The sequence below is a fragment of the Citrobacter sp. Cb004 genome, assembly GCF_030337065.1.
GTDB lineage: Bacteria > Pseudomonadota > Gammaproteobacteria > Enterobacterales > Enterobacteriaceae > Citrobacter > Citrobacter braakii.
This window is the reverse complement of record NZ_JAOWCH010000068.1, coordinates 23,723-139,065: the sequence shown is the minus strand read 5'-3', so window position 1 is coordinate 139,065 and position 115,343 is coordinate 23,723. Positions and strand designations below refer to the sequence as shown.

General features: G+C 51.5%; 108 protein-coding genes, 2 tRNA genes, 3 other RNA genes, 2 pseudogenes and 1 other annotated feature (1 of these 116 cut by a window edge). Of the genes and pseudogenes, 65 read left to right on the top strand and 50 right to left on the bottom strand.

What is annotated here, in order from left to right; all coding sequences use genetic code 11:
- From dauA to lolB, 4 genes are all read right to left on the bottom strand, one after another.
- Positions 1-857 carry the 5' portion of a C4-dicarboxylic acid transporter DauA gene (gene dauA, locus OGV65_RS20580; protein WP_029139565.1) on the bottom strand. Its footprint begins 826 nt before the window's first position, so 857 of the gene's 1,683 nt are visible here — the first part of the coding sequence; the start codon lies at positions 855-857; the stop codon falls past the left edge of the window.
- A gap of 124 nt (positions 858-981) precedes the next feature.
- Positions 982-1,929 (bottom strand): ribose-phosphate diphosphokinase, encoded by a 948-nt coding sequence (prs, locus tag OGV65_RS20575; RefSeq protein ID WP_001518537.1) that lies wholly within the window; start codon positions 1,927-1,929, stop codon positions 982-984.
- 217 nt (positions 1,930-2,146) lie between these two features.
- Complete coding sequence (gene ispE / locus OGV65_RS20570; protein ID WP_286455377.1) at positions 2,147-2,998, bottom strand: 4-(cytidine 5'-diphospho)-2-C-methyl-D-erythritol kinase; 852 nt, start codon at positions 2,996-2,998, stop codon at positions 2,147-2,149.
- Positions 2,995-3,618, bottom strand: coding sequence for a lipoprotein insertase outer membrane protein LolB (gene lolB, locus OGV65_RS20565; protein ID WP_047358971.1), 624 nt, complete (start codon positions 3,616-3,618; stop codon positions 2,995-2,997). The genes ispE and lolB overlap by 4 nt, the downstream gene beginning before the upstream one ends.
- A gap of 211 nt (positions 3,619-3,829) precedes the next feature.
- Here lolB and hemA point away from each other — a divergent pair, with 211 nt between their 5' ends.
- The 6 genes from hemA to kdsA are packed head-to-tail and all read left to right on the top strand — an operon-like array spanning position 3,830 to position 9,134.
- Positions 3,830-5,086, top strand: a complete 1,257-nt coding sequence (hemA, locus tag OGV65_RS20560) for a glutamyl-tRNA reductase (RefSeq protein WP_016153294.1) — start codon at positions 3,830-3,832, stop codon at positions 5,084-5,086.
- Positions 5,087-5,127: 41 nt separating this feature from the next.
- Complete coding sequence (gene prfA / locus OGV65_RS20555) at positions 5,128-6,210, top strand: peptide chain release factor 1 (RefSeq protein ID WP_016153293.1); 1,083 nt, start codon at positions 5,128-5,130, stop codon at positions 6,208-6,210.
- Positions 6,210-7,043, top strand: a complete 834-nt coding sequence (prmC, locus tag OGV65_RS20550) for a peptide chain release factor N(5)-glutamine methyltransferase (protein ID WP_016156740.1) — start codon at positions 6,210-6,212, stop codon at positions 7,041-7,043. Before prfA ends, prmC begins: the two co-directional genes overlap by 1 nt.
- A complete protein-coding gene (gene sirB2 / locus OGV65_RS20545; RefSeq protein WP_016153291.1) occupies positions 7,040-7,432 on the top strand; it encodes an invasion regulator SirB2 in 393 nt (130 codons plus the stop codon). The genes prmC and sirB2 overlap by 4 nt, the downstream gene beginning before the upstream one ends.
- 2 nt (positions 7,433-7,434) lie before the next feature.
- Entirely contained in the window at positions 7,435-8,244 is an 810-nt protein-coding gene (gene sirB1 / locus OGV65_RS20540) for an invasion regulator SirB1 (protein ID WP_003020775.1), read from the top strand.
- Between the two features lie 35 nt (positions 8,245-8,279).
- Complete coding sequence (kdsA, locus tag OGV65_RS20535) at positions 8,280-9,134, top strand: 3-deoxy-8-phosphooctulonate synthase (protein ID WP_016156739.1); 855 nt, start codon at positions 8,280-8,282, stop codon at positions 9,132-9,134.
- Positions 9,135-9,286: 152 nt separating this feature from the next.
- On the opposite strand, the gene chaA is transcribed toward kdsA, so the two are convergent.
- Positions 9,287-10,387 (bottom strand): sodium-potassium/proton antiporter ChaA, encoded by a 1,101-nt coding sequence (gene chaA, locus OGV65_RS20530; protein WP_016153289.1) that lies wholly within the window; start codon positions 10,385-10,387, stop codon positions 9,287-9,289.
- A gap of 275 nt (positions 10,388-10,662) precedes the next feature.
- Here chaA and chaB point away from each other — a divergent pair, with 275 nt between their 5' ends.
- A complete protein-coding gene (chaB, locus tag OGV65_RS20525; protein WP_016153288.1) occupies positions 10,663-10,893 on the top strand; it encodes a putative cation transport regulator ChaB in 231 nt (76 codons plus the stop codon).
- 196 nt (positions 10,894-11,089) lie between these two features.
- A complete protein-coding gene (locus OGV65_RS20520) occupies positions 11,090-11,785 on the top strand; it encodes a gamma-glutamylcyclotransferase (protein ID WP_016156738.1) in 696 nt (231 codons plus the stop codon).
- A 54-nt stretch (positions 11,786-11,839) separates the two neighbouring features.
- On the opposite strand, the gene OGV65_RS20515 is transcribed toward OGV65_RS20520, so the two are convergent.
- Positions 11,840-12,085 carry a DUF1883 domain-containing protein gene (locus OGV65_RS20515; protein WP_003833405.1) on the bottom strand — a complete coding sequence of 82 codons (246 nt, stop codon included), beginning with the start codon at positions 12,083-12,085 and terminating at the stop codon, positions 11,840-11,842.
- Positions 12,086-12,347: 262 nt separating this feature from the next.
- Entirely contained in the window at positions 12,348-12,701 is a 354-nt protein-coding gene (locus OGV65_RS20510) for a DsrE/DsrF/TusD sulfur relay family protein (protein WP_049042858.1), read from the bottom strand.
- Positions 12,702-12,876: 175 nt separating this feature from the next.
- On the opposite strand from OGV65_RS20510, the gene OGV65_RS20505 reads away from it, so the two are divergent.
- Positions 12,877-14,262 carry a YchO/YchP family invasin gene (locus tag OGV65_RS20505; RefSeq protein WP_071600324.1) on the top strand — a complete coding sequence of 462 codons (1,386 nt, stop codon included), beginning with the start codon at positions 12,877-12,879 and terminating at the stop codon, positions 14,260-14,262.
- Between the two features lie 21 nt (positions 14,263-14,283).
- Here OGV65_RS20505 and narL read toward each other — a convergent pair whose 3' ends face one another.
- A complete protein-coding gene (gene narL, locus OGV65_RS20500) occupies positions 14,284-14,934 on the bottom strand; it encodes a two-component system response regulator NarL (protein WP_003020756.1) in 651 nt (216 codons plus the stop codon).
- Positions 14,927-16,723 (bottom strand): nitrate/nitrite two-component system sensor histidine kinase NarX, encoded by a 1,797-nt coding sequence (gene narX, locus OGV65_RS20495; protein WP_016156734.1) that lies wholly within the window; start codon positions 16,721-16,723, stop codon positions 14,927-14,929. Before narX ends, narL begins: the two co-directional genes overlap by 8 nt.
- Positions 16,724-17,063: 340 nt before the next feature.
- Between narX and OGV65_RS20490 the strand changes: the two genes are divergently transcribed.
- From OGV65_RS20490 to narI, 5 genes are all read left to right on the top strand, one after another.
- A complete protein-coding gene (locus OGV65_RS20490; protein ID WP_016153284.1) occupies positions 17,064-18,455 on the top strand; it encodes a NarK family nitrate/nitrite MFS transporter in 1,392 nt (463 codons plus the stop codon).
- 396 nt (positions 18,456-18,851) lie between these two features.
- Positions 18,852-22,595 (top strand): nitrate reductase subunit alpha, encoded by a 3,744-nt coding sequence (locus tag OGV65_RS20485; protein ID WP_047358964.1) that lies wholly within the window; start codon positions 18,852-18,854, stop codon positions 22,593-22,595.
- Entirely contained in the window at positions 22,592-24,130 is a 1,539-nt protein-coding gene (narH, locus tag OGV65_RS20480) for a nitrate reductase subunit beta (protein ID WP_286455376.1), read from the top strand. The genes OGV65_RS20485 and narH overlap by 4 nt, the downstream gene beginning before the upstream one ends.
- Positions 24,127-24,837, top strand: a complete 711-nt coding sequence (gene narJ / locus OGV65_RS20475) for a nitrate reductase molybdenum cofactor assembly chaperone (RefSeq protein WP_222186514.1) — start codon at positions 24,127-24,129, stop codon at positions 24,835-24,837. The genes narH and narJ overlap by 4 nt, the downstream gene beginning before the upstream one ends.
- A complete protein-coding gene (gene narI, locus OGV65_RS20470) occupies positions 24,837-25,514 on the top strand; it encodes a respiratory nitrate reductase subunit gamma (protein ID WP_016153281.1) in 678 nt (225 codons plus the stop codon). The genes narJ and narI overlap by 1 nt, the downstream gene beginning before the upstream one ends.
- 166 nt (positions 25,515-25,680) lie before the next feature.
- On the opposite strand, the gene OGV65_RS20465 is transcribed toward narI, so the two are convergent.
- The 7 genes from OGV65_RS20465 to OGV65_RS20435 form a co-directional block, all read right to left on the bottom strand.
- A non-coding RNA gene (locus tag OGV65_RS20465) (RtT sRNA) lies at positions 25,681-25,812 on the bottom strand.
- A 44-nt stretch (positions 25,813-25,856) separates the two neighbouring features.
- A non-coding RNA gene (locus OGV65_RS20460) (RtT sRNA) lies at positions 25,857-25,988 on the bottom strand.
- Positions 25,989-26,032: 44 nt separating this feature from the next.
- A non-coding RNA gene (locus OGV65_RS20455) (RtT sRNA) lies at positions 26,033-26,164 on the bottom strand.
- A gap of 44 nt (positions 26,165-26,208) precedes the next feature.
- Positions 26,209-26,293, bottom strand: a tRNA-Tyr gene (locus OGV65_RS20450).
- 36 nt (positions 26,294-26,329) lie between these two features.
- Positions 26,330-26,414, bottom strand: a tRNA-Tyr gene (locus OGV65_RS20445).
- Positions 26,415-26,570: 156 nt separating this feature from the next.
- A complete protein-coding gene (gene purU, locus OGV65_RS20440; RefSeq protein WP_016153278.1) occupies positions 26,571-27,413 on the bottom strand; it encodes a formyltetrahydrofolate deformylase in 843 nt (280 codons plus the stop codon).
- 55 nt (positions 27,414-27,468) lie between these two features.
- A complete protein-coding gene (locus tag OGV65_RS20435; RefSeq protein WP_016153277.1) occupies positions 27,469-27,924 on the bottom strand; it encodes a YchJ family protein in 456 nt (151 codons plus the stop codon).
- Positions 27,925-28,035: 111 nt separating this feature from the next.
- Between OGV65_RS20435 and rssA the strand changes: the two genes are divergently transcribed.
- The 3 genes from rssA (at position 28,036) to galU (ending at position 31,164) form a co-directional block, all read left to right on the top strand.
- Positions 28,036-28,947: a patatin-like phospholipase RssA gene (gene rssA, locus OGV65_RS20430; protein WP_016156731.1), complete on the top strand. Its 912-nt coding sequence runs from the start codon at positions 28,036-28,038 to the stop codon at positions 28,945-28,947.
- Between the two features lie 90 nt (positions 28,948-29,037).
- The gene (gene rssB, locus OGV65_RS20425) at positions 29,038-30,051 is read left to right on the top strand and encodes a two-component system response regulator RssB (protein WP_016153275.1); all 1,014 of its coding nucleotides are present in this window, start codon (positions 29,038-29,040) and stop codon (positions 30,049-30,051) included.
- A gap of 204 nt (positions 30,052-30,255) precedes the next feature.
- Positions 30,256-31,164, top strand: coding sequence for a UTP--glucose-1-phosphate uridylyltransferase GalU (gene galU, locus OGV65_RS20420; RefSeq protein WP_016153274.1), 909 nt, complete (start codon positions 30,256-30,258; stop codon positions 31,162-31,164).
- Positions 31,165-31,301: 137 nt separating this feature from the next.
- Here the strand turns inward: galU and hns are convergent, their stop codons facing one another.
- Positions 31,302-31,715, bottom strand: coding sequence for a histone-like nucleoid-structuring protein H-NS (hns, locus tag OGV65_RS20415; protein ID WP_003020723.1), 414 nt, complete (start codon positions 31,713-31,715; stop codon positions 31,302-31,304).
- Between the two features lie 623 nt (positions 31,716-32,338).
- Here hns and tdk point away from each other — a divergent pair.
- Positions 32,339-32,956, top strand: a complete 618-nt coding sequence (gene tdk, locus OGV65_RS20410) for a thymidine kinase (protein WP_019076935.1) — start codon at positions 32,339-32,341, stop codon at positions 32,954-32,956.
- 238 nt (positions 32,957-33,194) lie between these two features.
- Here tdk and adhE read toward each other — a convergent pair whose 3' ends face one another.
- Positions 33,195-35,873 carry a bifunctional acetaldehyde-CoA/alcohol dehydrogenase gene (adhE, locus tag OGV65_RS20405; protein ID WP_016153272.1) on the bottom strand — a complete coding sequence of 893 codons (2,679 nt, stop codon included), beginning with the start codon at positions 35,871-35,873 and terminating at the stop codon, positions 33,195-33,197.
- A gap of 487 nt (positions 35,874-36,360) precedes the next feature.
- On the opposite strand from adhE, the gene ychE reads away from it, so the two are divergent.
- From ychE to OGV65_RS20370, 7 genes are all read left to right on the top strand, one after another.
- Positions 36,361-37,008, top strand: coding sequence for an NAAT family transporter YchE (ychE, locus tag OGV65_RS20400; protein ID WP_003020714.1), 648 nt, complete (start codon positions 36,361-36,363; stop codon positions 37,006-37,008).
- A gap of 771 nt (positions 37,009-37,779) precedes the next feature.
- Complete coding sequence (oppA, locus tag OGV65_RS20395; RefSeq protein WP_016153271.1) at positions 37,780-39,411, top strand: oligopeptide ABC transporter substrate-binding protein OppA; 1,632 nt, start codon at positions 37,780-37,782, stop codon at positions 39,409-39,411.
- Between the two features lie 121 nt (positions 39,412-39,532).
- Entirely contained in the window at positions 39,533-40,453 is a 921-nt protein-coding gene (gene oppB / locus OGV65_RS20390) for an oligopeptide ABC transporter permease OppB (RefSeq protein WP_003020708.1), read from the top strand.
- Between the two features lie 14 nt (positions 40,454-40,467).
- Positions 40,468-41,376, top strand: coding sequence for an oligopeptide ABC transporter permease OppC (gene oppC / locus OGV65_RS20385; RefSeq protein ID WP_003020701.1), 909 nt, complete (start codon positions 40,468-40,470; stop codon positions 41,374-41,376).
- 11 nt (positions 41,377-41,387) lie between these two features.
- Positions 41,388-42,401: a murein tripeptide/oligopeptide ABC transporter ATP-binding protein OppD gene (oppD, locus tag OGV65_RS20380; RefSeq protein WP_003833364.1), complete on the top strand. Its 1,014-nt coding sequence runs from the start codon at positions 41,388-41,390 to the stop codon at positions 42,399-42,401.
- Entirely contained in the window at positions 42,398-43,402 is a 1,005-nt protein-coding gene (gene oppF, locus OGV65_RS20375) for a murein tripeptide/oligopeptide ABC transporter ATP-binding protein OppF (RefSeq protein WP_016156729.1), read from the top strand. Before oppD ends, oppF begins: the two co-directional genes overlap by 4 nt.
- A 46-nt stretch (positions 43,403-43,448) precedes the next feature.
- Entirely contained in the window at positions 43,449-44,285 is an 837-nt protein-coding gene (locus OGV65_RS20370; protein WP_049269434.1) for an ion transporter, read from the top strand.
- Positions 44,286-44,321: 36 nt separating this feature from the next.
- On the opposite strand, the gene OGV65_RS20365 is transcribed toward OGV65_RS20370, so the two are convergent.
- Positions 44,322-44,651 (bottom strand): HI1450 family dsDNA-mimic protein, encoded by a 330-nt coding sequence (locus OGV65_RS20365; protein WP_003020691.1) that lies wholly within the window; start codon positions 44,649-44,651, stop codon positions 44,322-44,324.
- 34 nt (positions 44,652-44,685) lie between these two features.
- Entirely contained in the window at positions 44,686-46,146 is a 1,461-nt protein-coding gene (gene cls / locus OGV65_RS20360) for a cardiolipin synthase (RefSeq protein ID WP_181221749.1), read from the bottom strand.
- 142 nt (positions 46,147-46,288) lie between these two features.
- Between cls and OGV65_RS20355 the strand changes: the two genes are divergently transcribed.
- Positions 46,289-46,462 carry a YciY family protein gene (locus tag OGV65_RS20355; RefSeq protein WP_016153268.1) on the top strand — a complete coding sequence of 58 codons (174 nt, stop codon included), beginning with the start codon at positions 46,289-46,291 and terminating at the stop codon, positions 46,460-46,462.
- Between the two features lie 51 nt (positions 46,463-46,513).
- On the opposite strand, the gene OGV65_RS20350 is transcribed toward OGV65_RS20355, so the two are convergent.
- Positions 46,514-46,810: a YciI family protein gene (locus OGV65_RS20350; RefSeq protein ID WP_003020675.1), complete on the bottom strand. Its 297-nt coding sequence runs from the start codon at positions 46,808-46,810 to the stop codon at positions 46,514-46,516.
- 224 nt (positions 46,811-47,034) lie between these two features.
- On the opposite strand from OGV65_RS20350, the gene tonB reads away from it, so the two are divergent.
- Positions 47,035-47,751, top strand: a complete 717-nt coding sequence (tonB, locus tag OGV65_RS20345; RefSeq protein WP_286455381.1) for a TonB system transport protein TonB — start codon at positions 47,035-47,037, stop codon at positions 47,749-47,751.
- 75 nt (positions 47,752-47,826) lie between these two features.
- On the opposite strand, the gene yciA is transcribed toward tonB, so the two are convergent.
- The 4 genes and pseudogenes from yciA to OGV65_RS20325 all read right to left on the bottom strand — a co-directional run.
- Positions 47,827-48,228, bottom strand: coding sequence for an acyl-CoA thioester hydrolase YciA (gene yciA, locus OGV65_RS20340; RefSeq protein WP_016153266.1), 402 nt, complete (start codon positions 48,226-48,228; stop codon positions 47,827-47,829).
- Between the two features lie 165 nt (positions 48,229-48,393).
- On the bottom strand, positions 48,394-48,933 hold the full coding sequence (locus OGV65_RS20335) for a septation protein A (protein ID WP_016153265.1): 540 nt from the start codon (positions 48,931-48,933) through the stop codon (positions 48,394-48,396).
- Positions 48,934-48,987: 54 nt separating this feature from the next.
- Positions 48,988-49,731, bottom strand: a complete 744-nt coding sequence (locus tag OGV65_RS20330; protein WP_016153264.1) for a YciC family protein — start codon at positions 49,729-49,731, stop codon at positions 48,988-48,990.
- Positions 49,732-49,759: 28 nt separating this feature from the next.
- Positions 49,760-49,846: pseudogene (locus OGV65_RS20325) on the bottom strand (YkgJ family cysteine cluster protein); the annotation flags it as partial.
- Positions 49,847-50,129: 283 nt separating this feature from the next.
- Between OGV65_RS20325 and ompW the strand changes: the two are divergent.
- From ompW to OGV65_RS20310, 3 genes are all read left to right on the top strand, one after another.
- On the top strand, positions 50,130-50,768 hold the full coding sequence (gene ompW, locus OGV65_RS20320) for an outer membrane protein OmpW (protein ID WP_016153263.1): 639 nt from the start codon (positions 50,130-50,132) through the stop codon (positions 50,766-50,768).
- 132 nt (positions 50,769-50,900) lie between these two features.
- Positions 50,901-51,176, top strand: a complete 276-nt coding sequence (locus OGV65_RS20315; protein ID WP_103766364.1) for a hypothetical protein — start codon at positions 50,901-50,903, stop codon at positions 51,174-51,176.
- A 185-nt stretch (positions 51,177-51,361) separates the two neighbouring features.
- Positions 51,362-52,834 (top strand): GGDEF domain-containing protein, encoded by a 1,473-nt coding sequence (locus OGV65_RS20310; RefSeq protein WP_286455375.1) that lies wholly within the window; start codon positions 51,362-51,364, stop codon positions 52,832-52,834.
- 32 nt (positions 52,835-52,866) lie between these two features.
- On the opposite strand, the gene trpA is transcribed toward OGV65_RS20310, so the two are convergent.
- From trpA to trpL, 6 genes are all read right to left on the bottom strand, one after another.
- Complete coding sequence (gene trpA / locus OGV65_RS20305) at positions 52,867-53,673, bottom strand: tryptophan synthase subunit alpha (RefSeq protein ID WP_016156657.1); 807 nt, start codon at positions 53,671-53,673, stop codon at positions 52,867-52,869.
- Positions 53,673-54,866 carry a tryptophan synthase subunit beta gene (gene trpB / locus OGV65_RS20300; RefSeq protein ID WP_103766363.1) on the bottom strand — a complete coding sequence of 398 codons (1,194 nt, stop codon included), beginning with the start codon at positions 54,864-54,866 and terminating at the stop codon, positions 53,673-53,675. Before trpB ends, trpA begins: the two co-directional genes overlap by 1 nt.
- 10 nt (positions 54,867-54,876) lie before the next feature.
- The gene (gene trpCF / locus OGV65_RS20295) at positions 54,877-56,235 is read right to left on the bottom strand and encodes a bifunctional indole-3-glycerol-phosphate synthase TrpC/phosphoribosylanthranilate isomerase TrpF (protein ID WP_286455380.1); all 1,359 of its coding nucleotides are present in this window, start codon (positions 56,233-56,235) and stop codon (positions 54,877-54,879) included.
- Between the two features lie 3 nt (positions 56,236-56,238).
- Positions 56,239-57,834 carry a bifunctional anthranilate synthase glutamate amidotransferase component TrpG/anthranilate phosphoribosyltransferase TrpD gene (trpD, locus tag OGV65_RS20290; protein ID WP_123267313.1) on the bottom strand — a complete coding sequence of 532 codons (1,596 nt, stop codon included), beginning with the start codon at positions 57,832-57,834 and terminating at the stop codon, positions 56,239-56,241.
- Complete coding sequence (locus OGV65_RS20285) at positions 57,834-59,396, bottom strand: anthranilate synthase component 1 (RefSeq protein ID WP_016156654.1); 1,563 nt, start codon at positions 59,394-59,396, stop codon at positions 57,834-57,836. Before OGV65_RS20285 ends, trpD begins: the two co-directional genes overlap by 1 nt.
- A gap of 23 nt (positions 59,397-59,419) precedes the next feature.
- Positions 59,420-59,514 (bottom strand) — a sequence feature (Trp leader region).
- Positions 59,491-59,535 carry a trp operon leader peptide gene (gene trpL, locus OGV65_RS20280; RefSeq protein ID WP_012905981.1) on the bottom strand — a complete coding sequence of 15 codons (45 nt, stop codon included), beginning with the start codon at positions 59,533-59,535 and terminating at the stop codon, positions 59,491-59,493. Its footprint overlaps the feature before it by 24 nt.
- Before the next feature lie 135 nt (positions 59,536-59,670).
- On the opposite strand from trpL, the gene rnm reads away from it, so the two are divergent.
- The 3 genes from rnm to rluB all read left to right on the top strand — a co-directional run bounded on the left by rnm (position 59,671) and on the right by rluB (position 62,142).
- On the top strand, positions 59,671-60,549 hold the full coding sequence (rnm, locus tag OGV65_RS20275) for an RNase RNM (RefSeq protein ID WP_029139558.1): 879 nt from the start codon (positions 59,671-59,673) through the stop codon (positions 60,547-60,549).
- Positions 60,546-61,166 carry an L-threonylcarbamoyladenylate synthase gene (locus OGV65_RS20270; RefSeq protein ID WP_016153256.1) on the top strand — a complete coding sequence of 207 codons (621 nt, stop codon included), beginning with the start codon at positions 60,546-60,548 and terminating at the stop codon, positions 61,164-61,166. The genes rnm and OGV65_RS20270 overlap by 4 nt, the downstream gene beginning before the upstream one ends.
- A 100-nt stretch (positions 61,167-61,266) precedes the next feature.
- Complete coding sequence (rluB, locus tag OGV65_RS20265; protein ID WP_235116855.1) at positions 61,267-62,142, top strand: 23S rRNA pseudouridine(2605) synthase RluB; 876 nt, start codon at positions 61,267-61,269, stop codon at positions 62,140-62,142.
- Positions 62,143-62,225: 83 nt separating this feature from the next.
- Here the strand turns inward: rluB and cobO are convergent, their stop codons facing one another.
- Both cobO and OGV65_RS20255 read right to left on the bottom strand, forming a co-directional pair.
- Positions 62,226-62,816: a cob(I)yrinic acid a,c-diamide adenosyltransferase gene (gene cobO, locus OGV65_RS20260; protein ID WP_016156652.1), complete on the bottom strand. Its 591-nt coding sequence runs from the start codon at positions 62,814-62,816 to the stop codon at positions 62,226-62,228.
- The gene (locus OGV65_RS20255; RefSeq protein ID WP_016156651.1) at positions 62,813-63,574 is read right to left on the bottom strand and encodes a YciK family oxidoreductase; all 762 of its coding nucleotides are present in this window, start codon (positions 63,572-63,574) and stop codon (positions 62,813-62,815) included. Before OGV65_RS20255 ends, cobO begins: the two co-directional genes overlap by 4 nt.
- Positions 63,575-63,784: 210 nt before the next feature.
- Between OGV65_RS20255 and sohB the strand changes: the two genes are divergently transcribed.
- Positions 63,785-64,831 (top strand): protease SohB, encoded by a 1,047-nt coding sequence (sohB, locus tag OGV65_RS20250; protein ID WP_047500356.1) that lies wholly within the window; start codon positions 63,785-63,787, stop codon positions 64,829-64,831.
- A gap of 53 nt (positions 64,832-64,884) precedes the next feature.
- Here sohB and OGV65_RS20245 read toward each other — a convergent pair whose 3' ends face one another.
- A complete protein-coding gene (locus tag OGV65_RS20245; protein ID WP_003020616.1) occupies positions 64,885-65,136 on the bottom strand; it encodes a YciN family protein in 252 nt (83 codons plus the stop codon).
- Positions 65,137-65,533: 397 nt separating this feature from the next.
- On the opposite strand from OGV65_RS20245, the gene topA reads away from it, so the two are divergent.
- From topA to acnA, 5 genes are all read left to right on the top strand, one after another.
- Positions 65,534-68,131, top strand: coding sequence for a type I DNA topoisomerase (topA, locus tag OGV65_RS20240; protein WP_286455374.1), 2,598 nt, complete (start codon positions 65,534-65,536; stop codon positions 68,129-68,131).
- 208 nt (positions 68,132-68,339) lie between these two features.
- Complete coding sequence (cysB, locus tag OGV65_RS20235) at positions 68,340-69,314, top strand: HTH-type transcriptional regulator CysB (RefSeq protein ID WP_016153251.1); 975 nt, start codon at positions 68,340-68,342, stop codon at positions 69,312-69,314.
- Between the two features lie 293 nt (positions 69,315-69,607).
- Complete coding sequence (locus OGV65_RS20230; RefSeq protein ID WP_465251200.1) at positions 69,608-69,769, top strand: YmiA family putative membrane protein; 162 nt, start codon at positions 69,608-69,610, stop codon at positions 69,767-69,769.
- 3 nt (positions 69,770-69,772) lie between these two features.
- Positions 69,773-69,943 (top strand): YciX family protein, encoded by a 171-nt coding sequence (locus tag OGV65_RS20225; protein WP_016156649.1) that lies wholly within the window; start codon positions 69,773-69,775, stop codon positions 69,941-69,943.
- A 267-nt stretch (positions 69,944-70,210) separates the two neighbouring features.
- The gene (gene acnA, locus OGV65_RS20220; RefSeq protein ID WP_286455372.1) at positions 70,211-72,886 is read left to right on the top strand and encodes an aconitate hydratase AcnA; all 2,676 of its coding nucleotides are present in this window, start codon (positions 70,211-70,213) and stop codon (positions 72,884-72,886) included.
- Positions 72,887-72,939: 53 nt separating this feature from the next.
- Here the strand turns inward: acnA and ribA are convergent, their stop codons facing one another.
- On the bottom strand, positions 72,940-73,527 hold the full coding sequence (gene ribA, locus OGV65_RS20215) for a GTP cyclohydrolase II (protein WP_286455371.1): 588 nt from the start codon (positions 73,525-73,527) through the stop codon (positions 72,940-72,942).
- Positions 73,528-73,729: 202 nt separating this feature from the next.
- Between ribA and pgpB the strand changes: the two genes are divergently transcribed.
- From pgpB to yciH, 5 genes are all read left to right on the top strand, one after another.
- Positions 73,730-74,494, top strand: a complete 765-nt coding sequence (gene pgpB / locus OGV65_RS20210; protein WP_046275276.1) for a phosphatidylglycerophosphatase B — start codon at positions 73,730-73,732, stop codon at positions 74,492-74,494.
- A 149-nt stretch (positions 74,495-74,643) separates the two neighbouring features.
- Positions 74,644-74,952 carry a LapA family protein gene (locus OGV65_RS20205; protein WP_006684318.1) on the top strand — a complete coding sequence of 103 codons (309 nt, stop codon included), beginning with the start codon at positions 74,644-74,646 and terminating at the stop codon, positions 74,950-74,952.
- A gap of 6 nt (positions 74,953-74,958) precedes the next feature.
- A complete protein-coding gene (gene lapB, locus OGV65_RS20200; protein WP_047417273.1) occupies positions 74,959-76,128 on the top strand; it encodes a lipopolysaccharide assembly protein LapB in 1,170 nt (389 codons plus the stop codon).
- A 189-nt stretch (positions 76,129-76,317) separates the two neighbouring features.
- Positions 76,318-77,055, top strand: coding sequence for an orotidine-5'-phosphate decarboxylase (pyrF, locus tag OGV65_RS20195; RefSeq protein ID WP_049282555.1), 738 nt, complete (start codon positions 76,318-76,320; stop codon positions 77,053-77,055).
- Positions 77,056-77,382: a stress response translation initiation inhibitor YciH gene (gene yciH, locus OGV65_RS20190; protein ID WP_200107733.1), complete on the top strand. Its 327-nt coding sequence runs from the start codon at positions 77,056-77,058 to the stop codon at positions 77,380-77,382.
- A gap of 90 nt (positions 77,383-77,472) precedes the next feature.
- Here yciH and osmB read toward each other — a convergent pair whose 3' ends face one another.
- From osmB to fabI, 7 genes are all read right to left on the bottom strand, one after another.
- The gene (osmB, locus tag OGV65_RS20185) at positions 77,473-77,691 is read right to left on the bottom strand and encodes an osmotically-inducible lipoprotein OsmB (protein WP_003020583.1); all 219 of its coding nucleotides are present in this window, start codon (positions 77,689-77,691) and stop codon (positions 77,473-77,475) included.
- A 268-nt stretch (positions 77,692-77,959) separates the two neighbouring features.
- Entirely contained in the window at positions 77,960-78,712 is a 753-nt protein-coding gene (gene yciT, locus OGV65_RS20180; RefSeq protein ID WP_016153242.1) for a DNA-binding transcriptional regulator YciT, read from the bottom strand.
- Positions 78,713-78,807: 95 nt separating this feature from the next.
- The gene (locus OGV65_RS20175) at positions 78,808-78,990 is read right to left on the bottom strand and encodes a YciZ family protein (RefSeq protein WP_016153241.1); all 183 of its coding nucleotides are present in this window, start codon (positions 78,988-78,990) and stop codon (positions 78,808-78,810) included.
- Between the two features lie 182 nt (positions 78,991-79,172).
- The gene (pdeR, locus tag OGV65_RS20170) at positions 79,173-81,164 is read right to left on the bottom strand and encodes a cyclic di-GMP phosphodiesterase (protein ID WP_286455379.1); all 1,992 of its coding nucleotides are present in this window, start codon (positions 81,162-81,164) and stop codon (positions 79,173-79,175) included.
- 265 nt (positions 81,165-81,429) lie between these two features.
- The gene (locus OGV65_RS20165) at positions 81,430-83,364 is read right to left on the bottom strand and encodes an exoribonuclease II (RefSeq protein WP_016156644.1); all 1,935 of its coding nucleotides are present in this window, start codon (positions 83,362-83,364) and stop codon (positions 81,430-81,432) included.
- 89 nt (positions 83,365-83,453) lie between these two features.
- A complete protein-coding gene (locus OGV65_RS20160; RefSeq protein ID WP_286455370.1) occupies positions 83,454-84,599 on the bottom strand; it encodes a carboxymuconolactone decarboxylase family protein in 1,146 nt (381 codons plus the stop codon).
- Positions 84,600-84,798: 199 nt separating this feature from the next.
- Entirely contained in the window at positions 84,799-85,587 is a 789-nt protein-coding gene (fabI, locus tag OGV65_RS20155; RefSeq protein ID WP_016156642.1) for an enoyl-ACP reductase FabI, read from the bottom strand.
- Between the two features lie 441 nt (positions 85,588-86,028).
- On the opposite strand from fabI, the gene OGV65_RS20150 reads away from it, so the two are divergent.
- Positions 86,029-86,718 carry an EAL domain-containing protein gene (locus OGV65_RS20150; protein ID WP_047500365.1) on the top strand — a complete coding sequence of 230 codons (690 nt, stop codon included), beginning with the start codon at positions 86,029-86,031 and terminating at the stop codon, positions 86,716-86,718.
- A 38-nt stretch (positions 86,719-86,756) separates the two neighbouring features.
- Here the strand turns inward: OGV65_RS20150 and sapF are convergent, their stop codons facing one another.
- From sapF to sapA, 5 genes are read right to left on the bottom strand one after another with little or no spacing between them, the layout of a single operon-like run.
- Positions 86,757-87,563 carry a peptide ABC transporter ATP-binding protein SapF gene (gene sapF, locus OGV65_RS20145; protein ID WP_016153235.1) on the bottom strand — a complete coding sequence of 269 codons (807 nt, stop codon included), beginning with the start codon at positions 87,561-87,563 and terminating at the stop codon, positions 86,757-86,759.
- Position 87,564: 1 nt separating this feature from the next.
- On the bottom strand, positions 87,565-88,557 hold the full coding sequence (gene sapD, locus OGV65_RS20140) for a peptide ABC transporter ATP-binding protein SapD (RefSeq protein WP_016153234.1): 993 nt from the start codon (positions 88,555-88,557) through the stop codon (positions 87,565-87,567).
- Complete coding sequence (sapC, locus tag OGV65_RS20135) at positions 88,557-89,447, bottom strand: peptide ABC transporter permease SapC (RefSeq protein WP_191221095.1); 891 nt, start codon at positions 89,445-89,447, stop codon at positions 88,557-88,559. Before sapC ends, sapD begins: the two co-directional genes overlap by 1 nt.
- On the bottom strand, positions 89,434-90,399 hold the full coding sequence (gene sapB / locus OGV65_RS20130; RefSeq protein WP_286455369.1) for a peptide ABC transporter permease SapB: 966 nt from the start codon (positions 90,397-90,399) through the stop codon (positions 89,434-89,436). Before sapB ends, sapC begins: the two co-directional genes overlap by 14 nt.
- Positions 90,396-92,039, bottom strand: coding sequence for an ABC transporter substrate-binding protein SapA (gene sapA, locus OGV65_RS20125; RefSeq protein ID WP_016153232.1), 1,644 nt, complete (start codon positions 92,037-92,039; stop codon positions 90,396-90,398). The genes sapB and sapA overlap by 4 nt, the downstream gene beginning before the upstream one ends.
- Before the next feature lie 312 nt (positions 92,040-92,351).
- On the opposite strand from sapA, the gene OGV65_RS20120 reads away from it, so the two are divergent.
- Positions 92,352-92,675: a hypothetical protein gene (locus OGV65_RS20120; protein WP_141875227.1), complete on the top strand. Its 324-nt coding sequence runs from the start codon at positions 92,352-92,354 to the stop codon at positions 92,673-92,675.
- A gap of 8 nt (positions 92,676-92,683) precedes the next feature.
- Here the strand turns inward: OGV65_RS20120 and OGV65_RS20115 are convergent, their stop codons facing one another.
- Both OGV65_RS20115 and pspF read right to left on the bottom strand, forming a co-directional pair.
- Positions 92,684-93,328, bottom strand: coding sequence for a quinolone resistance pentapeptide repeat protein QnrB47 (locus OGV65_RS20115; RefSeq protein WP_063866125.1), 645 nt, complete (start codon positions 93,326-93,328; stop codon positions 92,684-92,686).
- A gap of 93 nt (positions 93,329-93,421) precedes the next feature.
- Positions 93,422-94,411: a phage shock protein operon transcriptional activator gene (gene pspF, locus OGV65_RS20110; RefSeq protein WP_029139556.1), complete on the bottom strand. Its 990-nt coding sequence runs from the start codon at positions 94,409-94,411 to the stop codon at positions 93,422-93,424.
- Positions 94,412-94,566: 155 nt separating this feature from the next.
- Here pspF and pspA point away from each other — a divergent pair, with 155 nt between their 5' ends.
- From pspA to OGV65_RS20035, 15 genes and pseudogenes are all read left to right on the top strand, one after another.
- Positions 94,567-95,235, top strand: coding sequence for a phage shock protein PspA (pspA, locus tag OGV65_RS20105; protein WP_016153228.1), 669 nt, complete (start codon positions 94,567-94,569; stop codon positions 95,233-95,235).
- A gap of 54 nt (positions 95,236-95,289) precedes the next feature.
- On the top strand, positions 95,290-95,514 hold the full coding sequence (gene pspB, locus OGV65_RS20100; RefSeq protein WP_016153227.1) for an envelope stress response membrane protein PspB: 225 nt from the start codon (positions 95,290-95,292) through the stop codon (positions 95,512-95,514).
- A complete protein-coding gene (gene pspC, locus OGV65_RS20095; RefSeq protein WP_003020497.1) occupies positions 95,514-95,873 on the top strand; it encodes an envelope stress response membrane protein PspC in 360 nt (119 codons plus the stop codon). Before pspB ends, pspC begins: the two co-directional genes overlap by 1 nt.
- Positions 95,874-95,881: 8 nt before the next feature.
- Positions 95,882-96,112 carry a phage shock protein PspD gene (gene pspD, locus OGV65_RS20090; protein WP_047500373.1) on the top strand — a complete coding sequence of 77 codons (231 nt, stop codon included), beginning with the start codon at positions 95,882-95,884 and terminating at the stop codon, positions 96,110-96,112.
- Positions 96,113-96,276: 164 nt separating this feature from the next.
- Positions 96,277-97,983, top strand: a complete 1,707-nt coding sequence (locus OGV65_RS20085; RefSeq protein ID WP_286455368.1) for a sugar phosphorylase — start codon at positions 96,277-96,279, stop codon at positions 97,981-97,983.
- A 16-nt stretch (positions 97,984-97,999) separates the two neighbouring features.
- A complete protein-coding gene (locus tag OGV65_RS20080; RefSeq protein ID WP_019076863.1) occupies positions 98,000-99,292 on the top strand; it encodes an ABC transporter substrate-binding protein in 1,293 nt (430 codons plus the stop codon).
- A gap of 20 nt (positions 99,293-99,312) precedes the next feature.
- A complete protein-coding gene (locus OGV65_RS20075) occupies positions 99,313-100,194 on the top strand; it encodes a carbohydrate ABC transporter permease (protein WP_286455367.1) in 882 nt (293 codons plus the stop codon).
- Positions 100,181-101,023, top strand: a complete 843-nt coding sequence (locus OGV65_RS20070; protein WP_003020474.1) for a carbohydrate ABC transporter permease — start codon at positions 100,181-100,183, stop codon at positions 101,021-101,023. Before OGV65_RS20075 ends, OGV65_RS20070 begins: the two co-directional genes overlap by 14 nt.
- Before the next feature lie 27 nt (positions 101,024-101,050).
- Positions 101,051-102,103 carry a D-guloside 3-dehydrogenase gene (gene ycjQ / locus OGV65_RS20065; RefSeq protein ID WP_016153224.1) on the top strand — a complete coding sequence of 351 codons (1,053 nt, stop codon included), beginning with the start codon at positions 101,051-101,053 and terminating at the stop codon, positions 102,101-102,103.
- 16 nt (positions 102,104-102,119) lie between these two features.
- Positions 102,120-102,908, top strand: a complete 789-nt coding sequence (gene ycjR, locus OGV65_RS20060; RefSeq protein ID WP_286455366.1) for a 3-dehydro-D-guloside 4-epimerase — start codon at positions 102,120-102,122, stop codon at positions 102,906-102,908.
- A gap of 10 nt (positions 102,909-102,918) precedes the next feature.
- Entirely contained in the window at positions 102,919-103,974 is a 1,056-nt protein-coding gene (gene ycjS, locus OGV65_RS20055; RefSeq protein WP_016153222.1) for a D-glucoside 3-dehydrogenase, read from the top strand.
- Positions 103,971-106,247 (top strand): annotated as a pseudogene (locus OGV65_RS20050) (glycoside hydrolase family 65 protein). The gene ycjS and the pseudogene OGV65_RS20050 overlap by 4 nt, the downstream one beginning before the upstream one ends.
- Positions 106,244-106,912: a beta-phosphoglucomutase gene (gene pgmB / locus OGV65_RS20045; RefSeq protein WP_286455365.1), complete on the top strand. Its 669-nt coding sequence runs from the start codon at positions 106,244-106,246 to the stop codon at positions 106,910-106,912. The pseudogene OGV65_RS20050 and the gene pgmB overlap by 4 nt, the downstream one beginning before the upstream one ends.
- Before the next feature lie 10 nt (positions 106,913-106,922).
- Complete coding sequence (locus tag OGV65_RS20040) at positions 106,923-108,005, top strand: ABC transporter ATP-binding protein (RefSeq protein WP_016153219.1); 1,083 nt, start codon at positions 106,923-106,925, stop codon at positions 108,003-108,005.
- Between the two features lie 67 nt (positions 108,006-108,072).
- The gene (locus tag OGV65_RS20035; protein ID WP_016156630.1) at positions 108,073-108,978 is read left to right on the top strand and encodes an OmpG family monomeric porin; all 906 of its coding nucleotides are present in this window, start codon (positions 108,073-108,075) and stop codon (positions 108,976-108,978) included.
- A 29-nt stretch (positions 108,979-109,007) separates the two neighbouring features.
- On the opposite strand, the gene OGV65_RS20030 is transcribed toward OGV65_RS20035, so the two are convergent.
- Positions 109,008-110,018, bottom strand: coding sequence for a LacI family DNA-binding transcriptional regulator (locus OGV65_RS20030; protein WP_016153217.1), 1,011 nt, complete (start codon positions 110,016-110,018; stop codon positions 109,008-109,010).
- Between the two features lie 228 nt (positions 110,019-110,246).
- On the opposite strand from OGV65_RS20030, the gene pspE reads away from it, so the two are divergent.
- The 4 genes from pspE (at position 110,247) to tyrR (ending at position 114,854) form a co-directional block, all read left to right on the top strand.
- Positions 110,247-110,564: a thiosulfate sulfurtransferase PspE gene (gene pspE / locus OGV65_RS20025; RefSeq protein ID WP_016153216.1), complete on the top strand. Its 318-nt coding sequence runs from the start codon at positions 110,247-110,249 to the stop codon at positions 110,562-110,564.
- A 142-nt stretch (positions 110,565-110,706) separates the two neighbouring features.
- A complete protein-coding gene (locus tag OGV65_RS20020; protein ID WP_016153215.1) occupies positions 110,707-112,104 on the top strand; it encodes a YcjX family GTP-binding protein in 1,398 nt (465 codons plus the stop codon).
- The gene (locus OGV65_RS20015) at positions 112,101-113,162 is read left to right on the top strand and encodes a YcjF family protein (RefSeq protein ID WP_016153214.1); all 1,062 of its coding nucleotides are present in this window, start codon (positions 112,101-112,103) and stop codon (positions 113,160-113,162) included. Before OGV65_RS20020 ends, OGV65_RS20015 begins: the two co-directional genes overlap by 4 nt.
- Positions 113,163-113,309: 147 nt before the next feature.
- On the top strand, positions 113,310-114,854 hold the full coding sequence (gene tyrR, locus OGV65_RS20010; protein WP_016153213.1) for a transcriptional regulator TyrR: 1,545 nt from the start codon (positions 113,310-113,312) through the stop codon (positions 114,852-114,854).
- Positions 114,855-115,343: the final 489 nt, after the last annotated feature.

The window sequence follows — 115,343 nt, the reverse complement described above, 5'->3', positions numbered from 1 at the left end:
GCCATGGAGAAGGCGGCCGGTAACAGCGCCTGTAACGAGCTCCAGCTCAGGGTAAAGTTTGACTCCGGCATGTCCCAAGGTAATACCAGTTGCGGGAGCAACTGCGGGATACCGTTACCCTGCGAGCCATCAGCCAGAATGTAGTGGAACTGAGAACCGATGGTGGCGACATGGCCACCGGTCAGGTTCACAATCCCCATTACCGCACAGCCTGCCAGCAGCGCAGGAAGGTGGCCCGGTAGTCGGATCCCCAGACGAGGCCAGAAAATCAGGATCCCCAGCGTCACCACGCCAATTGCGGCATCGCCAACGTTGAGGGTTGGCAGGGCCATAAACAGCGCGCCGACCTTTTGCAGGTAGTGCTCCGGGACATGGGCCATTTGCAGACCGAGAAAATCTTTAATCTGCATGGTACCGATGGTGATACCAATACCCGATGTAAAACCTAATGTAACGGATACCGGAATATATTCGATCAGGCGACCAAAACGGGCGAGGCCGAAAAGGATCAGGAATATCCCGGACATTAGCGTTGCGACCAGCAGGCCTGCCAGCCCAAACTGTTGCGACACCGGATACAGAATCACCACGAAAGCGGCGGTTGGTCCAGATACGCTAAAACGTGAACCCCCAGTAAGGGCGATAACAATCCCAGCCACGGCTGAGGTATACAAGCCGTACTGCGGCGCAACGCCACTGCCTATTGCCAGGGCCATCGCCAGCGGAATGGCAATGATCCCAACGGTTATCCCGGCGATCAGGTCGCGGGTAAAGCGAGAAGCGGTATATTTTTCTTTCCAACAAGCGTCGATGAGGGCGCGGAAAGGCATCACATGTGAGGAAAATAATCTGTTCACAATAATGTTTCATCCATGAGCGCATCATCTGTCAACTAAATGGCAGGTGAAGGAGGCATAAGTCATACAAATAGATGTTGCAGATAAAAAAACCCGCCGCAGCGGGTTTTTGAGCCGGGCTCGATTAATGCTCGAACATAGCAGAGATGGATTCTTCGTTGCTGATACGACGAATCGCTTCGGCCAGCATACCCGACAGGGTCAATGTACGCACGTTTGGCAGTGCTTTGATTTCGTCAGTCAGTGGAATAGTGTCACAGACAACGACTTCATCAATCACTGAATTGCGCAGGTTGTTTGCCGCATTACCTGAGAAGATCGGGTGGGTAGCGTAAGCAAATACGCGTTTTGCACCACGTTCTTTCAGTGCTTCTGCTGCTTTACACAGCGTACCGCCAGTATCGATCATATCATCAACCAGCACGCAGTCACGACCTGCAACGTCACCAATAATGTGCATCACCTGAGAAACGTTCGCGCGCGGGCGTCGTTTGTCGATGATAGCCATGTCGGTATCGTTCAGCAGTTTAGCGATAGCGCGGGCACGCACGACGCCACCGATGTCCGGAGAAACCACAATCGGATTGTCCAGATTCAGCTGCAGCATGTCTTCTAACAGGATCGGGCTACCGAATACGTTATCAACCGGTACGTCAAAGAAGCCCTGGATCTGTTCAGCATGCAGGTCAACGGTGAGGACGCGGTCAACGCCAACGCTGGACAGGAAATCAGCGACGACTTTAGCAGTAATCGGTACACGAGCGGAACGTACGCGACGATCCTGACGTGCATAGCCGAAGTAAGGAATAACGGCGGTGATACGGCCTGCGGAAGCACGGCGCAGCGCATCAACCATAACGACCAATTCCATCAGGTTGTCGTTAGTAGGGGCACAAGTGGACTGGATGATGAAAATATCACCACCGCGTACATTTTCATTAATTTGTACGCTGACTTCGCCGTCGCTAAAGCGACCTACAGCGGCGTCGCCGAGTGAAGTGTACAGGCGGTTGGCAATACGTTGTGCTAGTTCCGGGGTGGCGTTACCAGCAAAAAGCTTCATATCAGGCACGAGAAGAACCTCAGGCATGCGTCCATTGGTGGAAAGAATCTGCCGAAAACTGTGCGGGCCAGGCAGTATCCTCTCCATGCGGTGTATTAAAGAGCGCGATGCAACGTCTGGAACAGGGTGACGTTGTCACCGCAACTCAGCTTGCCCGGCTTACTCGTCATCTTTCACGTTTCATGTGTGCTGGCATATTTCGCCATCTTCCTGAAACCCGAATGATTTAGAGTAACGCTCTGTGCAATGGGGAGAGGTTGACACCTTTCGCCACAAAGCCTTTGAGCCATTCCGGGGCTTGCTCAAGCACCTGGCGAGCACGAGACTCAGTGTCAAATTCAGCAAAGACACAAGCCCCTGTACCAGTCAGGCGCGACGGCGCGTATTCTAACAGCCAGGAAAGCGCCGCATCAACCTCGCGAAAACGTTTTCTTGCGATAACCTCGCAATCATTGCTGAATTCACATTTTAGTAACGTTTTTATTGACCTTTTTGGCGTGTTGCGCGGGAGGTTGGGATCTTTAAAAATCACTGGCGTCGGAATACTGACTCCTGGGTGGGCGACCAGATACCATTTTTCCTCTGGCTCGACCGGCGTCAGAATTTCACCTACGCCTTCAGCAAAGGCCGCATGGCCGCGCACGAATACGGGAACGTCCGCCCCCAGCGTTAAGCCGAGTCCTGCCAGTTCATCAACCGAAAGTCCGCACTGCCAAAGGTGATTCAGCGCCACCAGGACGGTAGCCGCATTCGACGAACCTCCGCCAAGACCGCCGCCCATCGGCAGGCGTTTTTCGATACTGATGTCGGCGCCGCTCCCTTTGGGAAGGCGATCGCTTTCAGACGCTGCCTTCATCAGCAAGCGCGCCGCACGGACAATGAGATTGTCTTCATGTGCAACGCCTTCCACCGGCGTTAACAGGTGGATTTCGCCGTCGCCACGCAGCGCAATACCTATCGTGTCGCCATAATCAAGAAACTGGAATAGCGTCTGCAAGGTGTGATAACCGTCCGCACGCTGCCCGGTGATGTATAAAAACAGATTCAGTTTTGCCGGAGAGGGCCAGTGGGTCATCATTTCACAATCCAGTTATCCATTTTCAGCTTAATACGCTGATCGCCGTCGGACAGTTCCATGTTTGCCGGCATCGCAGGCTTAATTTTGCTGTCGTAGGCGCTATAGACCACTTTCCAGTTTTTACCGTCTTTGCTGTAGTTCACTTCACTCAGACGATACTGGTCGTCGAGTTTGTAATCGCTGGCGTCTCCCGGCAGGCCAAGGATCCACTGGCGCAGGCTGTTCAATGGAATAGGCATGCCGGTCAGCTTACCAATCATCTCTTCGGCGTCGTCAGCGGTGTAGTGCTTGCCTTTGTTATCGACAAGTTCGACGTTGCCCGGCTGGGCATTGAGTTCCAGTTCAGTGCTGCCCAGGGGATTGGTCAGCAGGAGACGGTAGCGATCTTGTCCGGTTTGTTGCCAGAAAAAGCGGGCATAGACTTTCTGTTGATCGGAAATATACGCAAACGCACCGCGCGTCTGATATTGGTTCAGGGCGCGTACTTCCTGCTGGTGCTGGCGCCACTGTGGAGAGTCAGGGCTTTTGCCGGGACCTTTCGGCGCGTTGAGCGTACAGGCGGTAAGAGCCAGGGCCGCCAACGGCAGCAGGCGAATCAGGCGAAAATCAGGCAGGGTCATAATGATGACAAATCCTTGAGATACGTTGCAGTTATAACTCTTAATGCTAGCGCCGCCATCATACATCGTCTACGTTCAAGTTATCTTAAATCGCTCAAATTTGTGCACTAAGCTATTACTCCAAAAGGGGGCAGTCTCTTTTATTGACCGCACGCATCCTGTATGATGCACCCAGTCTAACCTTATCAACGCTGGTACTATTCCCGCACACATGACCCTTTTAGCGCTTGGTATTAACCATAAAACGGCACCTGTATCGCTGCGAGAACGCGTAACGTTTTCGCCGGATACGCTCGATCAGGCGCTGGACAGCCTGCTTGCGCAGCCAATGGTGCAGGGCGGGGTGGTGTTGTCGACGTGTAACCGTACGGAACTGTATCTCAGCGTTGAAGAGCAGGATAACCTGCAAGAAGCGCTGGTTCGCTGGCTGTGCGATTACCATAATCTTAATGAAGAAGACTTGCGCAATAGCCTGTACTGGCACCAGGACAACGACGCCGTCAGTCATTTGATGCGTGTTGCCAGCGGTCTGGATTCGCTGGTGCTTGGTGAACCGCAGATTCTGGGGCAGGTGAAAAAAGCTTTTGCGGATTCGCAAAAAGGTCACCTGAACGCCAGTGCGCTGGAACGCATGTTCCAGAAATCATTCTCTGTCGCTAAACGTGTACGAACAGAAACAGACATCGGTGCCAGCGCCGTGTCCGTGGCTTTTGCCGCCTGTACGCTGGCGCGGCAAATATTTGAATCGCTCTCCACGGTGACCGTGCTGTTAGTGGGCGCAGGCGAAACCATTGAGCTGGTGGCGCGACACCTGCGTGAGCATCAAGTGAAGAAGATGATCATCGCCAACCGTACCCGCGAGCGGGCGCAAGTGCTGGCGGATGAAGTCGGCGCCGAAGTGATTTCGCTGAGTGATATCGACGCGCGTTTACAGGATGCCGATATTATTATCAGTTCTACCGCCAGCCCGCTGCCGATTATCGGCAAAGGAATGGTGGAGCGCGCGCTTAAAAATCGCCGTAATCAACCTATGCTGCTGGTGGATATCGCCGTACCGCGCGATGTCGAGCCGGAAGTGGGTAAGTTGTCCAACGCCTATCTGTACAGCGTTGACGACCTGCAAAGCATCATTTCGCATAACCTGGCCCAGCGCAAAGCGGCGGCCGTGGAAGCCGAAACCATTGTGGCGCAGGAAACCAGCGAATTTATGGCCTGGCTACGCGCTCAGGGCGCAAGTGAAACTATCCGCGAGTATCGCAGTCAGTCAGAACAGATTCGTGATGAACTGACTGCCAAAGCGTTGGCCGCTCTTCAACAGGGTGGTGATGCGCAAGCCATTATGCAGGATCTGGCCTGGAAACTGACCAACCGCTTGATCCATGCACCAACCAAATCACTTCAACAGGCCGCCCGTGACGGGGATAGTGAACGCCTGAATATTCTGCGCGACAGCCTCGGGCTGGAGTAGCAGCACACCAATCTTATTTTTTACAGGGTGCATTTACGCCTATGAAGCCTTCTATCGTTGCCAAACTGGAAGCCCTGCATGAACGCCATGAAGAAGTTCAGGCGCTGCTCGGGGATGCGGGTACTATCGCAGACCAGGAACGCTTTCGTGCACTGTCGCGCGAATATGCGCAATTAAGCGATGTATCTCGCTGTTTTACGGACTGGCAACAGGTTCAGGAAGATATCGAGACGGCTCAGATGATGCTCGACGATCCTGAAATGCGTGAAATGGCGCAGGATGAACTGCGTGAAGCAAAAGATAAATGCGAACAGCTGGAGCAACATCTGCAGGTTCTGCTGTTGCCTAAAGATCCTGATGACGAACGTAACGCCTTCCTCGAAGTGCGTGCGGGAACCGGTGGTGATGAGGCCGCGCTGTTTGCCGGCGATCTGTTCCGCATGTACAGCCGTTACGCTGAATCGCGTCGCTGGCGGGTAGAGATCATGAGCGCCAGCGAAGGCGAACATGGCGGGTTTAAAGAAGTCATTGCCAAAATTAGCGGCGAAGGCGTGTACGGTCGACTGAAATTTGAGTCCGGTGGGCATCGTGTGCAGCGCGTACCTGCGACGGAGTCACAGGGCCGTATTCACACTTCTGCCTGTACGGTCGCGGTCATGCCGGAACTACCAGATGCCGAACTGCCGGACATCAACCCGGCCGATCTGCGTATTGATACCTTCCGCTCATCAGGCGCAGGGGGTCAGCACGTTAACACCACCGACTCCGCAATCCGTATTACCCACTTGCCGACTGGTATCGTAGTGGAATGCCAGGACGAACGTTCGCAGCATAAAAACAAAGCGAAAGCGATGTCGGTGCTGGGGGCGCGAATTCGTGCCGCCGAAGTGGCAAGACGTCAACAGGCAGAAGCCTCTGAGCGTCGCAATCTGTTGGGCAGTGGCGATCGCAGCGATCGCAACCGTACCTATAACTTCCCGCAGGGTCGCGTGACCGATCACCGCATTAACCTGACGCTCTACCGTCTGGATGAAGCGATGGAAGGCAAACTGGATATGCTCATTGAGCCGATTGTCCAGGAATACCAGGCCGACCAACTGGCGGCGTTGTCCGAGCAGGATTAATGGATTATCAGCACTGGCTGCGTGAAGCGATAAGCCAATTACAGGCAAGTGAAAGCCCGCGCCGTGACGCCGAGATTTTGCTCGAGTTTGTTACCGGTAAGGGACGCACCTTTATTTTGGCTTTTGGTGAAACGGTGTTAACCGAGGCGCAGCGTCAACAGCTCGACACATTACTGGAGCGCCGTCAGCGGGGTGAGCCGGTGGCGCATTTAACCGGCGTGCGGGAGTTCTGGTCGTTGCCGCTGTTTGTGTCTCCGGCTACGCTTATCCCTCGTCCGGATACTGAATGTCTGGTGGAACAGGCGCTGGCTCGCCTGCCGGCCTCAGCATGCCGCATTCTCGATTTGGGAACCGGCACGGGCGCCATTGCGCTGGCACTGGCAACCGAACGTCCGGATTGCGCAGTAACGGCGGTTGACCGCATGCCGGATGCCGTTGCGCTGGCCACTCGCAACAAACAGCATCTGGGCATCGACAATGTTTGCGTGCTGCAAAGCAACTGGTTCAGCGCTTTGCAGGGACAGCAGTTTGATATGATTGTCAGCAATCCGCCGTATATCGACGAACAGGATCCGCACCTGGCACAAGGCGATGTACGCTTTGAACCTCTGTCGGCACTGGTGGCGGGCGATCGGGGACTGGCGGATATCGTGCATATCATTGACCAGTCTCAGCGCGTGTTAACGCCCGGCGGCTATCTGTTGCTGGAACATGGCTGGCAGCAGGGGCAGGCCGTCCGGGACGTCTTTACTCGTGCGGGTTACCAGGCGGTTGAAACCTGCCGTGATTATGGCGGCAACGAGCGAATTACGCTTGGACGCATCCCATCATGAGTACCTTCAGTGTGTTACTCAACATTCATCTCATCAGTATTGCGCTTTCCGTTGGCTTGCTGACGCTGCGTTTTTGGTGGCGTTACACCGACTCGCGTCTTGCCTGCGCACGCTGGACGCGCATTGTGCCACCGGTTGTGGATACCGTTTTATTACTCAGCGGCGTGGCGCTAATGGTTAAAGCGCACATCCTGCCATTCACTGAGCACGGGACATGGCTGACTGAAAAGCTGTTTGGGGTTATCATTTACATCGTTTTGGGTTTTATTGCGCTCGATTATCGTCGGGCGCGCAGTCAGCAGGCGCGATTAGTCGCATTTCCGCTGGCGCTGGTGGTGCTGTACATCATCATTAAACTCGCCACCACAAAAATACCGTTACTGGGGTAAGCATGAGGTCGTTAGCTGATTTCGAATTTAATAAAGCGCCATTGTGTGATGGGATGATCCTGGCGTCGGAGTCTATCCGTCTGGATTTTCCAACACAAACTGTCTACGACGAACTGGAACGTCTGGTCAGTCTGGCGCAAGAAGAAATTAGCCAGCTCCTGTCTCAGGATGAGCAACTGGAAAAACTGCTGGCACTTTTTTACGGCGAATGGGGATTTACGGATACCCACGGCGTCTATCGTCTTTCTGATGCACTCTGGCTTGACCAGGTACTGAAAAATCGGCAGGGCAGCGCCGTGTCTCTGGGGGCGATCTTATTGTGGATTGCCAACAGACTGGAACTGCCGCTGGTACCGGTGATTTTCCCGACGCAACTGATCCTTCGTATTGAGTCGCTCGATGGTGAAATGTGGCTAATCAATCCATTCAATGGCGAAACGTTAAATGAGCACACGCTGGAAGTGTGGTTGAAGGGGAACATCAGCCCGGTCGCGGAGCTGTTTAACGAAGACCTGGATGAGGCGGATAACGCGGAAGTGATCCGCAAACTGCTCGACACGCTGAAATCATCACTGATGGAAGAGCGGCAAATGGAGCTGGCGCTGCGTGCCAGTGAAGCACTATTGCAGTTTAATCCTGAAGATCCGTATGAAATTCGCGATCGTGGTTTAATATACGCGCAACTCGAGTGCGAACATGTTGCGCTGACAGATTTAAGTTATTTCGTTGAACAGTGTCCGGAAGACCCGATCAGCGAAATGATTCGTGCGCAAATTAATACTATTTCGCACAAACAAATTGTATTGCATTGATTAATCACACTTTACCTACCGTTTAAGGCGATCCTATGAAACAAAAAGTGGTTAGCATTGGCGACATCAACGTGGCAAATGACCTGCCGTTCGTGCTGTTTGGCGGAATGAACGTGCTGGAATCCCGCGATCTGGCGATGCGCATTTGTGAGCACTACGTAACCGTTACTCAAAAGCTGGGTATCCCTTACGTGTTTAAAGCCTCCTTTGATAAAGCCAACCGTTCTTCCATCCACTCTTACCGTGGACCGGGCCTTGAAGAAGGGATGAAAATCTTCCAGGAACTGAAACAGACTTTTGGCGTAAAAGTGATCACCGACGTTCACGAAGCCAGCCAGGCACAGCCTGTTGCTGATGTGGTGGATGTGATTCAGCTTCCGGCATTCCTCGCTCGTCAGACCGATCTGGTGGAAGCGATGGCGAAAACCGGTGCTGTAATCAACGTTAAGAAACCGCAGTTCATCAGCCCGGCTCAGATGGGCAACATCGTGGATAAATTCCATGAAGGCGGCAACGATAAGGTTATTCTGTGCGACCGTGGTGCGAACTTTGGTTATGACAATCTGGTTGTGGACATGCTGGGCTTCAGCGTTATGAAGAAAGTCTCCGGCAACTCACCGGTGATTTTTGACGTTACCCATGCGCTGCAGTGCCGCGATCCGTTTGGCGCAGCAAGCGGCGGTCGTCGTGCGCAGGTTACCGAACTGGCGCGTGCCGGTATGGCGGTTGGTCTGGCAGGTCTGTTTATTGAAGCGCATCCGGATCCAGCCAATGCGAAATGCGATGGTCCATCCGCGCTGCCGCTGGCGAAGCTGGAACAGTTCCTGACGCAGATTAAAGCGATTGATGACCTGGTGAAAAGCTTCGACGAGCTGGATACCGAGAACTAAGAGAGTGTGACAGGCCGGAATTTCCCTCCGGCCTGCTATTTGAAAAGGGTATAAAGGTCGCCGTCAGGCACCAGACGCGCCATCGATTGTGTTATATCGGCAGAAAAGAAAACGGCCCTGAAGAGGACCGTGCGGTACGTCTAAAATAATAATCAGGCAAATATTGTCATCAGATAGGCGATAAACAGTGCCAGATGCGCTGCACCGTTAAGCACATTGGTGCGTCCGGTGGAGAAAGAGATCTGACACAGAACCAGTGATGAAACCATCACAATCATCTCTGGCGCCCCCAGCGCAAACATCAAATCATTCCCGGTTGCCCATGCAATCAGCGTCACCACCGGTACGGTCAGCGAAATTGTGGCTAACACCGAACCGAAGAATAAATTCATTGCCCGCTGTACCTGATTGCTCAGAACCGCTTTCAGTGCGCCCAGTCCTTCAGGCGAGAGGATCAGTAACGCGACCAGGAAACCCGTAAATGCGACTGGCGCATTCAGTTCAGTCAGCAAGGTCTCAAGCGGGCTGGCGTTCATCTTGGTCACGGCGATAACAGCGATCAGATGAATGATAAGCCAGGCGGCGTGCCACAGATTGCTGTGCGCTGACGGCTTACCGTGATGCGGGTCGTCGTCGTCACCCTCGTCTTCATGCTCGTAAATGAACAGACTTTGGTGCGTTTTAGTTTGAATCAGCAAAAATACGCCGTACATCGCCGCAGAAATTAACGCCACCAACAGCGCCTGCGCGGTAGTGAAATTTGCCCCCGGCAACGCCATCGGGAATACCAGTACAATAATGGCCAGTGGGAACAGGGCGATTAAATACTGCTTAATACCAAATAGGTTCATATACTGAGTGGCAAATTTACGGCCACCTAATAGTAATGAAAAACCGACCAGCCCCCCGGTTACGATCATAATGATTGAATACAGCGTATCGCGCATGAGTGTAGGTGCGGCATCGCCGGTTGCCATTAATGCGGAGATTAAGCTGACTTCAAGAATAACAACGGACAAACTGAGGATCAGCGACCCGTAGGGTTCGCCAAGTCGATGCGCTAATACGTCCGCATGACGGACAACGCTGAATGCGCTGCTTAATATACCAATAAGGGCCAGCGCATTAATACCGATGACCACTGGTAGTGACTGACTGCTCCCCCAGAAGAACAGTACTACCAGCGCCAAAATCGGGAAGACGAGAGAGGTCTCCTTGTGGCGGGTTTTTACCGCCTCATGTGCTTGTGTCATTGCATTAATTCTCCATCTCTGCAGGTATTTATAATTATAAAAAGTATTAAAGAATGTAAAAAATAACAGAAAACGTGGTTTTGTAGGTGACATTTTACGAAATTTTACTACATCACCTGTTTTCCCTCTCAAAGCGGCCAAAAACCAATTTCTTGTTTATAGACTGTTTAATTAACAGAAGGTTAGGTAAAGAAAATTTTTAAAAATGTCCATTATTGGCGTCTCGCCGCATTGTTAACCACACTTAAGGTTTAGCCTAAAAAGAGGAGTTCACAATGCCCTATAAATCTAAAAGCGATCTGCCTGACAGCGTGCAGCACGTTCTGCCAGCCCATGCTCAGGACATTTATAAAGAAGCTTTCAACAGCGCCTGGGAACAGTATAAAGACAAATCTGACCGACGTGACGATGCCACCCGAGAAGAGACTGCACATAAGGTGGCGTGGGCCGCGGTTAAAAATGATTACCAAAAAGGTGATGATGGTAAATGGCATAAAAAGACGTAACAGTATCAATTATAATGCCTTTATAAACTCGCTTGCATCAGGCGTTAGCGAATCGTGCTACGCCGCGCGGTTACTGGCTTGCAAGCGAGCGGTGAATTGCCTATTGTCCAGCTATTGGTTTCAAAATGAGCAGTAAAAAAGCCCGGAAGGCGTCAAAAAAGTTGTCGCAAGGAAGCAGCAGTGGCGGAGGTGTAAGGTGTTAACGCGTGATTTTTTATTGAATGCCGACTGTAAGACGGCATTTGGTGCTATTGAAGAATCACTACTCTGGTCAGCGGAACAACGTGCAGCCTCACTGGCCGCCACGCTCGCTTGTCGACCAGATGATGGACCGGTGTGGATCTTCGGTTATGGATCGTTGATGTGGAACCCGGCCTTAGAGTTTGAAGAGTCCTGTACCGGGACATTAGTCGGCTGGCACCGTGCATTTTGTCTGCGCCTGACGGCGGGGCGAGGAACGGCGTGTCAGCCAGGACGTATGCTGGCCCTGAAAGAGGGCGGACGTACCACCGGTGTGGCCTACCGTTTGCCGGACGCGTCGCTGGAACAAGAGCTTTCTTTGTTGTGGAAGCGAGAAATGATCACCGGATGCTATCTGCCGACCTGGTGCCAGTTGGCGCTTGATGACGGCCGTACGGTGAACGCGCTGGTGTTTATTATGGATCCGCGCCATCCGCTGTTTGAGTCAGACACGCGCGCGCAGGTGATCGCGCCGCTTATTGCCGCGGCCAGCGGACCTTTAGGCACTAATGCCCAGTATCTGTTCTCGCTGGAACAAGAGCTGGTCAAGCTAGGGATGCAGGATGATTGCCTTAATGATCTGGTGATCACGGTCAAACGATTGTTGGGAGAGAACCTGCCGGAAGGCGTTATGCGGCCAGGGTTTGCCTGAACCCGGCGTGGAATTGTATGCCCGAAAGCAAGGTGCTTTTCGGGCATGTCACGCTTAGGCTGCAATATAACTTATCGAATGCTCAAGCGACTGACTGTGGCTGTCGATCAGCACGTTCCAGACGCCGGTATAGGGCACGGTCAACCATGCGTTATCACGATCCTGCACGCTTAAGATGTCGGACTGCGTGTCTTTGACGTGATTTTTTTCGCTCATCAGGTGGATGTGACAGCGCTCGGAACAGCGCACAACCACCGTATCGCCACCAAATAACTTTAAACTTGCCTTCACTAATGCCATTTTTCACCCCGTTCTTGAAAACAACGTACTTTCTGTCGAAAGTGCTGCGTGATGTTGTTCACATTTCACTCATTGCATAACACCAAAGGGGGAGCAACAGAATGCTGATTTTGATCAAAAAATGGCATAACGATTAAACAAAAGTGACAAAACACCTAAAAAGGGTTGAACGGGCGTGCTAACGTTCAACGAAACCGCGCCCATCAAATATTAAATCCGGAAATTATCGACACTTTCAGTGCGCTTGCCTGAAAACGGTATATCAGAAGGTCAACACTTTATCTGCAGCCAGCGTCCATTGAGCCAGTTCTACCAGCGTGCCGACGGCCACCCCATCAATTAACGGCAGCGCCGTGATCCCACGACCATCGGTGCAGGTTTTGCACAGTTTTACCGGAACATTTTGCGCAGTCAGGATCTCCAGCATTTGCTGAATATTGTAGCCCTCCGCGGGTTTCTGACCACGTAATCCTGCGGTTACGGCATCAGACATTAAAAACAGACGCAGGTCGAGAGCGGCTTCCTGTTCGCGCAGGGCGATAGCCAGACGCAGGCTGTTAAATAACGATTCGCTTCCATAAGCCGCTCCGTTTGCGACGATCACTATCTTTTGCATTTTTACTCCTGTTACTGCATGTGAGCGTTAATAACCGACACGTATGTTACACCTATTTCTCAATGCCAGGATAATGCCGAAAAAAGGGGGAGGGGCTGAAAATCAACGCTGAAAACGTTATGGTTTAAGATAAGTATGCCACTGTGGCTAATTGATGTAAGAAACCACTAACGATTTGAGCCGTATTATCTGTTCTTCTCTTGCTGTATTCGCACTCTTGCCGCTGGCAGGCGGTACTGCTAACGCGCAGTCGTCCTTTGTGCACCAGGCTGAAAACCCTTTCGATAACAATAGTGATGGCTTGCCCGATCTTGGTATGGCCCCGGAGTCGCGGGCAGGCGAAAAGCATTTTGCCGAAATGGTCAAAGCGTTTGGTGAAGCCAGCATGACTGATAACGGGCTTGATACCGGTGAACAGGCGAAGCAGTTCGCGTTTGGCCAGGTGCGAGATACGGTCAGCGAACAGGTGAATCAGCAACTGGAATCCTGGCTTTCTCCCTGGGGAAACGCCAGCATCGGGTTGCAGGTTGATAACGAAGGCAGTTTTACCGGGAGTCGGGGAAGCTGGTTTGTGCCGTGGCAGGACAATCAACGTTATCTTACCTGGAGCCAGCTAGGAGTGACGCAACAGGACGACGGCTTAGTCAGTAATGCGGGGATTGGGCAACGTTGGGTACGCGACGGTTGGTTACTGGGTTACAACACCTTTTATGACAACTTACTGGATGAAAATCTGCCCCGCGGAGGCCTCGGCGCAGAGGCGTGGGGCGAATATTTGCGCTTATCCGCTAACTATTATCAACCGTTGTCTTCCTGGCAGGATCGTTTTGCAACCCAGCAACAACGGATGGCCCGCGGCTACGATCTGACCGCGCAAATGCGGATGCCGTTCTATCAACACCTCAATACCAGCGTCAGCGTGGAACAGTATTTTGGCGACCGGGTGGATCTATTTCATTCGGGAACCGGGTATCACAATCCGGTGGCGGTGAACCTCGGGCTGAGCTATACACCGGTGCCGCTAATCACGGTGACAGCGCAGCATAAGCAGGGGGAAAGCGGCATTAGCCAGAATAACCTCGGCTTAACCCTTAGTTACCGTTTTGGCGTGCCGTTAAAAAAACAGTTGATGGTCAGTGAGGTGGCGAACAGCCGTTCACTGCGCGGCAGTCGTTATGATGATCCGCAGCGTAACAATTTGCCGACGCTGGAGTATCGCCAGCGTAAAACGCTGTCGGTATTTTTGGCCACGCCGCCCTGGGATCTCAAACCGGGAGAGACGGTGGCGCTGAAGCTGCAGGTGCGTAGTTTGCATGGGATCCGCCATCTGACGTGGCAGGGCGATACTCAGGCGTTGAGCTTAACGGCTGGCAGCAATAACCGAAGCGCGCAGGGCTGGACGATTATTATGCCGAAGTGGGACAGCAGAGAAGGTGCGACGAACCGCTGGCGGTTGTCTGTGGTGGTAGAAGATGAGCAGGGCCAGCGTGTCTCTTCCAATGAGATCACGCTATCACTGACCGAACCGTTTACTACCGTTTCGGAAAATGATCCTCGTTAACAATGACGCATGCGCGCGTTATCAGAAAATACGTTCCTGGTGCACCCATACCGCGGCTTCAACACGTGATTTGAGCTTCATTTTCTTCAGCATATGCTTCACGTGAACTTTTACCGTGCTTTCGGTGATGTCCAGGCGGCGGGCGATCATCTTGTTAGGCAGACCCTGGGCGATGAGCTTAAGAATATCGCGTTCGCGCGGCGTCAGTTGGGTAACATCACGGTCGGACGTTGCGCGATTGGCGCGTAGGCTGGCGGCCAGAACCGGCGTTAAGGCTTCGCTCAGCACCATTTCACCGGCAGCAGCTTGCTGCAATGCTTTCAGCAAATCTTCCGGCTCCATATCTTTCAGCAGATAACCGTCGGCACCGCGCTTCAGTGCAGTAACCACGTCTTCTTCATGATTGGATACGCTAAACACGACGATACGGCCTGACAGTGATTTCTCACGCAGCTTGTCGAGTGTTTCCAGACCGTTCATGCCGGGCATGTTGAGATCAAGAAGGATCAGATCGGGATCAAGGGATTCTGCCAGCTCGATACCCTGCTCACCATTGCTGGCTTCGCCGACAACGGTGATATCGGGCGCCATGCTGACAAGCTGTTTTACACCGGTTCGCAGCATCGGATGATCGTCGATCAACAGGATGGTTGCCGGTTCCAGATTACTCATGGGTATCTCCTTGGACTTCTGTGAAGTTTGTTTCGGGAATAAAAGTGACAGCAACTTCAGTACCGCCTGTCTCGCGACGGCGTACACGGCAATCGCCGCGCAAGCTCTGCGCACGGTCGCGCATGATTATCATGCCGTAGTGGTTACTGCGTTCGGCGTTTTCCGGTACGCCGCAGCCGTTATCTTGCACTGTAAGTTTGACCTGCTTACCATTTTGCACCACCGTCACGACTACTTCATCGGCCTGAGAGTGTTTGAGGGCGTTGCTCAGGGCTTCGCGCGCAATTTGTAGCAGGTGAATCGCCTGATGCGAAGGGACCAGACGCGGTGGCAACTGATAATCCAGCTTAACCGTAAAACCAAAACGCGCGCTGTATTCCTGACAGCTGGCTTCCAGCGCCGGTCTTAATCCAGGTTCCGTCAGCTGTAAACGGAATGTCGTTAACAGCTCGCGCAGTTGCGCCCAGGAGGCGTTCAACTCGTTACGAATCTGACTGAGCAGCTCGCGGCAGTTATCTGAAAGCGCATCGCCCTGCATCTGCAAACAGCTCACCTGCATCTTCATACAGGAGAGCGATTGTGCAATAGAATCATGAAGTTCGCGCGCAATGGTGGCACGCTCTTCCATCACGATCAACTGCTGCTGACGCTCCTGATGCCTGTCGAGTGCAAGCGTTGCGGTCAGTTGCTCAACCAGGGTATCAACCAGTTGCTGCTGATCGTGGCTGAGATGGCGTCCGTACGGCAAAGTCGCGAGCAGGATACCATACTGGGTATGGGCGTCGGTTAGCCGCCATTTCAGCGTGATACCGCCGTCAATGGCGGGTAGCGTACCGCGCGGACACAAATGGCAGCCTTTCTCATCACAGCTGACATTGGACTGGCAGGTAAATTCCTGATGATTATCTTCATCTTCCAGGTCATAGACCCGCAGTTCAATATCATGCAGCAGGGTCAAATTTTGCAGGCCGTTCAGTACCGGAGAGAGGCGTTCGCACAACGGCACCTGAGAGTGCAGACGGCGGTTGGCTTGCCACAGGAAAGAGAGGATCTGATTTTTGTGCTCCAGACCCGCCGTTTTCTCCTGTACCCGCTGTTCCAGCACCGCGTAACTTTCGGCCAGTTCTTCCGACATATTATTCAGCGCCGAGCCCAGCGCTGCCATCTCATTACGCCCACTGATATGTGCGCGTTGGGTAAAATCACGTTGACTGACGGCTCGCGCCATCGCCAGCAGTTGTTTCCACGGCTGTAACAGGCGCACGCGCAGCCAGATAATGGTGAAGACCAGCAGCAATGCCATAAATACGGCCATCAGGCGATGCAGCAAGACGACGCGTTCAATGCGTAACTCGGTGGTATGGTCAAAGGCGGTGACCAGCTTATCCAGTCCGCCCACAAAGCGCCTGACATCCTGCGCTACCGCATCAGGCGTTTGCGCATGCGCAAGCCCCGGTGCCAGTTTGGTGTGCCAGTAATCCTGTAAGGCTTTTAACTGCGCCTGTTGTCCGTCACGCTGCGCGGCACGCGTCAATTCCGGGCTAAACGCCGTTTGCTCCATTTCATCCAGCAGTGGTTGATCGTTGGCGTCCAGCGGTATGGCTGCCAGCAGGCGATAGCTTTGCATGCGTAGCGATCCCGCTTTGTTGATTGCATGCGCGCTACCCTGAACGCCCTGAACCAGCCAGCCAGAGACTGCCATACCCGCCACGCCGATGGCAGTAGACAATAAAACAATCAGCGCCACCTGGTTGACCAGCGTAAGCGGGGAAAGACAACGTTTAAACATGGTGACTTGTTCCTTCGGGTTTTCGTAAAACCGAAAACCTTATTGAATGACGATTCTGCTGCAGGCAGTGGCGTTATTCTCGGCGATACACTGGAGTATACCCATACCTCAAACGGGCTACCCCTTAATTGCCGCCAGAGGGAGAGATCCTAAACGAGGGGGAGTAGGGGACGACAGAAGCGTGAAAAACCACATCTTTTTTACCGAAGTTATGTACTCATTTAGGATGATGATAAATTTCAGGCATCAATAATGACACCTTTTCCTTTGATTTATATCAACTTACCTCCAGCTGTAAACCCTAATGTGGCAGGCATCGAAACAAGTATCAGAGGTGTCTATGAGTCACTCATCTGCCCCGGAAAGGGCATCTGGAGCTGTAATTACTGAATGGCGGCCGGAAGATCCCGCCTTCTGGCAGCAGCGTGGTCATCGAATCGCCAGCCGTAACCTGTGGATTTCCGTCCCTTGCTTGCTGCTGGCGTTTTGCGTGTGGATGTTATTTAGCGCCGTGGCGGTGAACTTACCGAAAGTCGGATTTGATTTCACCACTGAACAACTGTTCATGCTGACGGCATTACCTTCGGTGTCCGGTGCGCTGCTGCGTGTACCGTACTCCTTTATGGTCCCCCTGTTTGGTGGACGTCGCTGGACGGCGTTCAGCACCGGTATCCTGATCATTCCTTGCGTATGGTTAGGTTTTGCGGTGCAGGATACCTCCACACCATTTAGTACCTTTATCATTATCTCGCTGTTGTGCGGTTTTGCCGGTGCGAACTTTGCCTCCAGTATGGCAAACATCAGCTTCTTCTTTCCAAAACAGAAGCAGGGCGGCGCGCTGGGTCTGAACGGTGGTCTGGGTAACATGGGCGTCAGCGTGATGCAGTTGGTCGCTCCGCTGGTGGTTTCACTGTCAATCTTTGCCGCATTTGGCAGCCAGGGTGTTGAACAACCGGATGGTACGCAGCTGTATCTGGCAAACGCTGCATGGATTTGGGTCCCGTTCCTGGCTGTTTTAACGCTGGCCGCATGGTTTGGTATGAATGAACTGGCAACCTCAAAAGCTTCGCTGAAAGAGCAATTGCCGGTGCTGAAACGCGGGCACCTGTGGATTATGAGCCTGCTGTATCTGGCAACCTTCGGTTCATTTATCGGTTTCTCTGCCGGTTTCGCGATGCTGTCAAAAACGCAGTTTCCTGAAGTACAGATCCTGCATTACGCCTTCTTTGGACCGTTGATTGGTGCCCTGGCTCGTTCAGCAGGCGGCGCAATCTCTGACCGACTGGGGGGGACCCGCGTAACGCTGGTGAACTTCGTGCTGATGGCTATTTTCAGTGCCTTACTGTTCCTGACGTTGCCATCAAACGGTGTCGGTGGCAACTTTATCGCCTTCTTTGCGGTGTTCCTGGCGCTGTTCCTGACGGCTGGTCTGGGGAGTGGTTCAACCTTCCAGATGATCTCCGTTATCTTTCGCAAGCTGACGATGGACAGAGTGAAAGCTGAAGGCGGTTCAGAAGAGAAAGCGATGCGCGAGGCGGCGACCGACACCGCGGCGGCGCTGGGCTTTATCTCAGCTATTGGTGCGATCGGCGGCTTCTTTATCCCGAAAGCATTCGGTACGTCCCTGGCATTAACCGGCTCTCCGGTCGATGCGATGAAAGTATTCCTGATCTTCTATGTCGCCTGTGTGGTTATCACCTGGGCGGTGTACGGACGTCATTCTAAAAAGTAAAAAAAGTAGTAACTGTTGATTATCCATTGCGCGGTGTTAGACCGCGCTTTTTTTTGCCCGCCATTAGTTACAACATACTTTTATATTGTGACGCGACAACAGCCTGTTAGAACGGTGCTCGTAATATGCTAAACAGGGGGGATACCCCTTAATACCCACTTATAAAGAATTTAACATTTGTATGATAAGTGAGTTTAAAAAACTCAATAAAATTCAATATGTTGATTGATTTATCGATATCCCACTAAGGGGGTATGTGAAAATCGACCCTTAATTTTCATCCCTGCCTGCCTTGATCGTTATCAATTCTCACGCCCTTTCAGAGCGTTACCTTCGCTCTCAATCAAGCAATGTCGATTTATCAGAGAGCCGTCAGGCTCCTACAGGAGAAAACCGATGAGTAAATTCCTGGACCGGTTTCGCTACTTCAAGCAGAAGGGCGAAACCTTTGCCGATGGGCATGGCCAGCTTCTCAATACCAACAGGGACTGGGAGGATGGATACCGCCAGCGTTGGCAGCATGACAAAATCGTGCGTTCAACCCACGGTGTAAACTGCACCGGCTCATGCAGCTGGAAAATCTATGTGAAAAATGGTCTGGTGACCTGGGAAACCCAGCAAACTGACTACCCACGCACTCGTCCAGATATGCCCAACCACGAGCCTCGCGGCTGCCCGCGTGGTGCAAGCTATTCATGGTATCTCTACAGCGCTAACCGTCTGAAATACCCGCTGATGCGCAAACGTCTGATGAAGATGTGGCGTGAAGCAAAAAGACTGCACAGCGATCCGGTAGATGCATGGGCATCCATTATCGAAGACGCCGATAAAGCAAAAAGCTTCAAACAAGCGCGTGGTCGTGGTGGATTCGTTCGTTCTTCCTGGCAGGAAGTGAATGAGCTGATTGCCGCATCTAACGTTTACACCATCAAAACCTATGGTCCTGACCGCGTCGCAGGCTTCTCGCCGATCCCGGCGATGTCGATGGTTTCTTATGCGTCCGGCGCACGTTATATGTCGCTGATTGGCGGGACCTGCCTGAGCTTCTATGACTGGTACTGTGACCTGCCGCCAGCTTCCCCGCAGACCTGGGGCGAGCAGACCGACGTACCGGAATCTGCCGACTGGTATAACTCCAGCTACATTCTGGCATGGGGCTCTAACGTACCGCAGACCCGTACTCCGGATGCGCACTTCTTTACTGAAGTTCGTTACAAAGGCACCAAAACAGTAGCAATCACCCCGGACTACGCAGAAATCGCCAAACTGTGCGACCTGTGGCTGGCTCCGAAGCAGGGAACCGATGCGGCGATGGCAATGGCGATGGGTCATGTCATGCTGCGCGAGTTCCACCTCGATAACCCGAGCCAATATTTCACCGACTACGTACGTCGTTATACCGACATGCCAATGCTGGTGATGCTCGAGGAGCGCGACGGCTACTATGCTGCTGGTCGTATGCTGCGTGCTGCGGATCTGGTTGACTCTCTGGGCCAGGAAAATAACCCGGAATGGAAAACTGTCGCTATCAACAGCAACGGCGAAATGGTTGCGCCAAACGGTTCAATTGGTTTCCGTTGGGGCGAAAAAGGCAAATGGAACCTTGAGCAGCGCGATGGCACGTCCGGTGATGAAACTGAACTGCAGCTCAGCCTGCTGGGTAGCCAGGATGATATCGCTGAAGTGGGCTTCCCGTACTTTGGTGGCGAAGGCACCGAGCACTTCAGTAAAGTCGAACTGGAAAACATTCTGCTGCATAAATTGCCCGTTAAACGCCTGCAACTGGCCGATGGCTCTACGGCGCTGGTGACCACCGTTTACGATTTGACTATGGCCAACTACGGCCTGGAACGTGGTCTGAACGATGAAAACTGCGCGACCAGCTACGATGACGTGAAAGCGTACACGCCAGCGTGGGCAGAAAAAATTACAGGCGTATCACGTTCTCAGATTGTACGCATCGCCCGTGAATTTGCGGATAACGCAGATAAAACGCACGGTCGTTCGATGATTATCGTCGGCGCCGGTTTGAACCACTGGTACCACCTCGATATGAACTATCGTGGCCTGATCAATATGCTGGTGTTCTGTGGCTGTATCGGCCAGAGCGGCGGCGGCTGGGCCCACTACGTAGGGCAGGAAAAACTGCGTCCGCAAACTGGCTGGCAGCCGCTGGCGTTTGCTCTTGACTGGCAGCGTCCGCCTCGTCATATGAACAGTACCTCCTACTTCTATAACCACTCCAGCCAATGGCGCTATGAGACGGTGACTGCACAGGAACTGCTGTCCCCGATGGCAGACAAATCCCGCTATAGCGGTCATTTGATTGACTTTAACGTTCGCGCTGAACGTATGGGCTGGTTACCGTCTGCGCCGCAGTTAGGGACTAACCCGCTGTATATCGCGAAAGAAGCGCAGAAAGCAGGTATGACGCCGGTGGACTACACCGTTAAATCCCTGAAAGAAGGTTCTATTCGCTTTGCGGCAGAGCAGCCGGAAAACGGTAAAAACCATCCGCGTAACCTGTTTATCTGGCGTTCAAACCTGCTCGGTTCTTCCGGTAAAGGCCACGAGTACATGCTCAAGTATCTGCTGGGTACTGAACATGGTATTCAGGGCAAAGATCTCGGCCAGCAGAGCGGCGTGAAGCCAGAAGAAGTGGAATGGCAGGATAACGGACTGGACGGCAAACTGGATCTGGTCGTTACGCTGGACTTCCGCCTGTCGAGCACCTGTCTGTATTCCGATATCGTGCTGCCGACCGCTACCTGGTATGAAAAAGACGACATGAATACCTCGGATATGCATCCGTTTATTCATCCTCTGTCTGCGGCCGTTGACCCGGCCTGGGAATCGAAGAGCGACTGGGAAATCTATAAAGCCATCGCCAAGAAATTCTCTGAAGTTTGTGTGGGCCACCTCGGTAAAGAAACCGACGTCGTTACGCTGCCGATTCAGCACGACTCCGCCGCTGAACTGGCGCAGCCGCTGGACGTGAAGGACTGGAAAAAAGGGGAATGCGACCTGATTCCAGGTGTTACGGCACCGCACATCATGACCGTTGAGCGTGATTATCCGGCAACCTACGAGCGTTTTACCTCCATCGGTCCGCTGATGGAAAAAATTGGTAACGGCGGTAAAGGGATTGCCTGGAACACCCAAAGCGAAATGGATCTGCTGCGTAAGCTCAACTACACCAAGGCTGACGGTCCGGCGAAAGGCCAACCGATGCTGGATACCGCAATTGATGCTGCTGAGATGATCCTGACGCTGGCTCCGGAAACTAACGGTCAGGTTGCCGTTAAAGCCTGGGCGGCGCTGAGTGAATTTACCGGTCGTGACCATACGCATCTGGCGCTGAATAAAGAAGACGAAAAAATTCGTTTCCGCGACATCCAGGCGCAGCCGCGCAAAATTATCTCCAGTCCGACCTGGTCAGGTCTGGAAGATGAACATGTGTCTTATAACGCCGGTTATACCAACGTTCATGAGCTGATCCCATGGCGTACGCTATCTGGTCGCCAGCAGTTGTATCAGGATCACCAGTGGATGCGTGACTTCGGTGAGAGCCTGCTGGTGTATCGTCCGCCAATCGACACCCGTTCGGTGAAAGCGGTGATCGGCGAGAAATCTAACGGTAACCCGGAAAAAGCGCTCAACTTCCTGACGCCGCACCAGAAATGGGGTATCCACTCCACCTACAGCGACAACCTGCTGATGCTGACGCTGTCTCGCGGTGGTCCGATTGTGTGGATGAGTGAAGTTGATGCGAAGGATCTGGGTATCGAAGATAACGACTGGATCGAAGTCTTCAACAGCAACGGGGCGCTGACGGCGCGTGCAGTTGTCAGCCAGCGTGTGCCGGCCGGGATGACCATGATGTACCACGCGCAGGAACGTATCGTTAACCTGCCGGGTTCTGAAATCACCCAGCAGCGCGGCGGGATCCACAACTCGGTAACCCGTATTACGCCGAAACCAACTCACATGATCGGTGGTTATGCGCAACTGGCATACGGCTTTAACTACTACGGTACCGTCGGTTCAAACCGCGATGAGTTCGTAGTTGTACGTAAGATGAAGAACATTAACTGGTTGGATGGCGAAGGCAATGACCAGGTACAGGAGAGCGTAAAATGAAAATTCGTTCACAAGTCGGCATGGTGCTGAATCTCGATAAGTGCATCGGCTGCCACACCTGTTCAGTGACCTGCAAAAACGTCTGGACCAGCCGTGAAGGTATGGAGTACGCCTGGTTCAATAACGTCGAAAGTAAGCCTGGCGTTGGCTTCCCGAACGACTGGGAAAACCAGGAAAAATGGAAGGGCGGTTGGATCCGTAAAATCAATGGCAAGCTGCAGCCGCGCATGGGTAACAAAGCACTGCTGCTGGGTAAAATCTTTGCTAACCCGCATCTGCCGGGCATGGATGATTACTATGAGCCGTTTGATTTTGACTACCAAACGTTGCACAACGCCCCAGCAGACAGTAAGGCGCAGCCGATTGCCCGTCCGCGTTCGCTGATCACCGGTCAGCGGATGGATAAAATCACCAGCGGTCCGAACTGGGAAGAAATTTTGGGGGGCGAGTTCGAAAAACGCGCCAAAGACCAGAACTTCGAAAACATGCAGAAGGCGATGTACGGTCAGTTCGAAAATACCTTCATGATGTATCTGCCGCGTTTGTGTGAGCATTGCCTTAACCCGGCGTGCGTGGCGACCTGCCCAAGCGGCGCTATCTACAAGCGTGAAGAAGATGGCATCGTGCTGATCGACCAGGACAAATGCCGCGGCTGGCGTATGTGTATCACTGGCTGCCCGTATAAGAAGATCTACTTCAACTGGAAGAGCGGGAAATCTGAGAAGTGCATTTTCTGCTACCCGCGTATCGAAGCCGGTCAGCCGACCGTTTGCTCCGAAACCTGCGTAGGCCGTATTCGTTACCTCGGCGTACTGCTGTATGACGCAGATGCGATCGAAAGTGCGGCAAGCACGGAGCACGAGAAAGATCTGTACCAGCGTCAACTGGACGTGTTCCTCGATCCGAACGATCCGGCTGTTATTGAACAAGCGCTGAAAGATGGTATTCCGCTGAGCGTCATTGATGCCGCACAGCAGTCGCCGGTTTACAAAATGGCGATGGACTGGAAGCTGGCGCTGCCGCTGCATCCGGAATACCGCACGCTACCGATGGTCTGGTATGTGCCGCCTTTGTCACCGATCCAGTCTGCCGCCGATGCGGGTGAGCTGGGCAGCAACGGTATTCTGCCGGACGTTGACAGTCTGCGTATCCCGGTTCAGTACCTGGCGAACCTGCTGACCGCAGGCGACACTCAGCCGGTACTGTTGGCGCTGAAACGTATGCTGGCGATGCGTCACTACAAACGTGCGGAAACCGTTGACGGTAAAGTTGATACCCGTGCGCTGGAAGAGGTGGGCTTAAGCGAAGCGCAGGCACAGGAAATGTATCGTTATCTGGCGATTGCTAACTACGAAGATCGTTTCGTGGTACCGAGCAGCCATCGTGAACTGGCGCGTGACGCGTTCCCGGAGAAAAGCGGTTGTGGCTTTACCTTCGGTGACGGTTGCCACGGTTCTGATACTAAATTCAATCTGTTCAACAGCCGCCGCATCGAAGCTGTCGATGTGACCAGCAAAACGGAGCCGCACCAATGATTGAACTTGTCATTGTTTCGCGTCTGCTCGAGTACCCTGATGCTGCCTTGTGGCAGCATCAGCAGGAACTTTTCGATGCACTCGCGTCATCTGAGAACCTGGATAAAGAGGATGCCCAGACTCTGGGCATTTTCCTGCGCGATCTCACCGCGCAGGACATGCTGGATGTGCAGGCAAGCTATAGCGAACTGTTTGACCGTGGCCGCGCCACCTCGTTGCTGCTGTTTGAACATGTACACGGCGAGTCCCGCGATCGTGGTCAGGCTATGGTTGACCTGATGGCGCAGTATGAACAGCACGGTCTGCAGCTCGACAGCCGCGAACTTCCCGATCATCTGCCGCTGTATCTGGAATACCTTGCGCAGTTGCCGAAAAGCGAAGCATTAGGGGGGGTACAGGATATCGCGCCGATTCTGGCGCTGCTCAGCGCTCGCTTGCAACAGCGTGAAAGCCGTTATGCGGTGCTGTTCGATCTGCTGTTAAAACTGGCGAATACCGTTATCGACAGCGATAAAGTGGCTGAAAAAATTGCAGATGAAGCGCGTGACGATACCCCACAAGCGCTGGATGCGGTCTGGGAAGAAGAGCAGGTGAAATTCTTCGCCGATCAGGGGTGTGGTGAGTCGGAAATTTCCGCTCACCAGCGTCGTTTTGCCGGGGCCGTTGCGCCGCAGTATCTGAATATCACCACCGGAGGACAGCAATAATGCACTTCCTGAATACGTTCTTCTTTGACATCTATCCGTACATCGCGGGTTCTGTCTTTCTGATTGGCAGTTGGCTGCGTTATGACTATGGGCAGTATACCTGGCGCGCGGCTTCCAGTCAGATGCTGGATCGCAAAGGGATGAACCTGGCGTCAAACCTGTTCCACATCGGGATCCTGGGGATTTTTGCCGGGCACTTCCTTGGCATGCTGACACCACACTGGATGTATGAAGCGTGGCTGCCGCTTGAAGTGAAACAAAAGATGGCGATGTTCGCGGGTGGTGCCAGTGGTGTGATGTGTTTGATTGGTGGCGTCCTGCTGCTGAAACGCCGCCTGTTCAGCCCACGTGTGCGGGCGACCACTACCGGAGCGGACATTCTGATCCTCTCCCTGCTGGTGATCCAGTGTGCGCTGGGCCTGCTGACCATTCCGTTCTCCGCCCAGCATATGGACGGCAGCGAGATGATGAAGCTGGTGAACTGGGCGCAGACAGTGGTGACCTTCCAGGGGGGTGCGTCTCAATATCTGGATGGCGTTGCGTTCATTTTCCGTATGCACCTGGTGCTGGGTATGACGCTGTTCCTGTTGTTCCCGTTCTCGCGTCTGGTGCACATCTGGAGCGTTCCGGTCGAATATCTGACGCGCAAATACCAGATTGTTCGTGCGCGTCATTAATCGGTTATCTGTGTAAGACAAAACCCCGCTCCGGCGGGGTTTTTTTACGACTAATTGGCGGATAAGCATTGTGCATCAGGCAAATTGCCGACCCGAATTGAGGCTTGATCGAGGGCAAGGTATGGGGCATTACAGATGGATTGGATGCTGGTGCGTTATGAAGTGATGGTGGTGGGGGAAGGATTACTCAGCGCGGTGCGCTTCGCCCTTCGGGTCGTTGCCTGCGGCAACGCTTTCTCGCTAACGCTCGAATCGAACCTGAGTCGAAGCTTCTCATCCTTCCCGTCTGGGCAGAATATGAAGCATAACAGATGGATTTGATACAGGTGCTTTATGAGGTGATGGTGGTGGGGGAAGGATTACTCAGCGCGGTGCGCTTCGCCCTTCGGGTCGTTGCCTGCGGCAACGCTTTCTCGCTAACGCTCGAATCGAACCTTAGTCGAAGCTTCTCATCCTTCCCGTCCGGGCAGAATATGAGGCATAACAGATGGATTTGATACAGGTGCTTTATGAAGTGATGGTGGTGGGGGAAGGATTACTCAGCGCGGTGCGCTTCGCCCTTCGGGTCGTTGCCTGCGGCAACGCTTTCTCGCTAACGCTCGAATCGAACCTTAGTCGAAGCTTCTCATCCTTCCCGTCTGGGCAGAATATGAGGCATAACAGATGGATTTGATACAGGTGCTTTATGAAGTGATGGTGGTGGGGGAAGGATTCGAACCTTCGAAGTCGATGACGGCAGATTTACAGTCTGCTCCCTTTGGCCGCTCGGGAACCCCACCAGGGGTATACTAATTTTATGAATCTATCGGAATGAATGGTGGTGGGGGAAGGATTCGAACCTTCGAAGTCGATGACGGCAGATTTACAGTCTGCTCCCTTTGGCCGCTCGGGAACCCCACCACGGGGTAATGCTAGTTACTGGCCTGCTTCCGTTGGAAGCGGGGCGCATCATATCAAATGATGCGCCCCTGTAAAGTATTCCGTTGATAAAAAAGAACTGGTTGCCTGATTTTTACGCGTAAAGATGTAAAGGTAACCAATTCAATTATCAATCGATTACAGAATAATCGTTCGGTTACCGTAAACAAAGACGCGTTGAGCCAGAACCTGATACAGCGCGCGGCTTAATACATTTTTCTCAACGTCGCGACCCGCACGCATCATATCTTCTGCGGTGTAGGTGTGATCCACATGAATTACGTCCTGCATAATGATTGGGCCTTCATCGAGGTTATCATTCACGTAGTGGGCTGTTGCACCGATGATCTTCACACCGCGCTCATAAGCCTGATGGTAAGGGCGAGCGCCAATAAACGCTGGCAGGAATGAATGGTGAATATTGATAATCTTATTCGGGAAGCGTGAAACAAATGTTGGTGTCAGAACGCGCATGTATTTTGCCAGCACGACATAGTCAGGTTGGTGCGCGTCGATAGCGTCGGCCATTTTCAGGTCATGTTCGTCACGCGTTAAACCTTCGTGGCTGACCAGCTCAAATGGGATATCAAACCGTTCAACCAAAGGTCGCAGCGTCTCGTGGTTGCCGATCACAGCGGCGATTTCAACATCCAGCCCGCCATAATTGGCCTTCATTAACAGGTCACCCAGACAATGTGCTTCCTTGGTGACCAAAATGACGATACGGCGGCGTCCTGCTGGTGTTAATTCACGAATGGAGCCATCTGGTAGGGCACTATCCAGATCGGCAAGCAGCGTGACGTCGTTAAAAATACCCTCCAGTTCGGTACGCATAAAAAAGCGCCCGGTACGGTGGTCCACGAACTCATTGTTCTGCACGATGTTCAGTTCATGCTTGTAACAGATATTCGTAATGCGCGCGATCAGACCTTTTTGGTCCGGGCAAATAGTACGCAGCACTTTTCGTTGTAATGAATGCATTTGCAGCGGTGATCCTGTTGAGAATGTTTGCAAAATTGATACTGTCGGGCGTTGATTAGCCGCAGCACTTTTTAAATTTTTTACCGGAGCCACAAGGGCAGGTATCGTTTCGTCCAATTTGAGGGCGTGTACCGTCTATATAGTACCACTGACCGTTTTCTTTTAAAAAACGAGAGCGCTCGATAATTGCACCTGTTTTACCTTGTTCAGAAAATCGCGCAACAAAGCTGACATAGCCGATATTTTCTGTGTCTGCCGTTTGTTGTTCAAAAACGGTCAGCCCGAGCCATTCGGTGTGGCTAAATCCTGCGATAATGTCGTCGCGAAACGCGGCTGCATGACAGTCCGGATGCCAGGTCTTGATAAGGTAATCTGCGTCTTTCATCACAAAAGCACAGTAACGAGAACGCATGAGATGTGACGGTGTAGGTGCTACTTGCGCGCCGGACACATAACGGTAGCAACATAGGCTATACTCGACAGCGCTACCACAGGGACAAAGCTGAGACACAAAGTACTCCCTGGAATAAAAAAACGGCGTAAAAACGCCAGGGTAGCACTATGTTAACTGAGCGGTAGCGATGTTGCTACGTCTGCAAGCCAGGGGAAGTTTGTACGTACAATGAGAAAAATAAAAATTGGGCTGGCGCTAGGTTCCGGCGCGGCGCGAGGTTGGTCGCATATTGGCGTTATTAAAGCCCTAAAGCATATGGGCATTGATGTTGATATTGTGGCAGGGTGCTCCATTGGTTCGCTGGTTGGTGCAGCCTACGCATGCAATAAGTTACCTGCTCTCGAACAATGGGTTTGTTCTTTCAGCTATTGGGATGTCTTACGTCTGATGGATCTCTCGTGGCGCAGGGGCGGTTTACTGCGTGGTGAACGAGTATTCAATCAGTACCGTAATGTCATGCCGGTAGAAGCAATTGAGCAATGCACTCGCCGTTTCGCTACTGTGGCTACTAATCTGAGTACGGGTCGGGAGCTCTGGTTCACGGAAGGTGATTTGCACCTGGCTGTTCGGGCCTCCTGCAGCATTCCTGGTCTGATGTCCCCTGTAGCGCATAATGGTTACTGGCTGGTCGATGGCGCGGTGGTGAATCCCGTTCCTGTATCCTTAACTCGCGCGCTGGGCGCTGACATCGTTATTGCCGTCGATCTGCAACACGATGCGCATCTTATGCAGCAAGATTTACTCTCCTTCAACGTCAGCAGTGATGCCGAAACGGGTGATGATGTTGACGCGCTTTCATGGCGTGCCCGACTGAAAGAGCGCTTGAGCAACATAACGGCCAGGCGTGCGGTAACCGCGCCGACGGCGATGGAGATCATGACGACTTCTATTCAGGTTCTGGAAAACCGTCTGAAACGTAACCGCATGGCCGGTGACCCGCCAGATATCCTGATCCAGCCGTTTTGTCCGCAAATATCCACGCTGGATTTTCACCGAGCCAGCGCAGCCATTGCTGCTGGGCAACTGGCGGTCGAGAAGAAAATGGATGAGCTTCTACCCCTGGTGAAAACCAACATCTAACGCATTTTTTATCAACACTTAAGCAAATTCTGACAGGCGTGAGTAGCAATAGCATGCCACTATTTACTAAAGCCAGTCAGGGGGGAGAATATGACGCAGCCATTGGTCGGAAAACAGATTCTTATCGTTGAGGATGAGCCGGTATTTCGCTCACTCATGGACTCATGGTTTTCCTCTTTGGGAGCGACAACGGCGGTAGCTGGCGATGGACTTGAAGCACTTGAATTACTCGGGCACTTTAACCCCGACCTGATTATCTGCGACCTGGCTATGCCACGAATGAACGGCCTTAAGCTAGTAGAGTATCTGCGTAATCGTGGCGATCAGACCCCAATCCTGGTGATATCAGCGACGGAAAACATGTCTGATATAGCCAAAGCACTGCGATTGGGTGTGGATGATGTGCTGCTAAAGCCGGTAAAAGACCTGAACCGCCTGCGCGAAACCGTCTTTGCGTGTCTGTATCCGAATATGTTTAATTCACGCGTGGAAGAAGAAGAGCGGCTGTTTCGCGACTGGGATGCGATGGTCGGGGATCCCGCCGCTGCAGCGAAGCTGTTACAAGAATTACAGCCTCCTGTGTCGCAAGTTATTTCACGATGTCGGATCAACTATCGTCAATTGGTAGCCGCCGATCAGCCGGGGCTGGTACTGGATATTGCACCGCTATCGGACCATGACCTTGCGTTTTATTGTCTGGATGTGACGCGGGCAGGGGATAATGGCGTTCTGGCAGCATTGTTACTGCGGGCGCTATTTAACGGTTTGCTGCAGGAACAGCTCGCGCATCAAAATCAACGATTGCCGGAGCTCGGTGCGTTATTGAAACAGGTTAACCATTTATTGCGCCAGGCTAATTTGCCCGGACAATTCCCTCTGCTGGTGGGTTATTACCACAGTGGATTAAAAAACCTGATTCTGGTATCAGCAGGGCTGAATGCGACATTAAATACAGGTTCACACAATGTACAAATCAGCAATGGCGTTCCGTTGGGAACCTTAGGGAATGCGTATCTTAATCAACTGAGCCAACGTTGCGAATCCTGGCAATGCCAAATTTGGGGGGCCGGTGGTCGGCTGCGCCTGATGTTGTCTGCAGAATGAACAACCGAGTGGAGTGAGAATGAAATTGGCTCACCCCCCCCATGCTGTGAGTGCTACTATCAGCGCCAGATTTATTCGTATTTATCTTAATTATACCGACGCGCGTCCTTTTCAGACCAGAAGCTTGTCGCGGTACTGATATACTTGGATGCGATACAGATTGATGAACACGTTCAATACATGAACAGTCCAGGAGAGTTTTAAATGGCTGCCCTTAATTCAAAAGTCAAAAAGGCCGTTATCCCGGTTGCGGGATTAGGAACCAGGATGTTACCGGCTACGAAAGCAATCCCGAAAGAGATGCTACCGTTGGTTGATAAGCCATTAATTCAGTACGTCGTAAACGAATGTATTGCTGCGGGCATCACTGAAATTGTACTTGTAACTCACTCGTCTAAAAATTCGATTGAAAACCACTTCGATACCAGCTTTGAACTTGAAGCTATGCTGGAAAAACGTGTAAAACGCCAGCTACTGGAAGAAGTGCAATCTATTTGTCCGCCACATGTCACTATTATGCAGGTGCGTCAGGGACTGGCCAAAGGTCTGGGCCACGCGGTATTGTGCGCGCACCCGGTGGTTGGCGATGAGCCCGTTGCGGTTATCTTGCCGGACGTCATTCTTGACGAATACGAATCTGATTTATCACGCGACAACCTTGCCGAAATGATTCATCGTTTCGATGAAACAGGCAGCAGCCAGATTATGGTTGAGCCGGTAGAAGATGTTACCGCTTATGGTGTTGTTGATTGTAAAGGCGTTGAATTAGCGCCGGGCGAAAGCGTACCGATGGTTGGCGTTGTTGAAAAGCCGAAAGCGAATGTGGCGCCATCTAATCTGGCCGTCGTGGGGCGTTACGTCCTTAGTGCGGATATCTGGCCTCTGCTGGCAAAAACGCCTCCGGGAGCCGGTGACGAAATTCAGCTGACTGATGCTATCGATATGCTGATTGAAAAAGAAACGGTTGAAGCTTATCACATGAAGGGCAAAAGCCATGACTGTGGTAATAAGCTGGGCTATATGCAGGCGTTCGTTGAATATGGTATTCGCCATAATACTCTCGGCGCTGAATTTAAAGCCTGGCTGGAAGATGAGATGGGTATTAAGAAGTAACCTGCTGGTATTATCAGGTCTGAACGGTGCTGTTAATCCAGCACCGTTTTTTTATACCTGAACTGGGTAGGGACTGTGCGAAGTTCAGGTAAAAAAAATCCCGCCAGTGGCGGGATTTTAAGCAAACTATTTCTGAATTATTCCTTGATTAAGAAATCGTCCAGTTGTTTACCTTGTTCTTCCATCGCTTTTTTGATCACTGCCGGTGTACGACCCTGACCAGTCCAGGTTTTAGTTTCACCGTTTTCGTCAACATAGCTATATTTAGCCGGACGTGCAGCGCGTTTAGCTTTGGTGCCAGATTTAACAGCAGCCATGCTATTCAGCAGTTCGTTCGGGTCAATGCCGTCAGCGATCAGCATTTCACGATATTGTTGCAGTTTACGAGTACGTTCTTCAACTTCAGCAGCTGCAGCGCTTTCTTCTTCACGGCGCTCGCTAACAACAACTTCTAATTTTTCCAGCATTTCTTCAAGCGTTTCCAGAGTACATTCTCTTGCCTGCGCACGAAGAGTACGGATGTTGTTCAGAATTTTAAGTGCTTCGCTCATTGTAGTAATCTCAAACTTATATTGGGGGTGGTTTGTTGAGCTAATAATAGAGCGATAAATTCAGTTGTGCAATAGCCAGGAATGTAAGGAATTCAAAATTGCGCTTTATTTAGTATCAGAATTAATTCATCTGTCTTAAATTCACCGCGACGTTGGGCATAAAAAAGGCTTATTGGTGAGGGGGCTTCTCAGCGGCTGAGAGTAAAAATTCAAGATTCAGGTCACATTTTATGGTGTACAAATAGTATCTCTTTGCAGTGATTTCAACCTTTTGTATTAGTTTTGCTTACATGAATTCGCTAATACATGGCGACAGTGGGTAGATTCAATAACAATAAGGGAAGGGTTTCTTTATTGCCGTAAGAAGATAAGAGGTATGGATAAATTTCATGAGCACTATTTGTGAAAGAGTGTGTATATACCCGTCCAGTTTCAGGCTGCCTGGGCTATGACTGGAGTGTACTAGCGCTCCCATGTCACTTAAAGGATCGGTTATTTAGGCGACACTGAGCGAGTCTGAACGCCTATTTATACGCCTATGCAGGCAACGCTACACCGACACGTTCGTGAAATATGCTACAATCCTGCCCATATTTATTTCCCCGGGTGAGGGCCTACGGTCAATGGCACAGCTATATTTTTACTATTCTGCAATGAATGCCGGTAAGTCGACTGCATTGCTGCAATCTTCGTACAATTATCAGGAACGTGGGATGCGTGCCGTGGTATATACAGCGGAAATTGATGACCGCTTTGGTGCTGGAAAAGTAAGTTCACGTATAGGTCTGTCGTCACCTGCAAAATTGTTTAACCAAAATTCATCATTGTTCGAAGAGATTCGGGCTGAGAATGAGCAGCAAAGAATTCACTGTGTACTGGTTGATGAGTCGCAGTTTCTGACTCGACAGCAGGTTTATGAATTATCTGAAGTTGTCGATCAGCTGGATATTCCCGTGTTGTGCTACGGCTTGCGTACCGATTTTCGTGGTGAGTTATTTGGCGGCAGCGAATACCTGTTGGCGTGGTCAGATAAACTGGTTGAATTAAAAACCATTTGTTTCTGTGGGCGTAAGGCCAGCATGGTGTTGCGTCTTGATCAGGCAGGACGACCTTATAACGAGGGCGAACAGGTGGTGATTGGCGGGAACGAACGCTATGTATCGGTATGCCGTAAGCATTATAAGCAAGCACAGTCTGAGGGCTCTCTGACGGCGATACAAGAACGACACAACCACGATTAACTCTACGCGCTTCTGGGCGCTTATTAGCACAGGGTAGGCTGAGACATTCGCTAATGTTCGCTACCCTGTCAGACACTCTCCTGACGCTATTCTCGCATCCTCCTAAGCATCCTTTTACAGGTCCATCCTTTACACGTCGCTGAATTGGTCATGTATCGATTCTGATAACGAAAGATGTAAAAAAAAACGGCCCCAATTTGGGACCGTTTATGGTGAAACTAAAACTTATCTGGATGAATTAAGCGGATTTCTTCGCTTTTTTCTCAGCTTTCGGCGCTGCTACTGCTTCAGTCTTAACGGCGGTTTGATCTTCGCTGTATTCACGACCGTAGTAGGTATCCATCAGGATCTGTTTCAGTTCAGAAATCAGCGGGTAACGCGGGTTAGCACCAGTACACTGGTCATCAAACGCATCTTCAGACAGTTTGTCCACGTGTGCCAGGAAGTCAGCTTCCTGAACGCCAGCTTCACGGATAGACTTAGGAATACCCAGTTCAGCTTTGATTTCGTCAAGCCAGCCCAGCAGTTTCTGGATTTTTGCAGCAGTACGGTCGCCCGGTGCGCTCAGACCCAGATGGTCTGCGATTTCAGCGTAGCGACGACGAGCCTGCGGACGGTCGTACTGGCTGAATGCAGTCTGTTTAGTCGGGTTGTCGTTCGCGTTATAACGAATAACGTTGCTGATCAGCAGGGCGTTCGCCAGACCGTGAGGAATGTGGAACTGAGAACCCAGCTTGTGCGCCATTGAGTGACATACACCCAGGAAGGCGTTAGCAAATGCAATACCGGCGATGGTTGCTGCACTGTGTACACGCTCACGCGCTACCGGGTTCTTAGAACCTTCGTGGTAGGACGCTGGCAGGTTTTCTTTCAGCAGTTTCAGCGCTTGCAGAGCCTGACCGTCGGAGAACTCAGAAGCCAGCACGGATACGTAAGCTTCCAGGGCGTGAGTAACGGCATCCAGACCACCGAACGCACACAGGGACTTAGGCATATCCATCACCAGGTTGGCGTCAACAATCGCCATATCCGGAGTCAGCGCATAGTCTGCCAGCGGGTATTTCTGACCAGTTGCATCGTCAGTAACAACCGCAAACGGAGTAACTTCAGAACCGGTACCGGAAGTGGTGGTGACGGCAACCATCTTCGCTTTTACGCCCATTTTCGGGAACTTGTAGATACGTTTACGGATGTCCATAAAGCGCAGTGCCAGTTCTTCGAAGTGGGTTTCTGGGTGTTCGTACATAACCCACATGATTTTCGCGGCGTCCATCGGGGAACCGCCACCCAGTGCGATGATCACGTCTGGTTTAAAGGAGTTAGCCAGCTCAGCACCTTTGCGTACAACGGTCAGAGTTGGGTCAGCTTCAACTTCAAAGAACACTTCGGTTTCAACGCCAGCAGCTTTCAGCACGGAGGTGATCTGGTCAGCATAGCCATTGTTAAACAGGAAGCGGTCGGTCACGATCAGCGCACGTTTGTGACCATCGGTAATCACTTCATCCAGTGCGATTGGCAGAGAGCCACGACGGAAGTAGATAGATTTCGGAAGTTTGTGCCACAACATGTTTTCAGCTCGCTTAGCAACGGTTTTCTTGTTGATCAGGTGCTTAGGACCAACGTTTTCAGAGATGGAGTTACCACCCCAGGAACCACAACCCAGAGTCAGGGAAGGCGCGAGTTTAAAGTTGTACAGGTCACCGATACCACCCTGAGAAGCTGGGGTGTTAATCAGGATACGTGCGGTTTTCATCATCTGACCGAAGTAAGCAACACGTTCTGGCTGGTTGTCCTGGTCGGTGTACAGGCAAGAGGTATGACCGATACCGCCCATCGCAACCAGTTTTTCAGCTTTAATAACGGCGTCTTCGAAGTCTTTCGCGCGGTACATTGCCAGCGTCGGAGACAATTTTTCGTGAGCGAACGGTTCGCTTTCGTCAACAACTGTCACTTCACCGATCAGAATCTTAGTGGTTTCTGGTACGGAGAAGCCTGCCAGTTCAGCAATTTTGTATGCCGGCTGACCAACGATAGCCGCGTTCAGCGCGCCATTTTTCAGGATAACGTCCTGAACGGCTTTCAGCTCTTTGCCTTGCAGCATGTAGCCGCCGTGAGTCGCGAAACGCTCACGTACTGCGTCGTATACAGAGTCAACGACAACAACGGACTGTTCAGAAGCACAAATTACGCCGTTATCGAAGGTTTTAGACATCAGAACAGATGCAACAGCACGCTTGATATCAGCGGTTTCATCGATAACCACAGGGGTGTTACCTGCGCCTACACCGATTGCCGGTTTACCGGAGCTGTATGCTGCTTTAACCATGCCTGGACCACCGGTCGCAAGGATCAGGTTGATGTCCGGGTGGTGCATCAGCGCGTTTGACAGTTCTACGGAAGGTTGATCGATCCAGCCGATCAGATCTTTCGGTGCGCCAGCAGCAATTGCTGCCTGCAGAACGATATCAGCAGCTTTGTTAGTGGCATCTTTAGCACGCGGATGCGGAGAGAAGATGATGGCGTTACGCGTCTTCAGGCTGATCAGTGATTTGAAGATTGCAGTAGAAGTCGGGTTAGTGGTTGGAACGATACCGCAGATGATACCAATCGGTTCAGCGATGGTAATGGTACCGAAAGTGTGGTCTTCAGCCAGCACACCACAGGTTTTTTCGTCTTTATATGCGTTATAAATGTATTCGGAAGCAAAGTGGTTTTTAATCACTTTATCTTCGACGATGCCCATGCCAGATTCGGCAACGGCCATTTTCGCGAGAGGGATTCGAGCGTCTGCGGCAGCCAGAGCGGCGGCACGGAAGATTTTGTCAACCTGTTCTTGAGTGAAACTGGCATATTCACGCTGGGCTTTTTTTACGCGCTCTACAAGTGCGTTAAGTTCAGCGACATTAGTAACAGCCATAATGCTCTCCTGATAATGTTAAACTTTTTTAGTAAATCATCTGCTCGATACGAGAGTATAGACAGATCGACGAAAATTTGTGTAACGTTTTGAAAATCAAACGGTTAATTAACGTCCACTTTACCTTGATTTACTAAAAGAGCTTATACGCTAGCGCCACTTAATTCTAACGCGCTACCTCCAGGTGGCGTAAGCAAGATTACTCACTTCTGAGTAGTAATTGCGTGATCTGGATCAAAATTTCGCAAAGCTGACACCTTTCAGCAGGCCCTTTTAGCGTTTATCGGTAAGTGTTAATGAATTGATGGGGTGAATGCTATTAACATTAGCATATTTAATACATATTAATAACACCAAGTATTGGAAGTGTATTTACGTAGATATACACAGATAGAAGGTGAAGTATGCTGACAAAAGGCGTATCTTCAGCGCGGATTTTATCAATTTTTATGACTCATTTTATCCGGCTAACGCTTCGGAGCTAACCGTGATCCAAACGCTATTTGATTTTCCTGTCTATTTTAAATTTTTCATTGGGTTATTCGCATTGGTTAACCCGGTCGGGATCATCCCAGTCTTTATCAGTATGACCAGCTATCAAACCGCTGCTGCGCGAAATAAAACCAACCTTACGGCAAACCTGTCGGTTGCCATCATCCTGTGGACCTCGCTGTTCCTTGGTGACGGTATTCTGCAGCTCTTCGGTATCTCGATAGATTCGTTCAGGATTGCCGGCGGCATTCTGGTGGTGACTATCGCAATGTCGATGATTAGCGGAAAACTGGGCGAAGATAAGCAAAACAAACAGGAAAAATCAGAAACAGCAATCCGCGAAAGTATCGGCGTAGTGCCGCTGGCATTGCCGTTAATGGCGGGGCCGGGGGCGATAAGCTCAACTATTGTTTGGGGTACGCGCTATCACAGTGCGATTAACCTGTTTGGTTTTTTTGTGGCGATTGCGTTGTTTGCCCTGTGCTGTTGGGGACTGTTCCGCATGGCACCGTGGCTGGTAAGGCTGCTGGGCCAAACCGGTATCAACGTCATTACGCGTATTATGGGGTTGTTGTTAATGGCCTTAGGGATCGAATTCATTGTGACTGGAATCAAGTCCATTTTCCCCGGTTTACTTGCCTGATATTCCTCTTCGGCATCAACGGAGCCTCTTTCGGCTCCGTTTCCTTTCGTTATTAGTAAAACTTCTCACTAAAGTTGAAAATCAGCATAGAAATATAAAAAACTCTGATGGCCATTCATTAATTTATTCATTGATTTTATAGATATAACGCTCAGTAGGCCACCAGAGGGATCCCGACGTCACTGTTATTTTATTAACATCATACTCTGGGGCTTGCTGAAGGATTATCGAAATGTTATTAGTTATTTCAGCGTTTTTTTTAGATGAATGTGCTAATTAATAACCAATTGTTAAATTTATGTGCATTTTGGCGTGGTGTTGACACAGGACTGGGGGTTAACACTGCGTGTGATGCAATATATTGATTTTTATCGTTTTATTGTCACAATCTTTCATTCGTAAGACTTTTTTAGTGAGATTTATTTCCAATAAAAGAGAATTGGTTAACAAATTTGTAAAATGTATTGGCGGTTAAGAAACGCATTTGATACTTTCCGGCCAGGTATTATGCAGAAGAATTCACGTTGATGAGAATCATTTTCAATTAGTTTCTCTCAACAGGGTAATAACGTGTTTCCGGCAGGGGAGGCACGTAGACAATCGACGCAAGGCGGTCATACGAATCGCCAGAAATAAATAAAGTCGGTGATAGCAAGCAGTAAAACAAGAAACTACCTGACGGCAGAAAATCTCCGGTGCCGTACAGGGATCCTGACAGGATTAACAGTCTGGTTAAAAAACCAGCCATAATAATGAGGGAGTACAAACACAATGACTAACATCACTAAAAAAAGTTTAGTAGCTGCGGGGATCCTAACTGCGCTAATCGCTGGGAATGTTGCTACGGCGGCAGTTGTACCAGCCGGTGTGCAGCTTGCTGAAAAGCAGACTCTGGTGCGTAATAACGGTTCGGAAGTTCAGTCACTCGATCCACATAAAATCGAAGGTGTACCTGAATCCAATATCAACCGTGACCTGTTTGAAGGTTTATTAATCAGCGATGTCGATGGCAAACCATCGCCTGGCGTGGCTGAAAAGTGGGAAAATAAAGACTTTAAGGTGTGGACATTCCATCTGCGTAAAGACGCTAAATGGTCTGACGGCACGCCTGTTACCGCGCAAGATTTCGTGTATAGCTGGCAACGCCTGGCTAATCCAAATACCGCGTCACCGTACGCCAGTTATTTACAGTACGGTCACATTGTCAATATTGACGATATTATCGCCGGCAAAAAGCCGATCACCGATCTCGGTGTCAAAGCTCTCGACGATCATACATTTGAAGTCACCCTGAGCGAGCCTGTTCCTTATTTCTACAAATTGCTTGTGCACTCATCCGTTTCTCCGGTTCCTAAAGCAGCGGTTGAAAAATACGGTGAGAAATGGACCCAGCCCGCTAACATCGTTACCAACGGCGCCTATAAGCTGAAAGACTGGGTGGTCAACGAGCGCATTGTACTTGAGCGTAACACCAACTACTGGGACAACGCCAAAACGGTTATTAACCAGGTTACCTACCTGCCAATTTCTTCTGAAGTGACTGACGTTAACCGCTATCGCAGCGGCGAAATCGACATGACCTATAACAACATGCCGATCGAGTTATTCCAGAAACTGAAAAAAGAGATCCCGAACGAAGTTCACGTTGACCCGTATCTGTGCACCTATTATTACGAAATCAACAACCAGAAAGCACCGTTCAACGATGTTCGTGTTCGTACCGCCCTGAAACTGGCGTTGGATCGTGACATTATCGTCAACAAAGTTAAAAACCAGGGGGACCTGCCGGCGTATAGCTTTACCCCTCCTTACACCGATGGCGCGAAACTGGTTGAACCTGAGTGGTTCAAATGGTCTCAGGAAAAACGTAATGAAGAAGCGAAAAAACTGCTGGCTGAAGCCGGGTATACCGCTGAAAAACCGTTGACCTTTGACCTGCTGTATAACACCTCAGATCTGCATAAAAAGCTGGCCATCGCTGCGGCATCTATCTGGAAGAAAAATCTGGGCGCCAACGTGAAGCTGGAAAACCAGGAATGGAAAACGTTCCTCGATACGCGCCATCAGGGTAACTATGATGTTTCGCGTGCGGGCTGGTGTGCGGATTACAACGAACCAACATCCTTCCTGAATATGGTGCTGTCTGACAGCTCCAACAACACCGTCCACTATAAGAGTCCGGCGTTTGATAAGCTGATTGCGGATACGCTGAAAGTGACTGATGAAGCGCAGCGCAGCGAACTGTATTCGAAAGCTGAACAGCAGCTGGATAAAGATTCTGCGATTGTACCGGTTTATTACTATGTTAACGCCCGCCTGGTAAAACCATGGGTTGGCGGATACTCCGGTAAAGACCCGATGGATAATATCCACGTTAAAGACTTGTATATTATCAAGCATTAATGGCAAGACGTGGGGCAATCATTTTGCCCCACAGTGTCTTTTTTCTTCGAACTATTAACACCGCTTTACCTGAACGTCGGGGTAGAAGAGGTGTAAAGGCACACGCCAGAAGGTACGGGCAATGTTAAAATTTATATTACGTCGCTGTCTGGAAGCGATTCCGACGCTGTTTATACTTATTACGATTTCATTCTTTATGATGCGCCTTGCGCCGGGAAGCCCATTCACCGGGGAACGCGCGTTACCGCCAGAGGTACTGGCTAATATCGAAGCGAAATATCATCTTAACGATCCTATCTCGACGCAGTACTTCAGCTACCTCAAGCAGCTGGCGCATGGCGATTTTGGGCCATCTTTTAAATATAAAGACTATACGGTAAACGACCTTGTGGCATCGAGCTTTCCGGTTTCTGCGAAGCTGGGAGCTGCGGCCTTTATTCTTGCGGTCCTCGTTGGCGTTAGCGCTGGGGTAATAGCCGCACTGAAACAAAATACGCGCTGGGACTACACGGTGATGGGGGTGGCAATGACCGGGGTGGTTATCCCCAGTTTCGTGGTCGCTCCCTTATTGGTCATGATATTTGCCATAACCTTGAAATGGCTGCCCGGAGGCGGCTGGAACGGCGGGGCGTTGAAATTTATGATCCTGCCGATGGTGGCCTTGTCACTGGCTTATATCGCCAGTATCGCCCGTATTACCCGCGGTTCGATGATTGAAGTGCTGCACTCTAACTTTATTCGTACCGCGCGCGCTAAAGGGTTGCCGATGCGGCGGATTATTTTCCGCCATGCGTTAAAACCTGCGCTGTTGCCTGTGCTGTCCTATATGGGACCAGCATTTGTCGGCATTATTACCGGTTCGATGGTTATTGAAACCATCTATGGTTTGCCGGGCATTGGCCAGCTGTTCGTCAATGGCGCGTTAAACCGCGACTATTCGCTGGTCCTGAGCCTCACCATACTGGTAGGCACGCTGACCATCGTGTTTAACGCGATTGTCGACGTGCTGTATGCCGTTATCGACCCGAAAATTCGTTACTGATACTGGAGCTCGCTATGATGTTAAGTAAGAAAAACAGCGAAGCGCTGGAGAATTTCAGTGAAAAGCTGGAGGTCGAGGGCCGCAGTCTGTGGCAGGACGCGCGTCGACGCTTTATGCATAACCGCGCGGCGGTAGCAAGCCTGGTCGTGCTGGTGATTATTGCGCTGTTTGTGACGCTGGCGCCGATGCTGTCGCAGTTTACCTACTTCGATACCGACTGGGGCATGATGTCCAGCGCGCCGGATACAGAATCTGGACACTATTTCGGCACCGACTCGTCAGGTCGAGACCTGCTGGTTCGTGTGGCGATTGGCGGTCGCATCTCGTTGATGGTCGGCATTGCCGCGGCGTTGGTCGCGGTAGTTGTCGGCACGCTATACGGTTCTCTGTCGGGCTACCTCGGCGGTAAAATCGACTCGGTGATGATGCGTCTGCTGGAAATCCTCAACTCCTTCCCGTTCATGTTCTTCGTGATTCTGCTGGTCACCTTCTTTGGGCAAAATATCCTGCTGATTTTTGTCGCTATTGGGATGGTATCCTGGCTGGATATGGCGCGTATCGTGCGTGGGCAAACGCTGAGTCTTAAGCGCAAAGAGTTTATTGAAGCAGCGCAAGTGGGTGGGGTATCTACCGTGCGCATCGTAATCCGTCATATTGTGCCGAACGTGCTGGGCGTGGTGGTGGTGTACGCTTCGTTGCTGGTGCCCAGCATGATCCTGTTTGAATCCTTCCTGAGCTTTTTGGGATTAGGGACGCAGGAGCCGTTAAGTAGCTGGGGGGCGTTGCTGAGTGATGGTGCCAACTCGATGGAAGTCTCACCATGGCTGCTGCTGTTCCCGGCAGGATTCCTGGTGGTCACTTTGTTCTGTTTTAACTTTATTGGCGATGGCCTGCGTGATGCCCTCGACCCGAAAGACCGTTAAGGAGTGCAGCCATGAGCGTAATTGAAACCTCAACCGCGCCGCTCGCGCAACAACAGGCTAACGCACTGCTGAACGTTAAAGATCTGCGCGTGACGTTTGCCACCCCCGACGGCGATGTGACTGCGGTAAACGATTTAAACTTTTCTCTGCGAGCTGGAGAAACGCTGGGTATTGTTGGGGAATCCGGTTCAGGGAAATCGCAAACGGCCTTTGCCCTGATGGGCCTGCTGGCGGCAAATGGCCGTATCGGAGGTTCCGCAACCTTCAACGGACGTGAAATTCTGAATTTACCGGAACGAGAGTTGAACAAACTGCGCGCCGAGCAAATCTCGATGATTTTCCAGGACCCGATGACCTCTCTCAATCCGTACATGCGAGTCGGCGAGCAGTTGATGGAAGTTCTCATGCTGCATAAAGGCATGAGCAAAGCGGAAGCCTTTGAAGAATCTGTAAGAATGCTGGATGCGGTGAAAATGCCGGAAGCGCGTAAGCGTATGAAAATGTATCCGCATGAATTCTCCGGCGGGATGCGTCAGCGTGTAATGATCGCCATGGCACTGTTGTGCAGGCCTAAATTACTGATAGCCGATGAGCCGACTACTGCGCTCGATGTTACGGTACAGGCGCAAATCATGACCCTGCTGAATGAACTGAAAAGCGAATTCAACACTGCGATTATCATGATCACCCACGATCTGGGAGTAGTTGCCGGTATTTGCGATAAAGTTTTGGTGATGTACGCCGGACGTACCATGGAATATGGCAGCGCGCGGGATGTCTTTTATAAGCCCGTTCATCCGTATTCGATTGGTTTGCTGAATGCCGTACCTCGTCTGGATGCCGAAGGGGAAGAGATGCTGACTATTCCGGGCAACCCGCCGAACCTGTTGCGTCTACCAAAAGGCTGTCCATTCCAGCCGCGTTGCCCGCATGCGATGGAAATCTGTAGCAGTGCTCCGCCACTGGAAGAGTTTAGTCCGGGCCGCCTGCGCGCCTGCTTTAAACCGGTGGAGGAACTGGTATGAATGCGGTCACCGAACAACGAAAAGTGCTCCTTGAAATTGCCGATCTTAAAGTTCATTTCGACATTAAAGACGGCAAGCAGTGGTTCTGGCAGCCGTCTAAAACCCTGAAAGCGGTTGATGGCGTGACTCTGCGACTGTATGAAGGTGAAACCCTGGGCGTGGTCGGCGAATCAGGCTGTGGAAAATCGACTTTTGCCCGTGCGATTATTGGCCTGGTGAAAGCCACCGATGGAAAAGTCGCCTGGCTGGGTAAAGATTTGCTGGGCATGAAACCCGATGAGTGGCGGGAAGTGCGTAGCGATATTCAGATGATTTTCCAGGATCCGCTGGCATCACTGAACCCGCGCATGACCATCGGTGAAATCATTGCCGAACCGCTGCGGACTTATCATCCGAACCTGTCTGGTCAGGAAGTCCGCGACCGTGTGAAGGCGATGATGATGAAGGTGGGGTTGCTGCCAAATCTGATTAACCGCTACCCGCATGAGTTTTCCGGCGGTCAGTGTCAGCGTATTGGTATTGCCCGGGCGCTGATCCTCGAGCCGAAGCTGATTATTTGCGATGAACCGGTTTCGGCACTGGACGTATCCATTCAAGCCCAGGTGGTGAACCTGTTACAACAGCTCCAGCGTGAAATGGGATTATCGTTAATCTTCATTGCTCACGACCTGGCGGTGGTGAAACATATCTCCGATCGTGTGCTGGTCATGTATCTCGGACACGCGGTGGAATTAGGGACTTATGATGAGGTGTACCATAATCCGCTGCACCCTTATACCAAAGCGTTGATGTCTGCAGTGCCGATACCCGACCCGGATCAGGAAAGGAACAAGGTTATCCAGTTGCTGGAAGGCGAATTGCCGTCGCCGATTAACCCTCCTTCCGGCTGCGTGTTCCGTACGCGCTGCCCGATTGCCGGACCGGAATGCGCAAAAACCCGCCCGGTTCTCGAAGGAAGTTTCCGTCACGCAGTTTCCTGCCTGAAAGTAGACCCGCTATAATCCTGAGGGCTGACAAAGGTCAGCCCTTCTTTTTGGTGAGGTATATGTGTCAGGTTTAGTCTCTTCTGTCCGCCGCGCGCTCTATCGCAAATTATTCGATTTAAACACCCGTTCAGGGCGTCGCTTTGAAGGTATGTGTGCGCTGTTCGCCTTGCTCAGCGTTATTGTTATCTTCATTGAGTCCGGGGTCGGGACGCAATACCATTTAACCTTTGAGGAATGGCGCATTTTTGTCTGGCTGGAGATCTTTATTACTCTGGTCTTTACCCTCGAATATTTTCTTCGCTTGTGCAGTTGGGCCAATCCCGCAAAATATGTGTTTAGCTTCTGGGGGATTATCGATCTGGCCACCATTTTACCGCTGTATGTGATGTGGCTATGGCCTGAAATCAGTCTGAGCTATGTCTTCGCCTGGCGAGCGATGCGTGTCCTGCGCGTCTTGCGTATTCTCAAGCTGCTGCGTTTTATGCCTTCTCTGCGAGTGTTCTGGAATGCGTTAAAAAGCGCCCGTCATCAACTGATGTTGTTCTATTCCTTTATTGCCATTCTGATGGTTGTTTTCGGCGCGATGATGTATCTGATAGAAGGGCCCAAATATGGCTTTACTACGCTGAATGCGTCTGTGTATTGGGCAATTGTTACGGTCACCACCGTCGGCTACGGTGACATTACACCGCACACGCCGTTGGGACGCATGGTGGCGTCAGTGCTTATCCTGATTGGATACTCTGTGATTGCGATACCGACCGGATTGATAACCACACACATGAGCAGTGCGTTCCAACAGCGAGGATATCAGCGTAGATGCCCACAGTGTCAGCAGGCGCAGCATGAACATAGTGCGCAGTTTTGTAACCGCTGCGGAAGTAAACTGCCTGGATAAAAATGAAAAAAGCTGCGAGAGCAGCTTTTTTGTTTGTTACTCGCGCCAAAGAATATGGCAGAGTTTGTGATCTTTTTCGCGACATAATAAAACGCGCGCAAAAATATCGTTAATCTCGCCGTCTTCTGTATCTGCCAGACCAATCACCACTTCGGCAAAGAAGTCAGGGTTCAGGTCAAAATCAACATGCTCCTGCCAGTCTTCTGCCGGGTCGAATAACTCGGCACCACCGCGCTCTTCAAACTGTAAATTGAACAGAATGATGTCGGCTGGATCCAGGTTGTCCGCAGCCAGTTCGAGAAAAATATCGTAAGCCTGCTCAAGCGTTTCGTCTTCAGTCAGGCGATTGTTCAAATCCATATCCATAATGACTACCTGTTTACTGTCTGATGGGCACGTTTTACAGCAACGGACTAAAGAAGTAAAACAGTCGCTCAGCGATCCGCTGCCAGAGTGGTCGTTTTACCCACAAACGGGCATCAAGCAGACGGGAACGCGAAATATAATCATCCTGTACTGCCGCGAGATCGCCACCGAATCCGGCATCATCAATGACCAGCGTGATTTCAAAATTGAGCCACAGACTGCGCATATCCAGGTTAACGGTACCGACCAGGCTCAGCTCGCCATCGACCAGTACGCTCTTGGTGTGCAGTAAGCCACCTTCGAACTGATAGATTTTAACGCCAGCCGCCAGCAACTCAGTGAAAAAGGCCCGGCTTGCCCAGCCAACCAGCAGGGAATCATTCTTGCGTGGAAGAATAATACTGACGTCGACCCCGCGCTGCGCCGCTGTACAGATCGCGTGCAGCAGATCGTCGCTGGGAACGAAGTAGGGCGTGGTCATAATTAAATATTCACGCGCCGAATAAGCTGCGGTTAACAGCGCCTGATGAATCAAATCTTCAGGGAAACCAGGTCCCGAAGCGATTGTGTGAATGGTGTGGCCGCTGGCCTGCTCAAACGGCATGATATTGACGTCTGGCGGCGGGGGCAGAATGCGCTTGCCGGTCTCAATTTCCCAGTCGCAGGAATAGACAATGCCCATAGCGGTGGCTACCGGGCCTTCCATTCTCGCCATCAAATCCACCCATTGCCCGACGCCTGCATCTTGTTTGAAGAAACGGGGATCGACCATGTTCATGCTGCCGGTATAAGCAATATAGTTATCGATCATGATCATTTTGCGGTGCTGACGCAGGTCCATACGGCGTAAAAATACACGCATCAGGTTTACTTTCAGCGCTTCAACAACCTCGATACCCGCGTTACGCATCATCGCCGCCCATGGGCTGCGAAAGAACGCCACGCTACCCGCGGAGTCCAGCATCAGGCGGCAGTGAATTCCACGCCTTGCGGCAGCCATTAATGACTCGGCGACCTGATCGGCCATACCGCCTGGTTGCCAGATGTAGAACACCATCTCGATGTTGTGACGCGCCAGTTGAATATCACGGATCAATGCCTGCATCACGTCCTCTGAACTGGTGAGCAACTGCAGTTGATTCCCTTTAACGCCAGCGATTCCCTGACGACGCTCGCACAGCTTAAATAAGGATGACGCGACGCTGCTGTTTTCCTGCGCAAAAATATGCTCACAGGCTTTTAGATCGTTCAGCCACTTGGCCGTTGACGGCCACATTGCCCGGGCGCGTTCGGCGCGACGTTTACCAAGGTGGAGCTCACCGAAGGACAGATAAGCAATGATCCCTACCAATGGCAGAATATAGATGATCAAAAGCCAGGCCATTGCGGAGGGCACTGCGCGTCGTTTCATTAGAATGCGTAATGTTACGCCAGCAATGAGTACCCAGTAACCCAGAATGACCAGCCAACTCACCACGGTGTAGAAGGTTGTCATAAATTTAAAAATCCTTTTGAAAGCGTATTGTTAAGAGTTTACGCATCAGGATTAATCTGGCAAATAAAAACACGGGAAAACCACTGGTCTGCATTCGGTGTGGCGTTATAATGGCCGCTCAGTGACTGAAAGAGTAGTAAACATGAAGCGTAGTAGAACGGAAGTGGGACGCTGGCGGATGCTGCGTCAGGCTAGCCGCCGTAAAGCACGTTGGCTTGAAGGACAATCGCGCCGTAATATGCGTATCCATACCATCAGAAAGTGTATTCTCAACCATCAACGTAACTCGTTGCTGTTTGCGATCCACAACATCTGATCTCAAAAGGGCACCGCTGGCGGTGCCCAATGTCTGCTTTTCGTTTTGTTTTTAAAATACTTTTTTGTACGGTTTTACTGAAACCTGCGCGTAAACACCTGCCGCCACGTAGGGATCGGCTTCCGCCCACGCCTGCGCGGCTTCTAAAGATTCAAATTCTGCAATCACCGTTGAGCCAGTAAAGCCTGCGGCGCCCGGATCGTTACTGTCAACCGCTGGCATGGGGCCAGCCGTGAGCAAACGGCCTTCGTCATGAAGGAGTTGCAGACGAGCCAGATGAGCAGGGCGTACGGAAAGACGTTTTTCGAGAGAGTCTGCGATATCTTGAGCGTAAATAACGTACAGCACGGGTAGAGCTCCTTGAACGGTAAAAGGTCATATTTACGTTATTGGAAAGGCCTGGTAACTGCAACGGAAAGATAACTAATATGTTAAGGCCATACTTTGAAAATGGTTTTTTATCATAAAATCGCGTTTTAAATGCCAGTTAGCTTCACGGTCTTATTGAATATGATTGCTATTTGCATTTAAAATCAGGGCCTGGTTTTTTTACTGAAACGATTATGACTTCAATGACCCTTGATTTACCTCGTCGCTTTCCCTGGCCTACGTTACTTTCTGTCGGCATTCATGGTGCTGTAGTGGCAGGTTTGCTGTATACCTCGGTACATCAGGTTATTGAACTGTCTGCGCCAGCGCAGCCGATCTCCGTTACGATGGTTGCGCCTGCCGATCTTGAACCGCCTCAGGCCGTTCAGCCGCCGCCGGAACCTGTCGTCGAGCCTGAACCGGAGCCAGAACCGATCCCCGAACCGCCAAAAGAAGCGCCGGTAGTGATTGAGAAACCGAAGCCCAAGCCTAAACCGAAGCCAAAACCGGTGAAAAAGGTGGAAAAGCAGCCGAAGCGTGATGTTAAACCAGCAGAGCCTCGTCCGGCATCCCCGTTTGAAAATACGGCGCCTGCGCGTCCAACAACCAGTACCGCTCCGGCAACCACTAAACCGGCGGTGAGCGTACCATCGGGTCCGCGAGCCTTAAGTCGTAATCAGCCTCAATATCCGGCACGTGCACAGGCGTTGCGCATTGAAGGCCGTGTGAAGGTCAAATTTGACGTGACCTCGGATGGCCGGGTTGAAAATGTGGAAGTTCTGTCCGCACAGCCTGCGAATATGTTTGAGCGTGAAGTGAAAAATGCGATGCGCAGATGGCGTTATGAAGCCGGTAAGCCTGGTTCCGGGCTGGTGGTGAATATTGTTTTCCGCCTGAACGGCACAACACAGATCGAGTAAGCATCAGGCCGGATTTGGCGTTACGCCGCCAAATCCGGCAGAATGATTGCCGGATGGCGATGCTTGCGCGTGCTATCAGGCCAGGGAGGGAATCGGCCGCGGTTTACCGTCTTTATCAACGGCAACGTAGATAAACAGGGCTTCGGTAGCTTTATAACGCTGACCGATAGGTTCTGAAGCGACTTTCTTCACCCAGACTTCAATATTAATGCTGATCGAGGTCGTCCCGCGTTTCACGCAGCGTGCATAGCAACAAACCACATCGCCCACGGCAACCGGGCGCAAAAAGCTCATTCCTTCAACCCGCACCGTTACCACGCGACCATGTGCGATCTCTTTGGCCTGAATAGCGCCACCTATATCCATTTGTGACATCAGCCAGCCACCAAAAATATCACCGTTCGCGTTGGTATCGGCAGGCATAGCCAGAGTGCGTAAAACCAGTTCGCCCTGGGGAGTGTTATTCGTTGTTGTCATTGTAGAACCGACTATAGAGAAAGATTACAGGCGCGATGCTACTAGAATTTACGCGCTGAGAACAGAGGGGATGCGGCCTGCGAGGCGGAAGTAAGCCAGGTTGATGGCAACAAGGAACGCGAAGGGATAAAAATTCGCCAGATCCGGAGATCTGGCGAGTATTTATTACGATTTATCTTCCTGCGGAAGGTGGCGGTAAATATAGACTCCGCTCAGTAACGTAAATAGTAAAGTCAGGGCGGTCAGGCCGAACACTTTAAAGTTGACCCAAATATTCTGCGGTAGCCAAAACGCGATATAGATATTCGCCAGACCGCACAGGATAAAGAAGACGGCCCAGGCGAAGTTAAGTTTTGTCCAAACCGGCTGTGGCAAGCTCAGCTCTTTACCTAACATGCGCTGAATCAGCGGCTTTTTCATTACCCATTGGCTAACCAGCAGCGCACCGGCAAACAGCCCGTAAATCACCGTTACTTTCCACTTAATGAATTCATCATTGTGGAAGAAGATGGTCAGGCCACCGAACACGGCTACCAGAACAAAAGTGATCAATGCCATCTTCTCGACCTTGCGATAGCGGACCCAGCTGTAAATCAAAACCACAGCCGTCGCAACAATCAGCGCCGAGGTCGCCGCGTAGATGTCATAGAGCTTATAAAAAGCAAAAAAGACAACCAGCGGTAAAAAATCAAGAAACTGCTTCATTCTTCGATTCCGTCATCAAAAGCACCGGGTACAAGCCCGGAATGCGTTCAGGGTTTATTGGCGAATTAGCATGTACAGGCGGAACAAATAGATCAGCAATACGGCGGAGATCATATTGCTCAGCGTATTCGCCAATACCGCGCCTACATTTGGCGTAAGTACCGCAAAACTTGGCGCAAAAAGCAACAACAACGTTTTTGCCAACAGCCAACCGATCACTGCTGGTGCAACCAGGCGCATATTCGACCACGCCAGACGCATACTGTTGCGCATCGCGGCAAAGACACCCATTTTGTCCTGTACTAACATCACCGGTGCAAGTGCCAGCAGGATAGCCAGCAGAATACCGGGTACCACCACCAGCATAATACCGATTTGCACCAGCAGAGTAGTCAGAAAAATCAGAATAAACAGCTTCGGCAAAACCGGCGCGCTGGCACCGATGGCGCGTAATGCGCTGACCCGATGACCGGCTGAAATCAGTTGAATCATCAGGATAATACCCCCGGCGAGGATGGCATTACCAATCAGACCGGAAAACGTCGACGCCGCGGAAGCGCGTAGCAAAATTTGCTGTTGCTCCGGGGTCATGTTTTGCACCAGATCGAACAATCCCACGCTGCTGGTTAACTGATCGCCTTCACTAAGTTGCGCAATTTGTGCGTCGGTGGGAGAAAAGGCATGCCCTAACACCACTGTGATAAACGCGCACAACAACGATACCAGCAAGATGGTAATGAATTGATTACGGAAAAAGTTTCCCGTGTCACGGTAAACGGATTTCGCCGTGATAGACATGCACTCTCCTTGAGTTTTGCAGGTGTTCATTTGTGGGCAATTGTACCCTGGATAACTCTACAGTGGCAGCATCGCGCGGTGTATGGAAAGGCATATCTTTGTAAAGCCCCGGTAATTTTTGACTATGACTTCAGCGTCATGCAAGAACGTTGGTTGTTCTCTGCGCATCACGAACAAATAACCATCGCTATTCTGCAACGGAGGTCAGGTACTTGCGTGGCGAAAATATATCAAAATTGATCTGAATTAGGTTAACCAGGATTTTGAATGCAAGTTCTAACTTAATCTGGATCAATAAATGTTAAATTATCAAAGTCAATGTGATCCAGGTTAGATCACTTATTACTCCAATGTGGGTATATTCGTTCCGCTTTTATAACCATAACGATGGAGCGGACATGAAAAAATTAACAGTTGCAGCAGTGGCTTTAACAACTCTTCTCTCTGGTAACGTATTTGCGCATGAGGCCGGAGAATTCTTTATTCGTGCAGGTTCTGCCACCGTCAGACCGACGGAAGGCGCGGGTGGTACGCTGGGAAGCCTGGGTGGCTTTGATGTCAGCAATAACACGCAGTTGGGTCTGACATTTACCTACATGGCAACCGACAATATCGGTGTTGAATTACTGGCAGCCACGCCGTTCCGCCATAAAATTGGCACTGCCACAACAGGTGATATTGCGACCGTTCACCATTTACCGCCGACCTTAATGGCGCAGTGGTATTTCGGCGATTCCAGCAGCAAACTGCGTCCGTACGTTGGTGTCGGTGTGAACTACACCACCTTCTTTGACGAAGGCTTTAACAATAACGGCAAAGAAACCGGTTTATCTGACCTGAGCCTGAAAGACTCCTGGGGTGCAGCAGGGCAAGTGGGTATGGACTATCTGATTAACCGCGACTGGCTGATTAACATGTCGGTCTGGTACATGGATATCGACACCACCGCGAGCTACAAACTGGCTGGCGCGCAGCAGCATGACAGCGTCCGCCTCGATCCGTGGGTGTTTATGTTCTCCGCGGGTTATCGCTTCTAAGTCCGTGATTAAAATACTGAAAAGCTGATCGTTCCACGGTCAGCTTTTTTATTACCAGTTTATTTCTTCCTGCCTTTCTCCCCGTCGATGTAATGCTACTCTTTAAGCAAACTGGCTTTGAGGGCATTGACGATGATGTTGACTCGACTCCTGCTACAACAAAAAATCACACTTTTGGAACCATTCACCGGAGATGAAACGGCAGAGTTCGCCGTGAGTGCCGCGCGTGACTTATTGAATTTTATGGATAAAATTGAAGTACTGGAGAAACGCATTGCGACTCCGGTTAAACTACCTTATTGCAGCGCCAGTCCTGTTTGTGAGATTGAAGCGGGCTATGCCGCAGGCGTGAGCGATTGTCGTGAGGCCATTCGTCGGGCGGGGTTTCCGATTGAGGGTGATGATTAGTTTGCATTTATGTTAACAAAAATGTGCTTTTATTGTATAAGTCTGTAACTTTAGCGCACACAACGGCGGGCTTCTAAGGCATCTGCTTAGGGACGGTTAACATTCTCAATCAACATACAGCGCAGTTATGCAACGACATAAACGGGTAACCGGTTTGGCAATATGTTAACTATCAGGGTGAACTCGTGAAGATTGTGCAGGACAAGCTCAGAAACAGGCAGGCACTGCTGGTATTAGGGCTCATTACGTTGATATTTACGTCGTTGTTTCTGTTTATAATTTATGAGCAGCGGATGGCTGCAGTCAGTGACGGTGTTAACCGCATGCAAGCGCGCATGATGGACATTTTTAACGATAATGAGCTGATCGCCGATGCGATTGGTGAGCGCTATCACCATATTAAATCGGGTGAGCAATGTGGCGATATTTCACAATTTGTTCCCCGCAATGAGATTGAATGGGGAATTAACGCCGACCCAAAGCGTCTGCATTCGTTAACGGGGACAATTATTGCCCAGCAAGCCAGCCACAACGCGCTGTGTATGTATACGGCGGCGGAGTTTATTCGCGGTATGGTTAATGAGCTAAATCCGGGCAGCTTCGATGCACATCGTTATATTATCGCCAAAAATTCAGATTATTTTTACTGGTTTATGGCTTCCGATTCGCGCAACTTCAGTTTCTCAAATTCTGAAATGGCGCGGGATCTCACCAACTTTTTCTATCCGCCGGTCGATTTCTATACCCGACTGTTGCAAAAAAACGTCAAAAACAAAGCCCTTAGTTCAACGAACTTCTATACCGATAAAATTACCGGTGAAAAAGCTTACAGCGTGGTGAGCTATATCTACGATCTGTCTGGCAAAGAGATATCAGACCAAATCGTGGCCTATCTGGTTTATGACCATTCAAAGCCCGAATTGCAGGAAGCGTTGGCTCAAGCATTTGACTACCAGCTCCCACCTGAGCTGAATGTGGAATTGGTAAATTTGACCAACAATGAAAGTCTCTGTTTATCCGGTAAATGTACAGGTCAATCCCGTTTTTTAGTGCGCAATTTTTCGGAGAAATATGCGCTGCACTATTCGCTTTCATTAGGCCGTTTTATGACGCGCGATACCCATGCCGGGATCGTGATCCTGCTGGCGCCGTTCTTTTTCATCATGATTAGTTTCTCGCTAAAATCATGGCTGAACGAAAGCGACCTGAAGGTTTATATAGACACCCTGACCGGTTGCTTTAATCGCCGAATACTCGACATCATCAAGCGCCGTGATTTATCCCACTGTTCGGTGGTGCTACTGGACTGCAATAAGTTCAAGGCCGTCAATGATACCTGGGGTCACGCGGCAGGCGATCGTGCGCTGCAAATTATCGCCAACAGGATGTTATCAAACACCCGCACCAGTCACGATATTGTGATTCGTACCGGCGGGGATGAATTTATGATCCTGCTGTTTCGCTCGCAGGCTACTGATGCCATCGCAATCGCTCAACGTATCAGCGGGCAGGTGACCAGCCATGTGTTTGTAGTGGACGGTCATACTGTGCCATTGTCAGTATCGTGGGGGATTGCAGAGGTGAACGGTGAACTGGATGTGGCTATTCAGAATGCAGATAGCGCCATGTATAAAATGAAGCACACGAAAGAAGCGTAAAACCGCCAGAAGTCTCTGGCGGTTGATTTAGCTTACTGCCGGGTGGCGGCTTTCATCGCGCTGACAAAAGCTTTCAGCTCAGCCAGCATCTGTTCCGGTGCCGCAACATTTTTCTCAATGATTTTCACAATTGCCGAGCCGGAAATAGCGCCAGCAGCGCCAGCGTCAATCGCGCCGGTTACCTGTTCAGGCGCAGAGATACCAAACCCCTGTAAAGAAGGCGGAGCATCATATGCTTTCAACTTTTCGACCAGGTGATGCAGCGGTAACGCCGCACGATTTTCAGCACCGGTCACGCCCGCACGCGAAAGCAAATAGGTATAGCCGCGGCCATGAGAGGCTATCTGGCGCAGCAGTTCTTCATCAGCGTTCGGTGGGCAGATAAAAATTGGCGCAATGTTGTGGCGGAGCGCCGCAGCTCTGAATGGCGCGGACTCTTCAACGGGAACATCGGCTACTAACACGGAATCCACGCCCACTTTTTCACACTGGGCGTAAAACTCGTCAATGCCCTTGCTAAACACCAGGTTGGCATACATCAGCAAGCCAATGGGAATCGTAGGGTGCTTCTGGCGAATCAGCGCCAGCATTTCAAAGCATTGCGACGGCGTGACGCCGGCGGCAAACGCACGCAAGGTGGCTTCCTGAATGGTTGGACCGTCAGCCAGCGGATCGGAGAACGGAATACCGAGCTCAAGGGCATCGGCACCGGCTTCAATCAGCGTATCAATGATTTTCAGTGACTGCTCAACAGACGGATCGCCCAAGGTTACGAAGGGGACAAAAGCACCTTCTTTGCGGTCCTTCAGCTGTGCAAACAGGTTTTCGTAACGTTCCATCAGATTTCCCCTCGCGCTTTCAGAATATCGTGTACGGTGAAAATGTCTTTGTCGCCGCGACCGGAGAGATTAACCACCAGTAACTGCTCTTTTTCCGGGTTTTCACGCATCATTTTCAATGCGTGTGCCAGGGCATGGGAGGACTCCAGCGCCGGAATAATCCCCTCGTGCAGACACAGCGTTTTGAAGGCCTCAAGCGCTTCGTCGTCGGTGATCGAAACATAATCGGCGCGACCAATGCTGTTCAGATACGCATGCTGCGGCCCGACAGACGGGAAATCCAGCCCCGCGGAAATAGAGTAAGACTCTTCAATCTGTCCTTCTTCGGTCTGCATCATCGGGGACTTCATGCCGAAGTAAATCCCGACACGACCATGCTTCAACGGTGCGCCATGTTCCCCTGATTCAATCCCATGGCCGCCAGGCTCGACGCCAATCAGACCGACGCTGGTTTCATTAATAAAGTCCGCGAACATACCGATGGCGTTAGAACCGCCACCCACGCAGGCGATAACCGCGTCCGGCAGGCGACCTTCTTTTTCAAGGATCTGCGCTTTAGTTTCCTCGCCGATCATGCGCTGAAATTCACGAACAATGGTCGGGAAGGGATGTGGACCTGCCGCCGTACCGAGCATATAGTGCGCGGTATCGTAGCTGCCAGACCAGTCGCGCAGCGCTTCGTTACAGGCATCTTTCAGCGTTGCAGAACCGCTGTGAACCGGGATAACTTCAGCCCCCATCAGACGCATACGGAAAACGTTTGGCGACTGGCGTTCAACGTCTTTTGCACCCATATAAATACGGCATTTCAGCCCCAGCAGTGCGCTGGCGAGAGCTGATGCAACACCGTGCTGGCCCGCGCCGGTTTCGGCGATGATCTCCGTTTTCCCCATACGTTTCGCCAGCAATGCCTGGCCCAGCACCTGGTTGGTTTTGTGCGCGCCGCCGTGCAGCAAATCTTCACGTTTGAGATACAGCGTAGTGTGGGTGCCTTGAGTAATGTTCTGGCATTTGGTCAGTGCAGTTGGACGACCAGCATAGTTTTTCAGCAGGTCTGTAAACTGCGCCTGAAATTCAGGATCCTTTTGCGCGCTGACAAAAGCTTCTTCCAGCTGGCGCAGGGCAGGCATCAGAATCTGTGGCACATACATACCGCCAAATTCACCAAAATACGGATTGAGTAATGTTGTCATGTCCTTTTCCTTAATATGCGCGCAGCGTCTGAAAGACCGAAGCCAAAAGACGTGCATCCTTGATGCCCGGCTGTGACTCTACGCCAGAATTGAAATCGAGACCGGCACAGCCGGTTTTTGCCGCGTCAACGCAGTTATCAGCGCCGAGTCCGCCAGCCAGTAAAACGTTATCCAGCGATTGTCCGCCTAAAAGTGACCAGTCGAAGCGTTGACCGCTGCCGCCCTGACCATTGTCGAATATGTATTTATCGACGTGCTGATAATCACGGGCTGGCAACGTTTCACTGACGCTTAACGCCTTCCAGATTTGCACCTGTTCGGGGAGCGCGTCGCGCAGGGCGTCAACATAGGCCTGGTCTTCGCTACCATGCAATTGCACGGCTGTTAGCCCCAGAGCCACCGCTGTTTCGCGCACGTCGGTGATCTCTGCGTTGCGAAACACCCCGACATATTGCAGCGGTGCGCCGGTCATGACCTCGCGTGCGCGTTCAACGCTGACCGCGCGTGGCGATGTGGACACAAAAATCAACCCGCCGTAAATGGCACCCGCTTCGTATGCCGCGTTTGCATCCTGAGCCCGGGTTAAACCGCAGACTTTATTTTCGCCGAGCAGAACGCGACGCACGGCAGCATGCAGATCATCATGCGACATCAACGCAGAGCCAATCAGAAAACCGTTGGCGAAGTGGCTGAGTTCTCGCACTTGACCATAGGTATTGATACCGGACTCGCTGATGACGGTTACGCCATGACCCAGTCGCGGCGCAAGTTGGCGGGTGCGATTCAGATCAATCGACAGGTCGCGTAAGTCACGGTTGTTGATACCGACCACTTTGGCACCCAGTGCGATAGCACGCTCCAGCTCTTCATCGTTACTGACTTCGGTCAGTACGCCCATTTTCAAACTGTGGGCGACGGCGGCGAGTTGACGATATTGCTCATCATCAAGCACCGACAGCATCAGCAGACAGGCGTCCGCCTGATAGAAGCGCGCCAGGTAAATCTGGTAAGGATCGATAATAAAGTCCTTACACAGAATCGGTTGCGGTGCGATGCGGCTGACGATGGGCAGGAAATCAAAGCTCCCCTGAAAATATTTCTCATCGGTCAGTACGGAAATCGCAGAAGCATATTGTTTATATACGCCCGCAATCTGTGCCGGGTCGAAGTCATCACGGATCACGCCTTTTGACGGAGACGCTTTTTTGCACTCCAGAATAAAGGCGGTGCGTGCACCTTGCAGCGCATCGTAGAAATCACGAGAGCTGGGTTGAACATCATTCTGAAAGCTGGCCAGCGGTTGTTGCTGTTTGCGGGCTTCTACCCAAATCGCCTTGTCTGCGACAATTTTCGCTAAAACGGTTTGCATCATTTACCCTCTTGCTGCCAGTGCAGTGACACGGTCATAGGCCGCGCCGCTGCGCAGTACATTAATCACGGTTTGCGCATTGGCTTTTAAATCTTCTTCACCGTGCAGGCGCATTAACATGGCGACATTCGCGGCAACAGCAGCTTCATGAGCGGCTTCACCTTTACCTTGTAACAAGCGACTAAGAATGTCACGGTTTTCTTCCGGCGTGCCGCCAGCCAGCTGTTCCTGGTGGTAAGGCGTCAGGCCAAAGTCTTCCGCCGTCAGTTGATAGCTCTTGATTTCGCCATCATGCAGCTCTGCCACAATGGTCGGCGCATGCAGCGAAACTTCATCCATGCCGCCGCTGTGCACCACGGCTGCCCGCTGATACCCCAACACGCGCAGCGTTTCGGCAATTGGCAGCACCAGTTCCGGACTGTAAACGCCGATCAGCGCCAGCGGCGGATGTGCCGGGTTAATCAACGGGCCGAGGACGTTAAACAGCGTACGGGTTTTCAACTGTTGGCGTACCGGCATAGCATGGCGAAAACCGGTGTGGTATTTCGGCGCAAACAAGAAACACACACCGAGGTCGTCAAGTGCCTGACGGGATTTATCGGCGTTCATATCCAGATTGATGCCAAAAGCCGCTAACAGATCCGAAGAGCCCGACTTGCTGGAGACGCTGCGGTTGCCGTGTTTGGCGACTTTCAGTCCGCAAGCGGCCGCCACAAAGGCGCTGGCGGTGGAAATATTGATACTGTTGCTGCCGTCACCACCGGTACCGACAATATCGGCAAACAGATAATCAGGTCGCGGGAACGGGGCGGCGTTTTCCAGCAGCGCGGTTGCCGCACCGGCAATTTCATTCGGGTGCTCGCCGCGAATTTTCATGCTCACCAGCGCCGCAGCCAGTTGTTCCGGCTTCAGTTCACCGCGTACCACGGCGGAGAACAGCTGGTGGCTTTCCTGCTGAGACAGCGTCTGGGCCTGATACAGTTTCTCCAGAATAGGTTGCAGGGTATTGGTCTGTTCGAGTTTCTGTTGCGCCCAGGCCAGCGTTTGCTCCAGCAGACGTGCGCCCTGGGTGGTCAGAATGGATTCTGGATGGAACTGGAAGCCACATACGCGATCGATATCGTGACGTACCGCCATCACCATGCCGTTAAAGTGGGCGTTGATGGTCAATCCGGCCGGAACGTTGCTGCCAACCAGCGAGTGATAGCGCGCCACCGGCAGCGGATTTGCCAGACCGGCGAACATTGCCTGACCGTCGTGTTCAATGCTGGACGCTTTGCCGTGCAGGATTTCCCCCGCCTGTCCCACGTATCCACCATAGGCCTCGACAATGGCCTGATGCCCCAGACAAATGCCGATGATTGGCAGCTTGCCGCGCAGGCGGGTTAACAGCTCCGGCATGCAGCCCGCTTCGCTTGGCGCACCTGGACCTGGGGAGAGCATCAGCACCGGATTTTTCATGGTCGCTAAGCGGTCTATTAATGTCTGGGCAGGAATATGGTTGCGGTAAATCACCACGTTATGACCGTTAGTACGCAGCTGATCTGCCAGGTTATAGGTAAAAGAGTCGATATTATCGAGCAGCAGAATGTCAGCCATTAGAAGGTCTCCTGTGCGTGGTGTGCGGTGGCGATAGCACGCAGAACCGCACGCGCTTTATTACGGGTTTCATCGGCTTCTGACTGCCCAACGGAATCCAGAACAATTCCGGCGCCAGCCTGTACGGTGGCAATACCGTCTTCCACGAGGGCGGAACGAATCACAATACAGGTATCCAGATCGCCATGGGCCGTGAAGTAACCTACTGCACCGCCATAGCTGCCGCGACGACGGCCTTCGGCCTCGGCGATAAGCTGCATGGCGCGAACTTTCGGCGCTCCGCTTAGCGTACCCATGTTCATACAGGCGCGGTAAGCATGCAGCACATCCAGATCGCTACGCAGCTCGCCGACTACGCGGGAAACCAGGTGCATAACGAAGGAATAACGATCCACTTTGGTGAGGTCAGCAACGTAGCGGCTGCCGGGCGTGCAGATGCGCGCCAGGTCGTTACGCGCCAGGTCTACCAGCATCAGGTGCTCGGAAAGCTCTTTATGATCGGTACGCATCTCCAGCTCAATACGGCTGTCGAGATCGCGGTCCAGTGAACCGTCCGCACGACGACCGCGTGGGCGGGTCCCGGCAATCGGGTAGATTTCAATCTGTCGGCTGGTGGCATCGTATTTCAGCGAGCTTTCCGGAGAGGCGCCGAACAGTGTGAAATCGTTGTCCTGCATAAAAAACATGTACGGGCTGGGGTTACTTTTCTTCAGCACATAGTAGGCCGCCAGCGGTGACGGGCAGGGCAGCGAGAAACGACGGGATGGAACCACCTGGAAAATTTCGCCAGCGCGAATGGCTTTTTGCATACCACGAACCACGGCGGCAAACTCTTCATCGCTCTGATTGCATTCGCAGCGCATGTGCGGAACTTCAGTGACGGGCAGCGGCGGCGCAGGTTCGGTAAGCTGCTGGCTTAGTTGCGCCAGACGGGCATTAAGACGCTGTTTTTCTGCATCGCTGGGGGTAAATATGCTGGCCTGAATGCGGGTGCTTTTCTTCTGATGGTCGATGACCATGAGCGTTTCTGCCAGATAGAAGCAGTAGTCAGGGCAACGGTTGCCCGCTTCAAGCTGAGGTAAATCTTCAAAACCGGCAACCAGGTCGTAGGAAAACAGACCGCCGAAGAACATTGCTTCACGTTCTTGCGCAGGAACATTAACCAGCTCCTGCAATAAACGGAAGGCATCAAATACGGACAGGGAACATAAGCGGGCATCTTCATCCAGCAGCGGGCTAACGGCAGGGAATCGCAGATGGCGACCATTCGGTTGTTGTTTGTTCTCAACACCCGCTGGCAGGGCAGCATCCAGCAGCGGCAGCAGCGATGCGCCGTTAGCGGATAATGCCTGAATGGTGACAGTGTCACCGATGGCGGTAATGCGTAATGCGCTGTCGACCAGCAGCAGGCTCTTCAGATCGTCTTTGCTGTCGATATCGGCAGATTCCAGCAGCAGCGTTGCCGGACGTGCGCCACACACCTGATGAAACAGCGCCGTCGGATTTTCACGGTAGGCGGCATCGCAGGCAAGCAGCTCGAGTGTCGGTTTTTGTGTTTGCATCGTTATTCTCATTAATTTTGTTCAAAAAAAAGCCCGCTCATTTGGCGGGCCGGGTATCTGGTTGCATATTGCAGACGTAAGACACTGCCCGAAATCAGGAAGTGCGCCACCAACCGTGCAGAACAAATGTTGCTTTCATCTCAGATACCTTCTTCATGTGAACTTGCGTACTAGTTAACTAGTTCGATGGAATAAAGTCAACACCTGATTTCAGTATATTTGTCTAAACCGCTATGATGGGCGGGTTAAGACATTTAGTGAAACGGGAGCCGCATTGAGCGACACGAATTACGCAGTGATTTATGACCTGCACAGCCATACTACAGCCTCCGATGGGCGATTAACGCCAGAAGCCTTAGTACACCGTGCGGTAGAGATGCGAGTCGGTACACTGGCGATCACCGATCATGACACCACGGCGGGTATTGCGGCGGCAAGAGAAGAAATTTCACGTGCGGGTTTAGCGTTAAATTTGATCCCTGGCGTCGAGATATCAACAGTCTGGGAAAACCATGAGATCCATATCGTGGGTCTGAACATTGATATCGCCCATCCAATGATGTGCGAATTTCTGGCGCAGCAAACGGAACGTCGTCAGCAGCGCGCGCGCCTGATTGCTGAACGACTCGACAAAGCGCATATTCCCGGCGCGTGGGAAGGGGCATTACGCCTGGCTGATGGCGGGGCGATCACTCGGGGGCATTTCGCGCGTTTCCTGGTGGAGTGCGGAAAAGCCACAACCATGGCGGATGTCTTTAAAAAATATCTTGCTCGTGGGAAAACCGGTTACGTTCCGCCACAGTGGTGTACAATAGAACAAGCTATTGATGTCATTCATCATTCTGGCGGTAAGGCAGTTCTGGCTCATCCTGGGCGGTACGATCTTAGCGCTAAGTGGCTGAAAAGACTGGTTGCGCATTTTGCTGAACATCACGGCGACGCGATGGAAGTGGCACAGTGCCAGCAGTCTCCCAATGAACGCACCCATCTGGCGACGCTTGCGCGTCAGCATCAACTGTGGGCATCGCAAGGGTCTGATTTTCATCTACCCTGCCCATGGATTGAGCTGGGTCGTAAACTCTGGTTGCCCGCAGGTGTAGAAGGCGTCTGGCAACTTTGGGAACAGCCCGAGACCACAGAGAGGAAAGTATGAGCCAGTTTTTTTATATTCATCCCGAAAACCCACAGCAGCGCCTGATCAATCAGGCCGTTGAAATCGTGCGTAAAGGAGGGGTGATCGTCTATCCAACTGATTCCGGCTATGCGTTGGGTTGCAAAATTGAAGATAAAGGCGCAATGGAGCGCATTTGTCGCATCCGTCACCTGCCGGACGGGCACAACTTTACGCTGATGTGTCGTGACCTGTCCGAACTGTCGACCTATTCGTTTGTCGACAACGTGGCTTTCCGTTTAATTAAAAACAACACGCCGGGTAACTACACGTTCATCCTGAAGGGGACGAAAGAAGTACCGCGCCGACTGTTGCAGGAAAAACGTAAGACCATTGGTTTGCGTGTACCCTCGAATCCGATTGCGCTGGCGCTGCTGGAAGCGCTGGGCGAGCCTATGCTCTCTACATCACTGATGCTGCCGGGCAGCGAATTTACCGAGTCAGATCCGGAAGAAATCAAAGATCGTCTGGAGAAAGTGGTGGATTTGATTATCCACGGTGGATATCTCGGCCAGCAGCCAACCACGGTCATCGATTTAACCGATGATTCCCCGGTGGTATTGCGCGAAGGCGTCGGCGACGTTAAACCTTTCTTATAAGGGCGCGAACCGCTATACTACGCGGCCTTAAAATGGCGCTGACTGGCGCCGTTGATTCTCCTGTTCGACGCCTGTGAAGGCGACATCTAAAGGAAGCTCTATGAGCGAAAAGTTACAAAAAGTGCTGGCGCGCGCTGGCCACGGTTCTCGCCGTGAAATTGAATCCATAATTGCCGCGGGTCGCGTGAGCGTTGATGGCAAAATTGCCACGCTCGGCGATCGCGTTGAAGTTACGCCGGGTCTGAAAATCCGTATCGACGGTCATCTGATTTCGGTGAAAGAATCTGCGGAGCAAATCTGCCGTGTTCTGGCTTATTACAAGCCAGAAGGTGAACTGTGTACCCGTAACGACCCGGAAGGTCGTCCGACCGTGTTTGATCGTCTGCCAAAACTGCGCGATGCGCGCTGGATTGCCGTGGGACGTCTGGACGTGAATACCTGTGGTTTAATGCTGTTTACCACCGATGGCGAACTCGCGAACCGTCTGATGCACCCAAGCCGCGAAGTTGAACGTGAATATGCGGTGCGTGTGTTTGGTCAGGTTGATGACGCAAAACTGCGCGATCTGAGTCGTGGCGTGCAGCTGGAAGATGGTCCGGCCGCATTTAAAACGATCAAGTTCAGCGGCGGTGAAGGGATCAACCAGTGGTATAACGTCACGTTGACCGAAGGGCGTAACCGTGAAGTCCGTCGCCTGTGGGAAGCCGTGGGCGTGCAGGTAAGTCGTCTTATCCGTGTACGTTACGGTGATATTCCGCTGCCGAAGGGCCTGCCGCGTGGCGGCTGGACGGAACTTGACCTCGCGCAGACCAACTATTTGCGTGAACTGGTGGAACTGAAGCCGGAAACCACCTCTAAAGTTGCCGTCGAGAAAGATCGTCGCCGTATGAAGGCAAACCAGATCCGCCGTGCGGTGAAGCGCCACTCTCAGGTTGGCAGCAGCCGTCGTCCGGGCGGTCGCAGCAACAACGGTTAATCATGAGTAGGCCTGATAAGCAACGCGCCATCAGGCGTTAGCGTGGAGCCGGATGCGGCGTAAACGCCTTATCCGGCCTACTGTCAGTAATCGATCCCCATCTGGGCTTTCACGCCCGCTTCAAAGGCGTGCTTAACCGGCCGCAGTTCGCTGACCGTATCCGCTAACTCCAGAATATCGCGATGACATCCACGACCGGTGATAATGACCGTTTGATGGGCAGGGCGCGCGTTTAGGGCATTGATGACCTCGTCGAGCGGCAGATAGTCGTATGCAACCATGTAGGTCAGCTCGTCCAGTATCACCATATCCAGCTCTGCGTCGGCCAGCATCCGCTTGCCGTGTTCCCATACGGCCATGCAGGCTGCGGTGTCGGACTCGCGGTTCTGCGTTTCCCAGGTAAATCCTGTCGCCATGACCTGAAACTCAACGCCGTGGGGTTCGAGTAAGTTACGTTCACCGTTTGGCCACGTCCCCTTAATAAATTGCACTACGCCGACTTTTTTACCGTGGCCTACTGCGCGCGTGGCGGTACCGAACGCGGCGGTGGTTTTACCCTTACCATTTCCGGTGAACACAATAATAATCCCGCGCTCGTCTATGGCGGCGGCAACACGGGCGTCAACCCGGTCTTTTACGCGCTGCTGGCGCTGCTGATAGCGTTCTTCACTCATTGGGCGATTCCTGGTTTACGGCCCGGCTGGGCATCGAAAGTCATACCGGTTTTACGGCGGCTGTCATCGCCCATCAGCCACAGGTACAGCGGCATAATATCGGCGGGGGTTTTCAATTTTTGCGGATCTTCCGTCGGGAACGCGCTGGCTCGCATGCCGGTACGCGTTCCACCTGGATTGATACAGTTTACGCGCAGGTGGCGGTTCTGATATTCATCAGCCAGAACCTGCATCATTCCTTCGGTAGCAAATTTGGAGGTGGCGTATGCCCCCCAGTTGGCGCGCCCCTGGCGACCGACGCTGGAGGAGGTAAAGACCAGCGATCCGGCATCGGATTTGAGCAACAACGGCAGCAATGCCTGAGTCAGCATAAAGGTGGCGTTCACGTTTACCTGCATCACGTCCTGCCATACCTGCGGGTTTTGCTCGCTCATCGGGCAAATGTCACCGAGCAATCCGGCATTATGCAGTACGCCATCCAGACGCGGGAAATGCGCGGCAATGCGCTGTGCGAGCTGGTGGCATTCGTCAGACGTACAGGTGAGCAGATCCAGCGTGAACCAGTGTGGTTGCGTACCTTTTTCTTCGGCGATGGAGCGGGCAACCTGACGCAGTTTTTCTTCGTTACGCCCTAACAGAATCACGGTCGCGCCGTAACGCGCGTAGGTCTGTGCGGCTTCACGCCCGATACCATCGCTGGCACCGGTGACCAGAATAATGCGGTCCTGTAGAAGATCTTGTTTCGGTTGATAATGCACGGCTACTCCTCGGCGACGTCCTGGCCATCTCGTTCGCGATAACTTTTGGGCTTTATGCCTTAAACCCTGTTCTTTTTCAATCAGCCAAAGGCAATAACACCGCAAAATGAACGCGTTGTCATGCTTTTTACTGAATGGATGAAGCAAGACGGGTTAACAAGGCTGTTGTACACTGAGCGAAAGTAGCGTTGTTTAACCAAGGTGGGTCACGTGGAATTGTTGTCTGAATATGGGTTGTTTTTGGCAAAAATTGTCACTGTCGTGGTGGCTATTGCGGTGGTAGTTATGCTGATCGTAAACGCGACACAACGCAAACGTCAGCGTGGGGAATTGCGGGTCATTAATCTCAGCGATCAATATAAAGAGATGAAAGAAGACCTGTCGCTGGCCTTATTGGATGGACATCAGCAAAAATTCTGGCATAAGGCGCAGAAAAAGAAACACAAGCTTGAGGCGAAGGCCGCTAAGGCAAAAGCGAAACTGGGAGACAGTACGTCATCTGATAAACCACGGGTATGGGTACTTGATTTTAAAGGCAGTATGGATGCCCATGAGGTGAGCGCATTACGCGAAGAGGTGACGGCAGTGCTGGCGGTCGTTAAACCCCAGGATCAGGTCGTGGTTCGTCTGGAAAGTCCGGGCGGTGTAGTACACGGCTATGGCCTGGCCGCGTCCCAGTTACAACGTCTGCGCGATAAGCAGATCCCGCTGACCGTTACGGTAGATAAAGTCGCTGCGAGCGGCGGATATATGATGGCTTGCGTGGCGGATAAAATTGTCTCGGCGCCGTTTGCTATTGTCGGCTCTATTGGCGTTGTGGCACAGATCCCGAACTTTCACCGCTTCCTGAAAGGGAAAGATATTGATATCGAACTGCACACCGCCGGACAGTACAAGCGTACGCTGACCTTACTTGGTGAAAACACGGAAGAAGGGCGGCAGAAATTCCGCGAAGACCTGAACGAAACCCATCATCTGTTTAAAGATTTTGTACAGCGCATGCGTCCGACTCTGGACATTGAGCAGGTTGCCACGGGTGAACACTGGTTTGGTCAACAGGCGCTGGCCAACGGGCTGGTGGATGAGATCAATACCAGTGATGAGGTGATCCTCGGACTGATGGACGGTCGTGACGTATTAAACGTACGTTATCTGCAGCGTAAAAAACTGATGGACCGTTTTACCGGCAGTGCCGCCGAGAGCGCCGATCGTTTACTGATGCGCTGGTGGCAGCGGGGGCAAAAACCGCTGATGTAAAATTGTAATTGCCGGATGAGGCGCAGCCGTCATCCGGCAAATCATTTCTCGTGTTAATCGATCAAGTGATACTTTTCAGAAAGTACGTGCGCCAGATGTTTAAACATATTAAACACCGCCGTACTTTTTGGCGTCGGTAGCCCTTGCTCGTCTAAAAAGTAATCTCCGCTGAAAACCAGCACGCCATTTCGCTGCGTTACGCCGGTGGCGACAATCCCCGCCAGCGTGTCCTCATGCTCACGAATGATTTTGTTGGCTTCAATCAGCAGTGTTTCGCGATCGATGGGTTGAGTGTCTTTATGCATTATTTACTCCTTAAACAAGGACATTAGTCTACGCCGAGCCCGGCTTATGGGCAAATATTCCCTGACTTAAATGAAGGTCTTACGACAGTGTTGCAAGTGGCGAGATTTGTTTTTGCATGCTAATAAAGTTGCGTAACGCATTTTATCAGGTACAGTGTGACGCTTTCGTCAATCTGGCAACAGATTTGCTTGACATTCGACCAATACTCCGTCGTGCTATAGCGTTTGTGAGCGAAAAAGCCTGTTAACTCAGTTACATGAGAGTTACATTACAAGCGCGAATCAGTTTAAGGGTTGATATCCGCCGACGCAGAGACCATATCGATGTCTCGTCGCCAGTGGAAGGTGAATCAACGTGCGACGCATTCTGGAAGAATCAAATTAGGTAAAGGTGAATATGGGTAAAGCTCTTGTCATCGTTGAGTCCCCGGCAAAAGCCAAAACGATCAACAAGTATCTGGGTAATGACTACGTGGTGAAATCCAGCGTCGGTCATATCCGTGATTTGCCGACCAGTGGCTCAGCAACTAAAAAGAGCGCCGACTCAACCTCCACCAAAACGGCTAAAAAGCCCAAAAAGGATGAACGTGGCGCTCTCGTCAATCGTATGGGTGTTGACCCGTGGCACAACTGGGATGCGCGCTATGAAGTGCTGCCCGGTAAAGAAAAAGTTGTTTCTGAACTGAAGCAACTGGCTGAAAAAGCCGACCACATCTATCTCGCAACCGACCTTGACCGCGAAGGGGAAGCCATTGCGTGGCACCTGCGGGAAGTGATCGGCGGCGACGACACCCGCTACAGTCGCGTGGTGTTTAACGAAATTACCAAAAACGCTATTCGTCAGGCGTTTGAAAAACCGGGCGAGCTGAACATCGACCGCGTCAATGCGCAACAGGCGCGCCGCTTTATGGACCGTGTTGTGGGCTATATGGTGTCGCCGCTGCTGTGGAAAAAAATTGCGCGAGGCCTGTCAGCAGGCCGCGTACAGTCGGTTGCCGTGCGTCTGGTGGTTGAGCGTGAACGCGAAATCAAAGCATTCGTTCCTGAAGAGTTCTGGGAAATTGATGCTAACACGACGACGCCAGGCGGCGACGCGTTACCGCTTGAGGTGACGCATCAGAATGATAAACCGTTCCGTCCGGTCAACCGGGAACAAACGCTTGCCGCCGTTAGCCTGTTGGAAAAAGCGCGCTACAGCGTTCTGGAACGTGAAGATAAGCCGACCAGCAGCAAGCCGGGTGCGCCGTTCATCACCTCCACGCTACAGCAGGCCGCCAGCACGCGTCTGGGCTTCGGCGTGAAGAAAACCATGATGATGGCGCAGCGCTTGTATGAAGCGGGCTACATCACTTATATGCGTACTGACTCAACCAACCTGAGCCAGGATGCGGTGAACATGGTTCGCGATTACATCAGCGATAATTTCGGCAAAAAGTATCTGCCGGAGAGCGCGAACCAGTACGCCAGCAAAGAGAACTCGCAGGAAGCGCACGAAGCTATCCGTCCTTCCGATGTCGCCGTTCAGGCGGAATCGCTGAAAGATATGGAAGCCGATGCGCAAAAACTGTATCAGCTGATCTGGCGTCAGTTTGTTGCCTGTCAGATGACGCCTGCTAAATATGATTCCACCACGCTGACGGTGGGTGCGGGTGATTTCCGTCTGAAGGCGCGTGGTCGTATTCTGCGCTTCGATGGCTGGACGAAAGTGATGCCTGCGCTGCGTAAGGGCGATGAAGACCGCATTTTACCAGCGGTGAATAAAGGCGATACGTTGACGCTCATCGAACTGACACCTGCGCAACACTTTACCAAACCGCCTGCGCGCTTCAGTGAAGCTTCGCTGGTTAAAGAGCTTGAAAAACGTGGTATTGGTCGTCCATCCACGTATGCGTCGATCATTTCTACGATTCAGGATCGCGGTTATGTTCGCGTTGAGAACCGTCGCTTCTACGCTGAAAAAATGGGTGAAATCGTCACCGATCGTCTGGAAGAAAACTTCCGCGAACTGATGAACTACGACTTTACCGCGCAGATGGAAGACAGTCTCGACCAGGTGGCAAATCACGAAGCCGAATGGAAGGGCGTACTCGACAACTTCTTCACTGATTTTACTCAGCAACTGGATAAAGCCGAGAAAGATCCTGAAGAGGGCGGTATGCGTCCGAACCAGATGGTGCTGACCAGCATTGATTGCCCAACCTGCGGACGCAAGATGGGTATTCGTACCGCCAGCACCGGCGTTTTCCTGGGTTGTTCTGGCTATGCGCTTTCCCCGAAAGAGCGTTGCAAAACCACCATTAACCTGGTGCCGGAAAATGAAGTGCTGAACGTGCTGGAAGGCGACGATGCGGAAACCAACGCTTTGCGCGCCAAACGTCGCTGCCAGAAGTGCGGCACGGCGATGGACAGCTACCTTATCGATCCTAAGCGCAAGCTGCATGTATGCGGTAATAACCCTACCTGTGATGGCTATGAGATCGAGGAAGGCGAATTCCGCATCAAGGGTTATGACGGTCCTATCGTTGAGTGCGAGAAATGTGGCTCTGAAATGCACCTGAAAATGGGACGTTTCGGCAAGTACATGGCGTGTACCAACGACGAGTGCAAAAATACCCGTAAGATCCTGCGTAACGGTGAAGTTGCTCCACCGAAAGAGGATCCGGTTCCGTTGCCAGAACTGCCGTGTGAAAAATCTGATGCGTATTTCGTGTTACGTGATGGTGCTGCAGGTATCTTCCTGGCGGCAAATACGTTCCCGAAATCACGTGAGACACGTGCGCCGCTGGTTGAAGAGTTGTACCGCTTCCGCGATCGTCTGCCGGAAAAACTGCGCTATCTGGCAGATGCGCCGCAGACTGACCCGGACGGCAACAAGTCGATGGTTCGTTTCAGCCGTAAAACCAAGCAGCAATACGTTGCTGCGGAGAAAGACGGTAAGGCGACCGGCTGGTCCGCGTTCTTCGTGGACGGTAAATGGGTAGAAGGGAAGAAATAACAGCATTCCGGCTGAATTTCTCCTCAAAGGGTCGCGTAAGCGGCCCTTTTTGTTTCTGGCGTATTATTTTTTGTCATCCCTATACAGCTCACATAGAAATGATATAGTGGTTATAGTTAACACACTTTTTATTATTAAATCGTATTAGCAGCGCCAACGAGCCTGCTCTGAAACGATGATTTGATGGCGCAAATCGGGATGGCTTAACATGAAATTACAGCAGCTTCGCTACATTGTTGAGGTGGTGAACCACAACCTTAATGTCTCCTCAACGGCGGAAGGGCTTTATACCTCGCAGCCAGGTATCAGTAAGCAAGTTCGTATGCTGGAAGATGAACTTGGCATCCAGATTTTTGCCCGTAGCGGTAAGCACCTGACCCAGGTTACGCCAGCGGGGCAGGAAGTCATTCGAATCGCGCGAGAAGTTTTGTCGAAGGTGGACGCCATTAAGTCCGTTGCTGGCGAACATACCTGGCCGGACAAAGGCTCACTGTATATCGCCACCACGCACACTCAGGCGCGTTACGCTTTGCCGAACGTCATTAAAGGCTTTATTGAGCGTTATCCTCGCGTCTCATTGCATATGCACCAGGGATCGCCGACGCAAATCGCCGAAGCCGTCTCGAAAGGGAATGCAGATTTTGCTATCGCGACGGAAGCCCTGCACCTGTATGACGATCTGGTGATGCTGCCTTGCTACCACTGGAACCGCTCGATTGTCGTTACGCCGGACCATCCGTTGGCGGGCAAATCCGCCGTGTCCATTGAAGAACTGGCGCAGTATCCGCTGGTGACCTACACGTTCGGATTTACCGGGCGTTCGGAACTGGACACCGCGTTCAACCGTGCGGGTCTGGAGCCGCGTATAGTTTTTACCGCGACCGATGCCGATGTCATTAAGACCTATGTACGCCTGGGCCTCGGCGTGGGGGTAATTGCCAGTATGGCGGTTGATCCTGTCTCCGACCCTGACCTGGTGCGCGTTGATGCCCATGATATCTTCAGCCATAGCACCACCAAGATTGGTTTTCGTCGCAGCACTTTTTTACGCAGTTACATGTATGATTTTATTCAACGTTTCGCGCCGCATCTGACGCGTGATGTGGTGGATACGGCGGTGGCGCTGCGTTCCAATGACGATATTGAAGCCATGTTTAAAGATATTAAATTGCCTGAGAAATAATAACGGCTGTTACCTCGTCGGTATCCTCAAACATAAAGCGATACCGACGGCAGAGTCTGAATCTATTCAATATTTTTCATCTATATATTAACCATATATTGTTTATGGTAAACACTTGCTAAAGTAGTTTCAAATTAGTAAGGTCGCCAAAAATCCCTCTCAAATATTTATAACCGATCAAATAATTAATTTATTTATCAGGTCGAGTATGAAAATTAACTGGCTTTTTTTGACCTTTTTTATTAGGATTCCTCCTATCTGATGATTAATTGTACCGATTGTTTGGTGCTTAAATGATAAGTGATTTCGATAGTATGAGGTTAGCGATGCCTTCAGGAAACCAGCCAGCACGCCGGGATCCCGTCATGAAACGTAAAGCCTGGTTCGCTGTGTTTCTTGGCTCTGCCGTGTTCTGGATTATTGTCGCGCTCGTGGCCTGGAATGTGTGGGGGTAGGTCATGTCCACACTGGAACAACGCTCCACCGTGATGCCATCTCCGGATGACCATGAACAAGAGGGTCAACGCAGCGCAGAGAATAAGCCGAATATTCCAGCGACCTGGAAACTCTCTCCTGAACAACGGGCGTTTATCGATCTGTTTGCGGATGATGATGAACAGAAACAATAATTGATACGAATTTTATAATTATTATTAGTCCGTTGTCTTGTACTGCAAATATTTTATTCCGGGCAATCGTGATGAGCGATGCTTATCACCGTATTAACCTTGACCGCTTAAACCTTTCTCCTCGCCAGATACTTCAGTTGCCCCTTTTGTAGCCCTCCACTTTTATCAATTTGAGTTGTTATCAAAGCGTTACATTTTGTTTGTGTTATCTTTAATACTAACCCTGAGGAAAATCAGGGGATCCAACCCTGTCATTAAGGAGGAGCTATGTCGTCGACCCTACGAGAAGCCAGTAAGGACACATTGCAGGTTAAAGATAAAACCTACCGTTACTACAGTCTGCCGCTGGCCGCTAAATCACTGGGTGATATCACCCGTTTACCGAAATCGCTAAAAGTTTTGCTGGAAAACCTGCTTCGCTGGCAGGACGGTAATTCCGTTACCGAAGATGATATTCATGCGCTTGCGCATTGGCTGAAGACCGCTCATGCCGATCGAGAAATTGCCTATCGACCTGCTCGTGTTCTGATGCAGGATTTTACCGGCGTGCCGGCGGTGGTCGATCTCGCCGCCATGCGCGAAGCGGTGAAACGTCTGGGTGGGGATACGGCAAAAGTGAATCCGCTTTCGCCAGTGGATCTTGTCATTGACCACTCGGTAACGGTGGATCGTTTCGGTGATGATGATGCTTTCGAAGAAAACGTGCGCCTGGAAATGGAACGTAACCATGAACGTTATGTGTTCCTGAAATGGGGACAGCAGGCATTTAGTCGCTTCAGCGTTGTACCGCCGGGTACGGGGATTTGCCACCAGGTTAACCTTGAATATCTTGGCAAAGCTGTCTGGAGCGAGTTACAGGACGGTGAGTGGGTGGCTTATCCCGATACACTGGTCGGTACCGATTCCCATACCACGATGATTAATGGTCTCGGTGTGCTGGGCTGGGGCGTTGGAGGCATTGAAGCTGAAGCGGCAATGCTGGGTCAACCGGTCTCAATGCTGATCCCGGATGTTGTGGGCTTTAAACTGGTGGGTAAACTGCGGGAAGGCATCACCGCCACCGACCTGGTTCTGACCGTCACCCAGATGCTGCGTAAGCACGGTGTAGTCGGTAAATTCGTTGAATTCTACGGTGATGGGCTGGACACCTTACCTCTGGCCGATCGAGCAACCATTGCGAACATGGCACCGGAATACGGTGCAACCTGCGGTTTCTTCCCGATCGATGACATTACCCTTGAGTATATGCGTCTGAGCGGGCGCAGTGAGGAACAGGTTGAGTTGGTCAATGCCTATGCCAAAGCGCAGGGAATGTGGCGTAACCCAGGGGATGAACCTGTGTTTACCAGTTCGTTGGCGCTGGATATGGGCAGCGTAGAGGCAAGCCTTGCTGGACCGAAGCGTCCGCAGGATCGGGTGGCGCTGGCTGATGTGCCGAAAGCTTTTTCGGCGAGTAATGAACTCGAGGTGAATAGCTCGCTGAAAGACCGTCAGCCAGTGGACTATACCATGAGCGGTCAGCAGTATAAGCTGCCGGACGGCGCGGTGGTGATAGCCGCTATCACCTCTTGTACCAACACCTCAAACCCAAGCGTATTGATGGCGGCGGGGCTGCTGGCGAAAAAAGCCGTAACGCTTGGTTTGAAACGCCAGCCATGGGTGAAAGCCTCGTTGGCGCCAGGATCGAAGGTGGTTTCCGATTATCTGGCAAAGGCTGGGTTCACTCCGTACCTTGATGAGCTGGGATTTAATCTTGTGGGTTATGGCTGTACCACCTGTATTGGCAACTCTGGACCCTTACCCGATCCTATCGAAACAGCTATCAAAAAAGGCGATCTTACGGTTGGGGCAGTGCTTTCTGGAAACCGTAACTTTGAAGGTCGTATCCATCCGCTCGTGAAGACCAACTGGCTGGCGTCTCCGCCGCTGGTGGTGGCCTACGCGCTGGCGGGGAATATGAATATCAATCTGACGAAAGATCCGTTAGGCCATGACAGAAAAGGCGATCCCGTTTATCTGAAAGATATTTGGCCGACAGCCAAGGAAATTGCCCGCGCCGTTGAGCAGGTCTCTACCGCCATGTTCCATAAAGAGTATGCTGAAGTCTTTGAAGGCACGCCAGAATGGAAAGCAATCCAGGTTGATCGCGCTGATACCTATGGCTGGCAATCTGACTCGACCTATATCCGTTTGTCACCGTTCTTCGATGGTATGCAGGCTACGCCGGATCCGGTTCAGGACATTCACGGTGCGCGTATTCTGGCGATGCTCGGAGATTCTGTTACCACCGACCATATTTCTCCTGCCGGCAGTATTAAGCCAGACAGCCCGGCGGGGCGTTATCTGCAAGGCCATGGCGTTGAGCGTAAAGATTTTAACTCCTACGGTTCACGACGCGGGAATCATGAAGTGATGATGCGTGGTACCTTTGCCAATATTCGTATTCGCAATGAGATGGTACCTGGCGTGGAAGGTGGCATGACGCGTCATTTGCCGGGAACCGAAGTGGTGGCTATTTATGATGCGGCCATGCAATACCAGCAGGAGAACGTGCCTCTGGCGGTGATTGCCGGGAAAGAATATGGATCCGGATCCAGCCGCGACTGGGCGGCGAAAGGCCCACGTTTGCTGGGGGTACGCGTGGTTATCGCAGAGTCTTTTGAGCGAATTCACCGTTCTAACCTGATTGGCATGGGCATTTTACCGCTGGAATTCCCGCAGGGCGTCACGCGTAAAACGCTGGGATTATCCGGTGAGGAGGCGATCGATATTACGGACCTACAAAATATTAAACCGGGGGCGACAGTTCCGGTGAGTATGGTCCGCGCAGATGGGCGTAAAGAGGTGATTCTATGCCGCTGTCGCATTGATACCGCGACGGAGCTAACGTATTACCAAAACGACGGCATTCTGCACTACGTGATTCGTAATATGTTGAATTAAAATTAAAAAAAGCCTGCGAGAGCAGGCTTTTTGATAGGCGGCGACAACGATTATTAGCCCAGCAAATGTCCCATCTTGGCGGCTTTGGTGTCCAGATAATGTTCATTTTTTGGATTACGGCCCACGATCAGCGGCACGCGCTCAACAATATTGATTCCCGCTTCGGTCAGGATTTCAACTTTCTTCGGGTTATTGGTCAGCAAACGTACCGCATCCACGCCCAGCAGCTTGAACATATCGGCACACAGCGTGAAATCGCGCTCGTCTGCCGCAAATCCCAACTGATGATTCGCTTCAACGGTATCATAACCCTGGTCCTGCAACGCGTAAGCGCGGATTTTGTTGAGCAGGCCAATGTTGCGTCCTTCCTGACGGTGATAAAGCAGAATACCACGCCCTTCTTCTGCAATGTGGGTGAGGGCCGCTTCGAGCTGGAAACCGCAATCGCAACGCAGGCTAAACAGCGCATCGCCAGTCAGACATTCGGAGTGGACGCGCGCCAGGACAGGTGTTTGGCCTGTGATATCGCCAAAAACCAGTGCGACATGATCGTGTCCGGTTGCCAGTTCTTCAAATCCCACCATCAGGAAATCACCCCAGGGGGTTGGCAGTTTGGCTTCTGCCACACGTTTAAGCTGCATGTAATTCTCCAGATTATGCTGGCACTCGTCGTGCCTTCGCCTGTCGGCTTCTGTTCTGTATTACACTATTTTGCCATAAGGCAACGACGTTCACCTAATCGCGACCACGGATTCGCTTTTGGAATGGCACAAAATTGTCAATTTTCCCGACGTGTGAATTTTTCAGTTATGATTGTGATACTTATCGACGAAAGGAGAGGCAATGCTGTCTATTGCAAAGCGCACCGCAGTGGGTACCGGACTGCTACTTATCATGCCGGTTGCCGTATGGGTATCAGGCTGGAGCTGGCAGCCGGGGCACAATGTCTGGTGGTTAAAGTCCTTGTACTGGGTAACGGAAACGGTGACGCAGCCGTGGGGAATTATCACTCACGTTGCGCTTTGTGCATGGTTTCTGTGGTGCTTGCGTTTTCGACTTAAAGCCGCGGTAATGCTGTTTGCTATTCTGGCAGCGGCGATTTTAGTGGGACAGGGCGTGAAGTCCTGGGTAAAAGACAGGGTGCAAGAACCGCGACCTTTTGTCGTGTGGCTGGAAAAAACGCACCATATTCCGGTTGATGAGTTCTACACTTTAAAACGTAAAGATCGTGGGCATTTAGTCAAAGAACAATTGGCCGAACAGCAGGATATTCCAACGTTTTTACGCAAGCACTGGCAAAAAGAAACGGGGTTTGCCTTTCCGTCCGGACATACGATGTTTGCCGCCAGTTGGGCTTTACTGGGCGTAGGGCTGTTATGGCCGCGCAGACGTACGCTGACGATTGTGTTTTTGCTGATCTGGGCGACCGGCGTGATGGGCAGCCGCTTGCTGTTAGGCATGCACTGGCCCCGTGATTTGGTGGTGGCAACGCTGATTTCGTGGCTGTTGGTGACGCTGGCAACCTGGCTTGCACAGCGGGTATGCGGACCATTAACCCCACCAGTGCAGGAGGAAAAAGAAATCGCGCAGCGAGAACAAGAAAGCTAGCGATGATTGATTTTTCAAATTTTGCCCTTAAATCATAAAGTGGAAAGCGCTTTTCCGTTTCGCACTCGTTGTGAAAATGGTAATTTAAAGGGCTCAACGCGGTAAGTTGGACACGATTTATTCGCTCAAACCACATAACGGGAAGTAATGTGAAATATTTACTCATTTTCTTACTGGTGTTGGCGATTTTTGTTATTTCGGTGACATTGGGTGCGCAAAACGATCAACAGGTTACGTTTAATTACCTGCTGGCTCAGGGTGAGTATCGTATCTCTACGCTGCTTGCTGTATTGTTTGCCGCAGGGTTTGCGATTGGTTGGCTAATTTGCGGCCTTTTCTGGCTGAAGGTTCGTGTGTCTCTTGCGCGCGCCGAACGTAAAATCAAACGACTGGAAAACCAGCTTGCGCCTGCGACCGACGTTGCGGTATCTGCCGATTCGTCGGTTGTGAAGGAATAATTATTTATGTTGGAGTTGTTGTTTCTGCTTTTACCTGTAGCCGCTGCCTATGGGTGGTATATGGGTCGCAGAAGTGCGCAACAAACCAAGCAGGATGAAGCTAACCGTCTTTCTCGTGACTATGTCGCCGGGGTTAACTTCCTCCTGAGCAACCAACAAGATAAAGCGGTGGATCTGTTCCTTGATATGCTAAAAGAGGACACAGGCACCGTTGAGGCTCATCTCACCCTCGGAAACCTGTTCCGCTCTCGCGGTGAAGTCGATCGCGCAATCCGCATCCATCAAACGTTAATGGAAAGTGCCTCGCTGACCTACGAGCAGCGTTTGCTGGCCGTGCAACAGCTGGGGCGCGACTACATGGCCGCGGGACTGTATGACCGCGCGGAAGACATGTTCAATCAGCTTACCGATGAAACTGATTTTCGGGTTGGCGCATTACAGCAACTGTTGCAAATTTATCAGGCCACCAGCGAATGGCAAAAAGCCATTGATGTAGCAGAGCGTCTGGTGAAACTCGGCAAAGACAAGCAGCGTAATGAGATAGCCCACTTTTACTGCGAACTGGCCTTACAGCAAATGGGTAGCGACGATATGGATCGCGCCATGACGCTGTTGAAAAAAGGCGCGGCGGCAGACAAAAACAGTGCACGGGTATCCATCATGATGGGTCGCGTGTACATGGAAAAAGGTGATTACGCGAAGGCGGTTGAAAGCCTGCAACGGGTCATTTCCCAGGACAAAGAGCTGGTCAGCGAAACGCTGGAAATGCTGCAAAGCTGCTACCAGCATCTGGGGAAAAACGATGAGTGGGCGGAGTTTTTACGTCGGGCCGTCGAGGAAAATACTGGTGCCGCCGCCGAACTGATGCTGGCGGATATTCTTGAGGCGCGTGAGGGGGCTGATACCGCTCAGGTCTATATCACTCGTCAGCTGCAACGTCATCCTACGATGCGCGTGTTCCACAAGCTGATGGATTATCATCTCCACGAAGCCGAAGAAGGGCGTGCCAAAGAGAGCCTGATGGTTCTGCGCGATATGGTCGGAGAGCAGGTACGTAGTAAACCGCGTTACAGCTGCCAGAAGTGCGGTTTTACGGCGTATACGCTGTACTGGCACTGTCCATCCTGCCGTTCATGGTCAACCATTAAGCCCATTCGCGGACTTGATGGGCTGTAATTTTTAAAAAAACCTCATTTTAGTTACAACATACTGTTGGTGTGTAATCGATCCATCCACAACCTCCGCTGCCGGTTCGCCTGGCAGAAATGTAATCGCGCCTGTTAATTTTCTATTACCGCAGGTAGAATGCACGCCGTTTACCCATTTCGCGCCGCCGTGGGCGCCCATCCTCAAGAAGGTCTGGTCATGACGTTTACTGCTTCATCTTCTTCTCGTGCTGTTACCGATTCTCCTGTCGTTGTCGCTCTCGATTATTCTAATCGTGATAAAGCATTAGCTTTTGTCGACAGAATTGATCCTCGTGATTGCCGTTTGAAAGTGGGCAAAGAGATGTTCACGCTTTTTGGACCTCAGTTGGTTCGCGATCTACAACAGCGTGGTTTTGACATCTTTCTTGATTTGAAATTTCATGATATTCCCAATACCACCGCACATGCAGTTGCCGCTGCTGCCGAACTTGGTGTCTGGATGGTTAACGTTCACGCTTCTGGCGGGGCGCGTATGATGACTGCAGCCCGTGAAGCCTTAGTGCCTTTTGGCCAGGACGCGCCGCTACTGATTGCCGTGACGGTTCTGACCAGTATGGAAGCCAGCGACCTCGCCGATCTCGGCGTGACGTTGTCACCTGCAGATTATGCTGAAAGACTGGCGCGCTTAACCCAGAATTGTGGTCTGGACGGTGTCGTATGCTCAGCTCAGGAAGCGGTGCGATTCAAGCAGGCGTTGGGCCAGGCATTTAAGCTGGTGACGCCGGGGATTCGTCCAGAAGGCAGCGAGGCGGGCGATCAGCGTCGTATTATGACACCGGAACAGGCGCAGTTAGCAGGTGTGGATTACATGGTGATTGGTCGTCCGGTCACCCAGTCGGCCGATCCCGCGCAGACGCTGAAGATGATCAATGCTTCCCTGAAACGAGGTGCGTAAATGAACGACTCAAACTCTCGTCTGGTCTACTCAACCGACTCCGGGCGTATTGATGAACCGAAAACAGCGCCTGAGCGTCCAAGAGGCGATGGCGTTGTTCGTATCCAGCGCCAGACCAGTGGTCGCAAAGGGAAGGGCGTGTGCCTGATTACCGGTATTGATCAAGACGATGCTGAACTGACCAAATTAGCCGCAGAACTGAAGAAAAAGTGTGGTTGCGGTGGAGCAGTGAAAGATGGCGTGATTGAAATTCAGGGGGATAAACGCGACCTGATTAAATCGCTGCTGGAAGCTAAAGGAATGAAAGTTAAACTGGCTGGCGGTTAATAAAAAAGCCACGGAAAATTTCCGTGGCTTTTTAATAATACAGACCTGAAAAAGTAAACGTATTATTATATCGAGCCGTTTAACCGTAGATTATTTACCCACCTGGTGGCCAATAATACCACCTACTGCAGCACCACCCAGCGTACCCAGCGTGCTGCCGTCAGTCAGGACTGCACCACCTATTGCACCTGCACCAGCACCGATTGCGGTGTTACGATCTCGTTTGGACCAGTTAGAGCAGGCACTCAGCGACATTGCCAGAGTAATCGCCAGAATGGCAGCGGTCATTTTTTTGCTCGTTACTAACATAATACTTTCTCCTGAATTATTGATTCACGGAATCCAGTGTTCTTTAAGGATAGCGTCAAATTAAGACTATCGAAGATATTTCCGTGAAACCGTTTAGCGAAGTCATTACAAACACTATCCTGAAGTTGGAGGTTCGTTCCTGTTATATCGCTAACATTAATTTTACGACTTTATCCTGTTAACGACAGGTAAAAAGTCTTAATTGGATTGTCAGATAACTCTCAGAGAGCAGATGATTTGTCTGCTGACAAACCATCTACTGAAGATTTTATGCGTGGGCATCAATGATATTGACGATTAATCCTGAATGTTCGAGCTGCATTTGTACGCTGGCGCTGAGTCTGGAGTCCGTTACTACGCGGCTGAATCGCTCTAATGGACCCAGCGTGTAAGGGTGAATGGCGTCGAATTTTGAGCTGTCGGTCAACACAATAACTTCTGCGCCTTTTTCCAGCACCGCGTTAACCACGTCAGAACGCATCATATCGCGTCCGGTAAAACCGGTATCAGCCTGCCAGCCGTCAATGCCGATAAAGGCCTTACTGAAGTGTACCTGCTGGATAAACTGGCGAGTTAAGGGGCCGACCATGCTCTCACTTTTTTTCTGGTAAATTCCACCGAGAAGTATCACTTCACAGGGCGTTTCTTTGAGCAGATGAGCAATGTAGCTGCTCACGGTGATGATGGTGACATCTTTTTGCTCTGCCAGCGTTCTGGCCAGAAGTGCATTGCTGCTGCCATTCTCAATGAATACGGATTCGCCTGGACTGACCAGAGATGCAGCGAATTCAGCCAGTTCACGTTTCAGAGTGAAATTGGTCATCATGCGCGTTTCAACATCATCGCTGTTCAATGAAACAGCAAAACCGTGGGCTCGGCGTAAGTAACTCTGTTTTTCCAGCGTGTTCAGATCCTGTCGAATCGTCACTTCGGAGACACCGGTGACTTTTGCCAGATCGGCGACGCTCATCTGACCTTTATCGGTCACCATCTGCAAAATAGATTGTTGTCGGGAATTCATAGTATTAATTTTATTGCGATATCGTATCGGAAATTAAACGGAAACTGCATTATCTGCAGTTTGCTGATAGCAGCGACATCAAAAGATCACTGTCATCAGATCTCCCATGGCGCCTTCTGCTTTTTCGCCAAAGATTCGGCATCTTCTTTGACCGTGTTTAACAGTTCAGCTTTCAAAATTTCAAGATTGTGGATGGCTGAGTGGTAATCACCTGCAACGAGGATATCCAGCACGGTATCAATACGTTCGGCCAGACGCTGAGCGTCGATATCAGACATGGTCGTCATCCTAATGGCAATAGAGTTTGAATTTCATGATGCAGAATTTCATGGCAAAAGAGAAGGGAAAAATAGTATTAACCTGAACGATTGAAGAATATTATATATTCTGTGATTACATGCGGATAGCGTCGTCAAGTAATGTCCATTTATGGCTATTTATCACCTTCATTCTCTCTGCATTAGCGCATTTTTTTACTCAGATGGCGGCGATACCAACGTTCAAATGCGGCTGCTGGCATTGGTTTGGCGAATAAAAACCCCTGACGCTCATTGACGCCATTTTTGGTCAGAAACGCATCCTCTTTCGCGCTTTCCACGCCTTCGGCGATGACCTGCAGGTTGAGCGCCTGTGCTACCGCAACTATGGCCCGTACCAGCGATTGTGAAATGGGTTGTTTGTGGATCTCTCTGACAAAGGTCTGATCCAGTTTAATGGCATCTAGCGGGAAGCGGGCCAGTTGAGACAGCGACGAATAACCGGTACCAAAATCATCCAAATGGATTTGCGCTCCTAACTGGCTAAACTGCTGAATGACTGACAACGCCAGTTGCTCATTTTCTATCAAACTGCTTTCCGTTAATTCAACATCGATGGGGCAATACTCAAAGTTGAGCTCGTGAAGTACCTGCTTAAGTGCGGTAAAAAGCGTCTGGTCGGCGAGCTGGCGGGCAGAAACGTTTACCGCCACGCGCAGGTTTATTCCCTTGTCGCGCCATTTCGCGACCTGGCGCACAACGTCGAGAATAACCCAACGCCCCAGCGGGACGATGAGCCCCGATTCTTCGGCGTAAGAGATAAACTCCAGCGGTGGAATGAGGCCGCGTTCCGGAGATTGCCAGCGAACCAGCGCCTCCAGGCTGCGCACTTCACCGCGCCAGGTTATCTTTGGCTGATAATGGATAACCAGTTGATCGTTATCCAGCGCCTTACGCAGATTAGTATCCAGCCACAGATATTCAAATACCCGCTGATTCATTTCCGGAGAAAAAACACAAAACTGCCCACGGCCGCCTTCTTTCGCGGTGTACATGGCTGTATCCGCGTTACGAATGACGCTCTCGCAGTCCTGGCCATGCTGAGGTGCGAGGGATATACCAATAGAGCATCCGGTATAGACTTCAATCAGACCGATGCGAAAGGGCTGGCGCAGGCGCGTCAGAATGCGTGATGCGGTGGCTTCCAGTGTGCCCTGGGATGTTTCGGTGGCAAGAACAATGAATTCATCGCCGCCAAACCGCGCCAGGATCTGGTTGTCTTCGAGGCAACTGAGGATTGCCAGCGACACGCTTTGTAGTAGCTGATCGCCAAACATATGCCCGTAGGCATCGTTTACCTTTTTGAAGTTATCCAGATCGAGGTACGCAATACCGACCTGCGTATCGCCCGCGTTCTCAATCGCATTACTGATCAGTTCATGAATTGCGTTGCGGTTTGGTAATCCAGTGATGGAGTCGGTATTCGCCAACACCCGCAGTCGTTCCTGCGCGCGGCGTTCTTCAGTGATATCGGTCCCGGAACAGATCAGAAAAATTTCGTTCTTGCCGCTACCGTTATGCACAAATTTATTGCGAAACAGAAACAGACGCTGGCCTTTGCAGGTCTTGACCCAGCGTTCAACCTCATACGAGTTACCTTCGCGAAAAAAGACCTCAATATTGCGCCGTGAAGCTGCCGCTTCACGACGACTCATAAATAATGTGAATACACTTTGACCAATGACTTCACGTTCTTTGAGGCCGGTGTACTCTTCGCACAGGCGGTTAAACCGCTGAATGTTGCCCATGCGGTCAAGAATGACAATAACGGAATTGGCTTCGGAAACGACTTGTTCGGCAAAAGAGAGGCCGTGGGCCAGATCGCGGGCGACGGAGGGGGTGTCATCCCAGGCTGATGCGCTACCGGCCCATTCGCGCTTATTGATTTTTCGACCGACCAGATGCACGGGAATGTCGTCATCTTCAATGAGCAACGTCATTAGCAGACTTGACGTGATCACCGTCATCTCGCGAATGCGATCGGCTTGTTCAGGTAATAATTCGATGGTCTGATCAGCTTCTGACGCTTCGTCGATAGAGAAATGCAGGATGTTGCAATCCTCTGACAAACGCCAGTAGGGGTTATGAGTGCCCACATAGCTATACAACGTAACCAGCTCCCGGACGTCTTTCATCATGTGTACTATCCCGTTTAAAGCGCATAGAGCCTCAAAAGTATGGGTAGCCATGATTCATTCGTGGTGATTATGGCTGAACGTATTGTTTTTTTTATATATTTATGTTTAATCCAGAATCCGTAAAAAGCAAAGCCAGCGGAACTGAAAAAAGTAAAAAAATAAAATTGACCGAATGAAAGAAGTGTAGTGCGGTGGTGGGAATTTGGGCGGGAAAAAGAAACGACCTTTCACAAAATGAGAAAGGTCGTTGGATTGATACGTGTTACGCGGCTGGACGCGCGATAACGCTGCGGGTTTCCATGCGAACTTCGGCGATGGTTACGTCAATCACATCCGTGACTTTGTAAACCACTTCACCTTTAATTTGCACCGTGCCGCTTTCCTGGCTGCATACCAGCTCGTCCCGAACGGCGTGTAGGAATGGGGCAGGAATAAATGCGACTGCGCCATTATCAACTAAACGTACGCGCATACCGCCGCGGCTGACGTCAATTATCTCGGCCGCAAAGCGGGTATCGGTCCCGGCTTTGTCACTCAGGAAACGGGCGTATAACCAGTCGCCCACATCACGCTCAGCCATTCGGTTCAGGCGACGACGTTCCGCCATTTGCACCGTGGTATCATCCCCAGGGCGGGCGATGGTTTCACCTTTGATGACGGCCTTAAGCAGGCGGTGGTTAATCATATCGCCATATTTACGAATAGGAGAGGTCCAGGTGGCATAAGCCTCCAGACCCAGCCCAAAGTGCGGCCCTGGCTCGATACTGATTTCAGCGTAAGACTGGAAACGGCGAATTCGGCTGTCGAGGAAACCAGAAGGCTGCGCATCCAGCTCGCGGCGCAGTTTGCAGAAACCTTCCAGCGTCAGGACTTCCTCGGCATCAACGTGCATACCATGGGTTTTTAGCAGCGCGGCCAGAGCGTCGGCGTTGGCCGGGTCGAATCCCATATGGACGTTATAAATCCCGAAGCCCAGCTTGTCGCGAAGCACGCGGGCGGCGCAAATGTTTGCCGCAATCATGGATTCTTCCACGATACGGTTTGCGATGCGGCGCGGCTCAGCGACGATGTCCAGGACTTCACCTTTTTCACCAAGAACAAAACGGTAATCCGGGCGATCTTTAAATACCAGAGCATGGTTATGACGCCATTCACCGCGGCTCAGGCAAATACGGTGTAGCAGACGGATTTGTTCAGCAATCGCGTCGTTTGCAGGCTGCCAGTCACCGGCACCTTCCAGCCAGTCGGAGACGTTGTCGTAGACCAGCTTCGCTTTCGACTCAATCGTCGCTGCGAAGAAGGTGATGTTGTCTTCAATCGCGCCATCCGCGGTGATGGTCATACGACAAGCCAGAACCGGACGCACTTCGTTCGCGCGTAAAGAGCACAGATCGTCAGACAGTTCGCGTGGTAGCATCGGGATATTGAACCCCGGCAGATAGTTAGTAAACGCGCGAATTTTTGCCGTTTTATCCAGCTTGCTGCCTTCTGCAATCCAGGCCGTAGGGTCGGCAATGGCGACAGTTAATTGTAGTTTGCCGTCGGCCAGATCTTCAGCATACAGCGCATCGTCCATATCTTCGGTGCTGGCGCTGTCGATGGTGACAAAGTTGAGGGCGGTTAAGTCCTGACGAACCAGACCTTCATCCAGCATCTCAGTTGCCACACCGTCCGGCGCTTCTTTTTCGAGATTATGGCGTGCCAGCGTGACCCACCACGGGACAAAGTGGTCATCAGCAAAAGTGATAAATTGGGTTAACTCAGCATAGAAGGTGCGATCGCCTTTCAGCGGGTGGCGGCGCATTTCAGCGACGGCCCAGTCACCTTCTTTAAAGTCGTGCTCAACGCCGCGGGCGGCACGGCAAGGGATCGCTTCTTTCAGTAACGGATGATCCGGCACAATGGACAGACGATCATTTTTGCCCTGAACTTTACCCACGAAGCGCGTCAGGAAGGGTTCGATCAGTTCTTCCGGCTCGGCAGATTCACGATCTTTTTCTGTATGGATAACCGCAACAATGCGGTCGCCATGCATCACTTTTTTCATCTGCGGCGGTGGAATGAAATAGCTTTTTTGTGCATCGACTTCCAGGAAGCCAAAGCCTTTTTCCGTGGCTTTTACCACCCCTTCAGCACGTGGCGTCTGGGAATGCAGTTGCTGTTTAAGCTGCGCTAGCAGCGGGTTGTCCTGAAGCATAATTGTCTATTTTCGTGGCTAAAAGAGCGGCTGACAGTTTTACGCGATTCTCTCAGTTGCGGCAAGCGCTCTTTCAGTAAGTGGATCGGTTAATAAGTCTCGCCCAGCGCGATTTTCAAGCGATTCAACCATCCGCACAATCCGCTCCAGGCCAGCAGGTTAATCGCTTGTTCAGAAGAGATGCCCTGATCGAACAAAGGGGTTAACAGCGCGGCGCTAAAACGGTCGGGCGCTCGGGTTAGCCATTGTACCGCCTGCAGGGTGACGCGCTCAACCGGATGTCGCTGTTCCCAACGCTGTAATTCACGTTCCTCCTGGCGAAGCAGGGCGATAACGTTGGCTAATTCATTGGCTGTATGTGCCTGTTCATTAAAGCAGGCCACGCTGCCGTTAATCCGTGAGGTCATTAGCGCCGCCAGTGAAAATGCCTGCGCCGGTACTGCGCTGCGCCGGGTACTGGAAATCAGTGTCGTGAATAAATCTAAAATGACCGGTGAATGAATCAGTAATGGCACCAACGCTTGCAGTTCAGCGGGAAAATGTCTGGCCGTCGTCTCGTCCTGAGCAGGATATTTTTCGATTGGGAATGGCGCAGCGTGCCAGGTAGCGTTTGTTGCACTAAATGGCGAAGCGTGAGCGAATTGCTGTATATCCAGCCCCGGTATTCGGCGCACCGGATGTCCAAACCAGGCCTGAAACAGAGCCACGGTCCGGGCCTGAAAACCGACGAAGCCGATGATTTGATTCATCAAAATACTATCGCTGGTGGTCAGCCCGACCGCATCCAGATGCTGGCGATCGCGTGCGCCTATCACGTCAGGAGAGCTGGCAAGTTGGCGAGCATATTGGGTGATTTGCGCCAGCCGATGGTTACTTTCCCGTGACGAGTCAGGTCCAGGAAGCGGTGTTAACCGCGCGGCATAGTGATTGCACAATCGCTGGACGCCATACACCTGAGCGACGGTAAGCGCCGTACTCATCCGTTCATAGGCGCTGAATGTGTGCATCTGATTCAGTTTTACGTGAACCGGGAAGAGAACCTGGGCAAGTTTACGGGCAGGGGTTAACCAGGATTGAAAAGGCAAAAGGGCGTCATCAGGTATCGCCAGATCCAGTAAAAAGCAGTCGTCGACATGAGCAGCTTCCGGCACCAGCGGCAGAATATCTTGTGGATGCTTGCTGGATTGCGTCTCATGATACCAGTGGCTTTTGCCTTCAATTCGGCGTTGTTCCATGGGCGGTCCTTGGTCTAAAAAGTGGCGACCCGGACACGTCGTCTACTACTACGCCGGATCGTTTGCGCTGCAATATCCTGACGTAAGCAGAAGAGGGGATGAAAGATTGTTCCGTGATAATAAATATCAGAAAAGCATATATGGCGGCAGGCAGAGGAGAGTCATGGGCGGTGCAAGACCGCCCATAGAAGACTTACGATTATTTCAGTTCCAGCTCGTTCATTGCCGCGATACTGAAGCCACCATCGACGTGAACGACTTCACCCGAGATGCCGGCAGCAAGATCGGAGCACAAAAATGCTGCGGAGTTACCCACATCTTCAATGGTTACAGTGCGGCGAATCGGCGTAACCGCTTCACAATGCGCCAGCATTTTACGGAAATCTTTAATGCCGGAAGCGGCGAGTGTACGGATTGGACCGGCAGAAATAGCGTTCACACGCACCCCTTCAGGACCCATCGCATTAGCCATATAGCGGACGTTCGCTTCCAGTGAGGCTTTTGCCAGGCCCATCACGTTGTAGTTAGGGATGGCGCGTTCTGCGCCCAGATAGGATAGCGTCAGCAGCGCCGAGCCTGGGTTCAGCATGGAACGGCAGGCTTTTGCCATCGCCACAAAGCTGTAAGCACTGATGTCATGAGCAATTTTGAAGCCTTCGCGGGTGACTGCATTCACATAGTCGCCATCCAGTTGGTCTGCGGGCGCGAAACCAATGGAGTGCACGAAACCGTCGAATTTCGGCCAGGCTTTGCCTAGTTCGGTAAACAGTGCATCAATGCTGGCGTCTTCCGCCACATCACACTGCAGTACGATGCTGGAACCCAGTTGAGCTGCAAATTCTTCGACGCGGCCTTTTAGTTTGTCATTCTGGTAGGTGAACGCCAGTTCAGCCCCTTCGCGATGCATGGCCTGAGCGATACCCCAGGCGATGGACAGTTTGCTGGCAAGACCCGTTACCAGAATGCGCTTACCGGAAAGAAAACCCATAGCTTTAATCCTTATGGTCATTGCTTATTTTTAGCAATCAATGAGTTATGATCACAATTTGAAGGTGTTTCGAAATGGGGCAGCAATTATATCCCACTCTTTGTGCCTTGTAGAATAGTTATCATCCCTTACTGATAATCACTTTTCATTACACATGAGGGTTATAACACTTTTCCTGGTTAAGTCTCATTCATTCTGCGAAGCGCGGGAGGAAGGAGAAAATACAAGGCTTTAAAGGCATCTCAATGGTATTATTAACTGCTAGCTTATGTTTTAAAACATAGCAATGTAAGAACTTTCTTAAAACAAAAAATATGACCGTATTCAGTTCGTTATGATATATTGTTTTTATCGATCAATATTGACACATTGATCGTTATTATTGATTGATTGTGATTAAAAGTGCATTATCAGGAAGTTATGATCAATTGGAGTGGTCTTATGCACTATCATTTCATCGCGGAACCGATGAGAGACACAACTGATACGTTACTGGGTGTTGAGATGAGCGTCCGGTTTGCTTCAGATACGGTTTCGCCGATACATCCAGAGTTCATCATTTCAGCGTGGAATAGCGAACAAAAACGTAATTTCATGCTCGAGCAAATTCGATTAATTGCCGAAAAGCGTAATTGGTTTGAGAGCCACAACCTTTTCTGTACTCTGAACCTCATTGATGAAATGGCGCTGCTGGCAATTGGCGACCCGAGCGTCAAATCGGCGCTACATGCCATGCCTTTTGTCGCCCTGGAACTTTCAGAGCGTTTTCTGACGAATACCGTATGTCTGAATAATCTGCTGATTAATTCACTTTGCGACGGTCCAAACGCATTATGGCTGGGCGATCTGGGCTCCGGCAGCATTGGGGCCAGTCCGCTGGTTTGCGGTCGTTTTGATGTTGTGAAGTTGGATCGTGGTTTTTTCCTGGATCAGGCTGAAAAACCGATGTTCCCGGTGCTAATTAAAAACATCCGCGAATATTGCGACCGCATTGCGGTGGAGGGCGTGGAAACCAAACAGCTTATCGACGAAGTAGGCGCGGCTGGTGTTTGGGTGATGCAGGGATCCCTTTTCCCTTCGGTCGCGTTTAGCGAGGTTGATACACTGCTCTTACCAAATGTTTGTCACTGATTGCAAAATTGCCCTCCGGTTGAGGAGGGCTGCATCTGCTAGCGATCTTTTCGCCACGCGTCAGCGGTAAGCGCTTCGCCGAAATGACCGGCGATCAGGCGACGGGTCAGCTCATGCAACGGCGAGGCCAAAACATCTGCTGTACTGCCGCGTTCAACCACTTCACCCTGGTGCATGACTAATACCTGATCGCTGATGTGCTTCATCATGCCGATGTGCTGAGTCACATAGATATATGAAATCCCCTGTTTTTCCTGTAATTCCAGCATCAGATTGATGAGCTGCGAACGCATCGACATGTCCAGAGAGGCGAGGGCTTCGTCGGCGATAATGACTTTGGGTCGCAAAATGAGCGCTCGGGCAAGGCCCAGACGCTGTTTTTGTCCCGGAGCCAGCATATGCGGGTAATAACTCACATGGTCAGGCAACAGACCGACCATGCGCATGGTCTCGATGATCTGTTTGCGGCGCTGTTCAGGCTCGAGGTCGGTGTTCAGACGTAGCGGAAAATCGAGGATCTGCGAAATACGTTGCCGTGGGTTAAGCGACGTTGACGGATCCTGGAAAATCATACGGATACGCTGACTACGGAATGAATAATCACCATATTTTAACGGGTGATCGTCAATCAGCAGCTCACCGCTGGTGGGCTCAATCATACCGGCCAGCATCTTCGCCAGCGTAGATTTACCGGAACCATTTTCACCTATGACGGCGAGCGTCTGACGCTCGCGCAGGGTAAAGCTCAGCGGCTTAACGGCCTCAACTGTCTGACGGCGGAATAAGCCCGTCCGGTAGCGAAAGGTTTTGCTCAGATTACGAACTTCGAGCAGGGTTTCTACCATCTCACTCTCTCTCCATGTTCAGTGGGAAATGACAGGCGTAGAGATGATTCTTTGCTCCGGTCAGTCTTGGGGTTTCGATACATTCGCGCTGAGCATAAGGGCAGCGCGGCCCCAGACGACAGCCGATAGGTAATTGTTCCAGCAATGGAATGGCTCCTGGCATGGTATTCAGGCGGCTTTTGTGCGGCATTGCGCTACCAAAATCAGGAATGGCGCGAATCAACGCTTGGGTATAAGGATGATGCGGAATAGTCACCAACTCTTTACTGGGCGCAGTTTCCACCGTTTGCCCACAGTACATCACGTTAATTTTGTCAGCCCACTGGCTGAGCATTTGCAGGTCATGGCTGATCAACAAAATGGTGGTATTGCTGTTTTGGTTCAGCCGGGTCAGCAGGCGGAAAATTTGCGCCTGAGTGGTTGGCTCCATCGCGTTCGTTGGTTCGTCGGCAATCAGTAAACGCGGCTGATTAGCCAGGGCGATTGCGATCATCACCTTCTGGCATTCGCCGTCGGTCAGTTCATACGGGAAGCTGCGCATCGCATCTTTATGATCTTTTATCCCGACGCGGTGCAGGAGTTCAATCGCGCGGCGTTTACGCCAGCCGATACGCTGCCACCAGCGGCCTTTATAAGTCCATGCCGGAATATTTTGCATCAGTTGTCGTCCAATGCGCTCAGACGGATCGAGACACGATTGCGGTTCCTGAAAGATCATGGAAACGTTATGGCCGACCAGCTTGCGTCGTTCACGCGCGGAAAGGCGCAACAGATCGATATCATCAAAGCGCATGCGGTCTGCGGTTACGCGCCAGTTATCTTTAGCGACGCCGCAAATGGCCTTGGCGATCAGGCTCTTGCCCGATCCAGACTCGCCAACCAGTCCGCGGATTTCACCTTCATTGAGGGTCATGCTGACGCGATCAACCGCCTTCACCCAGTCGTCGCCGGTTCTGAATTCAATGGTCAGGTTGCGGATATCCAGTAATGGCATTATTCCACCCCCGCAATAATTGCCCGGCGCACGCCATCACCCAGCAGGTTAACCAGCAGCACGCTTATCATAATCGCCGCACCTGGCAGCATAACCGTCCACGGTGCGACATAAATCAGCTCGAGCGCGTCGCCAAGCATGGCTCCCCATTCTGGTGACGGCAACTGTGCGCCAAGGTCGAGAAAACCCAGCGCGGCGATGTCCAGAATCGCCATCGACAGCGCACGGGTGATTTCAGTGATAAGTCCGGCGGTAATATTGGGCAGAACGGCGAACCACAGGATATTGAGCGTGGTTGCGCCGTCCAGGCGAGCGGCGATAACGTACTCTTTTTCCAGCTCGTCATGCACCATGCTGTAGACGGAGCGTACCATGCGCGGCAGCAGCGCCAGCCAGACGGCAAACATCGCGTGTGTCAGATGCGGTCCGGCAAAGGCCACCACAATAATCGCCAACAGCAGCGAAGGGATCGAGAGCAGGGTGTCCAGAATGTGGTTCAGCACCGCGGAGCGCAAACCGTGCGTTGCGCCGGCAACCACGCCCAGGAACAGGCCACATAGTGTGGCGGCGAGGGTGACGACAAACGCGCCGCCAACGGTTGGGGCCGCGCCGCTGAGCAGGCGACTTAGCACGTCACGCCCGAGATCGTCAGTTCCGAGGAAAAATGAGACTTCGCCATAGCGCGACCATGACGGCGGTAAAAGCTGATAGCCGAGAAATTGCTGGTCGATGCCATAAGGGGCAAACCAACCACCAAAAATACACAGAATCGCCAATCCTGCGCAGCCATACAGGCCGATCATCGCAGTCGCATCGCCGTAAAAATTGCGCCATGCGGTGCGCAGCGTACCCGGCGGACGCTTTTCGCTGTAGACGCTATCGTAAGGCATACCATTCCTTATGTTTCAGAGGGTTAGCCATAGCACCCAAAATATCAGAGATGACGTTAACGATGATAACCAGTGAGCCAATCACCATGACGCCCGCCGAAATTGCCGCGTAATCCTGCTGGCGAATTGCGTTAATCAGCCAACGGCCAAGACCTGGCCAGCTAAAGACCATCTCGGTGATCATCGCCAGCGTCAGCATGGTGGAAAACTGTAAGCCCAGACGCGGGATCACCGGAGGAAGGGCGTTGTGCAGAACGTGACGGCGCAGAATGGTTAAGCGTGACAGACCGCGCGTGGCGGCCGCTTTAACATAGTTTTGATCAAAGACCTCAATGGTGCTGATTCGCATCAGGCGAATAACTTCCGTGGTAGGGGCGACGGAAAGCGTCAACACCGGAAGCACCATGTGACGGATTGCGCTGACCAGCATTTCATCGCGCCAGGGCGAGTCGGAGATCCACGCATCAATAATGGCAAATCCGGTAACGGGCTTCACTTCATAGAGAAGATCAAAGCGTCCCGAAACGGGAAGCCAGCCGAGAGTCAGTGAGAAGAGCAACGTCAGCAACAGCGCCAGCCAAAAAACCGGAATGGAAAAGCCCATCAACGCTAAGGCGCTGATGCAGCGGTCCTGCCATTTGTTCCGCGTGATGCCTGCCAGCATACCAACGGGGATCCCAACCATCAGCGCAAAACCAAAGGCCAGAATGCACAGTTCCATCGTCGCCGGTAACACCTCCTTCAACTGTTCTGAAATCAACTGACCGTTAATACTGGATACACCAAAATCCCAGTGAATGAGGCCATTGAACCAGAATACCCAGGCGTTCCACAGCGATGCGCCCTGTAACGGCGCATGAGGCGTGAAGTAGCTCAGGCTGAATCCAATAAAGGTCAGGAAGAAGAGGGTGACCAGCAGCAATAAAAAACGACGCAGGGTGAAGATAATCATGGCTTTTTCACCTCATCTTTCTTTTCCCTGGAAACCCCGGCAAAAGATGCATTGCCGAACGGACTCAACACCAGTCCTTTGATATCGTAACGATAAGCCTGTAGACGCAGTGAAGAGGCCAGCGGCAGGATCGGTAACTCTTTCGCGAGAATATTTTGCGCTTCGTCATAGGCATCAATTCGCGATGAGAGTTGCTGCGAAGAGAGGGCTTTGCGCAGAACACTGTCAAATTCCGGATTACACCAGTGTGCGAAGTTAGTCTGCGAGTTGATGGCGGCGCAGCTTAGCAACGGTCGGAAAAAACTGTCAGGATCGTTACTGTCCGTCGCCCAACCGGATAACGTTAGATCATGGTTCATATCCATTAATCGCGCCTCCTGAAAACGACCTTCTACCGGAATGATTTTAACTTTCACACCCACCTGAGCCATGTCAGCCTGAATCAGCTCGGCGGTTTTCAGTGGACTGGGGTTCCAGGCCTGAGAACTGGTGGGTACCCAAAGCTGTAATGTCAGGTTCTCCAGCCCCAGTGCTTTTAACTGCTCGCGCGATTTTGCCGGATTGTACTCTGTAATTTTAGCTTCGTTGTCATAAGCCCACGAGGCGCGAGGCAAAATAGATGCTGCGGTTTCCGCCGTCCCGTAGTAGATGGACTGCATCAGCCGTTGGTTATTGATGGCCAGCGCCAGCGCATGCCGCACGGCGGGATTATCCATCGGTGGTTTATTGGTGTTGAATGCCAGATAGGCGATGTTCATCCCCGGGCGCAGGGTCAGACGCAGGCGCGGGTCATCACGCAAAATGCTGAGCTGACTGGCGGCAGGCCAGGCCAGAACATCACACTCACCGGTCAGGAGTTTTGATAGACGTCCGGTGCCGCCAGAGCCGAGGTCCACAACCACCTGCGGCATCAGAGGAGTACCACGCCAGAATTTTTCATGGCGCTGCAGTCGAACATATTGCCCTGCGCGATTCTCCGAAAGCTGGTACGGTCCGGTGCCGACGGGTTGTCTGTCGAGCAGCTCCTGACGATCCTGTTTTGCCAATTTAGCCGCATATTCTGCTGACATCACGGAGGCATAATGCGTGGCGAGGTGCCACATGAAGGAGGCGTCGGGCTGAGTTAAGCGGAACTCAACGGTGTTGTTGTCCAGCTTGCGTACGCTTTGGACGTTATCGGCGAACTGTAGGCTGTCGAAGTAGGGGAAACTGCTACCGTTTACATTGTGCCACGGATGCTGGCGATCAAAGATGCGCTCGAAGGTAAACACCACGTCGTCTGCATTCAGTTTGCGGGTGGGGGTGAACCAGGCCGTCTTCTGAAACTGGACGTCACGACGCAGATGGAAGCGGTAGGTTGCGCCGTTATCCAGCACCTCCCAGCTTTCAGCCAGCTCAGGCACCAGTCGATAGGTGTACGGATCGACATCGAGCAGTCGGTCATACAGCTGGGCTGCCAGGGTGTCGACGATAAGACCGCTGCTCGCTTTTTGCGGGTTGAACGTATTGACCTGCCCGCTAACGCAATAGACAAAGCCGCTGTCACGAATATCAGCATGCGAAGCCTGTTCAGGCGCGGCAGCAGCCTGACCACTCAGAAATCCAGCCATCACGATCAGAGATGATAAAACCAGGCGCATAATTTTAAAGGATTATAAATAAAGAGGCTATCTTACTAATATTTAATGACATTTGCCATTACCGTTTGTGTTTGGGGGCCGTAAGGTGATAACCGCGAATTCAACATCGCGACAGGGTCACCCTTCATACCCGCTATCCACTTTGAATTTACTCTGTTAACTATCTTAGCATTTTCATGACCCATCTGACTCGCTATAAACGCGGTGCAGGATGTGGACAGTTGGCGTAATTTGTTACGGTTTCCTCGCTGTGACAAAATGCATAAGCGATTACAATGCGTTAGTGTACGAATCAAAGGGAATATTTAATAAATGAGCAACTTAGCGGATTACGTCAATGCTATAAAAATAGGCAAAAATGTTATTTGTATTGAGGATGTCAGTAAACGGGATGACATGGCTGAAGTTGAGATTATAAATAAGACATGGCTTCATGATTCGGGAGTGGTTATTCGTTGTTCTCGCGAAAATGAATTGGTTATATATTCATCAAGTTCCTGTCCAGAATGCAGCATTAGATGGCATGTCGTTGATGCGGCAGGTCAGGATATTCGTCCACTGGAGAAAACATTTCACAATGCTTGCCAGGAGTCGTACTGGTTAAAAGTAAATCGTCAAACGCATCTCCCGGTGTAAACGCTGAGCTAACCAATCACAGCGATGCCAAGCCGCTCCATGAGCAACGATGCCTGGTAGTTGTCTAACTTAACGCCTTGTAAATCAACACCCCGAATATCTAAGTCACCTAACTCCGAATTGGTCAGATCGCAATGTGTGAAGTTTGCTGCTCGCCAGTCGAAAGTCGAAAACTCGCCGCCGGAGAGATCTGAACCACTGAACGTCGCACCCAGTACCTGAGTCCCCATCCAGCGGTTTTCCCATAGCTCACACTTTTCCAACACGACTTTCGAAAAATTGGCGTAGCTTAGATTGGTATTAGTGATATATGCGCTGCAAAACCAGGTGCGCGTGGTGATCATATTCATAAAGCTTGCACCGCGGAAATCTGCGCCTTGTGCGCGGCAGTGGCGAATTTCAATGCCCAATGCGCTGACGTTGCGGAAATCTGCCATTGATAAATCACAGCTTTTGAAAATGGCATCTCTCAGCATTGCGCGACTAAAATTGCATCCTTTCTGACTTTCGCGATCATAGAACTGGCAGCCGATAAATTCAGTGCCGCTCAGGTCGGCACCTGAAAAATCGCAGTTAAAAAATGTACTATTTTCAACTTTCTCACCAGTGAAGCGATTTCTGTCAATTTTTTCGCCAACTAATGCCAGAGTCATATCTATGCCTGTGTTTTTATACAGTAATGACGCCATGGTAAACCTTATGACGTTATGCGTCAAACCCGCCAGTATGACACCTGCAAATGCGTATTAGATCTGGTGTTTCTTAAGCAACGCGCGTAGCTGATGGTAAGTCAGACCCAGTAATTCAGCGGCTTTTTTCTGATTAAATTTCGCCTGCTGCAAGCTGGTTTGTAGAAAGTCTTTCTCTTGTTGCTGCTGGAATTCACGCAGATCCAGCGGTAATGCTACAGATGTCTGCTTTGGTGGTGCTGCCTGTGGCTGCGCAACGTGGCGGCGGAAGGGGTCAATGATGATCTCATCCAGCGGGTAATCGCTGGTACCATGCCGGTAAACGGAGCGCTCCACGACGTTTTTCAGTTCACGAATATTACCCGGCCAACGGTAATGGAGGAGGGTTTCTCTGGCCTCGGCGCTAAATCCCGGAAAAAGCGGTAACCCGATCTCGCGGCACATCTGAATGGCAAAGTGTTCGGCCATTAACATGATGTCGCTTTGACGCTCGCGTAGTGGGGGAAGTTGCACCACGTCAAAGGCCAGACGATCCAGCAGGTCCGCGCGGAAAGTGCCTTCGCTGACCATACGTGGCAGGTCGGCATTGGTCGCGCAGACCAGTCGCACGTTAACCTGCAAGGGCTGGCTGCCGCCGACGCGTTCCAGCTCGCCATACTCAATTACGCGCAGCAGTTTTTCCTGTACCAACATTGGCGCGGTCGCCAGTTCATCAAGAAACAGCGTGCCGCCGTCGGCGCGTTCGAAACGTCCCGGATGGCGTTTTTGCGCACCGGTAAACGCACCGGCTTCGTGACCAAACAGTTCGGAATCAAGTAAGTTCTCGTTGAGGGCCGCGCAGTTAAGCGAAATAAATGGGCCCTGCCAACGGCTGGAGAGGTAGTGCAGGCGGTTGGCAATAAGCTCTTTCCCCGTACCTCGCTCACCGATAACCAGTACAGGTTTATCCAGCGGCGCCAGATGAGAAACCTGTTCCAGCACTTCAATAAAGCTGTTCGCTTCGCCCAGAATATTGTCTTTGTATCCTGCCATGATGAAATTCACCACTTGTTAGTGTTATTCACCAATTTACCCTAATTCTCCCGTCAGGTAAAATTAGATATTTACATTAAAATCAATTGTTTAAAAAGTTGGCACGCCAAGTGCATTACGAAAACAGCAGGGCATAGCCCGATATCAGAACAGTAAGTGAGGATTACATTATGGGTATTTTTTCTCGTTTTGCCGACATCGTGAACGCCAACATTAATGCGTTGCTGGAAAAGGCTGAAGATCCGCAGAAGCTGGTGCGGTTAATGATCCAGGAAATGGAAGACACGCTGGTTGAGGTGCGCTCAAACTCCGCACGCGCTCTGGCAGAAAAGAAACAATTATCTCGCCGTATCGAACTGGCGAGCGCACAACAGGCAGAGTGGCAAGAAAAAGCCGAGCTGGCGCTGCGTAAAGAGAAAGAAGATTTGGCGCGTTCTGCCTTAATCGAAAAACAGAAACTGACTGATCTGATTGCTTCTCTGGAGCATGAGGTGACGCTGGTTGACGATACGCTGGCGCGAATGAAAAAAGAGATCGGTGAGCTGGAAAATAAACTCAGTGAAACCCGTGCTCGTCAGCAGGCATTGATGCTGCGCCATCAGGCTGCGAGCTCTTCGCGTGATGTTCGTCGTCAACTGGACAGCGGTAAGCTGGATGAAGCGATGGCACGCTTTGAATCTTTCGAGCGTCGTATCGATCAGATGGAAGCTGAGGCTGAAAGCCATAACTTCGGTAAACAGCAGTCTCTGGATCAGCAATTTGCTGACCTGAAAGCAGATGATGAAATCAGCGAGCAGCTGGCGCAACTTAAAGCCAAAATGCAGCAAGATAAGCAATAATAACATCTGGCGGCGCCCGAACGCGCCGCCGCTCATCACCTGTAAGGAGTACTCATGAGCGCGCTATTTCTGGCTATCCCATTAACCATCTTTGTGTTGTTCGTTTTACCGATTTGGCTCTGGCTGCATTACAGCAACCGTTCCAGTCGTGGCGAACTGGCGCAAAGTGAACAGCAACGTCTGGTAGAACTCAACGATGACGCACAGCGGATGCGCGAGCGCATTCAGGCGCTGGAAGACATCCTTGATGCTGAACACCCAAACTGGAGGGACCGCTAATGGGAGGCGTTAATCTGAACAAAAAACTGTGGCGTATTCCGCAACAGGGCATGGTGAAGGGGGTTTGCGCAGGTATAGCGCATTATCTCGATGTGCCTGTGAAGCTGGTGCGGATCCTGGTGGTGTTGTCCGTCTTTTTTGGTCTGGCCTTTTTCACCTTCGTCGCTTACATCGTGCTGACGTTTGTGTTGGACCCGATGCCGGACAATGTGGTTTCCGGTGAGCAGCAGCCATCAAGCGGCGAGCTGTTGGATGCCGTCGATCGCGAGCTGGCGGCAAGTGAAAAGCGTTTGCGTGAAATGGAGCGTTATGTCACCTCTGATACCTTTTCATTGCGCAGCCGTTTCCGCCAATTGTGAGGATAGAAATGAACAATCGCTGGCAACGTGCCGGGCAAAGGGTTAAGCCGGGCTTTAAAATAGCAGGTAAGCTGGTGCTTTTAACTGCGCTTCGTTACGGCCCGGCGGGGGTAGCAGGGTGGGCGGTGAAGTCCGTCGCCCGACGCCCGCTTAAAATGCTGCTGGCGTTGGTCCTGGAGCCGGTTTTGAGTCGGGCAGCGGCAAAATTATCGAAACGCTATTCAGGTAATCAACGCTGATATCCGATTCAGCAAAAGCAAGCAACAATTAATCAACATTCCCACTGTTAATTTGCGGCAGCTCACAAATACGATTTTTTGGCTGCCAAAATTCTTTTATTATCCCCCTCCTGGCCACCTCAGCCGATTGACAGCTTATTTCCCGCAGAGTAGTCTCTTGATTCATGGGACCGCTACCACGAGAATTGAAGGTGAACCAAAAAATCCAAAAATGCCTGGCAGAAGTTTATGGTGATACGTTTACTTCATGCCACTATGAAGCGCTGATTGCACGTTTAGAGAAATCACAGGGATTAATTAAAAAAATCCGTAAAGCGCATTGGGACGAGGGCGATGTAGTTCTTATTACCTACGCCGATCAATTCCACGGGGCAGGCAAAAAACCACTGCCGATGTTTAATCAGTTTTATAATGAATGGCTTAAGTCGACATTTTCTCATGTGCATCTGTTGCCGTTTTATCCGTGGTCATCGGATGATGGTTTTTCCGTAATTAATTACCATCAGGTTGCTGAAGAAACCGGTGACTGGAATGATATTAAGCAATTGGGTAAATCCAGTCGACTGATGTTTGATTTTGTTTGTAACCATATGTCAGCGAAAAGCGAATGGTTTAATAACTATTTGCAACAGCTTGACGGTTATGAAGATTTCTTTATTGCGATGGATCCTGATACGGACCTGAGCAACGTAACGCGTCCACGCGCATTACCGTTACTGACGCCTTTTACGCTGAAAGATAACACCGTACGCTATTTATGGACGACGTTCAGTGACGACCAGATCGATCTCAACTATGCCAACCCGATAGTGTTACTGGCGATGGTCGATGTGCTATTGAGTTATCTTGAGCAGGGCGCTGATTATGTCCGCCTGGATGCGGTTGGCTTTATGTGGAAAGAGCCAGGAACGACCTGTATTCACCTGGAAAAAACGCATCAGCTTATCAAACTATTTCGCGCTATTGCTGACTGCGTGGCGCCTGGTACGGCGATTATTACTGAAACAAACGTTCCGCATAAGGATAATGTGTCCTACTACGGAAATGGCCGTGATGAAGCGCATATGGTGTACCAGTTCTCGTTACCTCCGCTGGTGCTGCATGCGGTACAACGCCAGGATACCTCAACCTTGTGCCAGTGGGCGCAATCACTGGAACTGCCGTCCAGTGAGACCACCTGGTTTAATTTCCTCGCATCGCATGACGGTATTGGTCTCAACCCATTACGTGGTTTGTTACCTGAAGACGAGATCGTGCGCCTGGTGACGGAATTACAACAGGAAGGCGCGCTGGTTAACTGGAAAAATAACCCTGATGGTAGTCGCAGTCCGTATGAAATTAACGTCACATATATGGACGCACTAACGCCAGGCAATTGTAGTGATGCCGAACGTTTTTCCCGCTTTATTCTCGCACATGCCATTTTGCTGAGTTTTCCGGGGGTACCTGCGGTTTACATTCAAAGCATTCTTGGGTCACGCAATGATTATAAAGGTGTCGAGGCGCTAGGTTATAACCGTGCGATCAACCGCAAAAAATATCAAATAAGCCAAATCGAAATGGAGCTGGCAGATGAAACCAGTTTGCGCCACGCTATTTATCATGAATTATCCCGATTAATTGTAATACGTCGTAGTAATAAAGCATTTCACCCTGATAGTGATTTTCAGATTAGCAGTGTTACACCGGCTGTAATGCAAATTAAACGTACGGCGGAAACAGGCGAAAAAATTACCGGATTATTTAATGTCAGCGGTCATACGCAAACCATTAGTATTGATGTTGAAAATGGATTTGATTTGATTAGCGGTAAAACTATTTCAGGTAAAGAATTAACGTTGAACGCCTGGCAGGTCATGTGGGTTAAGTAATAAAAAGGAACATTTCATGCTTAAAACTAAAATTGTGCTGATTTCAGCACTGGTTTCCTGCGCCCTGGTTTCTGGGTGTAAGGATGATAAAACGTCCTCTGTTGCGATTGAATTTATGCACTCTTCTGTTGAACAGGAGCGGCAGGCGGTTATTGCAAAACTGATTGAGCGTTTTGAAAAAGAGAACCCGGGGATCAGTGTCAAACAGGTTCCTGTAGAAGAAGATGCGTACAACACCAAGGTCATTACCCTGGCGCGGAGTGGTTCACTGCCTGAAGTCATTGAAACCAGCCATGACTACGCGAAAGTTATGGATAAAGAATCACTTATCGATCGTAAAGCCGTAGCGCAGGTCATCAACGCCGTAGGTGAAGGTACTTTTTATGATGGCGTGCTGCGTATTGTGCGTACTGAAGACGGTACTGCCTGGACCGGGGTTCCGGTTAGCGCCTGGATTGGCGGGATCTGGTATCGCAAAGATGTGCTGGCAAAAGCTGGGCTGGAAGAGCCAAAAGACTGGCAACAACTGCTGAGCGTGGCGCAGAAGCTAAACAATCCTGGTAGTAAGAAATATGGTATTGCGCTGCCCACGGCGGAAAGCGTTTTGACCGAACAGTCATTTTCCCAGTTCGCGCTCTCAAACCAGGCCAACGTTTTTGATGCGCAAGGAAAGATAACGCTCAACACACCTGAAATGGCGCAGGCGCTGCAGTATTACCGCCAATTGGCAATGAACACCATGCCGGGCTCAAACGACATCATGGAAGTCAAAGACGCGTTCATGAACGGCACGGCGCCGATGGCGATTTATTCCACCTATATCCTCCCGGCGGTGATTAAAGAGGGTGACCCTAAAAATGTGGGTTTTATGGTGCCGACGGAAAAAAACTCCGCTGTTTACGGCATGCTGACGTCGTTAACCATTACCGCGGGTCAAAAGTCTGAAGAGACAGAAGCGGCAGAGAAATTTGTCACCTTTATGGAGCAGGCCGACAACATCGCGGACTGGGTCATGATGTCGCCAGGGGCGGCGCTGCCGGTCAACAAAGCGGTGGTGAATACCCCGACGTGGAAAGATAACACTGTCATCAAAGCGCTGGGTGAATTACCCGATCAGCTGATTGCCGAACTGCCGAATATCCAGGTGTTTGGTGCCGTCGGCGATAAGAACTTCACCCGCATGGGCGACGTCACAGGCTCCGGTGTTGTGAGCTCAATGGTGCACAACGTGACGGTAGGCAAAGCCGACCTCGTCACCACGATTGAAGCGAGCCAGAAAAAACTGGATGACCTCGTTGAACAGCGCTAATGGGGAAATGGAAAGCCGTGATGAATAAGTTCTTTTCAGGTCGATCTGATATGCCATTCGCCATGCTGCTGCTGGCGCCCAGCTTGCTGTTGCTGGGCGGTTTAGTGGCGTGGCCGATGATATCTAACATCGAAATCAGCTTTATGCGACTGCCGCTGAATCCGCAAATTGAGTCTACGTTTGTCGGGGTGAGCAACTATATCCGTATCTTATCCGATCCCGGATTCTGGCATTCGCTGTGGATGACGGTCTGGTATACCGCGCTGGTTGTGGCAGGAAGCACGGTACTGGGGCTGGGCGTGGCGATGTTTTTTAACCGTGAGTTTCGTCTGCGGAAAACGGCGCGCTCACTGGTCATCCTCTCTTACGTGACGCCATCAATTTCGCTGGTGTTTGCCTGGAAATACATGTTCAACAACGGCTACGGCATTGTGAACTACCTCGGCGTGGATCTGTTGCATCTCTACGATCAGGAACCGCTGTGGTTCGACAATCCCGGCAGCAGCTTCGCGCTGGTCGTGCTGTTCGCCATCTGGCGCTACTTTCCGTATGCCTTTATCTCGTTTCTGGCGATTTTACAGACGATTGATAAATCGTTGTATGAGGCGGCAGAAATGGACGGCGCGAATGCCTGGCAACGGTTTCGTATCGTCACGCTGCCAGCGATTATGCCGGTGCTGGCAACCGTGGTCACGCTGCGCACGATCTGGATGTTTTACATGTTCGCCGATGTTTATCTGCTGACCACTAAAGTCGATATTCTCGGGGTCTATCTCTATAAAACAGCGTTTGCATTTAACGACTTAGGCAAAGCGGCCGCTATTTCTGTCGTCCTCTTCGTCATTATTTTCGCTGTTATCCTGCTGACCAGAAAACGGGTGAACCTCAATGGCAACAAATAAGCGCACACTTGGCCGCATCGGCTTTTACTGTGGATTAATTGTCTTCCTGGGCATCACGCTATTCCCATTTTTTGTGATGCTGATGACCTCATTTAAAAGCGCCAAAGAGGCGATCTCGCTACATCCGACGCTGTTACCGCAGCAATGGACGCTGGAACATTACATCGACATCTTCAACCCGATGATTTTCCCGTTTGTTGACTACTTCCGTAATAGCCTGGTGGTATCGGTCACTTCTTCGGTGGTGGCGGTGTTTCTCGGCGTGCTCGGAGCGTATGCGCTTTCCCGCCTGCGTTTTAAAGGGCGAATGACCATCAATGCCAGCTTTTACACTGTGTACATGTTTTCGGGGATCCTGCTGGTGGTGCCGCTATTCAAAATCATTACGGCACTTGGCATCTATGACACCGAAATGGCGTTGATTATCACCATGGTCACCCAGACGCTGCCGACCGCGGTGTTCATGCTGAAAAGCTACTTCGACACCATTCCGGATGAAATAGAAGAAGCCGCGATGATGGATGGATTGAACCGTCTGCAGATCATCTTTCGCATTACCGTGCCGTTGGCGATGTCCGGTCTGGTTTCGGTCTTTGTGTACTGCTTTATGGTGGCGTGGAATGACTATCTGTTTGCCTCGATTTTCCTCTCCAGCGCCAGCAATTTTACCTTACCGGTCGGTCTGAACGCGCTGTTCAGTACGCCTGACTATATCTGGGGACGCATGATGGCGGCATCGTTAGTCACCGCATTGCCGGTTGTCATTATGTATGCGCTTTCCGAACGTTTTATTAAAAGTGGTTTGACCGCAGGCGGCGTGAAAGGCTAAGCGGCCAGTTTAATTAAGGAGTTGTAAATGAAGAAGTTAGTTGCCACAGAACCGCGTGTTGCGGCGCTGGTGGAATATGAAGACAGAGCTGTATCCGCCAATGAAGTGAAAGTTCGCGTTCGCTTTGGTGCGCCAAAACATGGCACGGAAGTGGTCGATTTTCGCGCTGCCAGTCCGTTTATTGACGAAGATTTCAACGGCGAATGGCAAATGTTCATGCCGCGTCCGGAAGGGGCGCCGCGCGGGATTGAATTCGGCAAGTTCCAGCTTGGCAACATGGTGGTGGGCGATGTTATTGAGTGTGGCAGCGATGTGACCGAATACGCCGTTGGCGATTCAGTTTGCGGCTACGGCCCACTGGCAGAAACGGTTTTCTTTAATGCGGTAAACAACTACAAACTGCGCAAAATGCCGGAAGGTAGTTCGTGGAAAAATGCCGTGTGCTATGACCCGGCACAGTTCGCCATGAGTGGCGTGCGCGACGCCAATGTGCGTGTCGGCGATTTTGTTGTCATCGTCGGCTTAGGGGCGATTGGCCAGATTGCCGTCCAACTGGCTAAGAAAGCGGGAGCCTCGGTGGTCATTGGCGTGGATCCGATTGCCCATCGTTGCGATATCGCGCGTCGTCATGGCGCGGATTTCTGTCTGAATCCTATTGGCACCGATGTCGGCATGGAAATTAAGAAGCTGACCGGCAAGCAGGGCGCGGATGTGATTATCGAAACCAGCGGCTATGCGGATGCGTTGCAATCGGCGTTACGCGGTCTGGCCTATGGTGGAACCATCTCCTATGTTGCTTTCGCGAAACCTTTTGCTGAAGGCTTCAACCTGGGGCGTGAAGCGCACTTCAACAACGCCAAAATTGTCTTCTCTCGTGCCTGCAGTGAGCCAAATCCGGATTATCCGCGCTGGAGCCGCAAGCGTATTGAGGAGACCTGTTGGGAACTGTTGATGAACGGTTACCTGAACTGTGAAGAACTTATTGACCCGGTAGTAACATTTGCCAGCAGCCCGGAAAGCTATATGCAGTATGTCGATCGCCATCCGGAAAAGAGCATCAAAATGGGCGTGACGTTTTAATTAAGGAATGCAGAAGATGAAAATTGGAACACAGAACCAGGCTTTTTTTCCGGAAAATATTCTCGAGAAATTCCGTTACATCAAAGAGATGGGGTTTGACGGTTTTGAAATTGACGGCAAGCTGCTGGTTAACAACCTGGCAGAAGTGAAAGCAGCAATCAAAGAAACAGGCCTGCCCGTCACCACCGCCTGTGGAGGATATGACGGTTGGATCGGTGATTTTATCGAAGAGCGTCGTTTGAATGGCTTACAGCAGATTACCCGCATTCTCGAAGCGCTGGCCGAAGTCGGTGGGCAGGGCATTATTGTACCCGCTGCATGGGGCATGTTTACCTTCCGCTTACTGCCGATGACCTCTCCGCGCAGCCTGGCGGGTGATCGTAAAGCAGTAAGTGATTCATTGATTTATCTCGATAAAGTTGCCGAGCGTACGGGGACGGTGGTGTATCTGGAGCCGCTTAATCGCTATCAGGATCATATGATCAACACCCTGGCGGATGCCCGTCGCTATATCGTGGAAAACAACCTGAAGCATGTGCAAATCATTGGTGATTTTTACCATATGAATATCGAAGAAGACGATATGGCTCAGGCGCTGCATGACAATCGCGATCTGCTGGGACACGTCCATATTGCGGATAACCACCGTTATCAGCCGGGGAGCGGTACGCTGGATTTCACTGCGCTGTTTGATCAGTTGCGTGAAGATAATTATCAGGGTTACGTCGTGTACGAAGGGCGTGTACGGGCAGAGAACCTGCCGGAAGCGTACCGTCAGTCACTGGCCTGGCTGCGTACCTGCTAAGAGGATTTCTGTGAAAAGTGCACTGACAAGCTCTCCGCTACGCATCGCCATTATCGGCGCCGGGCAGGTGGCGGATAAAGTTCATGCTTCGTACTACTGCACCCGCAACGATCTGGAACTGGTGGCTGTCTGTGACAGCCGCCTGTCACAGGCGCAGGCGTTGGCAGAGAAATACGGCAATCCGCAGGTTTGGGACGATCCTCAGACGATGCTACGCGAGGCTAAGCCAGATATCGTCAGCATCTGTTCACCCAATCGTTTTCATTATGAACACACCATGTTGGCGCTGAACGCCGGATGCCATGTGATGTGTGAGAAACCTCCGGCGATGACGCCAGCCGAGGCGCTGGAAATGTGTAACACGGCGCGTCGAAGGGGGAAAGTTCTGGCTTATGATTTTCATCATCGTTTCGCACTGGATACGCAGCTGCTTCGTGAGCAGGTGATGGCCGGCGTGCTGGGTGAAATCTATGTCACCAATGTCCGCGCTTTGCGCCGCTGCGGCGTGCCCGGCTGGGGGGTATTTACCAACAAAGAACTGCAGGGCGGCGGGCCGCTGATTGATCTCGGCATCCATATGCTTGATGCCGCCATGTATGTGCTGGGGTTTCCGGCAGTAAAGCGCGTTAACGCACACAGTTATCAACGCATTGGCACGCGTAAAAACAGCGGCCAGTTTGGGAAATGGGATCCCGAGACGTATACCGTGGAGGATTCTCTGTTCGGGACGATTGAATTTCATAACGGCGGTATCCTGCGACTGGAAACCTCTTTTGCGCTGAATATCCCGGAACAATCGATTATGAACGTTAATTTCTGCGGCGATCTGGCAGGGGCGACGTTATTCCCGGCTCAGGTTTATACCGATCGTGAGGGTACGCTTGACGTACTGCTTCAGCGCGAAATGGCCGATGACAATCGTCATTATCGCAGCATGGAAGCTTTTGTGAATCATGTCCAGGGCGAGCCTGTCACTATTGCCGACGCAGAGCAAGGCGTCGTTATTCAACAACTGGTTGCCGCACTGTATCAATCGGCTGAAACAGGGACCTACGTAGACTTATGACGAGGCCAGTAATGCTAACTGAACCGGCTTTTTGCCCACACAACCTGAATAAATATGCGTCCCTCATGACGACCGGTAACGGTTATATGGGGATTCGCGCCAGCCACGAGGAAGCCTACACCTTACAAACTCGCGGCATGTACCTTGCAGGACTGTATCACCGGGCAGGGAAAGGCGAGATTAATGAACTGGTTAATCTGCCTGATGTGGTGGGGGTGGAGATTTCACTCAATGGTGAGATTTTCTCGCTCACCAGCGGCGTTATCGAAAGCTGGCAACGTGAACTGGATTTTGCCAGTGGGGAATTACGCCGTGCGCTTACCTGGCGTGCGTCTGGCGGGGCGCGTTTTGCCATTGAGAGCCGGCGATTTGTCTCGGCACAAAAACTGCCGCTGTTTGCTATGGAAGTTGTCGTCACGCCACTGGACGGCGATGCCAGCATTGGTATCTCGACCGGAATTGACGCCACGATGACCAATCATGGTCGTCAGCATTTGGATGAAACGCAGGTCCGGGTCTTTGGCCAGCATCTTATGCAAGGGATTTACACCACCCAGGACAATCGTAATGATATCGCTATCACCACGTATTGCGATGTAGATGGTGCAGCGCAGCGCTGCTTCACGGCGAAAGAACGTCGGTTGTTACAACACAACAGCGTGCAGGCGAAAGCCGGACAGCGCGTCACGCTGACAAAAATTAGCTGGGTAGACTGGGCGAGCGAACGCAGCCTGTCGCTTGAAACCTGGGGACGCCAGTCGCTGCGCAACCTGGAAGCGTGCGCGCAGCAGGGTTATGACGCTCTGCTGGCGGAGTCGGCTGCTAACTGGCATGCCTGGTGGCAAAATCGTCGCGTTCAGGTCACCAGCACTGATGCCAGCGATCAGCGAGCGCTGGACTATGCGCTCTATCATCTGCGTGTGATGACTCCTGACCACGATGAGCGCAGCAGTATTGCGGCCAAAGGTTTGACGGGGGAAGGGTATAAAGGCCACATATTCTGGGATACCGAGGTCTTTCTGTTACCGTTTCATCTCTTTACCGAGCCGAAAACCGCGAGAAGTTTGTTGCGTTACCGCTGGCATAATCTGTCGGGGGCGCGTGAGAAAGCCCGCCGTAACGGTTGGCAGGGAGCGCTTTTCCCTTGGGAAAGCGCTCGCAGCGGTGATGAGGAAACGCCTGAATTTGCGGCGATCAACATCCGTACCGGACTGCGTCAGAAAGTGGCCTCCGCGCAGGCTGAACATCACCTCGTGGCGGATATTGCCTGGGCGGTAATCAATTACTGGCATGCCTCAGGGGATCTAAACTTCATGTCCCGTGAGGGAATGACGTTGCTGCTGGAAACGGCGAAGTTCTGGATCAGCAGGGCGGTCATGGTTAATGATCGTTTAGAGATCCACGATGTGATTGGCCCGGATGAATACACTGAGCATGTGAACAACAACGCGTTCACCAACTACATGGCCTGGTACAACGTCGAACAGGCGCTGGGTTTTGCCCGTCGGTTGGGCTGCGGTGATGAGACGTTTATTCACCGCGCAGAGTATTTTTTACAGCATCTCTGGCGACCGGAAGTTCAGCCCGATGGCGTGCTACCTCAGGACGATACCTTCCTGAGCAAACCGGCTATCGATCTGTCGCAGTACAAAGCCAAAGCGGGCAAGCAGACGATTTTGCTCGATTACTCCCGTGCAGAAGTCAATGAGATGCAAATTCTCAAACAGGCCGATGTGGTGATGCTGACCTACATGTTACCGGAACAATTTTGCCCGCAAACCTGTCTGGCAAACTTGCGCTTTTACGAGCCGCGCACAATTCATGACTCCTCGTTGAGTAAAGCGATCCACGGGATTGTGGCAGCGCGTTGCGGTGATCCGGCACAGGGCTATCGGTTCTGGCGTGAAGGATCGCTTATCGATCTCGGGGAGGACCCACATAGCTGCGATGACGGCATTCATGCTGCGGCAACGGGCGCCATCTGGCTGGGTGCAATCCAGGGTTTTGCCGGCGTGAATATTCGCCACGGGGAGTTACACCTTGCTCCTGCCTTACCGACTCATTGGCAAACGCTGTCTTTCCCGCTGCGCTGGCAGGGCATCGATATGCAGGTAATCATTAATGCGGCTGAAATCCGTATTAACAGCACTGAGTAGATTGTCCTTTGGGTCAATGGTGAAAAGGTCTCCGTGCAGGGGGAAACCGTAATCCGCAATGATGCCATTATTTCGCCCACTTATGGGACCGCTACCACAGAAAGGGGCGATGAATGATACTCAAACCACAGGCCATCATTTTTGATTTGGATGGCGTGATTACCGATACCGCGCATCTGCATTTTCTGGCCTGGCGGCAGGTAGCCGATGAAATAGGGATTGCGATCGACGAAGCATTTAATGACAGCCTGAAAGGGATTAGTCGCGGCGAATCACTACAGCGTATTTTGCACCATGGTGGGAAGGCGGGGGCGTTTTCTCCCGAGGCCTGCGCAGAATTGGCCGAGAGAAAAAACAGACTGTATGTCCATTCTTTGCGCCAACTGACGGTTAACTCGGTATTACCGGGAATACGTGAGCTGTTGATGACGTTGCGGGAAGAACGGATTCCGGTGGGGTTGGCCTCTGTGTCGCGCAATGCCCCGGCTATTTTACAGGCGCTTAATCTTAGCTCTTGCTTTGATTTTTGTGCGGATGCGGCATTGCTCACCCGCTCGAAACCGGATCCGGAAATTTTCCTGGCAGCCTGCGCGGGTCTTGGCGTTGACCCGCAACAATGTATTGGCATAGAAGATGCACAAGCGGGAATTGATGCAATCAACGCCTGCGGCATGCTTTCTGTCGGCATCGGTAAAGGGCTGAATGGGGCAGACTTGCTGCTTCCGGCAACCGAATTTCTGACGTGGCCGTGCTTATCGGCTTTCTGGCAACACGACAAGTAAAGGATTCAACATGGCACAGCTTTCGTTGCAACACATTCAAAAAATTTACGACAACCAGGTACACGTCGTTAAAGACTTCAATCTGGAAATTGAAGATAAAGAGTTTATTGTTTTTGTTGGACCTTCCGGCTGCGGGAAGTCAACTACGTTACGCATGATCGCCGGTCTGGAGGAGATCAGCGGCGGCGATTTGCTGATTGACGGTAAACGGATGAACGATGTGCCGGCGAAATCACGCAACATTGCGATGGTTTTTCAGAACTACGCGTTGTACCCACACATGACCGTCTATGACAACATGGCGTTTGGTCTGAAAATGCAGAAAATAGCGCCTGCTGTGATTGAGGAGCGCGTCAACTGGGCGGCGCAGATCCTTGGTCTGCGCGATTATCTGCAGCGTAAACCCGGCGCGTTATCCGGTGGTCAGCGTCAGCGTGTGGCGCTGGGGCGTGCGATTGTACGCGAAGCGGGGGTCTTCCTGATGGATGAACCCTTATCGAATCTCGATGCCAAACTTCGCGTTCAGATGCGGGCTGAAATTAGCAAACTGCATCAGAAACTCAATACCACCATGATCTATGTTACCCACGACCAAACCGAAGCCATGACTATGGCGACGCGTATTGTGATTATGAAAGATGGCATCGTTCAGCAGGTTGGTGCGCCGAAAACGGTTTATAACCACCCGGCTAATATGTTTGTCGCCGGATTTATTGGCTCACCGGCCATGAACTTTATTCGTGGCGCGATTGATGGTGATAAGTTTGTTACTGAAACACTGAAATTAACGATTCCACAAAATAAATTAGCACAATTAAAAGCGCAGGGTTATGAACATCAGGCGGTCACTCTGGGAATTCGTCCTGAAGATATACACCCGCAGCTTAATAACGAAAATAGTATATCGGCAAAAATTAGCGTTGCAGAATTAACCGGCGCTGAATTTATGCTTTATACCATTGTTGGGGGGCATGAGTTGGTGGTCCGTGCTGGGGCAGTGAATGATTATCATGCAGGAGAAAATATCACTATTCATTTTGATATGGCGAAATGCCATTTCTTTGATGCTGAAACTGAAGTGGCTATTCAATAAAATCCCGGGGGGATAAATCCCCCCAAGCCTTGGGGCATTTTTGCGAGTATTTTAACAAGGAATAATAATGAAAACCCTACTGTCCGCTACTGCGCTGATTATGAGCGCAGGAATGGCCTGCGCGCAGGCTGCTGAAAATAATGACTGGCACTTTAATATTGGTGCTATGTACGAAATAGAAAACGTTGAAGGTCAGGGCGAAGATATGGATGGACTGGCTGAGCCGTCCGTCTATTTCAACGCCTCTAATGGGCCATGGAAAATATCGCTGGCCTATTATCAGGAAGGACCGGTTGATTACAGCGAAGGTAAGCGTGGTACCTGGTTTGATCGTCCGGAACTGGAAATTCGCTATCAATTTCTGGAAAGTGAGGATGTTAATTTCGGTTTGACCGGTGGCTTCCGTAATTACGGTTATCACTATGTCAATGAACCAGGAAACGACACCGCTAATATGCAGCGTTGGAAAGTTCAGCCGGACTGGGATGTTAAACTGACCGACGACCTGCGCTTTAGCGGTTGGCTGTCGATGTATCAATTCGTTAATGATTTGAATACTACTGGCTACTCCGATAGTCGTGTCGAAAGCGAGACCGGTCTGAATTACAGGTTTAACGAAACGGTGGGCTTAACGGTCAACTATTACCTTGAGCGCGGCTTTAATCTGGCTGATTCGCGCAATAATGGTGAGTTCTCAACCCAGGAAATTCGTGCATATTTACCGTTGTCTTTAGGCAATACCACCCTGACGCCGTATACCCGTCTGGGGCTTGATCGCTGGTCAAACTGGGACTGGCGAGATGATCCGGAACGTGAAGGCCATAATTTCAATCGTCTCGGTTTACTGTATGCATATGATTTCCAGAATGGTTTATCAATGTCACTGGAGTATGCCTATGAGTGGGAAGATCACGACGAAGGCGAAAGCGACAGATTCCATTATGCTGGTATAGGCGTGAACTACGCATTCTAAAATATACTGGGGCATGTATGCCCCAGTTTTTACACCAGTGAGTCGGCCAGCGATATTTGTGTGCTCACCGTGATATTTTGTAATCCTTTCTCACCCGCAATCAGGTTAAATAATAAATTACAGCTTTGTTCACCCAACTGCTGGGTAGGCACATCAATTCCCCCAGGAACGGGCGTGAGCATAAAAGACAACAGCTCATTACTGTAGCCCACAACGGCAAGTTGTTGCGGGATGGTTATATTTTTCTCAGCCGCCACGCGATATAAGCTCATTAATTTCAAGCTGTCGGTGGCAAATACGGCATCGGGTAACGGCTGCTGACTCAGTAATTTTCGTGAAGCAAGCAGGGCTGTTTCATGGGTATAGCCCCCGTCAACAATCCATTCATCGCGCATTTTAATATTATGCGCCTGAAGGCTGGCTTTATATCCGTTAACGCGATCGATAGAAACATGAACATCAAGCGGCGCGTGCAAACAGGCTATATTACGGTGCCCACTCTCAATCAGCGCATCAGTTAGCGTAATGCTGTCGCGATAATTATCTGTGTCTACAGAATAGACATTGGCGTAGTCGCCTTCAACCTTTCCAATAACCACGACCGGTACGTTGTATTTATCCAGCCTCGCAAAAAAAGATTCATCGGCGGGAGAGCTCAGCATAATGATACCTTTGATCAATTTCTGCTTAATTTTGCTCTCACATTTTTGTAAATCATCTTCAGTGCTTCGCGACGTCTGTAATATGACATCAAAACCGACCTCTTCAGCCTTGGCAGTAATAGCATGAAGCACTTCAGAGAAAAACGGATTACCGGCGGTTGTTTTTGCTGAACGGGTAGATATCACCATTATTGCATCAAACCCGGAAGAGGTGAGTGCGCGAGCAAGTTTATTGGGCTGGTACTGTAACTCATCAATAGCACGCAGCACTTTTTCAAGCGCTTCCGGCGAGATATTGGTTTGCTTATTAAGCACGCGCGATACCGTGGATTTTGATACGCCAGCGGCTCGTGCAATATCATAAATGGTAGGAGACATAGATCCCAAGCTCCGTCCGAGAGTCAATGGCGAACATATTATGGAGTTAATTGGCGAATGACAACAATATCGGAATGCGGGCAGAAAAATCAAAAAACTAACCGCAGTATGCGCAACCAGAGGAAGTCTCGTCCACGGGTGCAGAGGGTGATAATGCGGTCGCAATATTTTCTTAAGAACTGGCGTATAGTGTGTTGGTTAAATCCAACCATCAGTCAGGAAGATATTATGTTGAAAAAAGGCGTATTAGCGTTGGCACTGGTCATCGGCATGCCGGTTTTTGCAGCCGAGCACTGGATTGATGTTCGCGTTCCTGAACAGTATCAACAGCAGCATATTCAGGGGGCGGTCAACATTCCATTAAAAGAGATGAAGGCGCGTATCGCTGCTGAAGTTCCTGATAAGACCGACACCGTGAAGCTGTATTGCAACTCCGGGCGTCAATCGGGGCAGGCGAAGGATATGTTGACGGAAATGGGCTACACGCAGGTGACCAACGAAGGTGGCATCAATCAGATAGCGCTTCCTAAAGTAGAGAATCAATAAACCGCCCGCATTCCTTCTGCTCCAGGCGGTAAGAATAATGCCGCCTGTTACAGCTCAGGTAGTTGATAAGTAAGAATTGACCCCTATCTTTACTTCCTGTTTGTTATAATTTCTTCGGTTCCTTCAGCAAAACGGGATGGCGATGAAGCGACTTAAAAATGAACTCAATTCGCTGGTTAATCGCGGCGTAGACCGGCATTTGCGCCTGGCTGTCACCGGACTTAGCCGTAGCGGTAAGACGGCGTTTATCACCGCGATGGTAAACCAGTTACTCAATATTCATGCCGGTGCGCGTCTGCCGTTGCTCAGTTGCGTGCGCGAAGAGCGTCTGCTCGGCGTTAAACGGGTTCCACAACGCGATTTTGGTATTCCGCGTTTTACCTATGATGAGGGGCTGGCGCAGCTGTATGGCTCTCCGCCGACCTGGCCGACACCTACGCGCGGTGTGAGTGAAATACGCCTCGCGCTGCGCTACAAATCCAATGATTCTTTACTGCGCCACTTTAAAGACACCTCCACGCTGTACCTGGAAATCGTCGATTATCCGGGGGAGTGGCTGCTCGATTTACCGATGCTGGCCCAGGATTATCTCAGCTGGTCGCGGCAAATGACCGGATTATTACAGGGACAGCGGGGCGAATGGTCGGCAAGATGGCGGCAGTTATGCCAGGGGTTGGATCCGCTGGCGCCTGCTGATGAAAACCGTCTGGCGGAAATCGCTGCCGCCTGGACGGAGTATCTGCACCAGTGCAAGCAGCAGGGACTGCATTTTATTCAGCCGGGCCGTTTTGTTCTGCCCGGAGATATGGCGGGCGCGCCTGCGCTGCAGTTCTTCCCGTGGCCGGACGTTGATGCCTGGGGGGAATCGAAGCTGGCGCAGGCAGACAAACACACCAATGCGGGCATGCTACGCGACAGGTTTAATTATTACTGTGAAAAAGTCGTGAAGGGATTTTATAAGAATCACTTCCTGCGCTTTGACCGTCAGATTGTGCTGGTCGATTGTCTGCAACCGCTCAACAGCGGGCCACAGGCGTTTAACGACATGCGTCTGGCGCTCACCCAACTGATGCAAAGTTTCCATTACGGACAGCGTACGCTGTTTCGTCGGCTGTTTTCACCGGTGATCGACAAACTGCTGTTTGCCGCCACCAAAGCCGACCATGTCACGGTCGATCAGCACGCCAATATGGTGTCGTTATTGCAGCAGTTGATCCAGGACGCCTGGCAAAACGCTGCGTTCGAAGGTATCAGCATGGATTGTCTGGGACTGGCATCAGTACAGGCAACCACCAGCGGCCTGATCGATGTGAAAGGCGAAAAGATCCCGGCGCTGCGTGGTCATCGTCTGAGCGATGGTGAACCGCTAACCGTTTATCCGGGGGAAGTGCCCGCGCGTTTACCTGGACAAGCATTCTGGGACAGCCAGGGCTTTCAGTTTGAGGCGTTTCGCCCGCAGGTTATGGATGTCGATAAACCCTTACCGCATATTCGTCTTGATGCCGCGATGGAGTTTTTAATAGGAGATAAATTGCGATGAGCGAGCCGTTAAAACCGCGTATCGATTTCTCAGGTCCGCTGGACGTGGAACAAAACGCGGCGTTTAAAGCGCAGCAGATGTTCAACGAAACGGAGGCGCAGACTTTTTCTCCGGCGACAGTGGATGAACCTCTGCAAGACGAGGGTCAGGCAGAAGCCGTCATTGATGCGGCCCTACGCCCCAAACGCAGTTTGTGGCGCAAAATGGTGATGGGCGGGTTGGCGCTGTTTGGCGCGAGCGTTGTCGCTCAGGGCGTACAATGGACCATGAACGCCTGGCAGACTCAGGACTGGGTCGCGCTGGGAGGATGTGCCGCTGGCGCATTGATTATCGGCGCAGGTGTCGGATCGGTCGCGACCGAGTGGCGTCGGCTATGGCGTTTGCGCCAGCGTGCGCACGAGCGTGATGAAGCGCGAGATCTGCTCCACAGCCATGGAACCGGAAAAGGTCGTGCATTTTGTGAAAAGCTGGCGCAGCAGGCGGGTATTGATCAGTCCCATCCGGCGCTACAGCGCTGGTATGCCTCAATTCATGAAACGCAGAACGATCGCGAAGTCGTCAGCCTGTATGCCCATCTTGTGCAGCCGGTGCTGGACGCGCAGGCCCGACGTGAGATTAGCCGTTCAGCGGCGGAGTCCACGCTGATGATTGCCGTCAGTCCGCTGGCATTGGTGGATATGGCGTTTATTGCCTGGCGAAACCTGCGGCTGATTAATCGCATCGCATCGCTGTATGGCATTGAACTCGGTTATTACAGCCGCCTGCGTTTGTTCCGCCTGGTGCTGCTAAATATCGCTTTTGCCGGGGCCAGTGAGCTGGTGCGGGAAGTGGGAATGGACTGGATGTCGCAGGATTTAGCCGCCCGCTTATCGACGCGTGCCGCGCAGGGTATTGGCGCGGGGTTATTAACGGCGCGTCTGGGTATTAAAGCCATGGAACTTTGCCGACCGCTACCGTGGATCGATGACGATAAGCCACGACTGGGCGATTTTCGCCGTCAACTGATTGGTCAGGTGAAAGAAACCTTACAAAAGAACAAATCTCCGCGCGAAAGTTAGCTAAAAATTGGGCGCCAGTCGTTTAACTTTACGTCCCGGCGCCTGATTTTCCAGCGAGCTGTCAATATTTGTTGACAGAGTTCTTCCTGCAAACCCAATACTGTCTTATCATTTAATACATAATCCCTTGTCCAGGTGAAGGTTCCTATGCGTTTGGAAGTCTTTTGTGAAGACCGACTTGGTCTGACCCGCGAATTGCTCGATTTACTGGTGCTGAGAAGCATTGATTTACGCGGTATCGAGATTGACCCCATCGGGCGGATTTACCTCAATTTTGCGGAACTGGAGTTCACCAACTTCAGTAGCCTGATGGCTGAAATCCGCCGTATTTCAGGGGTTACGGATGTGCGTACCGTGCCCTGGATGCCTTCCGAACGTGAACATCTTGCGTTGAGTGCGCTGCTTGAGGCGTTACCAGAACCGGTCCTTTCTCTGGATATGAAAAGCAAAATCGAGATGGCGAACCCTGCGAGCTGCCAGCTTTTCGCGCACACTCAGGATCGGATGCGCAATCATACCGCCGCCCAGTTAATCAATGGGTTTAACTTCCAGCGCTGGCTCGAAAGCAATCCGCAGGATTCTCATAGCGAGCATGTCGTAATTAACGGACAGAACTTCCTGATGGAGATTACGCCTGTCCATTTGCAGGGTGAAAATCAGGAGCAGATGCTGACTGGTGCTGTTGTCATGCTGCGCTCCACCATCCGGATGGGGCGTCAGCTGCAAAACATGACTACGCAGGATCTGAGCGCGTTTAGCCAGATTATTGCCGTCAGCGCCAAAATGAAACACGTAGTGGAACAGGCGCGTAAGCTGGCGACACTGAGTGCGCCGCTGCTGATTACTGGTAATACCGGCACCGGCAAAGATCTCTTTGCCCATGCCTGCCACCTGGCAAGCCCGCGTGCGTCGAAGCCGTATCTGGCGCTGAACTGCGCGTCAATTCCTGAAGATGCGGTCGAAAGTGAGCTGTTTGGCCATGCCCCGGAAGGCAAAAAAGGCTTCTTTGAGCAGGCGAATGGCGGCTCGGTTCTGTTAGATGAAATTGGTGAAATGTCGCCGCGTATGCAGACCAAATTGCTGCGTTTTCTCAATGACGGTACGTTCCGCCGCGTGGGAGAAGATCACGAAGTTCATGTTGATGTCCGCGTGATTTGCGCGACGCAAAAGAACCTTGTGGAAATGGTGCAGAAAGGGCTTTTCCGTGAAGATCTCTATTATCGTCTGAATGTACTGACGCTAAATCTGCCGCCGCTACGCGATTGCCCGCAGGATATTATGCCGCTTACCGAACTGTTTGTGGCGCGCTTCGCCGACGAGCAGGGCGTGCCGCGTCCGAAGTTGTCTGCCGATCTCAGCACGGTGTTAACCCGCTACGGTTGGCCGGGCAACGTGCGTCAGCTTAAAAATGCCATCTACCGGGCGCTGACCCAGCTTGAAGGCTATGAGCTGCGGCCGCAGGATATTTTACTGCCGGATTACGATGCGGCAACGGTTGCGGTCGGAGAAGAGGTGATGGAAGGATCGCTGGATGAAATTACCAGCCGCTTTGAACGCTCTGTGCTGACGCAGCTTTATATGAATTATCCCAGCACGCGCAAACTGGCCAAGCGCCTCGGCGTTTCGCACACCGCGATTGCCAACAAATTGCGCGAATACGGCCTGAGCCAGCAGAAAAAAAGCGAAGAGTAACGCGGTAAATGAAAATGCCTCCTGGCCGGAGTAATGCTTGTCAGTTAAGCATTATGGAGAACATGTGATTTCGGCTCAGGGTTCCGTTCACCTCAGTGGTATTACTTTTCTGAAGCGCAGATATCTGTGAACGTGCAAGGGAGGCTCACCGCCGCCTCCCTTGCAACCCAGGCTCCCGGCGGGAAAATCGTCGCTGTGCGATTCATTCGTCTTATGCCGTCTGCCTGTCGGGTCGGGGCCGGGCCTGCGTCCCTGCAGGCCGCCCCCTCTGCCCGCATCCCTGCGGGCAGACCCGGTCAGCCGTCAACGCCTCATCGATTTTCAGCCGGACCGGGGTCATCGCTGCTGCGCACTGACTTCCAGTTAAATCTGTTTTGCTGTTCAGATATATTCCAATAAAAGTGCAGGAGGTCAGGTGTGGGCTGGTCCGGCTGAAAATTGCCGACGTGTTTCCGTAAGGCCGGGAGAACCCGCAGGGATGCGGGTTCA

Bases quoted from the DNA above. Each gene is read 5' to 3' on its own strand.
- ispE (WP_286455377.1), bottom strand. From the start codon at position 2,998: ATGATGACCCACTGGCCCTCTCCGGCAAAACTGAATCTGTTTTTATAC.
- lolB (WP_047358971.1), bottom strand. From the start codon at position 3,618: ATGACCCTGCCTGATTTTCGCCTGATTCGCCTGCTGCCGTTGGCGGCC.
- hemA (WP_016153294.1), top strand. From the start codon at position 3,830: ATGACCCTTTTAGCGCTTGGTATTAACCATAAAACGGCACCTGTATCG.
- prfA (WP_016153293.1), top strand. From the start codon at position 5,128: ATGAAGCCTTCTATCGTTGCCAAACTGGAAGCCCTGCATGAACGCCAT.
- prmC (WP_016156740.1), top strand. From the start codon at position 6,210: ATGGATTATCAGCACTGGCTGCGTGAAGCGATAAGCCAATTACAGGCA.
- sirB2 (WP_016153291.1), top strand. From the start codon at position 7,040: ATGAGTACCTTCAGTGTGTTACTCAACATTCATCTCATCAGTATTGCG.
- sirB1 (WP_003020775.1), top strand. From the start codon at position 7,435: ATGAGGTCGTTAGCTGATTTCGAATTTAATAAAGCGCCATTGTGTGAT.
- kdsA (WP_016156739.1), top strand. From the start codon at position 8,280: ATGAAACAAAAAGTGGTTAGCATTGGCGACATCAACGTGGCAAATGAC.
- chaA (WP_016153289.1), bottom strand. From the start codon at position 10,387: ATGACACAAGCACATGAGGCGGTAAAAACCCGCCACAAGGAGACCTCT.
- chaB (WP_016153288.1), top strand. From the start codon at position 10,663: ATGCCCTATAAATCTAAAAGCGATCTGCCTGACAGCGTGCAGCACGTT.
- OGV65_RS20515 (WP_003833405.1), bottom strand. From the start codon at position 12,085: ATGGCATTAGTGAAGGCAAGTTTAAAGTTATTTGGTGGCGATACGGTG.
- OGV65_RS20510 (WP_049042858.1), bottom strand. From the start codon at position 12,701: ATGCAAAAGATAGTGATCGTCGCAAACGGAGCGGCTTATGGAAGCGAA.
- narL (WP_003020756.1), bottom strand. From the start codon at position 14,934: ATGAGTAATCTGGAACCGGCAACCATCCTGTTGATCGACGATCATCCG.
- narX (WP_016156734.1), bottom strand. From the start codon at position 16,723: ATGTTTAAACGTTGTCTTTCCCCGCTTACGCTGGTCAACCAGGTGGCG.
- OGV65_RS20490 (WP_016153284.1), top strand. From the start codon at position 17,064: ATGAGTCACTCATCTGCCCCGGAAAGGGCATCTGGAGCTGTAATTACT.
- OGV65_RS20485 (WP_047358964.1), top strand. From the start codon at position 18,852: ATGAGTAAATTCCTGGACCGGTTTCGCTACTTCAAGCAGAAGGGCGAA.
- narH (WP_286455376.1), top strand. From the start codon at position 22,592: ATGAAAATTCGTTCACAAGTCGGCATGGTGCTGAATCTCGATAAGTGC.
- narJ (WP_222186514.1), top strand. From the start codon at position 24,127: ATGATTGAACTTGTCATTGTTTCGCGTCTGCTCGAGTACCCTGATGCT.
- narI (WP_016153281.1), top strand. From the start codon at position 24,837: ATGCACTTCCTGAATACGTTCTTCTTTGACATCTATCCGTACATCGCG.
- purU (WP_016153278.1), bottom strand. From the start codon at position 27,413: ATGCATTCATTACAACGAAAAGTGCTGCGTACTATTTGCCCGGACCAA.
- rssA (WP_016156731.1), top strand. From the start codon at position 28,036: ATGAGAAAAATAAAAATTGGGCTGGCGCTAGGTTCCGGCGCGGCGCGA.
- rssB (WP_016153275.1), top strand. From the start codon at position 29,038: ATGACGCAGCCATTGGTCGGAAAACAGATTCTTATCGTTGAGGATGAG.
- galU (WP_016153274.1), top strand. From the start codon at position 30,256: ATGGCTGCCCTTAATTCAAAAGTCAAAAAGGCCGTTATCCCGGTTGCG.
- hns (WP_003020723.1), bottom strand. From the start codon at position 31,715: ATGAGCGAAGCACTTAAAATTCTGAACAACATCCGTACTCTTCGTGCG.
- tdk (WP_019076935.1), top strand. From the start codon at position 32,339: ATGGCACAGCTATATTTTTACTATTCTGCAATGAATGCCGGTAAGTCG.
- adhE (WP_016153272.1), bottom strand. From the start codon at position 35,873: ATGGCTGTTACTAATGTCGCTGAACTTAACGCACTTGTAGAGCGCGTA.
- oppA (WP_016153271.1), top strand. From the start codon at position 37,780: ATGACTAACATCACTAAAAAAAGTTTAGTAGCTGCGGGGATCCTAACT.
- oppB (WP_003020708.1), top strand. From the start codon at position 39,533: ATGTTAAAATTTATATTACGTCGCTGTCTGGAAGCGATTCCGACGCTG.
- oppC (WP_003020701.1), top strand. From the start codon at position 40,468: ATGATGTTAAGTAAGAAAAACAGCGAAGCGCTGGAGAATTTCAGTGAA.
- oppD (WP_003833364.1), top strand. From the start codon at position 41,388: ATGAGCGTAATTGAAACCTCAACCGCGCCGCTCGCGCAACAACAGGCT.
- oppF (WP_016156729.1), top strand. From the start codon at position 42,398: ATGAATGCGGTCACCGAACAACGAAAAGTGCTCCTTGAAATTGCCGAT.
- OGV65_RS20365 (WP_003020691.1), bottom strand. From the start codon at position 44,651: ATGGATATGGATTTGAACAATCGCCTGACTGAAGACGAAACGCTTGAG.
- cls (WP_181221749.1), bottom strand. From the start codon at position 46,146: ATGACAACCTTCTACACCGTGGTGAGTTGGCTGGTCATTCTGGGTTAC.
- OGV65_RS20355 (WP_016153268.1), top strand. From the start codon at position 46,289: ATGAAGCGTAGTAGAACGGAAGTGGGACGCTGGCGGATGCTGCGTCAG.
- tonB (WP_286455381.1), top strand. From the start codon at position 47,035: ATGACCCTTGATTTACCTCGTCGCTTTCCCTGGCCTACGTTACTTTCT.
- yciA (WP_016153266.1), bottom strand. From the start codon at position 48,228: ATGACAACAACGAATAACACTCCCCAGGGCGAACTGGTTTTACGCACT.
- OGV65_RS20335 (WP_016153265.1), bottom strand. From the start codon at position 48,933: ATGAAGCAGTTTCTTGATTTTTTACCGCTGGTTGTCTTTTTTGCTTTT.
- OGV65_RS20330 (WP_016153264.1), bottom strand. From the start codon at position 49,731: ATGTCTATCACGGCGAAATCCGTTTACCGTGACACGGGAAACTTTTTC.
- ompW (WP_016153263.1), top strand. From the start codon at position 50,130: ATGAAAAAATTAACAGTTGCAGCAGTGGCTTTAACAACTCTTCTCTCT.
- OGV65_RS20315 (WP_103766364.1), top strand. From the start codon at position 50,901: ATGATGTTGACTCGACTCCTGCTACAACAAAAAATCACACTTTTGGAA.
- trpA (WP_016156657.1), bottom strand. From the start codon at position 53,673: ATGGAACGTTACGAAAACCTGTTTGCACAGCTGAAGGACCGCAAAGAA.
- trpB (WP_103766363.1), bottom strand. From the start codon at position 54,866: ATGACAACATTACTCAATCCGTATTTTGGTGAATTTGGCGGTATGTAT.
- trpCF (WP_286455380.1), bottom strand. From the start codon at position 56,235: ATGCAAACCGTTTTAGCGAAAATTGTCGCAGACAAGGCGATTTGGGTA.
- trpD (WP_123267313.1), bottom strand. From the start codon at position 57,834: ATGGCTGACATTCTGCTGCTCGATAATATCGACTCTTTTACCTATAAC.
- OGV65_RS20285 (WP_016156654.1), bottom strand. From the start codon at position 59,396: ATGCAAACACAAAAACCGACACTCGAGCTGCTTGCCTGCGATGCCGCC.
- OGV65_RS20270 (WP_016153256.1), top strand. From the start codon at position 60,546: ATGAGCCAGTTTTTTTATATTCATCCCGAAAACCCACAGCAGCGCCTG.
- rluB (WP_235116855.1), top strand. From the start codon at position 61,267: ATGAGCGAAAAGTTACAAAAAGTGCTGGCGCGCGCTGGCCACGGTTCT.
- cobO (WP_016156652.1), bottom strand. From the start codon at position 62,816: ATGAGTGAAGAACGCTATCAGCAGCGCCAGCAGCGCGTAAAAGACCGG.
- OGV65_RS20245 (WP_003020616.1), bottom strand. From the start codon at position 65,136: ATGCATAAAGACACTCAACCCATCGATCGCGAAACACTGCTGATTGAA.
- topA (WP_286455374.1), top strand. From the start codon at position 65,534: ATGGGTAAAGCTCTTGTCATCGTTGAGTCCCCGGCAAAAGCCAAAACG.
- cysB (WP_016153251.1), top strand. From the start codon at position 68,340: ATGAAATTACAGCAGCTTCGCTACATTGTTGAGGTGGTGAACCACAAC.
- OGV65_RS20230 (WP_465251200.1), top strand. From the start codon at position 69,608: ATGATAAGTGATTTCGATAGTATGAGGTTAGCGATGCCTTCAGGAAAC.
- OGV65_RS20225 (WP_016156649.1), top strand. From the start codon at position 69,773: ATGTCCACACTGGAACAACGCTCCACCGTGATGCCATCTCCGGATGAC.
- acnA (WP_286455372.1), top strand. From the start codon at position 70,211: ATGTCGTCGACCCTACGAGAAGCCAGTAAGGACACATTGCAGGTTAAA.
- ribA (WP_286455371.1), bottom strand. From the start codon at position 73,527: ATGCAGCTTAAACGTGTGGCAGAAGCCAAACTGCCAACCCCCTGGGGT.
- pgpB (WP_046275276.1), top strand. From the start codon at position 73,730: ATGCTGTCTATTGCAAAGCGCACCGCAGTGGGTACCGGACTGCTACTT.
- lapB (WP_047417273.1), top strand. From the start codon at position 74,959: ATGTTGGAGTTGTTGTTTCTGCTTTTACCTGTAGCCGCTGCCTATGGG.
- pyrF (WP_049282555.1), top strand. From the start codon at position 76,318: ATGACGTTTACTGCTTCATCTTCTTCTCGTGCTGTTACCGATTCTCCT.
- yciH (WP_200107733.1), top strand. From the start codon at position 77,056: ATGAACGACTCAAACTCTCGTCTGGTCTACTCAACCGACTCCGGGCGT.
- osmB (WP_003020583.1), bottom strand. From the start codon at position 77,691: ATGTTAGTAACGAGCAAAAAAATGACCGCTGCCATTCTGGCGATTACT.
- yciT (WP_016153242.1), bottom strand. From the start codon at position 78,712: ATGAATTCCCGACAACAATCTATTTTGCAGATGGTGACCGATAAAGGT.
- OGV65_RS20175 (WP_016153241.1), bottom strand. From the start codon at position 78,990: ATGTCTGATATCGACGCTCAGCGTCTGGCCGAACGTATTGATACCGTG.
- pdeR (WP_286455379.1), bottom strand. From the start codon at position 81,164: ATGAAAGACGTCCGGGAGCTGGTTACGTTGTATAGCTATGTGGGCACT.
- OGV65_RS20165 (WP_016156644.1), bottom strand. From the start codon at position 83,364: ATGCTTCAGGACAACCCGCTGCTAGCGCAGCTTAAACAGCAACTGCAT.
- OGV65_RS20160 (WP_286455370.1), bottom strand. From the start codon at position 84,599: ATGGAACAACGCCGAATTGAAGGCAAAAGCCACTGGTATCATGAGACG.
- fabI (WP_016156642.1), bottom strand. From the start codon at position 85,587: ATGGGTTTTCTTTCCGGTAAGCGCATTCTGGTAACGGGTCTTGCCAGC.
- OGV65_RS20150 (WP_047500365.1), top strand. From the start codon at position 86,029: ATGCACTATCATTTCATCGCGGAACCGATGAGAGACACAACTGATACG.
- sapF (WP_016153235.1), bottom strand. From the start codon at position 87,563: ATGGTAGAAACCCTGCTCGAAGTTCGTAATCTGAGCAAAACCTTTCGC.
- sapD (WP_016153234.1), bottom strand. From the start codon at position 88,557: ATGCCATTACTGGATATCCGCAACCTGACCATTGAATTCAGAACCGGC.
- sapC (WP_191221095.1), bottom strand. From the start codon at position 89,447: ATGCCTTACGATAGCGTCTACAGCGAAAAGCGTCCGCCGGGTACGCTG.
- sapB (WP_286455369.1), bottom strand. From the start codon at position 90,399: ATGATTATCTTCACCCTGCGTCGTTTTTTATTGCTGCTGGTCACCCTC.
- sapA (WP_016153232.1), bottom strand. From the start codon at position 92,039: ATGCGCCTGGTTTTATCATCTCTGATCGTGATGGCTGGATTTCTGAGT.
- OGV65_RS20120 (WP_141875227.1), top strand. From the start codon at position 92,352: ATGAGCAACTTAGCGGATTACGTCAATGCTATAAAAATAGGCAAAAAT.
- OGV65_RS20115 (WP_063866125.1), bottom strand. From the start codon at position 93,328: ATGACTCTGGCATTAGTTGGCGAAAAAATTGACAGAAATCGCTTCACT.
- pspA (WP_016153228.1), top strand. From the start codon at position 94,567: ATGGGTATTTTTTCTCGTTTTGCCGACATCGTGAACGCCAACATTAAT.
- pspB (WP_016153227.1), top strand. From the start codon at position 95,290: ATGAGCGCGCTATTTCTGGCTATCCCATTAACCATCTTTGTGTTGTTC.
- pspC (WP_003020497.1), top strand. From the start codon at position 95,514: ATGGGAGGCGTTAATCTGAACAAAAAACTGTGGCGTATTCCGCAACAG.
- pspD (WP_047500373.1), top strand. From the start codon at position 95,882: ATGAACAATCGCTGGCAACGTGCCGGGCAAAGGGTTAAGCCGGGCTTT.
- OGV65_RS20085 (WP_286455368.1), top strand. From the start codon at position 96,277: ATGGGACCGCTACCACGAGAATTGAAGGTGAACCAAAAAATCCAAAAA.
- OGV65_RS20080 (WP_019076863.1), top strand. From the start codon at position 98,000: ATGCTTAAAACTAAAATTGTGCTGATTTCAGCACTGGTTTCCTGCGCC.
- OGV65_RS20075 (WP_286455367.1), top strand. From the start codon at position 99,313: ATGAATAAGTTCTTTTCAGGTCGATCTGATATGCCATTCGCCATGCTG.
- OGV65_RS20070 (WP_003020474.1), top strand. From the start codon at position 100,181: ATGGCAACAAATAAGCGCACACTTGGCCGCATCGGCTTTTACTGTGGA.
- ycjQ (WP_016153224.1), top strand. From the start codon at position 101,051: ATGAAGAAGTTAGTTGCCACAGAACCGCGTGTTGCGGCGCTGGTGGAA.
- ycjR (WP_286455366.1), top strand. From the start codon at position 102,120: ATGAAAATTGGAACACAGAACCAGGCTTTTTTTCCGGAAAATATTCTC.
- pgmB (WP_286455365.1), top strand. From the start codon at position 106,244: ATGATACTCAAACCACAGGCCATCATTTTTGATTTGGATGGCGTGATT.
- OGV65_RS20040 (WP_016153219.1), top strand. From the start codon at position 106,923: ATGGCACAGCTTTCGTTGCAACACATTCAAAAAATTTACGACAACCAG.
- OGV65_RS20035 (WP_016156630.1), top strand. From the start codon at position 108,073: ATGAAAACCCTACTGTCCGCTACTGCGCTGATTATGAGCGCAGGAATG.
- OGV65_RS20030 (WP_016153217.1), bottom strand. From the start codon at position 110,018: ATGTCTCCTACCATTTATGATATTGCACGAGCCGCTGGCGTATCAAAA.
- pspE (WP_016153216.1), top strand. From the start codon at position 110,247: ATGTTGAAAAAAGGCGTATTAGCGTTGGCACTGGTCATCGGCATGCCG.
- OGV65_RS20020 (WP_016153215.1), top strand. From the start codon at position 110,707: ATGAAGCGACTTAAAAATGAACTCAATTCGCTGGTTAATCGCGGCGTA.
- OGV65_RS20015 (WP_016153214.1), top strand. From the start codon at position 112,101: ATGAGCGAGCCGTTAAAACCGCGTATCGATTTCTCAGGTCCGCTGGAC.
- tyrR (WP_016153213.1), top strand. From the start codon at position 113,310: ATGCGTTTGGAAGTCTTTTGTGAAGACCGACTTGGTCTGACCCGCGAA.